101 protein-coding genes and 1 pseudogene (1 of these 102 running past the window's edge) are annotated in these 114,659 nt (G+C 72.5%); 53 read left to right on the forward strand and 49 right to left on the reverse strand.

The features are described from left to right. Positions 1–1,064, forward strand: a 1,064-nt coding sequence (locus FED44_RS31890; RefSeq protein WP_244302447.1) for a hypothetical protein, incomplete at its 5' end; no start/stop codon positions are given. On the opposite strand, the gene FED44_RS31895 is transcribed toward FED44_RS31890, so the two are convergent. Then, positions 976–2,682, reverse strand: coding sequence for a thiamine pyrophosphate-binding protein (locus FED44_RS31895; protein ID WP_244302448.1), 1,707 nt, complete (start codon positions 2,680–2,682; stop codon positions 976–978). The two genes, FED44_RS31890 and FED44_RS31895, sit on opposite strands and share 89 nt — an antisense overlap. 89 nt (positions 2,683–2,771) lie before the next feature. Next, complete coding sequence (locus tag FED44_RS31900) at positions 2,772–3,785, reverse strand: 2-hydroxyacid dehydrogenase (protein WP_167521646.1); 1,014 nt, start codon at positions 3,783–3,785, stop codon at positions 2,772–2,774. A gap of 369 nt (positions 3,786–4,154) precedes the next feature. On the opposite strand from FED44_RS31900, the gene FED44_RS31905 reads away from it, so the two are divergent. The 5 genes from FED44_RS31905 to FED44_RS31925 are packed head-to-tail and all read left to right on the forward strand — an operon-like array spanning position 4,155 to position 9,800. Further along, entirely contained in the window at positions 4,155–5,990 is a 1,836-nt protein-coding gene (locus tag FED44_RS31905; RefSeq protein ID WP_138462995.1) for an SCO2524 family protein, read from the forward strand. After that, the gene (locus FED44_RS31910; RefSeq protein ID WP_117408601.1) at positions 5,991–6,905 is read left to right on the forward strand and encodes an SCO2523 family variant P-loop protein; all 915 of its coding nucleotides are present in this window, start codon (positions 5,991–5,993) and stop codon (positions 6,903–6,905) included. Beyond that, positions 6,902–7,873: an SCO2522 family protein gene (locus FED44_RS31915; protein WP_208759287.1), complete on the forward strand. Its 972-nt coding sequence runs from the start codon at positions 6,902–6,904 to the stop codon at positions 7,871–7,873. The genes FED44_RS31910 and FED44_RS31915 overlap by 4 nt, the downstream gene beginning before the upstream one ends. A gap of 8 nt (positions 7,874–7,881) precedes the next feature. Beyond that, positions 7,882–8,817, forward strand: coding sequence for an SCO2521 family protein (locus FED44_RS31920; RefSeq protein WP_138462996.1), 936 nt, complete (start codon positions 7,882–7,884; stop codon positions 8,815–8,817). Positions 8,818–8,819: 2 nt separating this feature from the next. Beyond that, on the forward strand, positions 8,820–9,800 hold the full coding sequence (locus FED44_RS31925; RefSeq protein WP_133306083.1) for a phosphatidylserine/phosphatidylglycerophosphate/cardiolipin synthase family protein: 981 nt from the start codon (positions 8,820–8,822) through the stop codon (positions 9,798–9,800). Here the strand turns inward: FED44_RS31925 and FED44_RS31930 are convergent. Continuing rightward, positions 9,763–10,989 (reverse strand): NAD(P)/FAD-dependent oxidoreductase, encoded by a 1,227-nt coding sequence (locus tag FED44_RS31930; RefSeq protein WP_167521647.1) that lies wholly within the window; start codon positions 10,987–10,989, stop codon positions 9,763–9,765. The two genes, FED44_RS31925 and FED44_RS31930, sit on opposite strands and share 38 nt — an antisense overlap. A gap of 151 nt (positions 10,990–11,140) precedes the next feature. Continuing rightward, positions 11,141–12,517 carry a glycoside hydrolase family 5 protein gene (locus FED44_RS31935; RefSeq protein ID WP_138462998.1) on the reverse strand — a complete coding sequence of 459 codons (1,377 nt, stop codon included), beginning with the start codon at positions 12,515–12,517 and terminating at the stop codon, positions 11,141–11,143. Positions 12,518–12,750: 233 nt separating this feature from the next. Between FED44_RS31935 and FED44_RS31940 the strand changes: the two genes are divergently transcribed. Beyond that, positions 12,751–13,761 (forward strand): LacI family DNA-binding transcriptional regulator, encoded by a 1,011-nt coding sequence (locus FED44_RS31940; protein WP_117408596.1) that lies wholly within the window; start codon positions 12,751–12,753, stop codon positions 13,759–13,761. Between the two features lie 26 nt (positions 13,762–13,787). On the opposite strand, the gene FED44_RS31945 is transcribed toward FED44_RS31940, so the two are convergent. Next, positions 13,788–14,363, reverse strand: a complete 576-nt coding sequence (locus FED44_RS31945) for a GNAT family N-acetyltransferase (RefSeq protein ID WP_117408595.1) — start codon at positions 14,361–14,363, stop codon at positions 13,788–13,790. 177 nt (positions 14,364–14,540) lie between these two features. On the opposite strand from FED44_RS31945, the gene FED44_RS31950 reads away from it, so the two are divergent. Then, positions 14,541–16,715 carry an alpha/beta fold hydrolase gene (locus tag FED44_RS31950; protein ID WP_138462999.1) on the forward strand — a complete coding sequence of 725 codons (2,175 nt, stop codon included), beginning with the start codon at positions 14,541–14,543 and terminating at the stop codon, positions 16,713–16,715. 12 nt (positions 16,716–16,727) lie between these two features. Here FED44_RS31950 and FED44_RS31955 read toward each other — a convergent pair whose 3' ends face one another. Continuing rightward, a complete protein-coding gene (locus tag FED44_RS31955) occupies positions 16,728–17,975 on the reverse strand; it encodes an MFS transporter (RefSeq protein WP_167521649.1) in 1,248 nt (415 codons plus the stop codon). Positions 17,976–18,334: 359 nt separating this feature from the next. Here FED44_RS31955 and FED44_RS31960 point away from each other — a divergent pair, with 359 nt between their 5' ends. Together FED44_RS31960 and FED44_RS31965 are read left to right on the forward strand one after the other, a co-directional pair. Next, a complete protein-coding gene (locus FED44_RS31960) occupies positions 18,335–18,973 on the forward strand; it encodes a copper resistance CopC family protein (protein WP_167521650.1) in 639 nt (212 codons plus the stop codon). Beyond that, entirely contained in the window at positions 18,970–20,007 is a 1,038-nt protein-coding gene (locus tag FED44_RS31965) for a copper resistance D family protein (RefSeq protein ID WP_138463002.1), read from the forward strand. The genes FED44_RS31960 and FED44_RS31965 overlap by 4 nt, the downstream gene beginning before the upstream one ends. A gap of 6 nt (positions 20,008–20,013) precedes the next feature. Here the strand turns inward: FED44_RS31965 and FED44_RS31970 are convergent, their stop codons facing one another. Beyond that, a complete protein-coding gene (locus FED44_RS31970; RefSeq protein ID WP_187406013.1) occupies positions 20,014–21,216 on the reverse strand; it encodes a hypothetical protein in 1,203 nt (400 codons plus the stop codon). A 167-nt stretch (positions 21,217–21,383) separates the two neighbouring features. Between FED44_RS31970 and FED44_RS31975 the strand changes: the two genes are divergently transcribed. Continuing rightward, positions 21,384–24,152, forward strand: coding sequence for an alpha/beta fold hydrolase (locus FED44_RS31975; RefSeq protein WP_138463003.1), 2,769 nt, complete (start codon positions 21,384–21,386; stop codon positions 24,150–24,152). 5 nt (positions 24,153–24,157) lie between these two features. Next, positions 24,158–25,120 carry an ABC transporter permease gene (locus tag FED44_RS31980; protein ID WP_138463004.1) on the forward strand — a complete coding sequence of 321 codons (963 nt, stop codon included), beginning with the start codon at positions 24,158–24,160 and terminating at the stop codon, positions 25,118–25,120. 161 nt (positions 25,121–25,281) lie between these two features. Here the strand turns inward: FED44_RS31980 and FED44_RS31985 are convergent, their stop codons facing one another. Continuing rightward, on the reverse strand, positions 25,282–27,147 hold the full coding sequence (locus tag FED44_RS31985; protein ID WP_138463005.1) for a sensor histidine kinase: 1,866 nt from the start codon (positions 27,145–27,147) through the stop codon (positions 25,282–25,284). Positions 27,148–27,287: 140 nt separating this feature from the next. On the opposite strand from FED44_RS31985, the gene FED44_RS31990 reads away from it, so the two are divergent. Beyond that, positions 27,288–27,947 (forward strand): response regulator transcription factor, encoded by a 660-nt coding sequence (locus FED44_RS31990; RefSeq protein WP_117408247.1) that lies wholly within the window; start codon positions 27,288–27,290, stop codon positions 27,945–27,947. 71 nt (positions 27,948–28,018) lie between these two features. Here the strand turns inward: FED44_RS31990 and FED44_RS31995 are convergent, their stop codons facing one another. Then, positions 28,019–28,390, reverse strand: a complete 372-nt coding sequence (locus FED44_RS31995; protein ID WP_222867886.1) for a response regulator transcription factor — start codon at positions 28,388–28,390, stop codon at positions 28,019–28,021. A gap of 351 nt (positions 28,391–28,741) precedes the next feature. Here FED44_RS31995 and FED44_RS32000 point away from each other — a divergent pair, with 351 nt between their 5' ends. Together FED44_RS32000 and FED44_RS32005 are read left to right on the forward strand one after the other, a co-directional pair. Beyond that, a complete protein-coding gene (locus FED44_RS32000) occupies positions 28,742–28,945 on the forward strand; it encodes a DUF5999 family protein (protein ID WP_117408249.1) in 204 nt (67 codons plus the stop codon). Positions 28,946–28,959: 14 nt separating this feature from the next. Continuing rightward, positions 28,960–29,421: an ATP-binding protein gene (locus FED44_RS32005; RefSeq protein WP_167521651.1), complete on the forward strand. Its 462-nt coding sequence runs from the start codon at positions 28,960–28,962 to the stop codon at positions 29,419–29,421. On the opposite strand, the gene FED44_RS36145 is transcribed toward FED44_RS32005, so the two are convergent. Next, entirely contained in the window at positions 29,418–29,585 is a 168-nt protein-coding gene (locus FED44_RS36145; RefSeq protein WP_165900781.1) for a hypothetical protein, read from the reverse strand. The genes FED44_RS32005 and FED44_RS36145 overlap by 4 nt on opposite strands. Before the next feature lie 193 nt (positions 29,586–29,778). Between FED44_RS36145 and FED44_RS32010 the strand changes: the two genes are divergently transcribed. Further along, entirely contained in the window at positions 29,779–31,896 is a 2,118-nt protein-coding gene (locus FED44_RS32010) for an ATP-binding protein (RefSeq protein WP_117408251.1), read from the forward strand. 43 nt (positions 31,897–31,939) lie between these two features. Here FED44_RS32010 and FED44_RS32015 read toward each other — a convergent pair whose 3' ends face one another. Continuing rightward, the gene (locus tag FED44_RS32015; RefSeq protein ID WP_138463007.1) at positions 31,940–32,908 is read right to left on the reverse strand and encodes a 4-epi-cubebol synthase; all 969 of its coding nucleotides are present in this window, start codon (positions 32,906–32,908) and stop codon (positions 31,940–31,942) included. 243 nt (positions 32,909–33,151) lie between these two features. On the opposite strand from FED44_RS32015, the gene FED44_RS32020 reads away from it, so the two are divergent. Both FED44_RS32020 and FED44_RS32025 read left to right on the forward strand, forming a co-directional pair. After that, a complete protein-coding gene (locus tag FED44_RS32020) occupies positions 33,152–34,057 on the forward strand; it encodes a proteasome assembly chaperone family protein (protein WP_117408253.1) in 906 nt (301 codons plus the stop codon). A gap of 12 nt (positions 34,058–34,069) precedes the next feature. Further along, on the forward strand, positions 34,070–35,254 hold the full coding sequence (locus FED44_RS32025) for a Gfo/Idh/MocA family oxidoreductase (RefSeq protein WP_138463008.1): 1,185 nt from the start codon (positions 34,070–34,072) through the stop codon (positions 35,252–35,254). Positions 35,255–35,287: 33 nt separating this feature from the next. Here the strand turns inward: FED44_RS32025 and FED44_RS32030 are convergent, their stop codons facing one another. Next, on the reverse strand, positions 35,288–36,085 hold the full coding sequence (locus FED44_RS32030) for a tyrosine-protein phosphatase (RefSeq protein ID WP_117408268.1): 798 nt from the start codon (positions 36,083–36,085) through the stop codon (positions 35,288–35,290). A 240-nt stretch (positions 36,086–36,325) separates the two neighbouring features. Between FED44_RS32030 and FED44_RS32035 the strand changes: the two genes are divergently transcribed. Continuing rightward, positions 36,326–37,615 (forward strand): SGNH/GDSL hydrolase family protein, encoded by a 1,290-nt coding sequence (locus tag FED44_RS32035; protein WP_138463009.1) that lies wholly within the window; start codon positions 36,326–36,328, stop codon positions 37,613–37,615. Between the two features lie 34 nt (positions 37,616–37,649). Then, the gene (locus FED44_RS36790) at positions 37,650–39,200 is read left to right on the forward strand and encodes a protein kinase domain-containing protein (protein WP_244302449.1); all 1,551 of its coding nucleotides are present in this window, start codon (positions 37,650–37,652) and stop codon (positions 39,198–39,200) included. Here the strand turns inward: FED44_RS36790 and FED44_RS32045 are convergent. Together FED44_RS32045 and FED44_RS32050 are read right to left on the reverse strand one after the other, a co-directional pair. Continuing rightward, positions 39,197–39,673 (reverse strand): hypothetical protein, encoded by a 477-nt coding sequence (locus FED44_RS32045; RefSeq protein WP_138463010.1) that lies wholly within the window; start codon positions 39,671–39,673, stop codon positions 39,197–39,199. The genes FED44_RS36790 and FED44_RS32045 overlap by 4 nt on opposite strands. A gap of 180 nt (positions 39,674–39,853) precedes the next feature. Next, a complete protein-coding gene (locus tag FED44_RS32050) occupies positions 39,854–40,297 on the reverse strand; it encodes a hypothetical protein (RefSeq protein WP_138463011.1) in 444 nt (147 codons plus the stop codon). Positions 40,298–40,473: 176 nt separating this feature from the next. Here FED44_RS32050 and FED44_RS32055 point away from each other — a divergent pair, with 176 nt between their 5' ends. Continuing rightward, on the forward strand, positions 40,474–41,043 hold the full coding sequence (locus tag FED44_RS32055) for a hemerythrin domain-containing protein (RefSeq protein ID WP_117408258.1): 570 nt from the start codon (positions 40,474–40,476) through the stop codon (positions 41,041–41,043). A 95-nt stretch (positions 41,044–41,138) separates the two neighbouring features. Here the strand turns inward: FED44_RS32055 and FED44_RS32060 are convergent, their stop codons facing one another. Further along, positions 41,139–42,269, reverse strand: a complete 1,131-nt coding sequence (locus FED44_RS32060; protein ID WP_117408259.1) for a serine hydrolase domain-containing protein — start codon at positions 42,267–42,269, stop codon at positions 41,139–41,141. Between the two features lie 64 nt (positions 42,270–42,333). Between FED44_RS32060 and FED44_RS32065 the strand changes: the two genes are divergently transcribed. After that, positions 42,334–42,786: a MarR family winged helix-turn-helix transcriptional regulator gene (locus FED44_RS32065; RefSeq protein WP_208759289.1), complete on the forward strand. Its 453-nt coding sequence runs from the start codon at positions 42,334–42,336 to the stop codon at positions 42,784–42,786. A 94-nt stretch (positions 42,787–42,880) separates the two neighbouring features. Here FED44_RS32065 and FED44_RS32070 read toward each other — a convergent pair whose 3' ends face one another. After that, positions 42,881–43,534: an HAD family hydrolase gene (locus FED44_RS32070; protein ID WP_138463012.1), complete on the reverse strand. Its 654-nt coding sequence runs from the start codon at positions 43,532–43,534 to the stop codon at positions 42,881–42,883. 66 nt (positions 43,535–43,600) lie between these two features. On the opposite strand from FED44_RS32070, the gene FED44_RS32075 reads away from it, so the two are divergent. Next, positions 43,601–45,133 (forward strand): gamma-glutamyltransferase family protein, encoded by a 1,533-nt coding sequence (locus tag FED44_RS32075; protein ID WP_138463013.1) that lies wholly within the window; start codon positions 43,601–43,603, stop codon positions 45,131–45,133. 111 nt (positions 45,134–45,244) lie between these two features. Here the strand turns inward: FED44_RS32075 and hrpA are convergent, their stop codons facing one another. The 3 genes from hrpA to ppgK form a co-directional block, all read right to left on the reverse strand. Next, positions 45,245–49,279, reverse strand: coding sequence for an ATP-dependent RNA helicase HrpA (hrpA, locus tag FED44_RS32080; RefSeq protein WP_138463014.1), 4,035 nt, complete (start codon positions 49,277–49,279; stop codon positions 45,245–45,247). Positions 49,280–49,514: 235 nt separating this feature from the next. Further along, positions 49,515–50,165, reverse strand: coding sequence for a winged helix-turn-helix transcriptional regulator (locus FED44_RS38260; protein ID WP_187406015.1), 651 nt, complete (start codon positions 50,163–50,165; stop codon positions 49,515–49,517). A 382-nt stretch (positions 50,166–50,547) separates the two neighbouring features. After that, entirely contained in the window at positions 50,548–51,285 is a 738-nt protein-coding gene (ppgK, locus tag FED44_RS32090) for a polyphosphate--glucose phosphotransferase (protein WP_117408262.1), read from the reverse strand. Positions 51,286–51,436: 151 nt separating this feature from the next. Here ppgK and FED44_RS32095 point away from each other — a divergent pair, with 151 nt between their 5' ends. Further along, the gene (locus tag FED44_RS32095; protein WP_117408272.1) at positions 51,437–51,727 is read left to right on the forward strand and encodes a hypothetical protein; all 291 of its coding nucleotides are present in this window, start codon (positions 51,437–51,439) and stop codon (positions 51,725–51,727) included. Positions 51,728–51,830: 103 nt separating this feature from the next. Here the strand turns inward: FED44_RS32095 and FED44_RS32100 are convergent, their stop codons facing one another. Next, complete coding sequence (locus FED44_RS32100) at positions 51,831–52,757, reverse strand: NmrA family NAD(P)-binding protein (protein ID WP_138463015.1); 927 nt, start codon at positions 52,755–52,757, stop codon at positions 51,831–51,833. A 104-nt stretch (positions 52,758–52,861) separates the two neighbouring features. Here FED44_RS32100 and FED44_RS32105 point away from each other — a divergent pair, with 104 nt between their 5' ends. Together FED44_RS32105 and FED44_RS36150 are read left to right on the forward strand one after the other, a co-directional pair. Next, positions 52,862–53,431, forward strand: coding sequence for a TetR/AcrR family transcriptional regulator (locus FED44_RS32105; RefSeq protein WP_117408264.1), 570 nt, complete (start codon positions 52,862–52,864; stop codon positions 53,429–53,431). A 50-nt stretch (positions 53,432–53,481) separates the two neighbouring features. Then, complete coding sequence (locus FED44_RS36150) at positions 53,482–54,024, forward strand: nucleoside/nucleotide kinase family protein (protein ID WP_244302450.1); 543 nt, start codon at positions 53,482–53,484, stop codon at positions 54,022–54,024. Between the two features lie 11 nt (positions 54,025–54,035). Here the strand turns inward: FED44_RS36150 and FED44_RS32115 are convergent, their stop codons facing one another. After that, positions 54,036–54,434 carry a cupin domain-containing protein gene (locus tag FED44_RS32115; protein ID WP_117408265.1) on the reverse strand — a complete coding sequence of 133 codons (399 nt, stop codon included), beginning with the start codon at positions 54,432–54,434 and terminating at the stop codon, positions 54,036–54,038. A 146-nt stretch (positions 54,435–54,580) separates the two neighbouring features. Here FED44_RS32115 and FED44_RS32120 point away from each other — a divergent pair. Next, a pseudogene (locus tag FED44_RS32120) lies at positions 54,581–55,798 on the forward strand (RNA-guided endonuclease InsQ/TnpB family protein); the annotation flags it as partial. A 202-nt stretch (positions 55,799–56,000) separates the two neighbouring features. Beyond that, a complete protein-coding gene (locus FED44_RS32125) occupies positions 56,001–56,438 on the forward strand; it encodes an Hsp20/alpha crystallin family protein (protein WP_117408266.1) in 438 nt (145 codons plus the stop codon). A gap of 221 nt (positions 56,439–56,659) precedes the next feature. Here FED44_RS32125 and FED44_RS32130 read toward each other — a convergent pair whose 3' ends face one another. Continuing rightward, positions 56,660–57,514, reverse strand: coding sequence for a universal stress protein (locus FED44_RS32130; protein ID WP_138463017.1), 855 nt, complete (start codon positions 57,512–57,514; stop codon positions 56,660–56,662). A gap of 123 nt (positions 57,515–57,637) precedes the next feature. On the opposite strand from FED44_RS32130, the gene FED44_RS32135 reads away from it, so the two are divergent. Next, complete coding sequence (locus FED44_RS32135; protein WP_244302451.1) at positions 57,638–57,934, forward strand: DUF1876 domain-containing protein; 297 nt, start codon at positions 57,638–57,640, stop codon at positions 57,932–57,934. A 159-nt stretch (positions 57,935–58,093) separates the two neighbouring features. Here the strand turns inward: FED44_RS32135 and FED44_RS38265 are convergent, their stop codons facing one another. The 3 genes from FED44_RS38265 to FED44_RS36795 form a co-directional block, all read right to left on the reverse strand. Continuing rightward, entirely contained in the window at positions 58,094–60,367 is a 2,274-nt protein-coding gene (locus FED44_RS38265; protein ID WP_138463018.1) for a S8 family serine peptidase, read from the reverse strand. A gap of 152 nt (positions 60,368–60,519) precedes the next feature. After that, positions 60,520–60,792, reverse strand: coding sequence for a hypothetical protein (locus FED44_RS32145; RefSeq protein WP_167521645.1), 273 nt, complete (start codon positions 60,790–60,792; stop codon positions 60,520–60,522). Between the two features lie 85 nt (positions 60,793–60,877). Next, positions 60,878–61,582 (reverse strand): hypothetical protein, encoded by a 705-nt coding sequence (locus tag FED44_RS36795; protein ID WP_187406057.1) that lies wholly within the window; start codon positions 61,580–61,582, stop codon positions 60,878–60,880. A gap of 182 nt (positions 61,583–61,764) precedes the next feature. Between FED44_RS36795 and FED44_RS32155 the strand changes: the two genes are divergently transcribed. Continuing rightward, positions 61,765–62,280, forward strand: coding sequence for a helix-turn-helix domain-containing protein (locus tag FED44_RS32155; protein ID WP_138463019.1), 516 nt, complete (start codon positions 61,765–61,767; stop codon positions 62,278–62,280). Here the strand turns inward: FED44_RS32155 and FED44_RS32160 are convergent. Beyond that, entirely contained in the window at positions 62,271–62,789 is a 519-nt protein-coding gene (locus FED44_RS32160; RefSeq protein WP_133306185.1) for a Pycsar system effector family protein, read from the reverse strand. The two genes, FED44_RS32155 and FED44_RS32160, sit on opposite strands and share 10 nt — an antisense overlap. Before the next feature lie 124 nt (positions 62,790–62,913). Beyond that, entirely contained in the window at positions 62,914–64,290 is a 1,377-nt protein-coding gene (locus tag FED44_RS32165) for an FAD-binding oxidoreductase (RefSeq protein WP_138463020.1), read from the reverse strand. A 146-nt stretch (positions 64,291–64,436) separates the two neighbouring features. Between FED44_RS32165 and FED44_RS32170 the strand changes: the two genes are divergently transcribed. From FED44_RS32170 to FED44_RS32180, 3 genes are all read left to right on the forward strand, one after another. Further along, positions 64,437–65,102 carry a hypothetical protein gene (locus tag FED44_RS32170; RefSeq protein ID WP_138463021.1) on the forward strand — a complete coding sequence of 222 codons (666 nt, stop codon included), beginning with the start codon at positions 64,437–64,439 and terminating at the stop codon, positions 65,100–65,102. Next, positions 65,102–68,632: a BTAD domain-containing putative transcriptional regulator gene (locus FED44_RS32175; protein ID WP_167521652.1), complete on the forward strand. Its 3,531-nt coding sequence runs from the start codon at positions 65,102–65,104 to the stop codon at positions 68,630–68,632. Before FED44_RS32170 ends, FED44_RS32175 begins: the two co-directional genes overlap by 1 nt. 123 nt (positions 68,633–68,755) lie before the next feature. Further along, positions 68,756–69,961 carry a cation diffusion facilitator family transporter gene (locus FED44_RS32180; RefSeq protein WP_138463023.1) on the forward strand — a complete coding sequence of 402 codons (1,206 nt, stop codon included), beginning with the start codon at positions 68,756–68,758 and terminating at the stop codon, positions 69,959–69,961. 22 nt (positions 69,962–69,983) lie between these two features. Here the strand turns inward: FED44_RS32180 and FED44_RS32185 are convergent, their stop codons facing one another. Further along, positions 69,984–70,739 (reverse strand): sporulation protein, encoded by a 756-nt coding sequence (locus FED44_RS32185; RefSeq protein WP_138463024.1) that lies wholly within the window; start codon positions 70,737–70,739, stop codon positions 69,984–69,986. 147 nt (positions 70,740–70,886) lie between these two features. Here FED44_RS32185 and FED44_RS32190 point away from each other — a divergent pair, with 147 nt between their 5' ends. From FED44_RS32190 to FED44_RS32200, 3 genes are all read left to right on the forward strand, one after another. Next, entirely contained in the window at positions 70,887–71,210 is a 324-nt protein-coding gene (locus FED44_RS32190) for a YciI family protein (RefSeq protein ID WP_111699986.1), read from the forward strand. 13 nt (positions 71,211–71,223) lie between these two features. Continuing rightward, positions 71,224–72,546, forward strand: a complete 1,323-nt coding sequence (locus FED44_RS32195; protein ID WP_138463025.1) for an RNA polymerase sigma factor — start codon at positions 71,224–71,226, stop codon at positions 72,544–72,546. A 69-nt stretch (positions 72,547–72,615) separates the two neighbouring features. Beyond that, positions 72,616–73,248, forward strand: a complete 633-nt coding sequence (locus FED44_RS32200) for a maleylpyruvate isomerase family mycothiol-dependent enzyme (RefSeq protein ID WP_138463026.1) — start codon at positions 72,616–72,618, stop codon at positions 73,246–73,248. On the opposite strand, the gene FED44_RS32205 is transcribed toward FED44_RS32200, so the two are convergent. Next, on the reverse strand, positions 73,249–75,462 hold the full coding sequence (locus FED44_RS32205; protein WP_138463027.1) for an NACHT domain-containing protein: 2,214 nt from the start codon (positions 75,460–75,462) through the stop codon (positions 73,249–73,251). It lies immediately after the preceding gene. Positions 75,463–75,657: 195 nt separating this feature from the next. On the opposite strand from FED44_RS32205, the gene FED44_RS32210 reads away from it, so the two are divergent. The 7 genes from FED44_RS32210 (at position 75,658) to FED44_RS32240 (ending at position 82,717) form a co-directional block, all read left to right on the forward strand. Further along, on the forward strand, positions 75,658–76,950 hold the full coding sequence (locus FED44_RS32210) for an endo-1,4-beta-xylanase (RefSeq protein WP_111699989.1): 1,293 nt from the start codon (positions 75,658–75,660) through the stop codon (positions 76,948–76,950). Between the two features lie 284 nt (positions 76,951–77,234). Next, on the forward strand, positions 77,235–78,677 hold the full coding sequence (locus FED44_RS32215; protein ID WP_111699990.1) for a glutamine synthetase family protein: 1,443 nt from the start codon (positions 77,235–77,237) through the stop codon (positions 78,675–78,677). A 62-nt stretch (positions 78,678–78,739) separates the two neighbouring features. Then, complete coding sequence (locus FED44_RS32220; protein WP_111699991.1) at positions 78,740–79,468, forward strand: 2OG-Fe dioxygenase family protein; 729 nt, start codon at positions 78,740–78,742, stop codon at positions 79,466–79,468. Positions 79,469–79,532: 64 nt separating this feature from the next. Next, positions 79,533–79,949, forward strand: a complete 417-nt coding sequence (speD, locus tag FED44_RS32225; protein WP_111699992.1) for an adenosylmethionine decarboxylase — start codon at positions 79,533–79,535, stop codon at positions 79,947–79,949. A gap of 78 nt (positions 79,950–80,027) precedes the next feature. Continuing rightward, a complete protein-coding gene (locus FED44_RS32230; protein ID WP_165900607.1) occupies positions 80,028–80,420 on the forward strand; it encodes an ester cyclase in 393 nt (130 codons plus the stop codon). A 3-nt stretch (positions 80,421–80,423) separates the two neighbouring features. Continuing rightward, complete coding sequence (gene kynU, locus FED44_RS32235) at positions 80,424–81,653, forward strand: kynureninase (RefSeq protein ID WP_138463028.1); 1,230 nt, start codon at positions 80,424–80,426, stop codon at positions 81,651–81,653. A gap of 59 nt (positions 81,654–81,712) precedes the next feature. Then, positions 81,713–82,717: a DMT family transporter gene (locus FED44_RS32240; protein WP_138463029.1), complete on the forward strand. Its 1,005-nt coding sequence runs from the start codon at positions 81,713–81,715 to the stop codon at positions 82,715–82,717. Here the strand turns inward: FED44_RS32240 and FED44_RS32245 are convergent. From FED44_RS32245 to FED44_RS32275, 7 genes are all read right to left on the reverse strand, one after another. Continuing rightward, complete coding sequence (locus FED44_RS32245; RefSeq protein ID WP_138463030.1) at positions 82,626–83,366, reverse strand: helix-turn-helix transcriptional regulator; 741 nt, start codon at positions 83,364–83,366, stop codon at positions 82,626–82,628. The two genes, FED44_RS32240 and FED44_RS32245, sit on opposite strands and share 92 nt — an antisense overlap. Positions 83,367–83,481: 115 nt before the next feature. Next, positions 83,482–84,327 carry an S-methyl-5'-thioadenosine phosphorylase gene (locus FED44_RS32250; RefSeq protein WP_138463031.1) on the reverse strand — a complete coding sequence of 282 codons (846 nt, stop codon included), beginning with the start codon at positions 84,325–84,327 and terminating at the stop codon, positions 83,482–83,484. An 84-nt stretch (positions 84,328–84,411) separates the two neighbouring features. Next, the gene (mtnC, locus tag FED44_RS32255; RefSeq protein ID WP_111699998.1) at positions 84,412–85,101 is read right to left on the reverse strand and encodes an acireductone synthase; all 690 of its coding nucleotides are present in this window, start codon (positions 85,099–85,101) and stop codon (positions 84,412–84,414) included. Next, entirely contained in the window at positions 85,098–85,673 is a 576-nt protein-coding gene (locus FED44_RS32260) for a 1,2-dihydroxy-3-keto-5-methylthiopentene dioxygenase (protein ID WP_111699999.1), read from the reverse strand. Before FED44_RS32260 ends, mtnC begins: the two co-directional genes overlap by 4 nt. Continuing rightward, positions 85,670–86,329 (reverse strand): methylthioribulose 1-phosphate dehydratase, encoded by a 660-nt coding sequence (gene mtnB / locus FED44_RS32265; protein WP_167521653.1) that lies wholly within the window; start codon positions 86,327–86,329, stop codon positions 85,670–85,672. Before mtnB ends, FED44_RS32260 begins: the two co-directional genes overlap by 4 nt. Positions 86,330–86,337: 8 nt before the next feature. Further along, entirely contained in the window at positions 86,338–87,897 is a 1,560-nt protein-coding gene (gene mtnA / locus FED44_RS37840) for an S-methyl-5-thioribose-1-phosphate isomerase (RefSeq protein WP_138463032.1), read from the reverse strand. Between the two features lie 748 nt (positions 87,898–88,645). After that, positions 88,646–89,107, reverse strand: coding sequence for a MarR family winged helix-turn-helix transcriptional regulator (locus tag FED44_RS32275; protein WP_138463033.1), 462 nt, complete (start codon positions 89,105–89,107; stop codon positions 88,646–88,648). 85 nt (positions 89,108–89,192) lie between these two features. Here FED44_RS32275 and FED44_RS32280 point away from each other — a divergent pair, with 85 nt between their 5' ends. After that, positions 89,193–90,011 carry an alpha/beta fold hydrolase gene (locus FED44_RS32280; protein ID WP_111700003.1) on the forward strand — a complete coding sequence of 273 codons (819 nt, stop codon included), beginning with the start codon at positions 89,193–89,195 and terminating at the stop codon, positions 90,009–90,011. Positions 90,012–90,076: 65 nt separating this feature from the next. Here FED44_RS32280 and FED44_RS32285 read toward each other — a convergent pair whose 3' ends face one another. From FED44_RS32285 to FED44_RS32295, 3 genes are all read right to left on the reverse strand, one after another. Beyond that, positions 90,077–91,252, reverse strand: coding sequence for an erythromycin esterase family protein (locus FED44_RS32285; protein ID WP_111700004.1), 1,176 nt, complete (start codon positions 91,250–91,252; stop codon positions 90,077–90,079). Between the two features lie 73 nt (positions 91,253–91,325). Beyond that, the gene (locus FED44_RS32290) at positions 91,326–91,988 is read right to left on the reverse strand and encodes a response regulator (RefSeq protein WP_244302452.1); all 663 of its coding nucleotides are present in this window, start codon (positions 91,986–91,988) and stop codon (positions 91,326–91,328) included. Further along, a complete protein-coding gene (locus FED44_RS32295; protein WP_138463035.1) occupies positions 91,963–93,141 on the reverse strand; it encodes a sensor histidine kinase in 1,179 nt (392 codons plus the stop codon). Before FED44_RS32295 ends, FED44_RS32290 begins: the two co-directional genes overlap by 26 nt. A gap of 164 nt (positions 93,142–93,305) precedes the next feature. On the opposite strand from FED44_RS32295, the gene FED44_RS32300 reads away from it, so the two are divergent. After that, positions 93,306–94,025: an ABC transporter ATP-binding protein gene (locus FED44_RS32300; RefSeq protein ID WP_138463036.1), complete on the forward strand. Its 720-nt coding sequence runs from the start codon at positions 93,306–93,308 to the stop codon at positions 94,023–94,025. Between the two features lie 29 nt (positions 94,026–94,054). Beyond that, positions 94,055–94,855, forward strand: a complete 801-nt coding sequence (locus FED44_RS32305; RefSeq protein ID WP_138463037.1) for an ABC transporter permease — start codon at positions 94,055–94,057, stop codon at positions 94,853–94,855. 151 nt (positions 94,856–95,006) lie between these two features. Here the strand turns inward: FED44_RS32305 and FED44_RS32310 are convergent, their stop codons facing one another. From FED44_RS32310 to FED44_RS32325, 4 genes are read right to left on the reverse strand one after another with little or no spacing between them, the layout of a single operon-like run. Further along, complete coding sequence (locus tag FED44_RS32310; RefSeq protein WP_138463038.1) at positions 95,007–96,509, reverse strand: AAA family ATPase; 1,503 nt, start codon at positions 96,507–96,509, stop codon at positions 95,007–95,009. Continuing rightward, a complete protein-coding gene (locus FED44_RS38335; protein ID WP_341868640.1) occupies positions 96,470–96,739 on the reverse strand; it encodes an FMN-binding negative transcriptional regulator in 270 nt (89 codons plus the stop codon). Before FED44_RS38335 ends, FED44_RS32310 begins: the two co-directional genes overlap by 40 nt. 36 nt (positions 96,740–96,775) lie before the next feature. Continuing rightward, positions 96,776–97,414 carry a response regulator gene (locus tag FED44_RS32320; RefSeq protein ID WP_133306104.1) on the reverse strand — a complete coding sequence of 213 codons (639 nt, stop codon included), beginning with the start codon at positions 97,412–97,414 and terminating at the stop codon, positions 96,776–96,778. After that, positions 97,411–99,420, reverse strand: coding sequence for a GAF domain-containing sensor histidine kinase (locus tag FED44_RS32325; RefSeq protein ID WP_138463039.1), 2,010 nt, complete (start codon positions 99,418–99,420; stop codon positions 97,411–97,413). Before FED44_RS32325 ends, FED44_RS32320 begins: the two co-directional genes overlap by 4 nt. Before the next feature lie 144 nt (positions 99,421–99,564). Here FED44_RS32325 and FED44_RS32330 point away from each other — a divergent pair, with 144 nt between their 5' ends. The 3 genes from FED44_RS32330 to pntB all read left to right on the forward strand — a co-directional run bounded on the left by FED44_RS32330 (position 99,565) and on the right by pntB (position 103,549). Further along, complete coding sequence (locus tag FED44_RS32330; RefSeq protein ID WP_133306103.1) at positions 99,565–99,984, forward strand: hypothetical protein; 420 nt, start codon at positions 99,565–99,567, stop codon at positions 99,982–99,984. A 599-nt stretch (positions 99,985–100,583) separates the two neighbouring features. Continuing rightward, positions 100,584–102,140 (forward strand): Re/Si-specific NAD(P)(+) transhydrogenase subunit alpha, encoded by a 1,557-nt coding sequence (locus FED44_RS32335; protein ID WP_138463040.1) that lies wholly within the window; start codon positions 100,584–100,586, stop codon positions 102,138–102,140. 2 nt (positions 102,141–102,142) lie between these two features. Continuing rightward, positions 102,143–103,549 (forward strand): Re/Si-specific NAD(P)(+) transhydrogenase subunit beta, encoded by a 1,407-nt coding sequence (gene pntB, locus FED44_RS32340; RefSeq protein ID WP_138463041.1) that lies wholly within the window; start codon positions 102,143–102,145, stop codon positions 103,547–103,549. A gap of 47 nt (positions 103,550–103,596) precedes the next feature. On the opposite strand, the gene FED44_RS32345 is transcribed toward pntB, so the two are convergent. Further along, the gene (locus tag FED44_RS32345) at positions 103,597–104,208 is read right to left on the reverse strand and encodes an FMN-binding negative transcriptional regulator (protein ID WP_138463042.1); all 612 of its coding nucleotides are present in this window, start codon (positions 104,206–104,208) and stop codon (positions 103,597–103,599) included. A gap of 45 nt (positions 104,209–104,253) precedes the next feature. Next, a complete protein-coding gene (locus FED44_RS32350) occupies positions 104,254–105,501 on the reverse strand; it encodes a glycosyltransferase family protein (RefSeq protein WP_244302453.1) in 1,248 nt (415 codons plus the stop codon). Positions 105,502–106,274: 773 nt separating this feature from the next. Here FED44_RS32350 and FED44_RS32355 point away from each other — a divergent pair. The 4 genes from FED44_RS32355 to FED44_RS32370 all read left to right on the forward strand — a co-directional run bounded on the left by FED44_RS32355 (position 106,275) and on the right by FED44_RS32370 (position 110,631). Then, positions 106,275–108,104 carry a glycosyltransferase family 39 protein gene (locus FED44_RS32355; RefSeq protein ID WP_167521654.1) on the forward strand — a complete coding sequence of 610 codons (1,830 nt, stop codon included), beginning with the start codon at positions 106,275–106,277 and terminating at the stop codon, positions 108,102–108,104. Positions 108,105–108,169: 65 nt separating this feature from the next. Continuing rightward, positions 108,170–109,126 carry a TIGR03885 family FMN-dependent LLM class oxidoreductase gene (locus FED44_RS32360; protein ID WP_138463044.1) on the forward strand — a complete coding sequence of 319 codons (957 nt, stop codon included), beginning with the start codon at positions 108,170–108,172 and terminating at the stop codon, positions 109,124–109,126. A 189-nt stretch (positions 109,127–109,315) separates the two neighbouring features. Beyond that, positions 109,316–109,876: a TOPRIM nucleotidyl transferase/hydrolase domain-containing protein gene (locus FED44_RS32365; RefSeq protein WP_111701672.1), complete on the forward strand. Its 561-nt coding sequence runs from the start codon at positions 109,316–109,318 to the stop codon at positions 109,874–109,876. After that, complete coding sequence (locus FED44_RS32370) at positions 109,873–110,631, forward strand: hypothetical protein (protein ID WP_138463045.1); 759 nt, start codon at positions 109,873–109,875, stop codon at positions 110,629–110,631. The genes FED44_RS32365 and FED44_RS32370 overlap by 4 nt, the downstream gene beginning before the upstream one ends. 221 nt (positions 110,632–110,852) lie before the next feature. Here FED44_RS32370 and FED44_RS32375 read toward each other — a convergent pair whose 3' ends face one another. The 4 genes from FED44_RS32375 to FED44_RS32390 form a co-directional block, all read right to left on the reverse strand. Beyond that, complete coding sequence (locus tag FED44_RS32375) at positions 110,853–111,353, reverse strand: hypothetical protein (RefSeq protein ID WP_138463046.1); 501 nt, start codon at positions 111,351–111,353, stop codon at positions 110,853–110,855. 792 nt (positions 111,354–112,145) lie between these two features. Continuing rightward, on the reverse strand, positions 112,146–112,541 hold the full coding sequence (locus FED44_RS32380) for a hypothetical protein (RefSeq protein ID WP_138463047.1): 396 nt from the start codon (positions 112,539–112,541) through the stop codon (positions 112,146–112,148). A gap of 25 nt (positions 112,542–112,566) precedes the next feature. Further along, positions 112,567–112,842 (reverse strand): type II toxin-antitoxin system ParD family antitoxin, encoded by a 276-nt coding sequence (locus tag FED44_RS36155; protein ID WP_167521655.1) that lies wholly within the window; start codon positions 112,840–112,842, stop codon positions 112,567–112,569. Positions 112,843–113,538: 696 nt separating this feature from the next. Continuing rightward, on the reverse strand, positions 113,539–114,659 hold the 3' end of the coding sequence (locus FED44_RS32390; protein ID WP_138463049.1) for a D-alanyl-D-alanine carboxypeptidase family protein. The gene runs 1,216 nt beyond the window's last position; only the last 1,121 of its 2,337 coding nucleotides appear in the window; its start codon lies beyond the right edge, outside the window; its stop codon occupies positions 113,539–113,541.

Here is a 114,659-nt window from a genome sequence, read left to right on the forward strand (position 1 = left end):
ATCAAGGGGTCGAGGTCGCCGTCGTGGACCCCGAGGACGACTACGCCCGGCTCGCCCACGCCGTCGGCGGCACCTACCTGCGGCTCGGTGCGACCGGCGTGCGATGGAATCCCCTTGACCTCCCCGCCAGCCACGGCCCCCGTGATGACGGGCTCGCCGACGCAGGCCGCCGGGCGCGGGCCGCGGCGGCGCGCGGCGGCCTGCGAATAGCCGAGCTGGACACGAACGACGAGTTCGGCCGGGTGGTCGAGCTGTTCGACGACATCTGGCATCCCGAGCCGTGGAATCCGCCGGTCACGGCGGAGCTGATGCGGGCCCTGTCGCACGCGGGCGGATACGTCGCGGGGGCGTTCGACGGACCCGATCTCGTCGGGGCGTGCGTCGGCTTCCTCGCCGCGCCCGCGGGACAGGTGCTGCACTCGCACGTCACCGGCGCCGTACGGCCGGGGGCCGGCTTCGCGCTCAAGCTGCACCAGCGCGCCTGGGCCCTGTGGCGCGGGCTGAGCCGGATCACCTGGACGTTCGATCCGCTGGTCCGGCGCAACGCCCATTTCAACCTGGTCAAGCTCGCCGCGCGGCCGGAGGAGTACCTTCCCGACTTCTACGGCCCGATGGGCGACGCGCTGAACGCCGGGGACGAGTCCGACCGGCTCCTGGCGGTCTGGCGGATCGGTTCTCCCGCCGTGTCGCGGGCCTGCGCCGGCGTGCCGTACCGGCCGGCGAGCGCGGACGGCGCGGGCCGCGCGCTGATCGAACGGGACGGGCGGCCCCTGATCCTGCGGACGGACGCCCCGGCGGTGCTCGTCGCCGTGCCCGCGGACATGGAGACGCTGCGCCGCCGCGACCCCGCGACGGCCGCGGCGTGGCGGCACGCCGTACGCGAGGTGCTCGGCGGCCTGATGGCGGAGGGCGGCCGGGTGACGGGCTTCGCCGACGGCTGCTACGTCGTCGTGCGGCGGCGATCCGGCGGCGGCGTCACTCCCCCTCGGGTACGGCGATCAACGTGGGCAGCGGGGCGCGCAGGGCCTCGGCGACCGCCTCCTCCAGCTCCCCCGGCGTCTTGACGGCGAGGCCCCGCGCGCCGAACGCGGCGGCGAGTGCGGGGAAGTCCGGCGCGTGCAGGTCCACGGCGACCGGCGTCATGCCGCGGGCGACCATCTCCTCCCGGATCTCCCCGAAACCGCCGTTGAGGGACACCACAATCGGCAGGCTCAGCCGCAGCTCCACGGCCGTGGCCAGCTCCTGCAGGGTGAACTGGAACGCCCCGTCGCCCGCCAGCGCCACCACCGGCCGGTCGGGCTGACCCAGCTTCGCGCCGATGGCGGCCGGCAGCGCGAAGCCGAGGGTCCCGAACCCGGTGGGGAACAGGAACCGCCCGGGCGGGTCCATCGGCATGCCGACGAGCGCGCCGTGGTAGACGAACATGGAGTTGTCCCCCACCACGACGGTCTCCGGCGGCATGGCGCGGCGCAGCGCAGCGAGCTGGCCGGACCACCTGCGAACCAGGTCCTGGAGCTCCGCCTCGTGGCCGACGCCCGGCTCCCGCTCCGGGCCCGGCGCGTCCCCCTGCCCGCCGGCCCGGCCATTGAGCCGCCCGTCGAGCCGCCCATCGAGCCGGTCATCGAGCCGGTCATCGAGCCGCCCGCCGAGCCGCTCGGTCAGGCCGCGCATGGCGCGCTCGGCGTCCGCGACGATCGCCACGTCGGCCACGTGGTCGCCGTGCATCTGCCCGGGGTCGATGTCGATCCGTACGAGGCGGCCGGTGAGGGCGAAGGGGTCCTCCCACAGGTCGGCCGGTCCCAGCTCGGTGCCGACGGCCAGCACGACGTCGCACGCGGCGAGCCAGCGACGCACGGCCGCGAGGTGCAGGGTGGCGCCGAGCGCCAGCGGATGGCTCTCCGGCACCGCGCCCTTGCCGTTGACCGTGGTCACGACCCGCGCGCCGAGCCGTTCCGCCAGGCGCATCGCCAGGCGGCCCACCGGCGGCTCGCCGGAGCCCGGCCGCTGGGCGCCGCCGCCCAGCACGAAACCCGGGCGCCGCGCCGCACGCAGCAGTTCAGCCGCCTCGTCCAGGGCCCGCGGATCCGGTTCGCGAGGCATGACCCGGTACGGCGGCACGATCTTGACGTGGCCCTCCAGGTCGAGCAGGTCGGCGGGGATCTCGATGTGGACCGGCCGGGGGCGTCCCTCGGCGAAGTGCCCGAAGGCGCGGGCGACGGCGGCGGGGATCTCGCGCACGCTCGTCACACGGTGGCTCCAGTCGCACAGGGCGCCGATCGCCCGCGACTGGTCCCTGCTCTCGTGCAGGTAGCCGCGGCCGTCGCGGGGATGGCCGGTCGGGACGCCCGGGGAGACGAGCAGGATCGGGGACGAGTCGGAGTACGCCTGCCCGATCGCCGTGGCCGCGTTGACCACGCCGGGGCCGGTGGTGGTGACGACGACGCCGGGTCTGCCGGTCACCCTGGCGTACCCGTCGGCGGCGTATCCCGCGCCCTGCTCGTGCCGCGGCGTCACGCATCGCACGCCCGCGCCGTCGAGTTCCTGGTAGATCGCGAGATTGTGGGTGCCCGGTATACCGAAAATCGTGTTGATGCCGTGCGCCGTCAGCGTCTCGACCAGGGCACGGGCACCGGTGATCCCGGCGGGCGTCCCCTTGGAATGAATCGGGTCCTCGGTGGCCACGTCACTTCCCGGGGAGAGAAGGGGTTTACGGAGGTTTACTCCCTACGTTTCCCCCGTCGTGCGCCGCGTACGCTCTTCCGGCACCCGAATTATGATGACCGACCGCATGTCACCCGGAGTACCGTCCCAAACGTGTCGCGACGTTTGCCTACCTCGTGCTCGTCCGTCCCATTTGTCAGATAATTGTCAATGGAAGCGACGGCCTGAGTGATCATGCGGTTCATCGTCTCCTGGGTGTGGGAGGCGATATGCCCGGTAACGAGAAGGCGGTCGGCGAAATCCCGGGTCAATTTCAGCCCGGCATCTGAGTCGAGGTCGTAGAAGCCGTCGAAGACCGCCATGCGCACTCTGCCGTCGCTCAGCCCTTCGTACAGGGCGTGGGGATCGACGATCGCCGGGCGCGCGGTGTTGACGATGACCGACCCCCAGGGCATCAGCTTGATCACCGAGTGGTCGATCATCGATCTGGTCTCGTCGGTCTCCGGCACCATGACGACGAGGATGTCGCTGCCCTCGGCCAGCTCGGACACCGATCCCCGATAGGAGAGGCCGAGCCTGCGCTCGACGTCCTCCTTCCGGGTGCGGCTGTGGTAGGCGACGGTCGCGTCGAATCCGTCGCGGAGGATCTCGGCGATCCGCTGCCCGTTCGCCCCCATGCCGAGGATGCCGACGCGGCAGGCGCCCAGCTCGTGCGGCATGTCACCGGGGTCCCCCCAGCCCGGGACGCGCCGGCCGAGACGGTGGGGTATGCGCCAGTTGGCATTGATGATCTGGCCCACCGTGAACGCCGCGACCGCGTCCGTCGCCGCCCCCGGGGTGTTCGTGACGGCGATGTTGAGCTCGTCGGCCGTCGGCACGTCGACGAAGTTCTCGTAGCCCACCCCCACGAAGGCGACCACCTGCAGGGACGTCGCCTTGCGCAGCACGCCGCCGGTCGCCCGCTCCTCGCCTCCGTGAAGGTAGGCGCGCACGTGCTGCCCCAGGCGATGACCGAGCTCGGTCTCGTCCAGCGGGCCGGGCAGGTACAGCACCTTCAGACCGTGCCGCTCCTTCAGCGGTGCCAGCAGCTTCGTGTCGATGCCAGCGCCGGTGACGAGGACCACCCCGCCCCTCGCCGGCCTCTTCGCACCGCCCACCCGTGACGTCGCGGCATCGCCGAATGTTTCAGCCCCGACGGCCAGTGGGTGGACCATTGCGTTATCTCTCGATTCAGGACCCGCTTCTCACTGGTTTCCGTAGGCTCCGGAATCACTGCAGCCCAGCTGGAATGCCAAATATCGCGGACGATTGTAGCGACGAAGTGCGAGTTCAATGATATACAGAATATTGATAGCGACGTGCCAGGTACGGACAACTCCTCGCAAGGAACTCCCCAGGTGGGCCGCGGGAACACCGGTCTTCGGCCCGCCATCAGGTATCCGCCCCTTATAGGCGAACCCGAGGCAAGCGAAGGCAGTGCAGAGAGGGCCCGTATGAGACTCCAGCCGCGACAGCAGCTTCTGGAGCTGTGGGAGGCGGCCGCCCGCACCTCCTACCGGGACGGCGTATGGACGTGGGGCGGCCGGGACGGGTCGAACTCCATCTCCGACGCCGAGCAGCTCCTGTGCTTCATGTACCCCGCCTCCGAGCTGCCGGGCTTCCGGCTGGACACGCCGAACGAGACCGGCGACGACGTGCTGGCCGCGCTCACCGTGCTCGGCGACTCCGTGGAGATCCCCAAGCTGCTGCTCAAGGTCATCGGCCAGTACCTGCGCACCTACACCGCCGAGGACGGGCGCCCGATCTTCTCCGGCGGCAGCTACTTCCGCACCCAGGAGGACGACGCCAAGGTCACCCCGGAACAGCTCCAGCTCGACGTGGTCGACTCGTTCTCGATGTCGGTCACGCTCGCGCTCGGCACACTCGGCTTCCTGAAGGTCTTCCGCCAGAGCGTGCGGCGCCAGTCCATCCGCACCGAGATCCGGGAGCTGGAGGACCTGGCCGGCAAACGCCTCTCGGCCGCGATGGCCGGCCTGCTGCGCAGCTTCACGGTGAACGCGTTCGACCCCGCCTCCCCGGCGGGCCGCGCGCTGCTGCGCACGGTGAACCAGACCGGCGCGCCCACCCGCCGGGTGCTCGACGATCTGCGGCGCGAGCTGCGGCCGGTGCGGGCCGGCCTGCGCGACCTGACGATCGGCTCGGGCAGCCAGGCCGACCTGGACAACGAGAACCTGCTGTTCGAGTGCGGGTGGACGTGGGGCATCGTGAAGGACGCGCCGGCCGTCGTCACGCCGCTCGACATCGGCCCCCAGCCGGAGGGCGTGGCCGCCGACACGCCGTTCCTGTACTTCACGGTGAACGCCCTCGTCGGCATCGCCGACCTGTTCTCGCCGCGCACCAGAGTGCTGAGCCTGCTCAACGACGACCAGATCACGCTCGCCGAGGCCATCCAGCGCCGCTGGGACCTCACGCAGCTCTACTGGCGCACCATCGCGACGTACGGGCGGGGCACCTGGCCGCTGGAGGACATCCCCTGGCGGACGGTCGACGAGAAGGAGTCGGACTACTACAGCCTCGGCGTCACCGCCATGGTGGTGCAGAGCCTGGTGAACAACCGGTCGGCCGACGTCGACCTCGACCGGGTCGGCGCGGTGCTGGAGGAGCTGGCCATCCGCGCCAGGATCATCCGCAGGGCGGTGCCGGGCGACCCGCCGGTGCTCATGCACTCCCCCGGCGTGCCCGTCAACCTGCACGGCAGCGACATGCTCGGCCCGCACCTCCTCTGGATGGTGTCCGACTTCGCCATCACGCTGCTGAAGCGGACGATCTGGGCCGCCAGCATCGCCCAGAACACCCGCATGCGGGAGCGCCTGCTCACGCTCGCCGACCAGATCTGGCGGCACATCCTGCAGCGCCGCCACACCGCCGGCCCGGCCGCCGGCCTGTGGGACCAGCCGGGCAACGTCTTCACCGACATCCCGGTGCGGGACGAGGAGCCGTCCTGGTACTTCTCCGAACGGGTCGCCGAGTTCCTCGTCGCCGCGGCGACGGCCAGCGGGGAGCCGCCGCTGCGCAGCCCGCAGCTCGTCGAGCTGGCCTACCAGATGCTCGGGGAGGCCGAGCACCTGCTCGACCAGGAGATGGTGACCCGGCCGCTGGTCGCCGGGCAGACGATCCAGCCCAAGCTGCGCACGATCCAGTCCGCGCTCCAGCGGGCCAGGACGATCATCAGCGACCGGCCCGCGACGGCCCAGGCGCTGATCAACGACGCACTGCTCGACCTCGAACGGCTGGCCGCCGCCCGCGACAGCGCGTCGGAGGCGATCTGAGTGCTGGTCTTCGCGATCTCGGACAAGGGCGGGACCGGGCGCTCGGTCACCGGCACCAACATCGCCTACCGGCACGCCTTGCAGGGCAACGACGTCTGCTACCTCGACTTCGACTTCGGCTCGCCCACGGCCGGAGCCATCTTCAGCGTCGGCTCGGTGGCGCGCGGCACGCGGGAGAGCGGCCTGCACGAGTACCTGCGGGGCGACTGCCCGCAGCCGCGGCGGGTGGACGTGTGGGCCGAGTCCGACCGCGAGGGGCTGCGCACCCGTCCGCCCGGCGCGGGACGGCTCGTGCTGCTGCCGGGCAGCGAGGGCGGCGGCGAGCTGTCCGCGCTCTCCGAGGAGGTCGTCGGGCGGTGCGTCCAGCTGTTCGGGCGGCTGGAGGAGGAGTTCGACCTCTGCATGGTCGACGTCAGCGCTGGCCGGTCGTTCACCGCCGAGCTGGTCCTGGCGGCGACCGTGCGGATGCCCGCGGTCCCGTTCCGCTGGCTGGTCTTCCACCGCTGGACGCGCCAGCACATCATCGCGGCCGACGGGCTCGTCACCGGCACGGACGGGCTGTTCGACGTCGGCACCCGGTTCGGGCACGACCCGGAGGTCCTGCGCGACCGCATCCGCTTCGTGCGCACGGCCGTGCTGGAGCCGGACGCGGCGGAGCTGGTCGGCCTGCGCGACGAGCAGCGGGCCTGGCTGAGCGCGTGCGACAGCGAGCTGCGCGAGCTCGCGGGCCGTCACGGCGTCGGCCGTACGACGATGCTGGGCAAGGTGCCGCTGGACCCGGTGCTCCAGTGGCGCGAGCAGCTCATCACCGACGAGGACGTGCTCGCCAGCAAGATCGCCAACGTCGAGACCGCCGCCGCGTTCGACGACCTCGCCAAGAAGATCGTCGACGACAACGCGTGGGAGGGTCTGTGACGCCGGTGCACGCGACGTTCGGCGAGGTGGCGGCCGAGCGCAGGATCGCCTCCGTCCCCCTCTCGCACGTGTCCGTCGAGCTCGGGCACCTCTACATGGAGGACTTCGAGGCGGGCCCGGCCCGGTTACGCGAGCAGTTCCGCCGGGTCGCGCCGTGGCTCGCCACCATCCGCTCCGTGTGGCGGGAGCGGGTGCCCGGGGGCCGGGCCCGGGTGAGCACCTGCTTCCTCGTGGACGACTACTTCAGCCGGTTCAGCACCCCGGCCGAGCTGGTCCCGATGATCCTGGAGGCGGCGGCCGAGCACGATCTGACCATCGACTACCTGGCCCGCGAGTCGGCGTGCGCGCAGTTCGAGGACGGCCGGTCCGGAGCCGTGGAGCTGGCCCGGCTGGTGGAGGACCGACTCGTCGACGACCCGCCGCCGGAGACCGACGGGTCCCGCCCGCCGGTGAAGGAGACGGGCTGGCTGTGCAACGGCTCCCGCTCACCCCTCACCACCCCGCTGCAGGCGATGGGAAAGGCCCGGCCCTGGGAGCCGCCCACCCAGAACGCCAAGCGCGGCCACTCGATCTTCGTGGACGTGGAGCTGTGGGACGAGAGGGGAGCGCGGCGCACCTGGTCGTGTCCCTTCCTCGCCGCCGTCTGGCAGCTCCTGCGGCTCGGCCTGCTGCGCGCCGAGGGCCGGGTGCCGCTGCCTCCGGTGCCCCTGGAGGGTGACTGGCCCGGCGACTGGGACCGGCTGCCCGCCGTCGTCCGGATCAACCCCCAGGCCGCGCCGTTCAGTGCGTACACCACGCTTTCCGTCCTCTCCCCCCGGTTCCTGCCCGTCGAGCTGGCCGTACGGACGATCCTCGGTCAGGTCGCGGTGGACGACGAAGTCCTGCGGCAGGTCGCGGCCCGGAGCGAGAGCGAACGGGTCCGGCTCGAAGAGGAGCTCGTCGACCGCGTCTCCTACGTCTTCACCTGAGGGGCCCGATGCTGGTGATGGGGGAGGTCCACACCGGGCTGCTGCAGAACTCCGGGGAGATCTCCGAACCGGCGTGCCGTCAGGTGCTCGGGCTCATGACCGGGGAGACCGTGCGGGTGTCCCGCCGCCCCATCGTCCACGCGCTGTCGCCCGACCGGCTGACCGGAGTGGACTGCGTGCTGCCCGCCGCCTCCGGCTCGCGGATCAGGGGCGTCGGCACCGTCGTGTCCCGCTGCGCGGTGACCGGGGGCCGGGTGGCCCAGGGCTCGTCGTACGTCCGGCTGGCGCGCTCGGAGACCGACCGGCGGCTGCCCTGGTCGCACTACCTGGCACGGCCGGGCGTCATCGAGGTCCTGGGCAAGGCCAGGGCGGCCGACATCGCCGAGGGGTTCGTCGGCGAGGGCGCCCCGCGGCTCCACGGCTGCCTCGACCTGACGGCGGTCACCGGCCGCTTCCTCGACCTCGTCCAGACGTCCCCGCTGCTGAACCGCCGGGCGCCCTTCAGGATGCCGCGGACGATCCTGCGATGGGTGGCGGAGGCCGGCGAGCCGTCGATCGCCTTCACCCTGCACACCGAGCAGGAGCGCACCCTGCGCCTGACGCATCCCGGCCCGTTCACGCCCGCGGTGGTGGACCTCTGCGAGGACCTCGCGGTGCACGACTGGCTGCTCACCTCGCTGCTGGTCGTCGTCGAGCGGGCGCGCGTCGGCGCGACCCCGGCGGCCGAGGTGGCGGCGCGGCTGTCGCCCGCCGTCGACCATCTGCTGCACCTGTGGATGCCTGCCGCCCGGGTCGAGGAGCGGCTGACGCCGTTCTGGGAGAGCCTGGAGCGGCGGCCGGGCTTCAGCCGCCAGTGGCGGTCGCTGGTCGACCGCGTCCGCGACCAGTTGGCGGTGCACACCCTCGCCCTGCTCAGCGCGAACGCCGAAACCGGAGGGAGGTGACCGTGACCGGAGTGGAACCGGAGCCACCCCCCACGCTCGTGCCGAGGATCGTGCGCAAGGCGCTCGTGACCGTGCTCGTGGGCGGCGTCAGCTATCTGGTGAGCAACGCGCTCATCCACGGCCCGAACGAGAACCCGTGGAGCCTGCTGCTCGCGACGTTCATCAGCGGCGTCGCCTTCGTCGTGCAGTTCCTGGTCGACGTGGACGACCAGCTGCAGACCGTACGGAAGGAGCAGAGCAGGCAGCACTCGAAGACCCACACCCTCGTGGCCGACAGCTTCACCAGGATCAACGAGGCGAGCAAGCTCTTCGGCCTGATGGAGATGTCGTCGCTGCACACCAGGGGCGTGGCCGAGCTGGTGCGGAACGCCACCAAGATCCGCGACGACATGCCCGACCTCGTCAAGAGCCTGGTGCACCACGAGATCAGCCGGATGGCGAAGTTCCTCGGCGAGCTGACCGACGGCAGGTACGCCCTCTACGAGGGCGAGGACCGCGACTGGCTGCTCGCGCTCGCCAAGAACACCCAGGTCAGCCTGGACGCGATCAGTCTGACCAGCGTGGACGCCCGCGACACCGAGTTCGCCGGCGGCTTCTGGCACACCGATCTCGGGCAGCGCTACGTCAAGCTCCAGCGCGATCTCGTCCAGCGCGGGGTGCGGGTGCGCCGCGTGTTCGTCATGGATCGTTCCGAACGGCTCGACTCCGACGCGTTCCGCAGGGTGTGGAAGTGGCAGGCCGGGGTCGGGATCGAGGTACGCACGCTCCTGTTGACCGACGCGCCGCCCCTGCTGCGCGGCTCGCTGTCGGACTTCATCCTGTTCGACGGGGTCGTCTATTACGAGTCGAACCCGGCCCCCCAGCTCGGCGACGACATCGCGCCGGTGATCCACAGCACGATCCTCGTACGGGACCAGGAGAGGGTGCGGGAGCGCGTGGAGCGGTTCAGCGAACTGTGGCAGGCGGCGACGCCGGCGGCGTAGGCACCGGAGGAGCAGGCACCGGCGGCGCGGGCGGGAAGGGGCGGTCGGGCCTGCACACGTCGAGCAGCCTCCGCTCCGGCGCGCCCACCTCCCCGATGACCAGTGCCGTCACCAGCTCGGCCGTGACGGGGGCGAGGGTGACGCCGAGGCCGCTGTGGCCGGTGGCGGCGACGATCCTGCCGTGGTCGTCCACCTGGCCGAGGATGGGCCGGTGGTCGGCGCTGCCGGGCCGCAGGCCGGCCCAGCGCCTGCCGATCGGCCAGGTCGCCGCCTCCGGCATGAGGGTGGCGACGCCCTGCCGGATCTCCTCGATCGCCTCGGCGGTCACCGTCACGTCACCGACGTTCTCCTCGTAGGTGACGCCCGCGGCCACCCGGCCGTCGTGCCGCGGCACGAGGTAGGGGAAGTACTCCCGCTCACCGTCGGTGAACTCCGCGAAGACGTGGTGGCGCAGGGGGTAGGTGGTGGCGCCGGGAGGCCGCAGGTCGAACGCCACGCCCTTGATCGGGAACAGGTGCTCGCGGAGGCGGGGCAGGAACACCCCGCTCAGGTGCCCGGCGGCGACCACGGCCGTCTCCGCGCGCAGCCGGCGGCCGTCGTGCAGGTCCACCTCGACGCCGCCCGGCGAGGAGCGCAGGGCGGTGGCGTGCGCCTGGTTGTGCACGCGGATCCCCGGGTGCTCCAGCACCGCGCGGCCCAGCGAGGCCATCAGCACGCGGGGGTCGAGCGCGAGCTCCTGCGGCAGCAGGAAGCCCCCGACCACCCGATCGCTCAGCAGGGGCTCCAGGTCTCTGGCGTCGGCGGCGGTCAGGCGCACCACCTGGAACGGCGAGTTCTTCCACTCGGGCAGGACCTCGGACTCCAGGCGCTCCATCTCGGCCTCGTCGAGGGCGACCTGTATGTCGCCGCCCTCCAGCACCGGGACCGTGAGGCCCGAGGCGGCCGCGACCTCCTCCAGCCACCGGGGGTAGATGTCCCGGCTGCGCTTGATGACGACGCTGAGCGGGCCGAGACAGGACGGCTCCGTCTGGGTGAGGATGCCGCCCATGGCGGCGTCGGAGGCGCCGAGCCCGAGCCGCTGGCCCGAGTCGACCACCGCGACCTTCGTGCCCCGCGCGGCGAGCCGGTGCGCGATCGCACAGCCGATCACGCCACCACCGATGATCACGACGTCGCAGGTTCCAGGCACGCGGGCTCCCAGTTCGCCATCCCCTCGCTTCGACAGTAGGCGAGTAAGGGCCGTTCAAGAAGGTCACAGACGCGTGGCCTTGCCGCACTGTATCCCGCCGGCCTGCGCCGAGGCGGGAATTCGGGAACGTGCCCCTTCCCGAGTTCGTCGGCTAGCCCGCGGACAGGTTGTCACCGAGGAGCTGGATGAGCGGCTCCCGCCTGGTGCAGGCGGACAGGGCGAAGGAGTCCGCGAGCGCGACCAGTTCGTCGTCGTCCAGCCCGCCGAACAGCTCGGCGTACTCGGGCAGCAGCGCCTGCGCGATCAGGATGTGCCGGATGAGGTCGTCGGTCTGGTAGCGGGCGCCCCAGGGGTAGGGGGTCCAGGAGGGGAACTCGGTGTCGATCAGGCGGTGCAGCGGCGCGAGCTCGTTGGCCGTCTCCTCCATCGTGGAGCCCCACCGGTCGGCGCCGAGACGCTTCTTCTTCGCGATGAACGGCCCGAACCGCTCCATGTACGTCCCGCCGGCGCAGACGAGGCCCTGCAGGCCGACGTCCTTGTAGGTCCAGATGGACCAGCCGGCCCCGTGGGCGTCGAAGATCTCCAGCTGGTCGCTGAGGATCCGGTAGCGCTGCTCGTCCACCGCGGGGTCGCCGGTGTAGACGGGCCCGAACTCGCCGACCCAGATCGGGGTGCCCGTCTCGCGCTGGAACGCGGTGCGGCGGGCGAAGGTGCGCTCCAGCTCCTCGCGGTCGCACCACTCGCCCCGGGTGTAGCCGGGGTACGGCCCGCCGTGGGCGAAGCCGGCCAGGGCGTAGTCGTGGCAGACGAACACCGTGTTCTCGTACACCTCCCGGAACACCGAGAAGTCCGTCGAGTAGGTGTTGCCGTCCAGGAAGAGCACGTGGGCGGGGTCGACGGCGCGCAGCGCCTTGACCAGCCGGTCGTAGAAGGGGCCGATCACCTGGCCGCTCGGATCGCCCGGCTCGTTGACCGGGTTGTAGCCGGCCACCCACGGATTGTCCTTGTAGTGGTCGGCCACCGCCTCCCAGAGGTGGACCGCCCGATCCTGGAAGTGCCGCTGCTGCCAGAATGAGGCGACGTGGGTGGGATTGTCGGAGTGCCAGTGCTGGTTCTGCGCCCCGGGGAGCGCGTGGAGGTCGATGACGCTGTAGACGCCGCGCTCGCCGAGCATCGTGACGACCCGGTCGAGGTGGTGGAACCCCCGCTCGATGATCTCCATCGGCCGGTCGTCCGACTCGAAGTGGCGGTAGTTCACCGGGATGCGTACGCAGTTGACGCCCATGTCGCGCAGGAGGTCGGCGTCGGCCTCGGTGAAGAACGAGGTCAGGAAACGGTCGAAGAACAGCTCGTAGCGTTCCTCGCCGAGCACCCCGCGGACCGCCGCGCGCATCGAGGACTCGTTGGCCGAGTAGCCGGTGATGAAGTTCTCCATGTTGAGCCAGCCGCCCAGGCCGACCCCCCGGAGCCGGACCGTGTCACCCGTCTCGTTCACCAGCCGGGATCCGGACACGCGCAGCAGCGTCATCGATTCTCCTAAACCTCGAAACCAGTGGCGTGGCCGGAGGGGCGACGAACCTGCCTCTCCTCTGTCCGCTTTTGAAAAGTTTCGGCTGATATCCGAATGTTTTCGCGGACCGGAGAATATGTAATACGGTCGTTAAGCGTCAAGAGCATCGCGGCCTTGATCACCTGCGACATCCGCGCCATCAGGAGGTATCCGGTACGGCTCCCCCGAAACTTTCGGCTACGATCTGCACCATGCCAGTGAAAAGGCGGGTGACCATCGCCCAGATAGCGGAGGAGGCCGGGGTCTCCGTTCCGACCGTGTCCAAGGTGATCAACGGCCGTCCCGAGGTGGCGCCGGAGACCCGCCAGCGGGTGGAGCGCCTCCTGCAGAAGCACGGCTACCAGCGCAGGACCGGGCAGGGCGACGGCCCGGTCGGTTTACTTGACCTGGTGTTCGCCGAGATCGAGAGCCCGTGGGCCATGGAGCTGGTGCGCGGGGCCGAGCAGGCCGCGCACGAGGCCGCGGCGAGCGTGGTGATCTCGGTGCTGCACACCCATGCGGGACCCGGCCGCGACTGGCTGGAACGCATCGCGGCACGGCGGACCGACGGCGTCATCATCGTCAGCTCACGCCTCTCCGTGCGTCAGCAGGGCCAGCTCAGCGCGCGTTCGATCCCGTTCGTCGTCGTCGATCCCGAGGGCGAGCCGCCGCCGGGGGTGGCGTCGGTCGGCGCGACCAACTGGCACGGCGGCCTGGCGGCCACGCGTCACCTCCTCGACCTCGGCCACACCCGGATCGGCATGATCGGCGGCCCGCCCGACATGCTCTGCAGCCGGGCCAGGATCGACGGCTACCGGGCCGCGCTGGAGACCGCGGGGGTGTCCATCGACCCCGAGCTCATCCGGTACGGCGACTTCCTGGTCAACTCGGGCCACGACCACGGCCACTCGCTGCTCTCGCTGGAGACTCCCCCGACCGCCATCTTCGCGGGCAGCGACATGCAGGCGTTCGGCGTGTTCGAGGCCGCGCGCCAGCGCGGCCTGCGGGTGCCGGAGGACCTCAGCGTGGTCGGCTTCGACGACCTGCCGCTGTCCAGTTCCGCGTGGCCGCCGCTGACCACCGTACGCCAGCCTCTGGAGGAGATGGCGGCCCTCGCCGCGCGGATGGTGCTGGCCATGGGCCGCGGCGAGAACACCGAGGCCCGCAGGGTCGAGCTGTCCACCGATCTGGTGATCAGGGAGAGCACCGCCAGGCCGCGATGAGAACCGGAGCCGACTCGGCCGGGCCGTTACGCTCCGGCCGCCCGGGAGGCGAGCCACTGCTCCCGGGTGATCTCGTACTCGACTTCGCCGAGATGACTCCCGGGGAGCGGTTCCTCCCAGTCCGGGTGGAACGTACGGACGTACCGCATGCCGATCGCGGTCATCGTCGCGCGGGAGGCGGTGTTGACCGCCATCGTCTCGGCGAAGACGCGGGACAGCCGAAGGTCTTCGAAGGCATGCCGCACCAGTTCGCGGGCCCCCTCGCCGGCCAGCCCCTGACGCCAGCGGTGGCGCAGGAGCCGGTAGCCGAGTTCGGCCTGCCCTTCGACCGGACCCTGGTCGGCGCGGGTGGGCGGCTCCAGGATCCACCAGCCGACGAACCGCCCGTCGACGAGACCGGCCCAGAAGCCGAGCCCGGCGACGCGCTCCGCGGCGGCGAGTCTCCGGCGGTGGAGCGCCTCGACCTCCGCACGGTCGCGGGCACGGCCCGTGATGTAACGCATGACCTCGGGGTCGGCGTCCAGCTCGATCTCGTCTTCGAGGTGCTCGTCGGACAGCGGGACGAGCTCGATCCGGCCCGTACGCAGTGTCGCCTGGGACATGGGGCGCATTCTCGCGCTCCGGCCGCCTCCCGGTCATCCGCTTTCCCGGACAGGGAGCCGGCGGGCGACCCGGTGATCGTCCGACCGGCGGCGCATGTGGCGAATGTGGGCGAGATGACCAACGGACACGCTAAGGTTTCTGCCGATATCGCCGGGTTCGCGGGACGGGGCTGACGGTTGCGTAGTTTGCGCGGAGCGGCCGTCGCGGCATTCGTCGCGGCCCTCATGCTGATGGAAGGTCCGGGGTCGGCGGCCCTGGCGGCGCCGGTGTCCGGCCGGCCCGGGGCCGCGACGGCGGCCGGTGCGACGGCCGCCGGGGCGTCCGCCACGGCGCCCGTCGAGGAGCGGCCCTGCCCGGTCACCGTTCCCGCCGGCACGACGTGTGGTTACCTCCTGGTGCCCGAGCGGCGTGACGTCCCCAACAGCAGGACGATCAAGGTCGGTTACGCCGTGCACCGCGCCGGAGGAGAGGCGCCAGGGCAGGCGACAGGGCAGGTCACAGGGCAGGCGGGCGCGCAGGACGCCGACCCGGTCGTCTACATGAGCGGTGGCCCCGGCTCCGCCTCGCTCCAGCTCACCGGGCTGCTGACGCAGATGCTTCCCGGCCGCGACGTGATCGTGCTGGAGCAGCGCGGGGGGCGCTACTCCGAGCCACGCCTGAGCTGCCCGGAGATCGTCGAGGGGATCGTGGACACCCTGCGCACCCCCGGCCCGGCCGCGGACGAGACGGCGGCGGTCGTACGGCGGGCGGCGGCGTGCCAGTCCCGTCTGGAGAGCGAGCACGTCGACCTGCGCGGCTACCGGACCGCCGAAATCGCGGCCGACATCGTCAACCTGCGGTCCGCGCTCGGCTACCGGCGGTGGTACCTGTTCGGCGTCAGCTACTCGACCCGCCCGATGCTGCGGGCGGCGGCGCTCGATCCCCAGGGCAGCCGAGGGATCGTGCTGGACTCCCTCCTCCCCCCGCGCGCCCGGTGGTACGACGAGTCCCCCGGCTCGCTCATGGCCACCATGGCGAAGCTGGGGCTCACCAGCCGGTTCGACACCATGGTGGCCGCGCTCAACGCCCATCCGGCCGCGTACGAGACCCGGGACCCGCTGACCCGCAAGCGGCTGACCGTGTGGCTCAACGGGGACGATGTGGCCACGATCCTGGGTGAGGCCCTGCACGAGACGGACGTGATCCCGGTCATGCCGGCTCTCGTCGACGGGCTGGCCGCGGGGCGCACCGAGCTGCTGCAACCCCTGGTGGACCAGGCCGGCGACGGGCTCACCTCGCACGAGTGGGGCCTGTACTACGCGGTCCAGTGCCAGGACGAGACGCCAGGCAACTCCTTCCCCGGCTCCGCGCACCCGAGGCTGTTCACCGGGGTCGTCGACGCCGCGGTGTGCGGCGCGTGGGGGCTCCCGGCCTCCCGCACCGAACCCGACGCCCTGACCCCCGACCCGGCGGTCACCGCCGTCGGCGCGGACGCCACCATCGCCGGGAGCTCCGCGACCGCGGACACCCGGGGCACGACGACCGGGCACACGGCGGCCAGGAGCGCGACAGCCGCGGCATCCAGGGGCACGACAGCCGAGGGCAGGACGGCCGGGCGCACGACGGCCGGAACCGCGAGAGCCCGGGGCAACGCGACCAGGAACGCGTTCGCAGGACGCGCGGCGGCCGGGAGCACGGCCGCCAGGCGCGGAACGGCCGGGGAGACGGCGGCCGGAGGCGGGGTGCCGATCCTGGCTCTTGGGGGGCGTTACGACCCGACCACGCCGCCGGAGGCCGCCCGTGAGGCGGTGTCGGCGGTGCCGGGCGCCCGGTTCGCCGAGTTCGACGGCGTCGGGCACGCGGTCTTCCTGTCGAGCGAGTGCGGCCGCCGGACGATCGCCGCGTTCCTGGCCGACCCGGCCTCGGCCGCCCGGCCCTGCGACCCCGGCGTCGCGCCGTACGCGATAGTCCGACCGGGCGATCTCCTCCTCACCTCCTCGGTGTACCGGATGCTGCGGTCGCCCGCTCCGCTCGCGATACCCGCGGCGTTCCTCCTCGTGGCCGCCGTACAGCTGCTCGTGGGGCTGGTCTCCCTCCTGCGCCGCCGCGGCGGCGGGCTGAGCGTGCTCGCGGGCCTCGCGGGTGTCGTGCTCGGCGCGCTGTCGGCGCTCAGTCTCTCGGCGATCACCGATCCCGTCGTGCTGGCGATCGGGGTGCCTCCGGCGCTGGCCTGGTTCGGTCTGCTGGCGATCGTCTGCACCGTGCTGTCGGTGATCGAGGCGTTCCGGCTCACCGCCGGCGCCGCGAAGATCGTGCCCGCTCTGACCGGCATGGCGTTCCTCGCCTGGCTGTACGGCTGGCTGCTGGCCTGACGGGCCCGCGGCTCAGCCGATCTCCGGCGCGGCCCGCCGCGCCCGCCCGCTCACGTGCCGGGTCACCAGCAGCATGATCCCGACCGAGGCCACCATGCCCGCCACGATGACCGGCACGGCGGCGCCGTACCCGGAGGCGCCGGCGACGAGGCCGAACAGCGGAGGACCGAGCAGCGATCCGAGGCTGCCCATCTGGGTCACCAGGCCGTTGCCCACGTCGGCGTGGTCGAGCCGCTCCAGCACCTGCGGGAGGGCGGCGAAGACGAGGGCGCCGAGCAGCCCGTTCTCCAGCGAGATCACTCCCGCGCCCGTCACCGCGGCGGCCAGCGACCCTTCGCTGTCGTAGGTGAGCCAGGCGGCCGGCACGACCAGCAGTCCGGACGCCGCCAGCACCCCGAGCGGGACCCTCCGGCGGAGCAGGAGTCCCACGGCCAGCCCTCCCGGCACCCCGACCAGCGAGATCGCCGAGGTCAGGGCTCCGGCGACGGCGGCCGACCGCCCGTGCTGCTCGATCAGCAGCGTCGGCAGCAGCACGATCACCGGGATGGTCACCAGGACCATCAGGCAGAAGGCCACGGTGAGCAGAGCGGGCCACGCCAGCGCCCGCGCGCCGGGCACGGACCCGGCCGCCGTCTCGGGAGCGGACGTCCACGGCAGCCGCGCCCGGACGATCAGCGTCATGACCAGCGTCAACCCGGCGAGCAGCAGGACCCAGCCGCGCCAGCCGAGGGCGGCGCCGGCGGCGCCTCCCGCGAGTGTGCTCAGTCCGATGCCCACCGGGACGAACGTCGCCCAGATGGACAGGGCGACCCCTCGATCCCGCTCGTGCGCGAGACGGAGGATCAACGCCGGGCAGGTGATGGAGACCAGCAGGTAGCCCGCGCTCTCGGCGACGCGGGACGTCAGCAGCCAGGCGAGGTTTCCGGCGGCCGCGCTGAGCGCGCTCGCCGCCACCATCAGCACGAGAGCGACGACCAGGGACCTCGCCGCGCCGAACCGGCGGACCAGGTAACCGGCCGGCAGCCCGGCGACGGCTCCGAGCGCGACCACCGCCGAGATCACCCAGCCCAGTTGGGACAGCGACAGCCCGAGCTGCGCCGTCATCTGCGGCCCCACCGAGGAGAACTTGCCGAGGCTCGTCGCCGCGGCGACCCCGGCCAGATAGATGACGATGATCGTCACCCATGACGAGCGCGGCGTCGACGCTTCGCTCCGGGCCGGGTCGCGCTGGGACTCGCATGACGAGGGCTGGGGGGTCAAGAGGCTTCTCCTTCTCGCGGTCGTGACGATGGGGCCGGTGACCGTGCCCCCCATGCTGGCCTCCGCCCGGCGCGCGCTCAACAACGGCCCGGCCGTACGCGCCCCGCCCGGGGCGTTCCGGGCACGCGATCAGTGGGACCATGTCAGGGTCGGTGCCCGGCAAAAGGAAGGCAAGGCAGGTGGACCAGGTCGCACGCACCCGGACGTGCCACGACGCCCCGGCCCCGCGCGGTGGCCGGCGTACGGCTGGACGAACCGCCCCGCCCGCGTCCCCGCCCGCACGGCTTGTGTCGCGGATGCCCGCGCGGCTCGTGCCGCCCCCGCCCGGTCGCCGCGTGTCACGGGTGCCCGCTCGGCCCATGTCACGGGTGCTCGCCCGCCTGGCGTCGCCTGCGCTCGCCCTGCTCGTGTGGCCCGTGCTCGCCCTGCTCGCCGTCACGCTGGTCGCGACGCCCGCGAGCGCGCACAACGTCCTGGTGTCCAGCGACCCCAAGGACGGCGCCGTACTCGACGACCTGCCCCGCACCGTCACACTCACGTTCGACCAGGCGGTGCGCGCGGACTTCGCCCGGATCGCCGTCACCGGGCCGGACGGCGCGCACTACGAGCACGGCGAGGTCACCGTCGAAGGCGGGAACATCTCGATCGCGGTGCGACCACCGGCCGCCCCGGGAAAGGCCTTCACCGTCCCCGCCGGGTCGTACGCCGTCGGCTACCGCATCGTGTCGAACGACGGCCATCCGGTCACCGGCACCCTCCGGTTCACCCTGCCGACCGGCTACGTGAACACCGAAGTGGTCGCCGTGGAGACGGTGGACCCGAAGCCCGGCACCGGGCTTTCCGCGGCGGCGGGCGGCCAGGGCGGCGGAGGCTGGGTCTGGGGGCTGCTGATCTTCACCGCGGCGCTGCTGGCGCTGTCCGCCCTCGTCCTCTTCCGGCACGACCGCCGCGTGGCGAACGCCGCGCCGGGCCACTCCGCCGCCGGGGAGGCCGGATGACCGCGACCACGGAGCGGCCCGCCACGGCGGACCACCGGGCCGCGCCCGCCAGGACCCGGATCCCGGCCGCGGGGCTGACCGTGGCGGCCGTCCTCGCCGTCGTGACCGCGACGTGGCTCACCCGTCCGGGGGCGGCGCCGGGCATTCCGATGCCGGGCGCGGTCGTGGAGTACGGCCTGCCGGTCGTCCGGGTCGTCCTCGACCTGGCCGCCACCGCCGCCCTCGGCCTGAGCCTGCTTCCCAAGCTGCTCGGCTTCGACGATCCGGACCGGACGGAGCCCGTCGCCGCCAGGGCGCGGCACTGGGCCGTGGCCTTCTCCCTCGTCTGGTGCGCGGCGGCCCTGCTGTCGGCCGTGCTCGGCGCCGCCGAGATCATGCCGGGAGGGGCGCCGGACGTCGCGGCGTACGTGAACGGCATCGGCTCGGGGCAGGGCATGATCGTGAGCGCGTCGTGCGCCCTGGCCAGCGCCGCCGTGGGGATGCTCGCGGTGCGCTTCGGCGAGAAGGTGCCGGCCGAGCTGCGGGTGCTCGTCGCCGGGTTCGGGCTGCTGCCGCTGCCGGTGACCGGGCACGCCTCGAACTGGTACTGGCACGACCTCAGCATGGTGTCGATGGAGCTGCACGTCATCGGCGCGTGCGCCTGGGTGGGCGGCCTGGTCGCGCTCGGCGTGCTGCTCCCGCGCGACCGCGACCTGCTCGCCCCCACGCTGCCCAGGTTCTCCCGGCTGGCGACCTACGCCCTGCTCGTGGTGGGGCTCTCCGGGCTCTTCAACGGCCTGGTCGAGCTCGCGCTCTCGCCCGGCGAGACCCTGCCCGGGTCGCTCGTGACCACCCGGTACGGCTGGCTGGTCATCGCCAAGGCGGTGCTCACCGGCGTGATCGCGCTGCTGGGGGCGAACATCCGCTGGCGGCTGCTGCCGGCGATCGCCCGGCGCGAGCCCACGGCGTTCGCCGCCTGGGCGGCCCTCGAAGTCACGGTGATGGGTCTCGCGTTCGGCGTCGCGGTCGCGCTGACCCGGACGCCCGTCGCCTGAGCGTTCTCAGACCGGCGAGGCGGAGGCGGGCGACCCGGAGTCCGCCGCCTCCCTCTCCCGGGCGTCTCTGGCCTCCGCGTCGGCGGCCGTCAGTCCCTTGCGCCCGGCGAACCACTCGACGGCGTACCACACGACCACCAGCCCGGCGAGCGCGTACGGCCAGGCCTCCGGCGCGTACGGCGGGGCCTCCAGCAGGCGGTCCTGCGCCATCAGGCCTCCGTACACGCCGGCGGTGGCGAGCGCCCCGCCCGCGAGCGGGCGCAGGAGCCGGATCGGCACCAGGAAGGCCAGGTCGACGCCGATCCCGGCGAGCAGGAAGAAGAACGGGATCGCCGACGGCGGGAACCCGCCGCCGACGAGCAGCGGCCAGATCAGGCAGCGGTAGGCGAGGTACCCCGCGGTGATCGTGGTGGCGGTGAGGCGGCGGCCGGTCATGACCCGGGCGAAGACCAGGATCGCGACGCCGAACACGCCGGCGTAGACGGAGTAGACGGCGTCGGGCACGGGCAGCGAGAACTTGAGCACCATCGCGCGGTCCACGGCGCGGCCCATCTGGTCGGCCGCGAAGTTCAGCAGCGTCGGCTCGGCGTACGGCTGGCCGCGGTCCCACGAGGCCAGCTCCAGCACGCCGTACTCCTGGTGCTGCTCCGGGAAGTGCGCGTTCTCCAGGAAGAACGCGAACAGGCCGCCGAGCACCAGGGCGCGCCGCCCGCCGGAGATCTCGGCGTAGCGGCCCGAACCGAGGTACCAGCCGCGGATCACGCCCGCGAGCATCAGCGCGGTGCCGACGAATAGCAACGCGTGAGAAGGGCTCCAGGCGGTGATGTCGATGCCGTTGACCCGGTGGTTGATCAGGTCGAGCGGGATGGCGATGAGGAAGACGCCGGTGCCCCACACGATCAGGCGGGAGGCCGCGCGGTCAACTCCGTAACCGGTGTACCAGTGCACGATGGTCAGCGCGACGGCGATCGCCGTGCCGACGGTGTTGAGCAGATGCGGCGGGGCCAGGTCGTCGCGCAGCCACCTGAAGTGCCACGACACGTCCCAGCTCGACCCGAGCACCTTGAGGACGAACGCCGCGAGCCAGCCAGCGTAGAGCACCCGGAACAGGTCGGACGGGGTCTGCCTGCCCGCCTCCCCCCGGGTCCAATAGGGAAGGGCCCACTCGACCACGCGCGTGGGGACTTGCTTCAGCGGCGTTCCGTTCACGCGCGAAATGATGCCGTCCCCCAAGGTCAGGCGCAATCAGGGATTACCCCGATGCATCATCACGATTCGTATGCCGAGGGAGGCCGCGCCCGGTGTCTCGGGCCGGTTGTCCACAGGCGCGGCGGGCTCCTCAGCCTGCTCTCAGGTGCGACAAGTAGCATCGCGATATGACGTTTCCGGGTGGGCGGCGTGCCCTCGCGATCGTGGTCACGCTGGTCATCCTGGTGGCCGGAGGGGTGGCGTGGGCCCTGTGGCCCTCCGGCCCGGCGGCGCAGGGGCGCGATCTCGTCATCCCCGTCGTCGACGGGCCATCGGGCGACCAGCGCGTCGATCTCGACGCCACCTTCTATCCCCCCGCCTCCGGCGGCAGGGCCCCCGCCGTGCTGCTCGCCCACGGCTTCGGCGGCAGCAAGGACAGCATGCGCGAGCAGGCGGAGCGGCTCGCCGGGCGCGGTTACGCCGTGCTGACCTGGTCGGCCCGCGGGTTCGGCCGCTCGACGGGCCAGATCGCGCTCAACTCCCCGGATTACGAGGTCAAGGACGTGCGGGGGCTGGTGGACTGGCTCGCCGCGCGGCCCGAGGTGCGTCTCGACGCCCCCGGCGACCCGCGCGTCGGCATCGCCGGCGGCTCGTACGGCGGGGCGATCGCGCTGATGGCGGCGGCCTACGACAGCCGGGTCGACGCGATCGTGCCCCAGATCACCTGGTACGACCTCGCCGACGCGCTCTTCCCCGACGCCTCGGGCGCCGGACCGGCCAACGGCGTGTTCAAGAAGATGTGGGCCGGCATCTTCTTCAGCGCCGCCGCCGACCGGCTGGCCCCGGACGGCGGCCTCGGCGCCGGGGGTCTCGGAGCCGGGGGTCTCGCCGGCCTCGCGGGCGCCGCCTCAGGCAGCGGCGGCCGGGCACCGGGCACCGGCGAGCAGGGGCCCGGCGCGCCCTCGCCGGGGGCCGGTGCGGCCACCGCGAGGCCCGGGGACCCGGCCGCCCCGCGGAGCGGCCAGGGGTCCGGGCAGCAGACCGGGCCGGGCGGCACGTCCCCAGGAAGCGGGGAGGCGGAGCAGGTCCAGTGCGGGCGGTTCCGGCCGGAGATCTGCGCGATGTACCAGAAGGTGGCCGAGACCGGCAGGGCCACCAAGGAGGCGGTCGACCTCCTCCGGCGGTCGAGCCCGATCTCCGTGCCCGGCCGGATCAAAGTGCCGACGCTTCTCGTGCAGGGCCAGCGCGACTCGCTGTTCCCCCTCTCCCACGCCGACGCCAACGCCCGGGCCATCGCCGCGACCGCCGCTCCCGTGGAGGTGGCCTGGTTCAACGGCGGCCACGACGGCGGCGACGGCGAGGCGGACTGGCTGTCCGACAAGACGGCAGGCTGGTTCGACCGCTATCTCAAGCGGTCCGGCTCCCCCGCCGACGCCGCCTCGGCCGCGTTCACCGTGACCCGGGACGGCGGACGCGACCCGGGCACCCGCCGCCCCGTGCTCCTGCACGCGACCGCGGGCCGATATCCCGGCCTGGCGGGCGGGGAACGAACCACGATCGCCCTTCACGGTTCCGCCCAGCCGGTCGCCAACCCCGCGGGCGGGTCACCGGCGTCGATCTCGGCGGTGCCCGGCCTCGGCGGCCTGCTCGGCGGCGCCGGCGGAGGCGGCGGAGGCGGCGTGTCGGTCGCGCTGGACATGCCGGGCCAGGCGGCCGTCTTCGAGTCCGCCCCGCTGGCCCGGCCCACCCAGGTCACCGGCAGCCCGGCCGTCCGGATCAGGGTCTACGGCACGGGCGAGGCCACGCTGTTCGCCAAGCTCTACGACGTCTCCGGGGGGTCGCTCCCGGTGCTGCCGTCCGGCCTCGTCGCGCCGCTGCGGGTGACCGCGAGCGAGGCGGGCACACCGGTCACGGTGACACTCCCGGCCGTCGACAGGCGCTTCGACGCCGGGCACCGGATGCGGGTGGTGGTGTCGACCACCGACCTCGGCTACGCGACGCCCGCCGCCCCCGCCGTCTACCGGATCGGGCTGGAGTCCCCGGCGCTGGAGGTCCCGGGGTTCGCGGCGCTGCGGACGCCCGCCACCGGCCCCGCCTGGTGGACGTGGGCCATGCCGCTCGCGGCGATCCTGATCGCGGCCGTCCTCCTGCTGACCGGCCGGGCCGCGAGGCGCGACCCGGCCCCTACCGGCGACCGGGCGGCAGACGCCGGGCCGGCCGAGGTGCCCCTGGTGATCAGCGGGCTGGTCAAGCGTTACCGCAACGGCGAGAAGGCCGTCGACGGCCTGTCGTTCCGGGTCGAGAAGGGGCAGGTGCTCGGCCTGCTCGGGCCGAACGGCGCGGGCAAGACGACCACCATGCGCATGCTGATGGGTCTCATCCATCCCGACGAGGGCGAGATTCGGATCTTCGGCACCCGCGTGGCGCCGGGGGCGCCCGTGCTGTCCCGGCTGGGGTCGTTCGTCGAGGGGCCGGGGTTCCTGCCGCACCTGTCCGGGCGGGCCAACCTGGAGCTGTACTGGCGGGCCACCGGCCGTCCGCCTCAGGACGCCCACCTGGAGGAGGCGCTGGAGATCGCCGGGCTCGGCGCGGCCCTGGACCGCGCGGTGCGCACCTACTCCCAGGGCATGCGGCAGCGCCTGGCCATCGCGCAGGCCATGCTCGGCCTCCCCGACCTGCTCGTGCTCGACGAGCCGACGAACGGCCTCGATCCGCCGCAGATCGCCGAGATGCGCCGGGTGCTCAAGGCGTACGCCGAACGGGGACGCACGGTCATCGTCTCCAGCCACCTGCTCGCGGAGGTCGAGCAGACCTGCACCCACGTGGTCGTCATGCATCGCGGACGGCTGGTGTCGGCCGGGCCGGTCGGCGACCTGCTCGGCACCGCCACCACCGCCAACGGCGCCGGCCCGCGCCTGGAGGACGTGTTCCTCGACCTGATCGGAGAGCGCCGTTGAGCCCGATGGATCGACCGGCCCCGGACGTGGCCGGAGAAGCCCCCGCCGCCGGGCGGGCCGTCCGGCACGACGGGCCGGACGCACACGGGAGCGACGCGGACGGCCGCACGCCCGGACAGGCGGCGGCCGCGCACGCGCCCGGATACGCGCCGGGACGCACGCTGCCGCTGCGGGTGGAGTTCGTCCGGCAGTTGCGCCGCCGCCGGACGATGGCGATGTTCGGCGTGCTGCTCGCCCTGCCCTGGGTGCTCGTGGTGGCGTTCCAGTTCGGCCCGGCCGGGCGGGGCCAGGGCAGCCTGCGGCTGTCGGACCTCGCCACGGCGGGCGGGCTCAACTTCGCGGCGTTCGCCCTGTCGGTGTCGGCCAGCTTCCTGCTGGTCGTCGCCGTGGCGCTCTTCTGCGGCGACACGGTGGCGAGCGAGGCGAGCTGGTCGTCGCTGCGCTACCTGCTGGCCGCCCCGGTCCCCCGCGACCGGCTGCTGCGCCAGAAGCTTGTGGTGGCGCTGGCGTACTCGGCCGCCGCGGTGACCGTGCTCCCGCTGATGGCCCTGCTCGCCGGCACGCTCGCCTTCGGGTGGAACGACATCACCGTGCCGGGGACGGGCGAGGTGATCCCCGCCGCCGACGTGCTGCCGAAGTTCGCCGTCGTGATCGGGTACGCCATGGTCAGTCAGCTGGTCGTCGCCTCGGTGGCCTTCCTGCTGTCGGTGACCACCGACTCCCCGCTCGGCGCGGTCGGCGGCGCGGTCGGCCTGGTGATCGTCAGCAGCATCCTCCAGGCGGTCGAGGCGTTGGGCTCGCTGCGCGAGTTCCTGCCCACGTTCTGGAACGCCGCGTGGCTCGACGCCCTCGCGCCGGAGCCCGAGTACGGCGGCATGGTGAAGGGCGTGGCGATCTCGGTGACCTATTCGGCGATCATCGTCGCCTTCGCCTTCCGCCGCTTCCGGCGCCGGGACGTCGTCTCCTGACCAGGCCGGGTTCCTTGACCGGGCCGGGTTCCCTGACCGGGCCGGTCTTTTGAACGAGGCGGTCCGCTGACCGGGGCGGCCTGACCGGGCCGATCCCTGACCGGGCGCGGCGGGACCGGGGCGCGAGGGCCGCGCCGAATGCGCTTCCCCCGCACCGGGTGTCAGCCGCCGCCGACCGGGATGACGGCCGTCAGCGTGGTGCCCTGGCCGGCCGGGCTGGTGACCTCGATCGTGCCGCCGAGTGCCTGGACGCGGTCGAGGAGGCCGATGAGACCGGAACCCCCGCGCGGGTCCGCGCCGCCCTTCCCGTCGTCGCGGATCGCGACCCGGGCGGCTTCGCCCACCGCGTCGACCTCGACGCACACCAGCGAGGCGTGCGCGTGCTTGGCGACGTTCGTCAGCGACTCGGAGACGATGTAGTAGACCGCCACCTCGACCCGCTCGGGAAGGCGCCCGTCGAGCCGCACCCGCAGATCGACGGGAACCGACGATCGGCGGGCGAGCATCTTCAGGGCCGGCGCGAGGCCGCCCTTGGACAGGATCGCCGGGTGGATGCCGCGGGACAGCTCCCGCAGGTCCTCCAGGACCTGCGTCAGGCCCTCGGCCGTGCGGGAGAGCTGTTCCCTGAGCTTCGGCAGTTCGGGAGGCACGGCGGACTCCGCCATCCGCAGTTGCAGTCCCAGGGAGACGAGGCGCTGCTGGGCACCGTCGTGCAGGTCGCGTTCGATGCGGTGCCGGGTCTCGTCCGAGGCCGCGACCACGCGGGCGCGTGAGGCGGCGAGCTCGTCGCGGGCCTGGGCGTTGGAGACCGCGGTGGCGACGAGTTCGGTGAAGTCCCGGATGCGTTCCTCGATGCCCTCGGGCTGCGGATCAAGGCCGCGGAAGAAGGCGATCATCACGCCCCACAGGCGAGCCTCGACGACGATCGGGCTGGCGATCGCGGAGACGACCTTGTCGTCCCTGACCCAGGTGTCCAGCTCTCCCGCCGCGCCCTCGGCCGTCCCTTCGGCCGCGGCCATCCTGGCCGGCTGTCCCGTACGCAGGATCAGGGCGGACAGGCTGTCCCCCCGGAGCGGCCGGTGTGAGCCGATCGGCGGCCCCGGGCCGCCGTCCGAGGCGCTCCAGAAGCTCATCAGGGCGACCGTCCGGTCGGGCTCGTATCGCTCGACCGCCGTGTGGTCCGCGTTCACGATCAGACCCATCTCGCGGGCGACCGCGCCGAAGATCTCCGCCGGGCGGACGCCACGCGCGACCAGCGTCGCGACCCGGCGCAGGGCGGCCTGCTCGTCGGCGACCCTCTCGAGCTCGTCCCGGCTCGCGGCCAGTGCGTTCCCGATGGCCTCACGATCACACGCCGCCGCCAGCACCGCCTCCAGTGAGGGCACCACGCGCTCCCGGAGGCGGCGCAGCACCGGCGCCGGCAGATCCGCGGGCGCGACGAGCGTGCCGAGCCGTACGTCGTCGTCGCTCAGCGGCAGTGCGATCTTGTCCGGGTCCCCCGCGCCGGCCGCTCCGAGCTCCACGGCCAGGAACGGCAGGCCGAGGCCCTGCGCCAGACGACGGGCCACGACCGGCAGCGCGGCGCGCAGGTGCTCGGCGCGCAGGAGGAGGCGGGCCGTGGCGGCCTCCAGATCGGCCTCGCCGCGGCGTTCCTCCGCCTCCATCAGCAGCGTCCGCATCAGCGCGGCGGCGGCGCTGACCAGTAGCCCGACGACCAGGAAGATCAGCAGCGGCATCCACGACCAGCCGCTGAAGACGGTGACCGCGTGGCGGGGAACGACCAGGAAGTAGTCGTAGACGAAGCCGCTCGCCACGGCGGTGAGCATGCCGAGCGGCAGGCCCCACAGGTAGGAGACCACGAGAACGCCGACCAGATAGACTACGTTCAGGGCGTTCGAGGGGGCCACCCGCTCCAGCAGGAAGGTCAGAAAAGTCTCCGCCGTCACGCATGCGACGCCGACGATGACGCCCACCAAGAGGGGCGGGCGCGTCACGCGGAGCAGCGACAACAGCATTCGCGCGCGCATAAGCCCACGTTACGCGGCTGTTCGCACCACGTCGACGCAGATCGGACGACCACGGCTGGCACGGCCGCCCCGATCGCCGGCGCGATCGAGGCACGACCCTCGATCCGGCGTGACCTGCGCACGCGGAAGGCGGCGGAGCGGTGGACGAGACCCCGAGCCGGGTGATCCTGGCGGACGACGACGTCCTGCTGCGGGAGGGGCTCGCGAGCCTGCTGGAGCGCGCGGGATTCGAAGTGGCGGGGCAGGCGGGGGACGCGTCCGAGTTGCTCGCCCTGGTCCGGGAGCACCACCCCGACCTCGCCGTCATCGACATCCGGATGCCCCCGGGACACACCACGGAGGGCGTCGAGGCGGCCAAGGTCATCCGCGCGGAACTTCCCGACGTGGGCATCCTGCTGCTGTCCGCGCACATCGAGGTCGACCAGGCGATGGAGCTGCTCGCGGCGGGCCAGCGGGTCGGCTACCTGCTCAAGAGCCGGGTGACCGCGGTGTCCGACTTCGTCGAGACGCTCGAACGCATCGTCCACGGCGGCTCGGTCGTCGATCCCAGCCTCGTCGCCGAGCTGATCAACGCCCGCCGCCGGCACGATCCGCTGGAGGAGCTCACCCAGCGTGAGCGCGAGGTGCTCGCCCTGATGGCGGAGGGCCGCTCGAACGCGGGGATCGCGCACAAACTGTGGATCACCGAGGGCACCGTCGAGAAGCACGTCCGCAGCATCATGTCGAGGATGCGGCTGCCGGAGACCGAGGACGACCACCGCCGCGTGCTCGCCGTGCTCGCCTTCCTCGACGCCCGCTGACGCCGTACGGCGGCGCCCGGACCCAGCACGGGAACATCGGCGGCGCCTCGGCCGGGACCGAAGCGGCCGCTTCAGGCGTCCGCTCTCCGCAGGATCTCGTCGATGGCCCGGCCCGACAGTCTCGGCTTGGACAGGAAGGCGAGCGCCGGGCTGGACGCGATCATCTCGGCGAAGTCCTGCTCGTCGTACGTCGAGATCAGGATGACCCGGGGCGGGCGCTCCCCCGTCTCCGCGCAGAGCCGCGGCACCAGGTCGAAGCCGCTCTCCTCGCCCAGGTCGATGTCGACCAGCACGACATCCGGCTGGAGCTCCTGACAGTTCCGGAGAGCCTCGGCCGTGGTGGACGCCGCGCCCACGACGGAGATGCCGTCCGCCTCCAGCAACGGGCGGGCGGCGTCCTTGAAGTGATCGCTGTCGTCGACGATGAGACACCGCAGAGGCACAACACCAGGCTTACACCGGCTCGCGTCCGCGTCATTGCAGGTAGCTGGCATCTTGGCATGCCGGTGGACACCCGTGCGAGATGGGGGCTGCCCGCGCAGACGCCGCGCTCTCCACGAGCGATCGTAGGGGGGTGAGCGAGCGACCGCGAAGCCGGCGAGGTCACGGGACAGGAAGAGGGCGGCGATGCTGACCGACCGTCACGACGCGTGGGCCGACGGGATCGACGGCCGTGGCCCGATGCGGCCTTCCGGCGTCGGCACCGCACTCCTGCGCTCCCCGAGCCGGGCTGCCCGGCCCGGGCCGGCGCCCCGCGAACCGTCCTCCTCATCTGAAGGATCGAGGTGACACGCATGTGCCCCACCTGCCCGCACACTCCGCCGTGTCCGCCCGCGTACGCGCACGACCACGAGGCGGCCCGACTGGTGGCGTTCCATCCCGAGCAGGGGTGGGGCCTGCTCTGCAACGGCGTCGTGGTGTTCGAGGACACCGGCGAACTGCTGCCCGACGGCCGGAGCCTTCCCACGCACCGGGCCCGCTGCGCGCGGGCCGCGTGATGAGGGATATGGACATGATGTGCTCGCTCGTCCCGTTGAGCCGGCGGCCGGAAGACGACGTGCCGGCCGTCCATCGCTCCTGCTGGACCCTGCCCCTCGACGCGTCGTCCACGTGCCTGGCACGCCGGTTCGTCCGCGCCGCACTGCGCGACTGGTGCGGCGACGGAGACCGGGAGGCGGCGGAGGTGGCCGAACTCCTCGTCAGCGAGCTCGTCGCCAACGCCATGCGGCACGGGCGGGGATCACCCCTCCTCACCCTCCTGCTGCTGCGGGACGACACCCTCCGGTGCGAGGTCGAGGACGAGGCCCGCGTCCCGGTCCGGGCACGCGGCACGGCACCGCGCGACGACGCCGCCCAGCGCGAGGAGGAGGGCGGGCGGGGACTGCTGATCGTCGACACGCTGTCCCGCGCCTGGGGCGTGCTCCCCACCCGCAGGGGCAAGGCCGTCTGGTTCGAGCTCCCCATGAACGCCTAGTCCCAGTGGGGCGGGCGCTCCTCCAGCAGGTGGGAGACGTCGGAGTCGGAGCGCCACTCGCCCCACCCGAGGTCGGTGTCGTCGCTCGTCTGGTCTGGCAGCACCGGCAGCCCCTCGTCGAAGAGGTCCACCGGACGCATGTCATCCGGATGCCGCATACTCACGATCCCAATGGTATCGGCTCCTGCAGGGGCCCGTGGAGACGCCTGTCGCCCCCTGGGACTCCTTCCGGTGAGGGGAGAAACAACAGCCTCGCCGGCGTACCGGCCTCACGCCCGTACGACCGGACAGCCGGCGGCGGCGCGGGTACGATGCGGGAGCAGGGAGCACGCCGGACAAATCCCCCCGTGAGGCGGCATGGCAGCGCCAGCAGGATGGCGGCAAGAGGGCAACCTGCCCGTGGAGCTCACCGGCTTCGTCGGGCGGACACGGTTACTCGCGTCGCTCAGGCAGAGGTTGCAGGAGTCCCGGCTCATCACGGTCACCGGCATCGGCGGCGTCGGCAAGTCCCGCATGGCGCTGCGCCTGGCGCACCAGGTGCGGCGGCGGTTCAGGGACGGCGTCTGGTACGTCGACCTGGCCCGCCTGCAGGACCCGGCGATGGTGTACCACACGATCACGGCCGCGCTCGGCATCGCGGACCAGTCCCCGCGCGAGGGGTCGGACACGCTCGCCGAATGGCTGGCCGAGCGGGAGATCCTGCTCATCCTGGACACCTGCGAGCATCTGGTCGACGCGTGCGCCCGGCTCACGGAGGACCTCCTCGGCACCTCGCCGCACCTGCGGATCCTCGCGACCAGCCGGCGCTCGCTGAACGCGGCGGGAGAGCACACGGTGGCCGTGCCGCCGCTCACGGTGCCCGGCGAGGACCTGTCGGACGATCCCTTCACCAACGAGGCGGTCGAACTGTTCGGCACGCGGGCCTCCGCCGTGGTGCCCGACTTCACGGTGGACGAGGACAACATCGCGGCCGTCGCCGAGCTGTGCCGCCGCCTCGACGGCATCCCGCTGGCGATCGAACTGGCGGCCGTACGCCTGCGCACGCTGTCGGTCGAGCAGATCCTCGCCCTGCTCGCCGACCGGTTCAGCCTGCTGGCGGGGGCCAGTCGCACGGCTCTGCCGCGGCACCAGACGCTGCGCGCGGCGATCGGGTGGAGCCACGAGCTGTGCGAGCCCGCCGAGCGGCTGCTGTGGGCCCGGCTGTCGGTGTTCGCCGGCGACTTCGACCTCGACGCGGCCCGGCAGGTCTGCGCGGGCGACGCCCTGCCCGCCGACCGGATCCTCGACGTGATCACCGGTCTGGTCGACAAGTCGGTCCTGCTGAGCTTCGCCACCCCGGCCGGGCAGCGGTACCGGCTGATCGACACGCTGCGGCAGTACGGCGGCGAGTGGCTGGACAAGCTCCGCGAGACGCAGGACCTGCGGCGGCGCCACCGCGATCACTACCTCCGGCTCGCCGAGCTCAGCGAGCACTCCTGGTCGGGGCCCCGCCAGGTGCACTGGTTCAACCGGATGCGCCAGGAGCACGACAACATCCGGGTCGCCCTCGACTACTGCCTGTCGGCGCCGGGAGAGGAACGCGTCGGCCTGGAACTGCTGTCGGCCCTGTGGTTCCTCTGGGTGGCCTGCGGCTTCGCCCGCGAGGGGGTGGTCTACCTGGAGCGCGCCCTCAAGGCGAGCCCGGCGCCGAGCAGGGAACGCTGCAAGGCGCTGTGGGTGCTGGCCTACATCCGCAGCGCCCAGGGAGACATGGCAGGCGCGCTGGCCGCGGCCGAGCAGTGCAGCACCGACGCGGTGCGGGTGGGCGACTCGGGCGCCGTGCTGCTCGCGACGAAGATGCAGGGCACCGCCGCCATGCTGCAGGGCGACGCGAAGAAGGCGACGGCGCTGCTCGGCGTCGCGATCGAGTTCCACCGGGGCGGCCGGGAGCTGAACCCGGGCCTGCTCCCGGCGATCGTCGAGCTGTCCATGGTGCTGCTCGCGCAGGGCGAGTTCGAGGAGGCGGAGACGCTGCTGGCCGACTGCCTGCAGGTCTGCCGGGAACGCGGCGAGCTGTGGCTGCGCTCCTACGCCTGGTACGTCACCTCCCTCGTCCACCGGGAGACCGGGCGGCGGGACGAGGCCCTGGTGGCGTGCAAGGAGGCGCTGCGCATCAAGCGGCGCTTCCACGACGTGCTCGGCATCGTCCTGTGCGTGGACAACCTCGCCAGGCTGGGCCTGGAGGCCGGTGAGCCGGAACGGACGGCGACCCTCCTCGGGGCGGCCCAGGCCAACTGGCGGACGTTCGGGCTGCCCCAGTTCGGGTCGCCGTTCTTCACGACCGAGCACGAGCAGTGCGTCAAGGAGTGCAAGAAGCTGGTCGGCGACGCCGCCTACGACGAGGCGTACGCCGCCGGGGCCCGGTTCAGCCTGGGCGATCTCGTCGAGTACGCGCTGGACGACCTCGACGGTCTCGACGACCTCCCCGAGGACTGACCGGACCGGCCGGGCTTCTCGGGGCTGTTCCGGGCCGGTCGGGTCACTGCCAGGCGCTGGCGTAGCGGGAGCTGGTCAGCGAGTAGTCCACGCTGCCGCTGACCCAGAACTTCAGGCCCCGCACGTACGCGTCGACCGCGGGCGAGCCGAGCGCCTCGGTGGCGGGGGTGAGCTCCACCATGGCGGCGACCGCCTCGTCGCGCATGACGCCGATGCGGTTCATCGCCTCCTGGACGCCGCAGCCGGTGTGCCCGGCGAGCACGCTGACGAGGTTGTTGCGGATGTTCGCCTGCCCCCGCTCCTTGGCGTAGGAGATCAGGTCGTTGTCCCAGACGACCACGTCGTTGGCGTGCCCGGTCATCTCGTGGACGGCCGGGTTGAGCCACTCGTCCACCGTGAGGCGTACCCCGGCGGCCACGTCGATCAGCGCGAAGACGGTGAGCATCGCGCCGGTCCTGCGGCGCATGAAGACGTAGTCGTCGATGGTGGGGAGCACGTCGTCCTCCCGGTTGGCGGCCTCCCACACCTGGGCGAACAGGTAGTCCTTGGTCGTCGTGCGCCAGCGGTCGAGCTGGTCGGGGGTGGCGTGGGCGGCGATGCGGGTCTTGATGCCGAGCAGCGCCCGGGCGAAGACGTCTTCGACCGCATCACCTCCCCCGGCGTCCTCCACGACGGTGTAGAGCTGGGGCAGCGCCCGGGCGATCTCGGCCGCCCTCCGGTCCGACTCGCAGTAGGCGTCGTCGAACGCGAACAGCCATACACACCAGTCGGTGACGAGCTGGCACAGCTCCCGTGAGGCGTACGGGTAGGTGCGGGCGCCGAGCCATCCGTACCGGGCGATCCGGAAACGCTCGAACTGGTCGCCGGCGATCATGCCGGAGGCGGCCAGCCAGGCCAGCGTGTCCCGGTCCACCTCGTCCACGTGGGGGTTGACCGCACGGGGGAAAGGGCAGGCGAGCGGGGGGATGCGGAGGGGGTGTCCACTGAGGGAATCCGCTTTCGCAGTAGCCATCCGACAAGAATGATCCCGCTGGGGAGACAGGGGCCACCCTTGCCCTGATTACGGACACATCGGTCAGCGATTCAGCGCAGCCGGTTCGGACCGGCCCGGGTGCCCGGCGCCCGGCCGGTCCGGCTCCGGGTCCGGGTGCCCGTTGGACACCGTCCACCGATAAGGTCGCCGCAACCACCGCGGAATCGACCGGGCACCCCGTAGGTTCAGTAGGTAAAGGCTTCCTGAGAAAGGCTGGGACACGTGTCCGACCCCACGGATCTCTATCGGCTCGACGGGGACCTTCCCGAGCTGACCGATCCGGTGCTGCTCTACCACTTCGAGGGGTTCGTCGACGCCGGCGCAGCGGGGCGGCTCGCCCTGGGGCACCTCCTCGCCGAGCTGGAGCACCGGGTAATCGCGACGTTCGACGTCGACCGGCTGCTCGACTACCGGTCCCGCCGGCCGGTGATGACGTTCGACACCGACCGCTGGACCGACTACGAGACCCCGGAGCTGGCCGTCTACCTGACCCGTGACGTCACCGGCACCCCGTTCCTCATCATGAGCGGGCCGGAGCCGGACCGGGAGTGGGAGCTGGTCACCGAGGCCGTCGGCATGCTGGTGACCCGGCTCGGCATCCGCACGCTGGTGACCGTGCACGGCATCCCGATGGGCGTCCCGCACACCCGGCCGCTCGGCCTGACGGCCCACGCCAGCCGCCCCGACCTCGTCCACGGGCAGAACAGCCCGTTCGGGAAGGTCCGGGTGCCGGGCAGCCTCGCCGGGCTGATCGAGCTGCGTCTCGGGGCCAAGGGACACGACGCGCTCGGTTACGCGATCCATGTGCCGCACTACCTCGCCCAGGCGGAGTATCCGCAGGCCGCCGTCGCGGCCCTGGAGGCGATCACCCGCGGCACCGGGCTGGTGTTCCCCACCGAGGCCCTGCGGGACGCCGCCGAGAAGACCACCGCCGAGATCGAGGAGCAGATCGCGGCCTCCGACGAGCTCGCCGGCGCCATCCACGGCCTGGAGCAGCAGTACGACGCGTTCCAGTCGGGCGCCACGCGGGAGAGCCTCCTGGCGGAGGACACGCCGATGCCCACGGGTGAGGAGCTCGCCGCCCAGTTCGAGGCGTTCCTCGCCGAACGCGACGACCACGACGGCTAGAACGCACCACTGATGCCTTCCCCGCTCACGCCGTCTTCCGGCGACACCTCCGACATCCGGGTCGGGCTCGCGGGCTTCGGCCCGGCCGGGTCCTTCTTCCACGCGCCGCTGATCGCCGCCACCCCCGGGTTGCGCCTGTCCGCCGTCGTCACCCGCGACCCCGGCAGAGCCGGGCGGGTACGCGCGGACCACCCCGGTGCCGAGGTCGTCGCGGCGGCGGAGGACCTCTGGGACGCCTGCGACCTCGTGGTGATCGCGACGCCGAACCGCACCCATGTGCCGCTGGCGGCCGAGGCGCTCAAGGCCGGTCTTCCCGTGGTCGTCGACAAGCCGCTCGCCGGTGCCGCGGACGAGGCCCGCGACCTCGTACGGCTGGCCCGGGACCGCGGCCTCATGCTGACCGTCTTCCAGAACAGACGCTGGGACGGCGACTTCCTCACGCTGCGCCGCCTGCTGCCCGAACTGGGCGAGGTCCGCCGCTTCGAGTCGCGGTTCGAGCGGTGGCGGCCGGTGCCCAAGGGCGGCTGGCGCGAGGCGGGCGGTCCCGAGGACGTGGGCGGCACGCTCTTCGACCTCGGCAGCCATCTGGTCGACCAGGCCCTGACGTTGTTCGGCCCGGTCACCCACGTGTACGCGGAGGCCGACGTCAGGCGGGCCGGCATCCGCAACGACGACGACGCGTTCGTCGCGCTGACCCATCGGAGCGGGACCCGGTCGCACCTGTGGATGAGCGCGGTGGCCGGGCTGCCGGGCCCGAGGCTGCGGGTGCTCGGCTCCCGCGCCGCCTACGTCAAGTGGGGCCTCGACCCGCAGGAGGAACGCCTGCGCGCGGGCGAGCGCCCGGGGCCCGCCGACTTCGGCCACGGCGAGGACCCGCGTGACGGCTGGGACGTTGAGCCACTTGACCCCCGGGACACCGAGCGGCGCGACGGCTGGGGCACGGAGCAGCGCGACAGCTGGGGCACGGAGCCGCCAGAGCGCTGGGGCACCCTCGGGGCCGAGGGCGACGTCCGCCCGGTCAGGACGGAGCCGGGCGCCTACCAGCGGTTCTACGAGGGCGTGGTGGCCTGCCTGCGCGACGGCGCGCCGCCGCCGGTGCCGGCGGAGGAGGCCGTCGCGGCGATCGCCGTCCTGGAGGCGGCCCGGCTCTCCGCGTCCCTCGGCCAGGTGGTGCCCCTCCCCGCGCACGGGGAGTGAGCAAGCCCGCCCACGACTCCGGTCCCGGCCGGGTCAGCCGCGGAGGCGGCCGTACAACGCCTCGGTGTCGGCGCCGGTCCAGCCGTGGGCGTGCAGCCAGCCGAGGGGGCCGCCGAACCGGTCGTCCAGGGTGGCCAGGAACTGGGCCATGTACTCGGGCCGCGGCAGGTGGCTGTCGACCGGCTTGCCGTCGAGGTCGGCGCGGTAGGTGGGGCTGGCCCGCAGTCGGGCGAGGATGCCCGCCAGCCGCTCCCCGGTCGCGACGTAGTCGCCGATGATCGCCTCCCGGGTGGCCCCGGCGACGGCGAGGGCCAGCGCGCAGACCACCCCGGTGCGGTCCTTGCCCGCCGCGCAGTGCACCACGGCCGCGCCGTCGTCGCGGGCGAGCACCCGCAGCGCGGCCACCACCGAGTCGGGCCGGTCGCGCAGGTAGCCGTAGTAGTAGCCGGTCACCCGCAGTTCGGCGAGGTCCTCCTCGCTCCGCTCGTCCTGCCACGGCAGCGCCCTGTCGTCGATGGTGTCGGCCTCGACGTCGGTGAAGCGCCCGCCCTCCGCGAACAGGCTGTGATGGTGTACGGCTACCTCCGGCAGGCGGGTCAGGGGGCCGGGCCCCTCCAGGCGCACCTCGGTCCCCGACCGCAGGTCGACGACGTGCCGCAGCTTGAGGTCGCCGACGAGCAGCCCGATATCACGGGTGGTGAGGCCCTGCAGGTTGTCGGCCCGCAGGATCCGGCCGGACGCCGTGGTCCCCCCGTCCTCGGTGGGGAGCCCGCCGAGGTCGCGCACGTTCGCCGCGCCTTCGAGAACGATCCAACGCTTGTGTGCATTCATCATTCCGAGCCTATCCGCCCCTCTGCGACGGAAGAATGTGGGCAGAGTGAAGGTCCGAAACCCCTTCGGCATCCGGGACGGCACCGGCGATCACACGCACCCGTCAAGTTCTCACCCAGTGTTCGGCAAACAGCCGTAATGTAGGGCGTCGCGCATGCTCTACGATCAACGGTTCCGGCGGCCCGATCGCGCCGCCGCCGTCGACCCGCCCAGGCAGCCCGACCCACTTGGAGGACCCGGATGGCACGGCCGGCTCACCGGTTGACCATGGCCGCTCTTGCCCTCGCCGCAACCGGCGCGACCGTCGCGCTCCCCACGGCACCGGTCCACGCGGCGTCCCCGGCGACCGCGAACGCCACGGCGAACGTCACAGCCGCGGCTCGCGCGGCTGCCTCACCGGCCGCTCGACGGAAGGGAGACACGCCCGCCCGGCCGCACCTGGTGGGCGCCTGGACCACCTCGACCGACCGCGTGGTGGCGGCTCTCGGCGGGCAGACCGTGCGGATGGTCGTGCGGGTGAGCGCCGGCGGCGGCGGAACGCGCCTCCGCCTTTCCAACGTGTTCGGGACGGCGCCGGTGACCTTCGCCCACGTCCATGTGGGCGTCCAGGCGTACGGCGCGGAGATCCTCACCGGCACCAACCGTCAGGTCACCTTCGGCGGCCGGAAGTCGGTGCGGGTGCCGGCCGGGCGGGCGGTCTGGAGCGATCCGATCCCGGGCCGGATCGTCACCGGCTCCGCCCTGGTCGTCAGCCTCTATCTGCCGGGCACGGTCAGCGGCATCACCGGGCACGAGCGCGCCTACGCCACGACGTTCCTGTCCGACCCCGGCGACCACGCGGCGGAGGAGACCGCCGACGGCTTCACCTACACCAGCACGCAGTGGTACTTCCTGGACCGCATCGCGGTCGAGACCACGTCGAAGGCGGGCTCGGTCGTCGCCTTCGGCGACTCGATCACCGACGGCGCGGGCCAGAACACCGACGCCAACCGCCGCTGGACCGACTACCTGCGGCAGCGCATGGCCCGGCTCTCGCCGTCGCGCAGGATGGCGGTGCTCAACGCGGGCATCGCCGGGAACCGGCTGCTGCACTCCGGGGTCGGCCCGAGCGGTCTCAGCCGGTTCTACCGCGACGCGCTCACCCAGCCCGGCGTACGGACCGTCGTGGTGTTCATGGGCATCAACGACATCTCCCGGGGCGAGTACACCTCGATCAAACCCCTCGCGTACGGGTACAAGCGGCTGATCCGCCTGGCGCACGCCCGCAAGATCAAGGTGCTGGGCGCCACCCTCACCCCGTTCTACGGATTCGGCACCTGGACGCCGGAACGCGAGGACCTCAGGCTGCGGCTCAACCAGTGGATCCGCACGAGCAAGGCGTTCGACGGCGTCCTCGACTTCGACAAGGCCGTGCGCGACCCCGAGTTCCCCGAGCAACTCGCCGTGCCGTACGACTCGGGCGACCATCTGCACCTGAGCGACGCCGGCCGGCGCAAGCTCGCCTACACGGTGAGCCTCGGCGCCCTTTGACCCGGAGCGGCCCCAGGGTCGCTACGGTTTGACCATGATTGCCCCCCTTGAGGCAGATGACCCGCGCACGCTCGGCGGTTACCGCCTCGGCGGCCGGCTCGGCGAGGGCGGCCAGGGCGTCGTCTACCTGGGCCACGGGCCGGACGGCGACCCGGTCGCGGTCAAGGTGCTCAAGACCGGGCTCGACCCCGTCGTGCGCGAACGGCTGGCCCGCGAACTCGACGCCATGCGCGGTGTCGCCCCCTTCTGCACGGCGAGAGTGATCGCGGCGGTCGTCGAGGGGAGCCGTCCGTACGTCGTGAGCGAGTTCGTCGACGGCCCCTCGCTCCAGCAGCGGGTGGCCGCCTCGGGCCCGCTGCGCGGCGGCGACCTCGACCGGCTCGCGGTGGGCACGGCGACCGCCCTCGCGGCGATCCACGCCGCGGGGATCGTGCACCGCGACTTCAAGCCCGGCAACGTGCTGCTGGGGCCGGACGGCCCGCGGGTGGTCGACTTCGGCATCGCCCGCCAGGGCGAGAGCCAGACGATCACGGCGGGGCCGGTGGGCACCCCGGCCTACCTGGCGCCCGAGCAGATCGCCGGGCAGCCGGCCACGCCCGCGTCCGACGTGTTCGCGTGGGGAGCCACGATCGTCTTCGCCGCCACCGGCCGCGCGGCCTTCGGCGCCGACAACGTCGCCGCCGTGCTGCACCGGATCCTGACGGCCTTCCCCGACCTGACGGCGTTGCCGCCGTCGCTGCGGGCCCTGGTCGAGCGGTGCCTGGCGAAGGATCCGGCGGCCCGGCCGACCGCCCGCGATCTGCTGCTCACTCTGGTCGGGAGCGCGCCCGACCCGCTGCGCGCGGGTGCCGCCGCCGGAGCCGCCCCGGCCGCCGCCGGCGGCGACTCGTACGGAACGCTCCCGCGCCCGCCGTACGGCGCGCCGGAACCCGGGGCGGCGGGGTCCGGGGCGGCGGTCACCTCGCCCGGCGGCGCGGCCCGCGGAGGCTCGCGCGCCCGCGTCCTGGCGGGGGCGGCCACGGTCGTGGCGGCGCTCGGGATCACCGCGGCGGTGCTGGTGCCGCGCCTCAACGCCGCGCCTGACGGCACCTCCCCCTCCGCGTCCGCGGACCCGCCGCCGACGAGCGGCACGACCGCCACGTCCGCCCCGGACACGTCGGCCACCGGGACGTACGGCACCGGCGCGGAGGCGGCCGCCTCGCCCGGAGGCGGCTCCACGCCGTCCTCCTCCCTTGCGACGACCACGACGGTGGCCGCGATTCCGGCCGCGTTCGCGGGCAAGTGGCAGGGTCACATCGCGCCCGACACCCCGCTGATGGGCGAGTACGACATCGAGATCGAACTGCGGCGGGGCGAGAAGACGGGCAGGTGGAAGGAGCCGGCGAACTCCTGCGAGGGCACACTGCGACTGACGGGAGGGCTTACGGGGGGCTCCGGCCCCGCGCTCACCTTCCGCCTGGAGGACGTGGACGGATGCGTTCCGGGCGACGTGGTGCTCACCCGGAAGGGTGACGCCCTCGCCTACCGCCACAGCGACGACGCCAAGCTGTTCACCTACACCGGCGACCTCACCAGGAATCACTAGTATCCGTCCACCTGATAAAAGGTCGTCTTGGCGACGGTGGTGTAGATACTTCCCGTGTAATACTCCACTTTGCCCGTCAGCGTCTGCGGCTGGGCCGTGTTGGGCGGCAGATTTATGTACGTGGAGACGGCGTGGCAGTATCGACTTCCCCCCTTCTCCACCCATTGCATCAGGGAGCATTCCCACACGCCGTAGAGGCCGTTCTGGAATTCGACCCTGAGTTTCTTGACGTATCTCGCGTTCGTCGGGCTGTAGTTGTAGATGTAGATGGCGCCGCTGGCGCCTTCGGTGTGCCCCTCGGCGCAGACGTTCGCGTACAAGTCATGGCCGATGTAGTGATACGTGCAGGCCCAGGGACTGGACGCCTGCGCCGTGCCGGGCGAGGCCACGACGGCGGTGACCGCGGCCAGGGTCGCGGCCGCCGCGACAAGGGCTCTCCTGGCGGCGCCAAATGATTTCTCAGCGAATGGCATGGTTTTCTTCCGATCGAGTCTGTCGTCGTGCGGTCACACCGTTTCCGGTGCCCGGCCGGACCCTCAGATGGGCCTCCCAGCCGAACGGGCACGATGGGCGCGCCCGCCTTCACGACCCGAACTCAACCAGCTCCTTCTTTCACGCCGCTTACCGTTTACTTGCCCCGTGCTTGATCGGCGTCAGGTGGGACGCCGCCTGTGGGCGAAATGCCTCCACAGGGCGTACACGACGACGGCCGCGCCGGCGAGGATGAAGACGACTGCGTCCTGCCACGCGTGGGAGTCCTCCGGGGCGTAGGCCCTGCCGCCGGCGTAGCGCGCCTTCACGCGGTCTCCAATCCGCGGATCGCTCCCGATGTCGTCCGTCTCCACCGTCGTCACGTGGGTGCGTCCGTCGTCGGAGACGAAGGAGCCGGTGTAGCCGCACCCTGCCTTGCCGCAGGTGCGGGAGGCGAGGGTGAGGGTGCCGACCACCCCGCCGCCGTGGGCCGCCTGGTACGCCGAGGTTATCCCTCGGGCGCTCATCGCCATGATGAACAGGCCGAACAGGACCAGAAAGAGGGTGGCGCGGCGTCTGCGGGCCGCCGAACTCGCGGCGTCGCCGCCGTCGCCCGTGTTGTCCACGGCGCGACACTACTCGCCGCCTTTCCGGTGTGAGCCGATTCGGGCCGATTCGCCCACGGCCGTGAGCGAAGCGCCGGCGAGGGGTTACGACAAGCGGGGGCTCCTACCGGCCGTGACCGGTGTGAGCGGCGGGACGCGGGGTAGTCGCGAGGGCGTCCACGCACAGGAGGAAATCCATGGCAACCGACGTCATCGGCCTGATCAAGGAAGATCACCGCGATGTGGAGTCGCTGTTCGAGCGGCTCCAGAAGATGCCGGAGAACCGTCCGGCTCTGCTCGCGGAGCTGGCGGCGAAGTTCATCGCCCACAGCGAGGGCGAGGAGGACGTGGTCTACCCCCTGCTCGCCAGGCGGCGGCCGGAGGAGAAGGAAGAGGTCCACCACGGCGCCGAGGAGCACCACGAGGCCGAGGAGATGCTCTCGCGGCTGCTGGAGAGCGACCCGGAGAGCACGGAGTTCGACACCCTGCTGCGGGAGCTGGTGGCGGCGGTGTCCCACCACGTCGAGGAGGAGGAGACCGACATCCTCCCCGTCCTGGAGCAGGCCGTCTCGCTGGAGGAGCGGGTGCGGGCGGGCAAGGCCTTCAGCAGGCGGAAGGCCGAGGTGCTGGCCAAGCCGATCAAGCCGCGCTCGCGCACCAAGGAGGAGCTGCTGCACCAGGCCAAGGAGCTGGAGCTCGAGGGAGCGTCCGGGATGACCAAGGACGAGCTCGTCGCCGCGATCAGACAGAAGAAACAGCAGGGCTGACCCGGGGCCGCGGCGCCGTACGGCGGGCATCGTACGGGCGGGCAGCCGAGGCGGGCACGCCGGACGTCGCACTGCGGCGACGCGTGCCCCGCCGGTCAGAGGCAGCCGTACAGCGCCGCGACCATGGGCCGCCACCTCGGGTCCGGCCCGGCGGGACTGACGAGGAGGCGGCTCGGGGTGTAGGCCAGGGCCACGCCCGCCGCCGGGTCGGCGAAGGCCAGCGCCCCGCCCGTGCCGCTGTGGCCGAAGGCGCGCGGGTCCGGCGCGAACGGCCGGATCTCACCGGGCAGCATGTAGCCGAGGGCGAACCTGGTCCCGGCGAGCAGCACCTCGTCGCGCCCCTCGCTGCGCGGCTCGACGGCGCGTCCGAGCACGTCGGGATGGAGCAGTTCACCGCACACGAGCCTGCCGTACAGGGTGGCCAGGGCCCGGGCGTTGGCGTGCCCGTTGGACGCGGGTATCTCGGCGGAGCGCCAGCGCGCGGTGTTGACCAGGCCGGGCGTGAGCTGCTCCGGCGGGTTGCAGAAGGCCTTCATGGTGATCGAGCCGGGATCCGCCATGGCCGACGCCAACGCCGGCGGGGCGGCGTCCTGCCCGGCCTCCTCCCGGGCTTCCTGAATTGCCGCCTCCGGGGGCGCCAGGTAGGCCGCTCTGCCCGCCTGGGCGGCGGGCAGGCCGATCGACAGGCCGGGTACGCGCAACTCGTCGCGGACCAGGTCACGCACCGGCCGCCCTCCGATCCGGCGCAGGACCTCTCCGACGAGCCAGCCGAAGGTCACCGCGTGGTACCCGTGCCGCTCGCCGGGCGGCCACCACGGGCTCTCCGCGGCGAGCGCGCCGGTCATGGCGTCCCAGTCGAACAGCGAGCCCGGCGGCAGGGTGCGGCGGACGGCGGGCAGCCCCGACCGGTGCGCCAGCAGGTCGGCGATGGTGGTCGCGGTGGCGAACCCGGGCCAGTAACGGGCCACCGGGGCGTCGAGGTCGAGCAGCCCGCGCTGGACGTACAGGTGCGCGAGCGTCGCGAGCACCCCCTTGGACGCGGAGAACACGTTGACGACCGTGTCGCGCTCCCAGGCACGGCCGCCGTCCCTGTCGGCCGTGCCGTGCCAGAGATCCACCACCAGCCGCCCGTCCGCGTACACGGCCACGGCCGCGCCGCCCGGCCGTCCCTCGCACACCTGCCGGAACGCCTCGGCGACGGGCCGGAACGCGGGATCACACCACATACGTCCTCCAGATACTCAACCTTGGTTGCGAAACCATGGTTGAGTATCAGAGCATCCTCCTGTGGTGTCAAGCGACCTGACCCTGCTGTTCGCCGCCCTCAGCGCGGCCTGTGACGCCGAGGTGCGCGCCCGGATGGCCGCGGCCGGGCACGACCGGGTGCGCACGGTGCACGGGTACGTGTTCCAGCACCTGCTCCAGGGGCCCGTACGGGTCTCCGACCTGGCCGGGCTGCTCGGCATGACCCCCCAGGGCGCGTCCAAGGTGGCGGCCGAGATGGAACGCGCCGGTTACGTCGCGCGCCGGACCGATCCCGGCGACCAGCGGGCGCGGATGATCGAACTCACGCCGTACGGCCGGGCCGCGATCGAGGCGGGCCGCACCGCCCGCGCCGAGGTGGCCGCCGGAATGCTCGGCCTCCTCGACGCCCCGGAGGAGTTCCTGGCGTCGCTCGACCGGCTCGCCCGGGAGACCGGCGCCCTGAGCGACCTGCTCTCCCGCCGGCTACGCCCCCAGTGACGATGTCCTCCCGCGCTCGCTGTGCCGGGGAAGGCCGGAACGACCACCGGTCCCGGCGTGGCCTCCGTCCGGCCAGGCGCCGGGAAGCTCCGGCTCAGCGGAGGGCGGGGACCAGGTGGACGAGGTCGGTGAGGGCGTCGACGACCAGGTCGGCGCGGGCGGACTCAGGGCGGGCGGCGTGCAGGTGGCCCCAGGGGCCCCGGCGCAGCAGGGCCGTCCGCATCCCCGCCGCCGCGGCCGGGAGGACGTCGTTGTCGAGGCGGTCGCCCACGTAGAGGATCTCCTCCGGCTCGTGCCCGCACACGGCCGCGACCTTGGCGAAGAACGCCGGGTCGGGCTTCTCCACGTTCCAGGCGGCGGAGGTGTGGACGCCGTCGACCGGCAGGTCCATCGCGACCAGGGCGTCGTAGGCCTGGGGCGGCTGGTTGCCCGCGACGACCAGGTCGTAGCCCGCCGCGCGCAGCGCCGCGAGGCCGGGCCGGACGTCGGGGTACAGGTCGTCGGCGTCGAAGTTCTCGCGCAGCCCGGCCGGGTCCTCGCGCCGCCAGGCCTCGATCTCGGCCTCGACGTCGATGCCCGGCCTGACCAGCTCGAACGCCTCCCGGTGGCTCCGGTCGAGAGCCGCCATGCCGCCGAGGACGCCCATGAAGGTCAGGCGCGGCACGCCCAGCCGGTCGGCCCACCGCGACCAGATCCGGGTCTCGTCGATGAGCGTCTCCCCCACGTCGAACACGAGCGCCCGGACCATGACCATCCCATCCCTTACGTCCTGATTGACGGCAGCCACTCTACGCGTGCCGTACGATCACCGGTCGTGAGTGAGACGCGGTACGCCCTGAACGGCATGGTGTGCACGGCCGACCACCTGGCCTCGGCGGCCGGTGTCGCGATGCTCGACCGGGGCGGCAACGCGGTGGACGCCGCCATCGCCGCCAATGCCGTGCTGGCGGTCACCGCCCCGCATCTGTGCGGTCTCGGCGGCGACCTGTTCGCGCTCGTCCACGACGGCGCCGTGTCCGCGCTCAACGCGTCCGGACGGGCGGGATCGGGCGCGGACCCCGGCCGGCTGCGGGCGGAGGGCCGGGACCGCATGCCGCACCTGTTCGACATCCGGTCGGTCCCGGTGCCGGGCTGCGCGGACGGATGGCTGGCGCTGCACGAGCGGTACGCCCGCCTGCCGCTCGCCGACCTGCTGGCCCCGGCGATCCGCCACGCGGCCGGCGGCTTCCCCGCCTCGCCGCTGCTGGGGCCGACGGCCGACTTCGTCGGCACGCTCGCCGGGGCGGGCGACTTCGCGGCCGTACGGCGCCCCGGAGACGTGATCCGGCGTCCCGGGGTCGCCAGAGCGCTCGCCGCCCTCGCCGAAGGCGGCCGGGAAGCGTTCTACCAGGGCGAGTTCGGCGAAGGGCTGCTGGCGCTGGGCGGCGGCGAGTACACCGGGGACGACCTGGCCCGGCCGAACGCCGACTGGGTGGAGCCGCTGGAGATCGAGGTGTTCGGGCACCGCGTCTGGACGACGCCGCCGAACTCGCAGGGCTACCTGCTGCTGCTCGCTCTGGAGATCCTCGCCGGGCTCGGCCCGCCCGCCGATCCGGCCGAGCCGCGCTGGGCGCACCTGCTGGTGGAGTCGGCCAGGGCGGCCGGGCACGACCGCCTCGGCGTGCTGCACGAGACGGCCGTCGCGCCCCTGGACACGGCGGCCGCCCGGCGGGCCCTGGTCGATCCGGCGCGCCGCTCGCCGCTGCCGGCCGCCCCCTCCGCGTCCGGCGACACGACGTATCTGTGCGCGGTGGACGGCGACGGCATGGGCGTCTCGCTGATCCAGTCGAACGCGTCGGGCTTCGGCAGCCTGCTCTTCGAGCCGGGCACCGGCATCAACCTGCACAACCGCGGCATCGGCTTCTCGCTCACGCCCGGTCATCCCGCGGAGTACGGCCCGGGCCGCCGGCCGCCCCACACCCTGTGCCCGGCGCTGGTCACCCGCCCGGACGGGACCCTGCGCGCGGTCCTCGGCACGATGGGCGGGGACGCCCAGCCGCAGATCCTGCTGCAGATCGTCACCCGCCTCCTCCTGCACGGGCAGACGCCGGGAGAGGCCGTCGGCGCCCCCCGGTGGCGGCTGAGCGGCGGCGACACCGGCTTCGACACCTGGCGGTCCGATCAGGGGGTCGAGGTCGAGGAGGGGGCGCCGTGGGCGGACGGCCTGCGCGAGCGCGGCCATCCGGTCGGGACGGCCGCGTACGGCACGGACTTCGGGCACGCCCACCTGATCGACCTGCTCCCGTCGGGCTCGCTCGCCGGGGCGGCCGACCCCCGCGCCCTCATCGGCGCCGCGCTCGGCCGCTGAGAGCCCGCCGCGGAGAACCCGCCGCCGGGCCCGTCTCCCCGCCGCCGTGTCCCCGCAGCCGGGCCGCGAGATCCGCCGCCGGGGCCGCCGACGCTGGGGCCGAATCCGGGGTCACCCGGCCCGGGCGGCGGACTCGGCCTGCTCGACGGCCTTGCGGATGCGCTTCTCCGAGACCGGTGTCGGGGTGCCGATCTGCTGGGCGAAGAAGCTCACCCGCAGTTCCTCGATCATCCACCGGATGTCCCGCACGGCCTTGGCGTCCCGCTCGGCGGGCTTCAGCCGGTCGAGCAGGTCGCGGTAGTCGTCCTCGACGTCGTGCACCCGGTGCATCCACTCGCGGTCGCGGCCGGGGTCGTCGGGGAGCTTGTCCAGCCGCCGCTCGACCGCGCGCAGGTAGCGGAGCACGTCCGGCAGCCGGTCGTACCCCGTCTCGGTGACGAACCCGGCGTGGACCAGCGCGTCGAGCTGGTCGCGGACGTCGGCGGCGAGGTCGGCGACGGCGCCGCCCAGCGCGTCGAGCCGCGTCTGCGCGGTGTGCCACACCGCGAGGACACGCTCCACCCGGGTGACGACCTCCTCCGTCGTCTCGAACAGGGAGGCGCGCACGTGGTCGCGCAGCCGCTCGAAGGCGGCCTCGTCCCACGCGGGCCCGCCCGCCTCGGCGATCAGCCGGTCGGCCGCGCACTCCGTGCAGTCGTCGAACAGGGCGGCGGCGCCGCCGTGCGGGCTGCGGCTGAGGGCGAGCTTCTGCGCGGTGGTCAGCCCGCGCAGGATGGCCTTGGCCGGGCTGACCACGGTGAGCAGCACCAGCCGCCGGGTGCCCGCCCACATCGCCCGGTCGCGCTCGGCCTCGGTGTCGAACATCCGGACCGCGACGCTGCCGCCCTCGTCCACCAGGGCCGGGTACGCGCGCATCCTGCCCTGCTCGAACACCTTCGGCAGGGTGCCGATCGTCCAGCTCCGCAGGCCGTCGCGCTCCAGGTCGTCGGCGGCCCTCGACAGGGTGGCGCGCAGCTTGGAGGCGAGCCGCCGCTTGAGGGCCTCCAGGTCCTTGTCCTCGTCCACCGTGCGCCTGCGGTCGTCGATCACCCGGTAGGTGATCCGCAGGTGCGCGGGGAGCTGGTCGAGCGCCCAGGCGTCGCGCGGGATCGCCACCCCGGTCATCGCGTGCAGCTCGCGCTCCAGCGCGCCGAGGATGGGCTCGCCGCCCGCCCGTACGCGTTCCAGCACGGCCTTGGCGTAGTTGGGGGCGGGCACGAAGTTGCGGCGCAGGTGCTTCGGCAGCGACCTGATGAGGGCGGTGACGAGGTCCTCCCGCAGACCCGGGATCTGCCAGTCGAAGCCCTCCGGCTCCACCTGGTTGAGCACGGCGAGCGGGATGTGGACGGTCACGCCGTCCGCCTCCCCCGTCTCCGGCGCGCCGGGCTCGAACCGGTAGGTGAGCCGCATCCGCTGGCCGTTCTGCCGCCAGGCGTCGGGGTAGTCGCGGGCGCTGACCCCGGCGCTGTCGTTGACCAGCATCTCCTGGGTGAACGTCAGCAGGTCGGGCGTCTCGCGGGACGCCTTCTTCCACCAGCTGTCGAAGTGCCGGCCCGAGACCACCTCGGCGGGGATCCGCTGGTCGTAGAAGTCGAACAGCGTCTCGTCGTCGACGAGGATGTCGCGGCGGCGGGCCTTCTCCTCCAGTTGCCCGACCTCGTCGAGCAGCTTGCGGTTGTCGTGGAAGAACCTGTGGTGGGTCCGCCAGTCGCCCTCGACCAGCGCGTGCCGGATGAACAGCTCACGGCTGAGCTCGGGGTCGATGCGGCCGTAGTTGACCTTCCGCTCGGTCACGATCGGCACGCCGTACAGCGTGACCTTCTCCAGCGCGACGACGGCGGCCTGGTCCTTCTCCCAGTGCGGCTCGCTGTAGGTGCGCTTGACGAGGTGCTGGGCGAGCGGCTCGATCCACTCAGGCTCGATCTTGGCGTTGACCCGGGCCCACAGCCGGGAGGTCTCGACCAGCTCGGCCGACATGACCCACTGCGGCTGCGTCTTGGCCAGGGCCGAGCCGGGGAAGATGGCGAAACGGGCGTTGCGGGCGCCGATGTACTCGGTGAGCGGACGGCGCGGGCCGTCCTGCCTGCGCTTGGCCTCGACGTCCTTGACGCCGATGTGCGACAGCAGACCGGCCAGCAGCGACTCGTGCACGCGCCGGGGATCGGCGGGCGCGCTGTTGGGCACGACGTTCAGCGTCCGCGCCACCTGGCGGAGCTGGCTGTCGATGTCCTGCCACTCCCGTACGCGCAGGTAGTTGAGGAACTCGGCCTTGCACAACCGCCGGAAGGCACCCGACGACAGCTCTTTCTGCCGCTCGCGCAGGTAGTTCCAGAGGTTCAGGTAGGTCAGGAAGTCGGATTCCTTGTCCGCGAAGCGGCGGTGCTTCTCGTCGGCCGCCTGCTGCTTGTCGGCCGGGCGTTCGCGCGGGTCCTGGATGGACAGCGCGGCCGCGATGATCATCACTTCGCGGGCGCAGCCGTTCTTCTCCGCCTCCAGCACCATCCGGGCCAGCCGGGGGTCGACCGGCAGCTGGGCGAGCCTGCGTCCCACCGGAGTGAGCTGCGGCCCCTGCCGCGTCTCCCGCCCCGGACCCCGTCCGCCCCGGCCTCCGGCCCTCTCGGCGCCCCGGTCTCCACTTCGCTCGGCGCTCCGGTCGCCGTCCTGCTCGGCGCTCCGGTCCGCGCTTCGGTCGGCGCTCCGGTCGGCGAGGGCGCCGAGCTCGACCAGCAGGTTGACGCCGTCCCTGATCTGGCGGCTGTCCGGCGGCTCCACGAACGGGAACGCCGCGATGTCGCCCAGGCCCAGCGAGGTCATCTGCAGGATGACGCTCGCCAGGTTCGTACGGAGGATCTCCGGGTCGGTGAACTCGGGGCGGGAGAGGAAGTCCTCCTCCGAGTAGAGGCGGATGCAGACGCCGTCGGACGTACGGCCGCAGCGGCCCTTGCGCTGGTTGGCCGAGGCCTGCGAGACCGGCTCGATCGGCAGCCGCTGCACCTTCAGCCGGTGGCTGTACCGGGAGATCCGCGCCGTGCCGGGGTCCACCACGTACTTGATGCCCGGCACGGTCAGCGACGTCTCGGCCACGTTGGTGGCCAGCACGATCCGGCGGCCGCGATGGGACTGGAACACCCGGTGCTGCTCGGCGGCCGTCAGCCGCGCGTACAGCGGGAGGACCTCCTCCGGGCGTCCCTTGAGCGCGTCGGCGGTGTCGCGGATCTCCCGCTCGCCGCTGAGGAAGACCAGGATGTCGCCCGGCCCCTCGGCGCACAGCTCGTCCACCGCGTCCACGATGGCCTGGGTCTGGTCGTCGTCCTCGTCGATCGGGCGGTAGCGCACCTCGACGGGGTAGGTCCGGCCGGACACCTCGACGATCGGCGCCGGGTCGCCGCCCGGGGCGGCGAAGTGCCGGGCGAACCGCTCGGGGTCGATGGTCGCGGAGGTGATGACGACCTTGAGATCGGGCCGCCGGGGAAGGAGCTGGCGGATATAGCCGAGGATGAAGTCGATGTTGAGGCTGCGTTCGTGCGCCTCGTCGATGATCAGCGTGTCGTACTGCAGCAGGAGCGGGTCGGTCTGCATCTCCGCGAGCAGGATGCCGTCGGTCATCAGCTTGACGAGCGTTCCGTCGCTGGAGTGGTCGGTGAAGCGGACCTTGTAGCCGACCGCCGATCCGAGGTCGATCGACAGCTCCTCGGCGATGCGCTCGGCGACCGTGCGGGCGGCGATGCGGCGGGGCTGGGTGTGCCCGATGACCCCGTGGACGCCCCGGCCCAGCTCCAGGCAGATCTTGGGGATCTGGGTGGTCTTGCCCGAGCCGGTCTCCCCGGCCACGATCACGACCTGGTGGTCCCTGATGGCCGCGAGCAGGTCGTCCTTGTGCCGGCTGACCGGGAGATCGGGGGGATAGCTGATGACCGGCACGGCCGCACGGCGCTCGGCCACGCGGCGTTCGGCGGCCTCCACGTCCCCCGCGATCTCCTGGACGACGGACTGGCGGGAGGCGCGGTCGCGGACCCGGCGCATGCCGTCGATACGGCGGCGCAGCCTGCGCTGGTCGCGCAGCATCAGATCGGGGATACGGCCCTGGAGATCGGCGAGCGTGTTCATTCCAGGCTCAAGGATAGGCAACGCACCCGGCCGATCTGCCAGCCGTTTTCGAACCGCGCGGCGGGCGGCCCGCCGAAGGAGGCCGCCGAGGGCCGGCCGGGCACCCCCGCCACGGTCGGCCACGGTGGATTCACAGCGGGCTCACGCTGAGTCCATAGTGGGCTCACGGGCCGGTCAGGGCCCGCGCCCGGTCGTCGCGGCGCCGGTGACGGGGGGCCTCGGTGATGCGGGGGACTCAGTGGCGGCGCGGGGGCTGGTACTTGTATCCCACGTTCCGGACGGTGACGATACGTCCGGCGTGCCTGCCGAGCTTGCGGCGCAGCCTGAGCACGTGCACGTCGACCGTGCGCCCGCCCTCCTCGTCGTACCGGTCCCAGACGGCCGCCATGAGCTGGCGGCGGTTGTAGACCCGGCCCGGCGCCGAGGTGAGGTAGTCGAGAAGCTCGAACTCCCGGTAGGTGAGCTCGATCTCCTCGCCGCCGCTGCGGACCACCCGCGCGGTCCGGTCCAGAACCAGGTCCTCCTCCGGGAGGGACACGGCGGAGAACTCGTGCCACGCCGGTCCGGGCGCCCGCTCCCGCGTGGCCGGCGTCTCGGCGGTGGCGGCGGACGGCGGTCCGCCCGCGATGGCGGACCCGGCGAACTCGACGGCCGCCCTGGCCGTCCTGCCCACCGCGTCGCTCGCCTCCCCGGCGGCCGGACGGGGCGTCCGGGCCGGTACGTCCAGGGACGTGTCGGCGGGCACGAGATAGCCCACGATCATCAGCGCGGCCCCGGTGCCCGGCACGGGAAGCACGCCGAGCACCGATCCCTGCCCGGGGTCCGGGGGCTCGTGGCCGTGCTCGTACCCCCGTACGCCGGAATCGATCACATTCTGGTGGGACATGTCGCTTCTCCTCGCCTGTCGCAAGAGGGCCTGTCGTGCACGGGCCTGTCGCGTACGGGATGCCTGTCTTACGGAATGGTGGTGACCACGGTCGCCGGCGGGTCGTCGACAGGTGGTCAACAGGCGGCGGCGCAGACGCGCAGCAGGTCGATGTGCCGGCGTTGGGTCAGCCCGCCCGAGGAGTTCATGAGTCAATCATGACAGCGAAATTACCCGCTGTCCAGGTAGGAATAAGGGAGATCTATCGCCCGAGGCAGGCGGACCCAGGGCAGGCCAGCACACCACAGGCCTGCACCGCGCAGGCAGCTCGGTGCAGGCAGACCCAGGACACGCCAGCGCAGCACTGGCGTACCGAGGGCACGCCAGTACAGGGCAGGCGGACTCAGGGCAGGCGCGCGGCGCCCGCCGCGGCCATCGCGGCGCCGATGATCCCGGCCTCGTTCCGCAGCTCCGCCGGCACCACGGGGGTGTCCCCCAGGTGGACGTGCGGCAGGAACTTCTCCGCCTTCTTGCTCACGCCTCCGCCGACGACGATCAGGGTGGGAGACAGCAGGTCGCGCATGTGCGCGAGGTACTCCTCGACGCGCTCGGCCCAGTCGTCCCAGTCCAGGTCCTCCTCCTCGCGCACCCGGTCGGAGGCGCGGTGCTCGGCCTCCTTGCCGCGGATCTCGACATGGCCGAACTCGGTGTTGGGCACCAGATGTCCGTCCACGAACAGCGCGCTGCCGATGCCGGTGCCGAAGGTCAGCATCAGGACCACCCCGGGCCTGCCCCGCCCCGCGCCGAACGTCATCTCGGCGACCCCGGCCGCGTCGGCGTCGTTGAGGACGACCGACTGGTCGCCGAACAGGTCGGCGCCCTTCACTCCGATCCACGACTTGTCGACGTTGGCGGCTGTACGGATGACGCCGTCGAGGACCACTCCGGGGAAGGTGACGCCGATCGGGCCGGTCCAGGAGAAGTGGTCCACGATCGCCTGCACGGCCGCGGCGACGGCCCCCGGCGAGGAGGGACGCGGCGTCGGGACGCGCAGGCGCTCACGGGTGAGCGTCCCGGTGAGCGTGTCCACGGTGGCGCCCTTGATCCCCGAGCCGCCGATGTCGATGCCCAGAACTTCCATGACTTCCCTCCCGGTCCGGCTTCACGGCTACCCCGCAGGCCTGTCCTCATGCGCGGTCGCGAGTATCGCACGCCTTCACGGGCGCGGCGGGTTACGTCAGAAGAGGCCGGGTAGCCCACAAATGGGGGCAAATCACCACAAGGGGGACACCATGATCAAGACGCTTCACAAAATAGGGCTCCGCTCCAACATGATGTACGGCGCGGCGTTCGGGTCGATCGGCATGTCGATCGCCTCCTGGATCATCTCGAACAAATACGAGCAGGCGGGCATCGAACGCGCGGACCGCTGGGCGCTGTTCGTCGGCGAGTGGGCCCCGACCTTCTTCGCGATGGGCATCGCCCTGCAGCTTGAGGAGATGTCCGAGGAGAAGGGGCGCGAGACCCCCGAGTGGCAGGAGCAGAGCAGCGACATCCGCCGCCCCACCCGCGCGGGCGTCTAGCGGGCGCTCCGCGTGCGGCCCGGAGGGACCGGACGGCCCCTCCGGGCCGCCTCGCCCGTGCTCACCACGCGCCTGCCCCGGGCCGTGTCCGGCGAAGGGCCCGTCAGGCCTCGGCCCGGAAGTGCGCCCGCGCCCATTCCTCGAAGGTCGTGAGCGGGATGCCGAATGCCCGTGCGTACTCCGGGCGGGCGGGCTGGCCGACCGTGTCGATGTACTCGTGTGAGGTGACGCCCGCGCCCGGCATTCCGGCGGCGATCGCCTCCTCCATGGTCATGTCGGGCGCGGCCAGCTCCCTGCCCAGGACGCGGGAGAGAACCCCGGCGATCTCCGTCATCGAGAGGTAATCGCCGGCCAGCTCCAGCTCGACCTCGTGGAACCGCTCCGGTGCGGCGAAGGCCGCGGCGGCCGCCGCGCCGATGTCGCCGGCCGCGACGAGGGAGAGCCGGGTGCCGGGCCGCAGCACGGTCACGATCCCGCCCTCGACACCGCGGGGAAGCAGGTAGGCCGTCGACGGCAGGAAGTTCTCCATGAAGAACCCCGGCTTGATGATCGTCCAGCGCGTGAAGCCCGCCTTCCGTACCCGGTCCTGAGCCTCGGCCTTGGCGGAGAGGGCGGGCTCTATGGACGCCCAGCGGCCTTCGGCCCAGCCGGGGGCCTCGGTGTGCCGCCCCGCGCCCGTGACGGATGTGTGCACGAACTGCGGCACGCCCGCGGCCAGGGCGCCCTCGACCAGGTTGACGGCCTGGGCCACCTCGCCCTCGAAGTCGTAGGCGTCTCCCTTGATCGGGGGCATCTGCACCGAGAAGACGCCCCGGGCCCCCCTCGCGGCCCTGACCACGGAGTCGCGGTCATTGAGGTCGCCGGTGACCAGTTCGGCGCCGAGCTCCTCGACCGCCCTCGCCCGGGCGGACGTGGGGTCGCGGACCAGCGCCCGGACGGGGACGCCGTTCGCGAGCAGGGCGCGGGCGGTGGCGCCGCCCTGCCGTCCGGTGGCGCCGGTGACCAGAACGGGTGCGGAATCGGTGGACATGAGACCCCTCCTACAGGTGGGCGGTCGCTAAACGGCGGGCCCCGCCGTTTATGCTTCGGTAAGATACGGCGGACCCCGCCAGTTAGCAACCGTGAGGTGACGCGATGCCCGCCCAGCGTGCGGACGCCCGGCGCAACTACGGCCTCCTGCTCGCCGTGGCCAAGGAGGAGATCGCCGCGCACGGTCCCGACGCCTCCCTGGAGCAGATCGCGCGCGTCGCGGGGGTCGGGTCCGCCACGTTGCGCCGGCACTTTCCCAGCCGTCACGCCCTGCTGGAGGCGGTCTTCCGCGAACGGGTCGAGACCCTGTGCGCCCGCGCCCGCGAGCTGACCGGCGGGTCCGACACCCGGGCCGCGCTGCTGGAGTGGCTGAGCGCCGTCGTCGCGGACGCCGCGACCATCCGGGGGCTGGCCACCGCGCTGACCCTCGACCCCGCGATCGACGCCGGCGCGGCGCACGAGTACTGCTGCTCGGCGCAGCTCACGGAGGCGGGCGAGCCACTGGTGCGCCGCGCCGCGGACGACGGCGCGCTGGCGCCGGGTGTGACCATCGCCGACCTGCTCACCCTGATCACCGGCATCGCCCTGGCCACGGAGCACCGTCCGGACGCCGCCGCCGAGGCGGACCGGCTGCTCGGCCTGGCCGTGGCGGGAGTCAGCCCCAGCCGGCGGTGAGCGGAGGGAGTGCCGCCCGGACTCCGGCGGCTTCGCCTGGCTCGGCGCGCGTGACACCGGACCCCGCCGCCGTCGCGCGCTGGCTGCGCATGCGGCCCGCCCGCGCGGGCGGCACCCGCGTCCTGGCCGTCGAGGGACGCTCGGGTGCGGGCAAGTCGACACTGGCCGCCGCCGTGGCCGCGGCGCTCGTCGCGCCGGTCGTCCGCATGGACGACCTGTACGACGGCTGGGACGGCCTGCAGGCCGGGGTGGACGCCCTGATGGAGTGGGTGCTGAGACCGCTCGGCCTCGGCCGCCCGGCACGCTGGCGGCGCTACGACTGGGCACGTGGCGAGTACGCGGAATGGCACGAGATCGCCGGGGCGGACACCCTCGTGATCGAGGGCGTGGGCTGCGGCGCCCGCGAGGCCGGGCCGTACCTCGGCGGGCTGGTGTGGCTGGAGGCCGGCGAGGAGGTCCGCCGGGCGCGGGCGCTCGCCCGTGACGGCGAGACGTACGCGCCCCACTGGCGGCGCTGGGCCGAACAGGAGGAGCGGTACTACGCCCGCCACGACGTGCGTTCGCGGGCCGGCCTCGTCGTCCTCACCGGCTGAGGCGCCGCCGATCAGCCCAGGCCGGCGCGGTACTCCTCGTCGCTGACCGGCCCGTGCCAGTGGGTCTTGCCGCTCGCCGTGACGGCGAGGTGCACCAGCGTGTCGTCGGCGGCCGCGCCGTGCCAGTGCTTCTCGCCCGGCTCCACGTGGACCCAGTCGCCCGGCCCGATGGGCGTGCCCCCGGTCTCGCCCCAGCGCACCACCACCCCGCGTCCCGACACCACGTACAGCGCCTGCTCCCCCTCGTGGGTGTGCCAGCCCGAGCGGGCCTGCGGTTCGTAGGAGAAACGCTGGGCACGCAGGCCGTCCGGCCGCACCCCCTCCAGCGCCTCCGCCTCCCACACGCCGTCGGTGAACCTGTCCGGCCCTGGCCGGGTGGCCTTCATGTCACTCTCGCGTACGAACCTCATCAAGATCCTCCATGGAAACCCCCGCCTTCAGGCGGGGGAGGAATCGGACTGCCTGCGGAGCAGGGCATGGCAGGCGGTCCGCCGCCAGGCGAACCGCCGTGTCGAACAACTGCGCGATGCTCGACCGAGCGTGCATGATGTGAGGCGTGGCGCAGATCGTGAAGCGGGCCTACAAGTACCGCTTCTACCCGACTCCCGAGCAGGCGTGCGAGCTTGCCCGGACGTTCGGGTGCGTGCGCCTGGTCTACAACAAGGCCCTTGAAGAACGCACCCGCGCCTATGCCCTGGAAGGCCGCCGCGTGTCCTACGCGGAGGCCTCGGCCTTGCTGACGGCGTGGAAGCGCGAGGAGGAGCTGGCGTTCCTCAACGGGGTGTCCAGTGTGCCGTTGCAGCAGGCCCTGCGGCACCTGCAGGCCGCCTTCGCGAACTTCTTCGCCAAACGGGCCAGGTACCCCACCTTCAAGTCCCGCAAGAAGTCGCGGGCGTCGGCCGAGTACACCCGCTCGGCGTTCCGCTACCGCGACGGACAGCTCACGCTGGCAAAGATGGATGGCCCGCTGGACATCGTGTGGTCGCGTCCGCTCCCGCAGGGGGCGGAGCCGTCCACGGTGACCGTGAGCACGGACGCGGCCGGGCGGTGGTTCGTGTCCCTCCTGGTGGAGGAGACGATCCACCCCCTCGACCCCAGCGGGGACGTGGTCGGGGTGGACGCGGGGATCACCAGCCTGGTGGCCCTGTCCCGCCTGATCGACAATCTCACCGACCAGGACGGCAGGGTCGCCAACCCCCGGCATGAGCGCACCGACCGGCGCAGGCTGGCCAAGGCCCAGCGCTCGCTGGCGCGCAAGGCGGCGGGCAGCGCGAACCGGGCCAGGGCTCGGCTCAAGGTCGCCCGCGCCCATGCCCGCGTCAGTGACCGGCGCCGGGACTTCCTGCACAAGTTGTCGACTCGGCTCGTCCGTGAGAACCAAACGGTCGTGATCGAGGACCTGGCCGTCCGCGCCATGGTCAAGAATCACTCGCTGGCCCGCGCCATCTCCGATGCGGGCTGGCGGGAGCTGCGGTCGATGCTGGAGTACAAAGCCAGGTGGTACGGGCGGGAACTGGTCGTGATCGACCGGTGGTTCCCCTCCTCCAAGCTGTGCTCGGTCTGCGGGGCACTGCAGAAGTCGATGCCGCTGGATGTCCGGGTCTGGGAGTGCGCCTGCGGCGCGGTCCATGACCGGGACGTCAACGCCGCGAAGAATGTCCTCGCCGCTGGGCTGGCGGAGAGGTGAAACGCCTGTGGAGCTGGTGTAAGACCTCAACGAGAGTCCTCTCGGACGAGGCGACCGGCGGTGAAGCAGGAAACCCGACCGGCGACGGTCGGAATCCCGTCCCTTCAGGGAGGGAAATGTCAACGCGCACTCCCTTCACCGCGGCCGCGGGCCGGTCGGGTCGTTCCGGCGCCGCCCGCACCCGTCTCCGCATCCTGCATCACGCGGCGGCGGCCCAGCTATGGCGATTTGCCCGGTTTATGCCGGGTACGTCTCTTCTGATGAGTTCTGCCGGACGGAGGTGACAGCCATGAGCGTTCCGATGCGGCGGGAGTCCCGGGGCCTCGTGCCCGACCTGTTCGACCTGCTGGAGGCGCCGCTGGCCGCGATGAGGCCGATGGCCGGCCAGCAGATGCGGCTGGAGGACTACGTCAGGAACGGCCGGTACGTGCTGCGGGCGGAACTGCCCGGCATCGACCCGGAGAAGGACGTCGAGATCAGTGTGTCGAACGGGGTCCTGACCATCCACGCCGAACGGCGCCACGAGGAGCGGCAGGGGCACCGCACCGAGTTCCGGTACGGGACCTTCACCCGGTCCGTCGTGCTGCCCCCGAACGTGGACGAGAACGACGTGAAGGCCACCTATGACCAGGGCATCCTGGAGGTGAGCGTACGGCTCGCCGAGGAGCGGGAGGAGCGCAGGCGCATCCCGATCGAGCGGCCGGAGGGACAGCGGCAGCAGGACTGACGCGCCCGGGAGTACCGGCGCCGCCCCCAGAGCCCGCCAGGGCCCGCCAGAGCCGGCCAGGGCCCACCACGGCTCGCACCACGGCCCGCCCGACCGGGCGGGCCGACCGGCCTGGCCACCTGCCCAGGCCGTCAGGGCCACCTGCCAGGCCGTCACATGCCGGGCCTTTCCGTCACACGCCCGGACCGTCACCCGCGCGTCCGGAACGGAAGGGAGACGGCTCAGCAGGCCGGCCGAACGACGGCGACGGGACAGCCGGCGTGGTTCAGGACGCCCCGGCTGACCGAGCCGAGCATCACCGACCCCAGCGCTCCCCGGCCGCGCGAGCCGACCACGAGCAGGTCGGCGACGCGTGACGCCTGGATGAGCGCGTCGACGGGGTGGCCGTAGACGACCTCCTCGTGCACCGCCACCTCCGGATACCCGCGGCGCGGGCCCGCCAGTTTCTCCGCCGCCACGCGCCTGCGGGCCTCGCGCACCTCCTCGACGTCATAGGTGATCTCGGGGGCGAGCGGGTGGGCGGGAAGCCGCCACGCGTGCACCGCCCGCAGGCCGCAGCCGTGCAGCCTCGCCTGCTCGAAGGCGTACGCCAGCGCCGGATCGCACTCGGGCGAGTCGTCCACCCCCACGACGATCTCGCCGCGGCCTCCGGACCACCCGGGCCGTACGACGACGACCGGGCAGGGAGCGTGCCCGGCGACGTGGAAGCCGACCGACCCGACGACGATGCCGGCGAAGCCGCCGAGCCCTCTGCTGCCGAGGACGATCTCGACGGCCTCCTCCCCCTTGTCCCGCAGCGCGCGGGCGGGGACGCCTTCGACGATCTCCGCGCTGATCCGCACGTCCGGCCGGTGTTCGCGCACCACAGCCTCGGCGGCGGCGAGCGCCCGCTCGGCGTGCCGGGTCAGCGGGTCACCGCCCGAGGTGGGGAACCTCGGTATCCCGTACGCCCAGTGGTCCACGACCGAGACGAGGCGGAGCGGGCAGCCGCGGCGGGCGGCGTCGTCCGCGGCCCACCGCACGGCGGCCGTCGCGGCGGGCGAGCCGTCGGTGCCGACGACGATCTCGCCGGGCATGGGCGCTCCTTCCTTGGCCGGCCCCCTTCGTGGCGCCACCGCCCAGGGGCGTCGTTTCGGGCCGCGCCGTGCCGCGTCGGCCCTCATGGCGGGGTGGGTGCCGGGGCCGTACAGCACGGAGGGATGCTGGACTCCTGGGAGGTGGTCCGCATGGAGTCGAAGCGCTGGACCGTCGAGATCTTCGTGAACGAGGACGACAAGGACGACATCACCACGGCGACCGCCGTGCTCTACACGCCTTCGGGGCGGCGGCATGAGAGCGTCGGCCGGGCCCGCCGCAACCCGGCCGACAGGCCGGTGCCGGAGATCGGCGACGAGCTGGCGGCCGGTCGCGCGCTGGCCGACCTGGGGTCGAAGCTGATCGGCGACGGAGCCGAGGACGTGGCCCAGCTGGCCGGGCCCGCGTACGAGTCCTACTGATACCGAGTACCCGCCGCTGGGTCCTGCTGAGGTCCTGCTGAGGTGATTCACCCGTGGCGCCCCGGCCCCGTGCCGGGCCGGGGTCCGCCAGGTGTCGCCACCGATCTACTCATCGATCAGTCACAGGTCAGCCACGGGCAACCACCGGTCAGCCCCCGATCAACCACCGATCAGCCCGGCGGCGCGCATCTCCTCGGCCAGCCAGGCCAGGGCGACCTGCTCGTACGGCGCTGCGCCCATCGGCGCCCCCGTCCCCGCGCCCATCGGCGGACCCATCGGTGAGCCCACAGGTGAGCCCATCGCAGGCGCGCCGTTGGCCGTCCGCGGCCCGCCGCCGGTCGTGACGTCCCCCGCCGGGGCCGCCTCGCCGGCCGCGCCGCGGGCGCCCTGCGCGCGGCCCGGTCCCGTCGAGCCGGTGGCGTACGACCGGGTGGCGGACGGCCCGCTGCCGCGCCTGCCGCCCGGGGAACCGGCGCCGCCGGCCCCTTCCCGCGGATCCGGGCCGGAGCCGCCGCCCTTGGCGCCCGTGCGGGGACCGCCGGGGACGAGCCCGCCCGGGAGGGACCCACCGGACAACGGCCCGTTCGTCGTGACGCCCGCGCCGTACGCCGTCTGGCCCGCGAGGCCGTGCTGCGCCCCCGAGCCGGCCTGCCCGGGATGACCCGGATACCCGGACCGGCCGCCCTGTCCCACGGGGGCGGGCGCGAGCAGCCCGGCCTCCGTCATCTCGGCGGCGAGCCGGCCCAGCAGCGTGTCCGTCCCGGCCGGTTCGGGGGTGATCTGCGCGAGAGCGGGCGCGAGGGCGCGCAGCGCGTTCGGCATCCCGGCGCCGGTGCGGTGGAGGTCCCCGAGGTTCAGCGGCACGCAACTCGACTTGATGATCTGGAAGAGGTGGTCGACCCGCCGCGCGTCCCGTCCGGCGTAGGCGGTGCGGAAGTCGCCGTGATGGGCGAGCACGAGCGCCGCCAGTCCGGCGACGTGCGGCGCGGCCATCGAGGTGCCGTCGAGGACGGCGTACGCGTCCGGCGGCACGGCCGACAGGACGGCCACGCCCGGAGCGCAGACGTCGATCTCGGGTCCGCGGCAGGTGAAGCGGGGTGAGAAGTACCCGTCACCGGTGACGGGACCGTCGATCTCGGCCTCGTGCGCGGTGCCGGGCGGGAACGCGTCCGCCTTGCCGACGGCGGCGACGGTCAGCACGCCGGGCAGGGTGCCGGGGAAGGCGACCGGTCCCCCGTCGTTGCCCGCGGCCACCACGCACGCCACCCCCGCCGCCCGGGCCTGCTCGATCTTGGCGGCCACCAGCGGGGAGTGGTGTCTGCTCGCGAGGCTCAGGTTGACCACGTCGACGCGTTGCTCGACGCAGTAGTCGAGTGCCTCGACGAGGTCGCTGAACCGCCCGCCCGGGAAGATCTTGCACGCGTGCACCTCGGCCTCGACGGCGAAGCCCACGATGCCCCGGCCGTCGTCCGCGCCCGAGATGACGGCCGCGCAGTGGGAGCCGTGGTAGGCCGCGTCGGCCCTCCATCCCTCGGGCTCGGCGTCGACCAGGTCGATCCCGGCGCGTACGCGTTCGCGCAGGTCCGGGTGGCGGACGTCGGCCCCGGAGTCGACGATGGCGATCCTGACCCCCGCGCCGCGCAGCGTGGGGGGCAGCCGGTCGAGGTTCATCGCCTGCTGGCCCCAGCCGAAGACCTGCCGGTCCGGGAAGCCGCCGAAGGTCTCGGCCAGGCGCACCGGCTCGACGAGGTTGTCCCGGGTGGTCGACAGGGCCGGGCGCTCGACGTGCACGCTCCAGTAGCCCGAGCGCGGCCGGACGGTCAGCCCGGTGATCGAGTCGGGCGTCTCTCCCGCCATCGTCACCACGGCGCGTCCGTCGGCCCCCGTGACCGCCTGGCCCGGCCAGCCGTGCCCGGTCACCAGGACGCTCGCGCCCGGCAGCGGCGTGCCGTCCGCGTCCCTGACCAGGACGGCGAACGTGCTCTCCAGGCCGGGCGGCGCCACCACCGGGGCGGGCCGCCGCCGGCGCGGTGGCCGCGGCACCTCGCTGTAGGTCAGCAGCCGGTCGCGCTCGAAGTGGAGCTGCGGATACTGGCGGCGCAGCGCCTCGACGTGCTCCGGCGTCGTCTCCGCCACGACCACGGCGGGGAACCCCGGGACCGCGGCCTCCGGGTTCCCCGCCGCCCGTCCCCGTACGCGGCGCAGCACGCGCACCTCGGGGTCGTCCTCCAGCAGCCTGCGCACCGTGTCGTCGTCGTACGCCGGCCCGGCGGCTCCCGGCGCCGCCGGGTGCGGCTGCGGCAGCGCCGCCACCATGTAGCGCCGCGGCCGGGACTCCACCGGCTGCGGCGCCTGGCGCGACGCCTGCCGCCCCCGTGGGGTCGCCGGGCGCGGCTCCTCGATTGCGTCCTTGGGCTTGTCGTTAGTGGTCACAACGTCTCGACTCTCCCCAGCTCAGACTGGTGTCACCGGTCGCGCGCACGGCGCGGCCGGCCGTTCAGGCTCTGTCATCACGGTTCGCCGGTCTCGGGACGGCGGGGGCCCGGACCGGCCGCCGGCCGGTCCGGGCCACCGAGGTGATCACGTCACAGCAGTGGAACCATGGGCCGTCCGGGGGCGACGACGCCGAGCGCGTACTGGATCTGCGCCAGGCACGCCTCGTACCGCCCGGCCCGGTACAGCTGCACCGCCTGCACCAGCAGCGGGATGACCCCCGCGACCTGGGGCGCCTGCGGGATCGACGTCTGCAGCCATTCGTACAGCTGCTGGAGCGTCACGGCGCAGTGCGCCTGCAACTGCGCCGCCGGCGCCGGCTGCCCCGCCGTCACTCCCGTGGCCGGGGGCGTCGGCGAACCCATCCCGGGGCCCATCCCGGGGCCCATGCCGGGACCCATTCCGGGGACACCCGTCCCGGGACCCATCGACTCCACAGTGTTCCTCCGCTCAGAGTCCGGCACCGGCCGGCACCGGGCCCTGCTGGGCGGCCTGCTGGTGGAGCTGGCCGTACACCTGGCTCAGCGGGTTCAGCGACTGCATCGTCAGCGGGACCTGCTGCCCGTACGCCGCCTGGACGTGCTGGGGCAGGACCGACTGGACGCCGAGCTGCGGGATCTGCTGGCCGGGCTGCTGGGCGTACGCCTGGGCCGCGTAGGGCTGGGAGTACGCCTGGGTGCCGTACGCCTGCGCGTACGGCTGGGCGTAGCCGGCCTGCGGGATCTGCAGGGCCTGGGCCTGGATGGCCTGCAGCGCCTGCAGCACCTGAGGCGGCAGCGCCTGCTGCTGGATCTGCTGCTGAAGCTGCTGCTGGATCTGGGCCTGAATCTGCTGCTGCACCTGCTGCTGCTGCTGGAGCTGGGCCTGAATCTGCTGCTGCACCAGCTGCTGGTAGAGCACGCTCTCCAGCATCTGGCGGGCCGCGTGCGCGCCGTAGCGGACGCTGTGCCTGGCGACCTTGGTCCAGAAGGTCACCGGGCTCACCAGGTGCTCCTGGGGGAGGATCTGCTCCTCCTGCTGGATCAGCGCCAGGGGCGACACCTGCTGCTGCAGCCCCGGAATCTGCTGGGCGAGCTGCAGCGGCGTGATCTGGTGCTGGGAGCCGTAGCCCATCGTGGTCGCCATGGACGCGGGGTGCATAGCTGTGAACGTCATAGTCACTCCTTCGGAGCCAGTAGGTCCGGCCCATCGCCGATGTGATTACATCGCGTTACGGATCAGTCTCACAACGTTATGAGCGTAATGACTGGCTAAGGGCGTCTTGGCGTTCGGCCCCCGCCGGGACCCGGTGACGTGGAGAGCCTCGCCGGGTCATACTCCGGCTTGGAGGTGCCGAGGTGACGCGGAGGACCGAGCGACGACCGTGGTTGACCGGATCGTTCCTCGACCGGCTCCCGGAGGCCGCGCGCGACGAACTCCTTCGTCTCGGCTCTCCGGTGACGTTCCCCGGCAGGCATGTCCTCGTCCGCGAGGGCGACCCGGGCAGCGCGGTCTACCTGCTGCTCGACGCATACGAGGCCGACGTCTTCCTGGCCCGCATCCTGGTCGACCTGGCCGTGCGGCACGGAAGACCCCACCGTGCGGGCGTCGACATCGGTCTGCCCGTCACCCAGGCCGAGCTGGGGGAACTGGTCGGGATCAGGGAACGCACGGTGCAGAAGGCGAGGCACGACCTGTCCGCCCGAGGTCTCGTCCTGCAGCGCCATCGCGGCGTGGTCGTCCGCGACATGGCGGGCCTCACTGAGTTCGCCGGCCTGAGCCCTGGCCGGCCCGCGCCTCCGGCCGTCCGGCTGGAAGCCGCGCCGACGCGGGTTCCGGATCCGTCGCCGCCGGGTGGCGCCGGTCAGCCGTAGAGACCTCCGAGCGCCAGCCACAGCAGGGTGGCGGCGAGCATGAGCGCCGTCCACGCCAGTGCCCGCCCCACCCTGCGGTGCTTGTCGCGGCTCAGCTCGGCGAGCCTGCCCGCCAGCAGCCAGGCCTCCCGTTCCTGCTGCGTCGCGTCCGCCCGCGGCGACGGCCCGGGCTCGCCGCCCGCCAGGCCGAACCTGTTCGGGCCCGCCGGCCCGCCGAGCCTGGGCCGCAGTCCCTGAACGAGGTGGTAACCCGCGACGAAGAACCCCGCCGCGTAGAGCGCGAGAAGGGCCACGGCGACGACGCCGAGCAGCGCCGGCCTGCCGGGTGCCCGGAGAGTGGCGAGCACTCCGATCTGCGTGGCCGCCACCGCCGCCGCGCCGAGATGCACGGTGGTCACCGTGGCCACCTTGGAATCGGCGTGCTGCACGTAGCCCTGGAAGGCGCCGACAGCCGTCAGCGCCACCTGGAGCGCCTCGTTCGGCGTGAGCCGGTTCCTGCGCCCGTACATCGGCATCCCCTCCGTCGTTTCTCCCATTGAAGAGCCGGCGAGGAGGCGTACGGCCGCATCGATGCGGCTTCTCGCGAAACTCCGGCGGACGGCCGGGCCCGCGTGCTCAGCCGTGCCCGCGTGCTCAGCCCTCGCGAGGAACGACGTGGCCGAAGCGGAACAGATTCGCCGGGTCGTAGACGTCCCGCAGCTTCACCAGCCGCCGCAGCGTCTCCGCGGGCCAGGCCCGGGAGAGCTCCTCGGGCGCCAGCGCGCCGCCGTGGAAGTTGATCTGCGTGCCGCCGGTGGCCCAGGGCGCGGCGGCCTCCGTCACCGCCCGTACGGCGGCGGGGACGGCGGTCTCCATCAGCTCGGGCACCGGCGCGCCGATGGCCAGCAGCGAGAAGGCGGCGTCGCGCCCGCCCACGGCGTTCGGCTCCCTGGGCTCACGGGCGAGCGCCCCGCCGAGCTGGCGGATCTCGACGACGGCGAGCGGCGCGGGCACGGCCGGCCCGGCCGCCGCCAGCAGCGCCTCCACGGTCTCCGCGGTCAGCTCCCGCAGGAGCACCCCCCGCTCCGCGACCGGCATCGGCCCGGCCGGGTCCTGATGGATGGAGTCGATCGCCGCGTACGGCAGGGGGCCGACGGCCTGGAGCACGGGCTCGGCCACGGCCCGCATGGGCGCGATCAGGTCCTCGGCCTCCTGCCCCTCCCCCACGTGCGCGACCCGCAGGTGGACGACGAACCTGCCGCTGAGCTGCGGCGGCAGCTCGGGCAGCGGGGGCAGGCGCAGCAGCGCGACCGAGGTCGTGGTGGCCTCGGGCAGCGTGCCGGCCCAGGTGCGGTAGGCGTGCAGGACCCGCCCGGCGTCCTCGGCGGCGTAGAACAGGCCGCCGCCGTAGAGGTGGGTGAGCGGCAGCAGGTCCACGGTGATCGAGGTGACGACGCCGAATCCGGCCTTGCCGCCGCGCAGCGCCCAGAAGAGGTCGGGCTCGCTCCCGGGGCCGGCGGTGCGGACGACGCCGTCGCCGGTCACGACGGTGATCTCCCGCACGTGGTCGGCGGCGAAGCCGAAGGTCCGCGCGATCGGCCCGATGCCGCCGCCGAGCGTGAAGCCCACCACGCCGACGCCGGTCGCCGAGCCGCACAGCGGGGCCAGCCCGTACGGCGCGGCGGCGGCGATCACCTCGCCCCAGGTGCAGCCCGCCGCGATCACGGCGGTGCGGGCGGAGGCGTCCACCACGATCTCCCGCATGGCGCGGGTGCTGATCAGCAGCGCGCCGTCGGCCGCCTGCACGGCTCCGTGGCCGGTCGACTGGACCGCCACCGGCAGTCCGTGCGCGGCGGCGAGCCGTACGGCCGCGGCCACGTCGGCGGCGCCCTCCGCCGCCACGATCACCGCGGGCCGGTGCCGCACGGCGAGGTTGAACCCCGCGGCCTCCTCGGCGTACCCGTCCTGCCCCGGGACCAGGACCCGCCCGGTGACCTGCCCGCGGAGCGCGTCCTCGATGGTGCTGTACATGTCCGTCCTCGATGTCGCTGTGGTTGACGGTCACAGTTGTCGCAGCCACCGCTTGGGATGTTCTTGCGCCGCCCGCGCCGCCGGGCGGCGGGACGGACCAAGCGAACTCCTAGAGACGTCCAAGAGACCCCGCGCACGCTGGGGCGATGTCGTCGCCAACGAACGAGCGGCCGCCGCGTCCCCACGAGCCGTACGCCGGCGAGCCGTACGCCGACGAGCCGGAGGGCCGTCCGCCGCCCAGCACGCTGCTGCTGCGCGAGGTGGCCGCGCACGCGGGCGCGCCGGGCGCCGAGATCCTCGGCCCGGCGCTGCCGCTCGCCCTGCGGGAGGTCCCGCCCGCCCGCTGCCGCCTCTACGTGCTGGCCGACCTCGCCGACCCGGCCGCCGCCGCGCCCCTGGCCGCCGCGCTGCTGGAGACGGCGGAGCCCTCGCGCGCCCGGTCCGGCGGGGGCGACGCGGCGGGCGGCGGGCGGTGGGCCCTGTTGCGCGCCCTCACCGTCGCCCCGCCGGAGCGAGGTCACGTATGCGGCGGGGGCCTCGTCCGCCGCCTGCTCGACCGCCTGCTCGACGACCTGCTCATGGAACTGCGCGCGGACGGGATCCGGTCCGTCGTCTACCAGGCCGTCCCCGGCGCCATCCCCGGCGACGGCACCGGGAACGGAACCGGGGGCGCCGCGGTGCGCGCCCTCCTGGAGGACGCCGGTTTCACCGAGCGGACCGGCCCCCCGTTCGCTGGCGAGAATCACCGGACATCTGAGTATGATGAGCCAGAAATCCGACTTAGGGCCGTATGGCTTGTTCGGGAGTTGTGATGCGGACAAGCATCGACGGCGGGCGATTACCGGCGCCTCGCCCGGCCCGGGCCGACCGGCGGAACTCCGCCCTGGACTTCCGCCTTCTCGGCACGGTCGAGGTCGCCGACGCCGCCGGAACGGTCCTCGACCTCGGCCCGCGCAAGCAACGCGCCGTGCTGGCGCTGCTGTTGCTGAACGCCCCCCACGTCGTGCCGCTCGACCAGCTCATCGACCGGCTGTGGAGCGACGAGCCGCCCTCCAGCGCCACGGGAACGCTCCAGGCGTACATCTCGCACCTGCGCAGGACGCTCGAACCCCTGCGCAGCCCGCGCTCGCCCGCCCAGGTGCTGCGCACTAGGGAGCCCGGCTACCTGCTCGACCTGCAGCCGGACCAGATCGACGCCGAGCGGTTCACCCGGGCCGCCGAGGCCGCGCACGCCGCCCTCGCCGCCGGCCGTCCCGAGGAGGCCGACCGGATCCTCCGGCCCGCGCTGGCCCTGTGGCGCGGCGAGCCGCTGGCCGACCTCGCCGACGAGCCGTTCGCCCGGTCCACGATCTCCCGGCTGACCGAGACCCGCCTCTCCGCGCTGACCGTACGGGCGGAGGCGTGGCTCGCGCTGGGACGGGCGGCCGAGGTGACGGTCGAGGCCGAGCGCCTGCTGGAGCGGGACCCCTACCGCGAGGGCCTGTGGGCGCTGCTCATGCGTGCCCTGTACCGGGAACGCCGCCAGGCCGAGGCGCTGGCGGCCTACCAGCGCTGCCGTGCGCTGCTCGACGACGAACTGGGGCTCGACCCGAGCCCGGAGCTGCGGCGGCTGGAGCAGGCCATCCTGCACCAGGACGAGTCGCCGGCGGGCCCGTGGCCACCCGCCGCGGCGCCGGCGCGGCCCGCCGGGCTCGCGCCGGACCCGCCGGTCTCCCCGGACAGGGACGCCACCGCGCCCGGCGCCCCGGACGCCGTGGACAGCGCGGACGCGTCCGCGCAGGCCTCCGGAACGCCGGGCCTCGTGGGGCGGGAGCCGTACCTGCGGCGGATCGCCGAGCGGCTCGACGACCTGCGCCGGGGCGTCGGCGGGGTGTTCCTGGTCAGCGGGGAGTCCGGCATCGGCAAGACCCGCCTCGCGGAGGCCGCCGCGGCGATGGCGGCCGGACGCGGAGCCGTGGTCGCCTGGAGCAGGTGCGTCGAGGGAAGCGGCGCTCCCGCGTTCTGGCCCTGGATCCAGGCGCTGCACGCCCTTGAGACGGACGGCGACCTCGCCCGCCTCGCCCACCGCCTGTCGGACGGCGACCAGCCAGACGCCAGGGCAGACGACCGGACAGGCGACCCGACGGACACGGCCGACCCAGACACCGCCCGGTTCCTGCTGCACGACGCCGTGGCGCGGGCGCTGGCGCGGCGGGCCGCCGCCACGCCGGTCCTGGTCGTGGTGGAGGACCTCCACTGGGCCGACGCGGCGTCGCTGAAGCTGCTCACCTTCCTCGGCGCCGACCTGCACCGCCTCCCGCTGCTGGTGCTCGCGACCGTACGGCCCGAGCCCGCGACGGGCAGGCAGGCGCTGACCGAGGCACTCGGCGAGCTGACCCGCCAGCGCGGCACCGAGCGGATGAGCGTCGCGCCGTTCACCCCCGAGCAGATCATCGACTACCTGCGGGAGGCGGGCCGGGACGGGTCCGGGCCCGAGCTCGCCCGCGCGCTGCACGACAGGACCGGCGGGAACCCGTTCTTCCTCGGCGAGCTGTTGCGCCTGCTGACCAGCACCCACACCGGCGGCCGGGTCGGCGCGGCGGACGTGCTGGAGACCGCCGTGCCCGACGGCGTACGCGACGTGATCAACCAGCGGGTGTCGCGGCTGCCGGAGGACTCCCAGACCCTGCTGCGCGCCGCCGCCGTCATCGGCCGGGACGTGGACGCCGACGTGCTGGAGACCGCGACCGGCATCGGCGGGTCCCGGGTGATGATGCTGCTCGAACCCGCCGTCGCGACCGGGCTGCTGGTCGAGGTGGACGGCGGCTGGGACTACCGCTTCTCGCACGCCCTGGTCCAGGAGGCGCTGTACTCGGGGCTCAGCCGGAGGCAGCGTGCCCAGCTGCACGGCCGCGTCGGCGAGGCGATCGAGAGCCTGCGGTGGGGCGAGGCCGCCTCGCGGCTGCCCGCGCTGGCCCACCACTTCGCGCTGGCCGCCCGGGTCGGGTACGCCGGCAAGGCGGTCGCGTACGCCGTGGAGGCGGCCGGGCAGGCGGCGGCGCGGCTCGCCTACGACGAGGCCGTCCTCTACTGGGAGCAGGCGCTCGACGCCTGCGCCGGGCCCCCGGCCACCCGGTGCTCGCTGCTGATCGGCCTGGGCAGGGCCCGGCGGGTGACCGGCGACGTGGACGGCGCGCGGAGCGCGCTCGACGAGGCGGTGACGCTCGCCACCGCCCTCGGCGACGACGCGGCGGTCATCGAGGCGGCCACGGTCTTCGGCGGCGTCACGCTGTGGAACTGGCGCTCGTACGGCGTCGTGGACGAGCGCATGGTGACCGTGCTGGAGGACCAGCTCTCCCGGCTGGATCCGGACGCCGCCGCCACCCGGGCGGAGCTGCTCGGCACGCTCGCCGTCGAGCTGTACTACGGCGAGCGGCGCGGGGAGGGCCGCCGGCACGCGCTGGAGGCCGTGGAGCTGGCCCGCCGTACGGGTGACACCCGGTTGCTGGCGCGCACGCTGAACAACTTCGTCATCGCGGCCTGGACGCCGGAGAACGAGGAGGCACGCTACCGCGCGGCGGAGGAGATGCTGGGCCTTCCCGGCCTCCCCCGGGCCACCGAGATCATCGCCCGCCTGCACCGCATGCCCAGGTTCCTGAAGGCGGGCCTGCTCGCCGACTACGACGCGGAGCTGGCCCGCTGCCTGCGGCTCACCGCCGAAGTGCGGATGCCGGAGATCGAGACACAGGTCTCGTACGCCGCGGCCGGGCGAGCGTTGCTGGCGGGCGACTGGGCGGAGGCGAAGCGCCTCGCCGACCTCAGCACCGGGAGCTACCGTCGCACCAGCCTCTGGGGGCCGGACGTCCTGAAGCAGATCAACTCGTTCTTCGTGGAATGGGGCCAGGGCCGGGGCGGTGACCTCCTCGCCGAGCTCGTCGACTCCGCGGCCGACGAGTCCAACATGATCGCGCGCCCCACGGCCGTGCTCGCGGCGGTCGAGGCGGGGGACCACGACCTGGCCCACCGGCTGATCGACCGCTGGGGAACCGTGGCGCCACAGGACTGGACGTGGCAGTTCGTCGCCTGGCAGTGGGGTCTGGTCGCCGCGCGGCTCGGCCGTCCCGACCCCCACGCCATGCTCGCGGAGCTGCGGCCCATCGCCCACGAGCTGGTGATCATGGGCACCGGCTGCGTCGCCTGGGGAACACTCCACGACGTGGTCGCCGGGCTGCTGCACCGGACCGGCGACACCTCCGCCGCGCTGGCGCACGCCGAGGCGGCGCGCGATGCCCATCGCCGGCTCGGCCTGCCCCATCTCGTCCGCCGCAGCGAGGCCCTCGTACGGGAGATCTCGGGCGGCTGATCCCGGCTCACTCTCCAGCTCGGCGCCCGTCGCGGACGGGGTGCGGCTGCGGAACGCTCGCAACTGCGCCGGCCACGCTGTTGTCGAGGTGCTGCGACGGCTTTTCCGAGGCATGGTGGTGCCATGAGCCAGGAACAGGCCGGTCCCGGTCGCCGGCACGAGCACGGCCATGGGCATGGGCATGGGCACGGGCATGGGCACGGGCACGGTGGGGGCGGGTTGCGGGGGCGGGTCGCGCACCTGCTGCGGCCGCACTCGCACGAGGCCGCGGACAAGGTCGACCCGGCGATGGAGTCCTCCGCCCGGGGCATGCGGGCGCTGTGGGTGTCGCTGGCCGGTCTGGGGGCGACGACGCTGGTCCAGGCGGTGGTCGTGGTGCTGTCGGGGTCGGTGGCGCTGCTCGGCGACACGCTGCACAACGCGGCCGACGCCCTGACCGCGGTGCCGCTCGGGATCGCGTTCCTGCTCGGCCGCCGTCCGCCGACCCGCCGCTACACGTACGGCTACGGGCGGGCGGAGGATCTCGCGGGCGTGGCCATCGTCCTGACGATCGCCGCCTCCTCGGCCGCCGCGGCGTACGCCGCGATCGTCCGGCTCCTGGAGCCGCGGGAGGTCACCCACCTCGGGGCCGTAGCGGCGGCGGCCCTGGTGGGCTTCGCCGGCAACGAACTGGTCGCACGTCACCGCATCCGGGTCGGCCGGGAGATCGGCTCGGCGGCGCTCGTCGCCGACGGCCTGCACGCCCGCACCGACGGTCTCACCTCGCTGGCCGTGCTGGCCGGGGCGGGCGGGGCCGCGCTCGGCTGGACCTGGGCCGACCCCGCCGTGGGACTGCTCATCACGGTCGCGATCCTGACGGTCCTGCGGCAGGCCGCGCGGGAGGTGTACCGGCGGCTGATGGACGCCGTCGACCCCGCTCTCGTGGACCTCGCCGAGGCGACCCTCCGTGGCACGCCGGGCGTGCTGGGCACCGGCCAGGTGCGGCTGCGCTGGATCGGGCACCGGCTGAGGGCCGAGTGCGAGGTGATCGTCGACGCGGGGGCGACCGTGGTGGAGGCCCACCGGGTCGCGGTCGAGGCGGAGCACAACCTGATCCACGCCGTGCCCCGGCTGACCGCCGCGATCGTGCACCCCGATCCGCTGCCCGGTGACGGCGTGGACCACCACGCCGTCCTCGACGGCCACCACCAGGATCAGCGGCGGGACCAGCGGCAGGACCAGCGCCGGGATCACCCCCAGGACCACCGCCGGACCCACCGGCACGAGAACCGGCGCGACCACCGGCAGGATCGCCGTCACGACCACCACCCGGCAGGCCGGCCCGGCTGACCCGCCGGAGGCGGCCGAAGGGTCAGAACCAGCCGCGGTGGCGGGCCATGGACGCCAGGCCGTCGCGCAGCGCCTGCTCCACCGCGCCCGGATGGTCGCCGTACCCGACCCGGAACCGGTTGTAGACGTCGTGACTCGAGGTGAGGAAGCCGCCCCTCTTGTCGGCCTCCAGGATCACGTCCATCGAGTGCGGCCCGGCGATGAAGGTCAGCTCGAGCTCGCTGAAGTGGCGCCGCCACTCGGAGCCCGCGTGATACTCGATCTCCTGGTAGAACGGCATGGACGAGCCCCGGATCGTCCCGCGTTCCAGGTCGGCCCGCTTGAAGTGGAAGCCCATGCGCATGAGCGCCCCCAGCAGGTGGTCCTGCGCGGGCAACGGGGCGACGTGCAGCGGGTCGAGGTCGCCCTTGTCGAGCGCGCCCGCGAGCGCGAGCTCGGTGGCCACGCCGAGACGCATGCCGGGCAGCGGACGCCCGCCGATCGCGCTGACCGGCGTCTCCCAGGGCACCGGGATCGCGAAGGGCAGCGTGCGCGCCTCTCCCGCCCGCAGGTCGAACGGCCCGGACACCGGCGCCCGCAGGAAGCTGTACGTGACGTGGTGTTCCTCGTCGCCGCGCTCGACCTCCACCACGGCGGTGAAGTCGACGGTGATCCCCTCCACCTTGTGGTCGGAGGAACCACCCCGGAAACGGACCTCGCCGTACAGGGTCTCCCCCGGGCGCACGTGCGGGTCACGCAGCACCGTGTCGACCTCGACCCCGGATCCCAGCGCTGCCATCAGCTTACGGAACACCGATCACTCCCTTCGTTCGCGTACACCGCTCGGAACGACCCGTTCCCCCGCCGGGTTCCCGCCGGCGGTGTCCGTTCCGGGCCGTCCCGTTCGTCGTACGGTCAGGATGGGACGACGGCCCGAGGAGGACGGATGAAGTACGTGCTGCTGATCTGCGGCGACGAGTCGGCGGCGGAACACGCCGCCGACGGCTGCGGCGGGTGGTCGGAGACGATGCTGGAGCGCGGCGTGCTCCGGGGAGGGGCGGGGCTGCGCCCGCCGGACGACGCCACCACGCTGCGGGTGCGCGGCGGCGAGGTGCTGCTGTCGGACGGGCCGTTCGCCGAGACCAAGGAGCAGATCGGCGGGTTCTGCCTGATCGAGTGCGCCGACCTCGACGAGGCGATCGAGGTCGCCGCCGCCCACCCCGCCGCGGCGTACGGGACGATCGAGATCCGCCCGCTCGTGTCGCCGTGAGGCGTTCCCCGAGATGAGACCGAGAGCCACCCCGCCCCGGACCGCACCGCCTGGAACCACCCCACCCGGAGCCACGGCGGCCGGCGCCGCGCCGTCCCCGGTCGAGGCCGCCGTCGCCGAGGCGTTCCGGGAGGAGTGGGGGCAGCTCGTGGCGACGCTCATCCGCCGGACCGGCGACTGGGACCTGGCCGAGGAGTGCGTGCAGGACGCGTTCGCCCTGGCCCTGCGCGCCTGGCGGCGCGACGGCGTGCCGCGCCGGCCCGGGGCGTGGCTGACCACCGCCGCGCGCAACCGGGCCGTGGACCTGCTGCGCCGCGAGGCGGCCGGCGCCGCCAAACTGCGGGAGGTCGCGGGCGCGATGCGGGAGGACGGCGTGCCGTACGGACCGGAGCCCGGCGACGAGCCGGACGTGCCCGACGACCGGCTGCGGCTGATCTTCACCTGCTGCCACCCGGCGCTCGCGCCGGAGGCCCGGGTGGCGCTGACCCTGCGGACCCTCGCCGGGCTCACCACCGCCGAGATCGCCCACGCGTTCCTGGTCGGGGAGCAGGCGATGGCCAAGCGCCTGGCCCGGGCCAAGCAGAAGATCCGGCACGCGGCGATCCCCTACCGGGTGCCGCCGGCGCATCTGCTGCCCGAGCGCCTCCCGGCGGTGCTCGCCGTGCTGTACCTGCTGTTCAACGAGGGCTACTCGGCGACGTCCGGCGCCGGCCTGATGCGGCCGGACCTCGCCGCCGAGGCGATCCGGCTGGCCCGGGTGCTGGTGCGGCTGATGCCGGACGAGCCGGAGGCGGCGGGCCTGCTCGCGCTCATGCTGCTGCACCACGCCCGCCGCGCCGCCCGCCTGGACGGGGCCGGCGACCTGGTGGTCCTGGAGGAGCAGGACCGCACCTTGTGGGACGCAGCACGGATCGACGAGGGCGTCGCCCTCCTGGACGGCGCGCTGCGGCGGGGCCGTCCCGGCCCCTACCAGGTGCAGGCCGCCATCGCCGCCTGTCACGCCACCGCCGCCCGCCCGGAGGACACCGACTGGGCCCAGATCTCCGTCCTGTACGCGCGGCTCGCGGGCCTGGTCCCGTCCCCCGTCGTGGAGCTCAACCGGGCGGTGGCGGTGGGGATGGCGGCCGGTCCCGCCGCCGGTCTGGCGGTGCTCGACGCGTTGCGGGAGTCGGAGGCGCTGGCCGGTTACCACCTGCTGCCCGCCGCCCGGGCCGACCTGCTGCGCCGCCTGGGCCGTACGGCCGAGGCGGGCGACGCCTACCGGGAGGCGATGGGCCTGGCCCCGACCGGCGCGGAACGCCGCCATCTCGCCCGCCGCCTCGCTGCCCTGGAGTAGGTGTCCGTCCGGGCCGTTCCCGTTCGTCGGCAGGACGTACAGGTGGACGACCGGAAGGACGGCGGACAAATGGGAACGGACATACGGCGGCTGATCGCGGCCGAGCGCCGCGAGCTGGCGGACCTGCTGAGCGGGCTGCCGCCGCGGGCGTGGGACGCGCCGTCGCTATGCGCGGGCTGGCGGGTCCGGGAGGTGGTGGCGCACCTGACCCTGCCCTACCGCCACTCGGGGCCGCGTGTGCTGGCCGGCCTGGTCGCGGCCCGGGGGAACTTCGACCGGCTGGCCGACCGGCTCGCCCGCCGCGACACGGCGTCGCTGACCGCGGAGGAGCTGACCGCGTGCCTGCGGGACAACGCCGAGCACCCGTGGCGGCCCCCGGGCGGCGGCTTCGAGGGCGCGCTGTCGCACGACGTGATCCACGGGATGGACATCACGGTGGCTCTGGGGATCGACCGGCGGGTTCCCGGCGAACGGCTGCGCGTGCTGCTCGACGGCGCGCTGTCGCCGAGGGCCCGCCGTTACTTCGGCGTCGATCTCGACGGGATCGAACTGCGGGCCGACGACGTGGACTGGTCGTTCGGGTCGGGCGTCCCGCTCACCGGCGCGGCGCAGGACCTGGTCCTGGTGCTGTCCGGCCGCAGGCTGCCGGAAGGACGGCTGCGCGGCGAGCCCAGCGCCCGTTTCACCCGCCGAGCGGTGTGATCACCGGTTCTCGCCGGGGTGACGGTGCAGGTGGGCGAGGCGGTCCTGGAGCCTCTCGTGCCGGAACCGGTACACCGGCCCCACCTGGCGGAGCAGGCCGACCCGATGGGCGTCCTCCAGGAGGGTCATCAGCCGGAGCGGGACGCGGCGCCGGGCGCGGAGCATGGCGACGGCCACCAGGTAGGTCGAGCTGGCGCCGGTGAACCCGAAGGTCAGCGTGAACACCACGCCGCCGGCGAGGCCGAAGGCGATCCCGGCCTCGGCCCCGCGCAGCAGCCCGGAGAACCCGTCCACGAGCGTGCCGGCGACGCCGAAGGCGAGGCCGAGCGCCGTGCCGAACGTGAGGGACCTGCCGTACACGAGCCGGAGGTCCCGCCGGAGCGTGGTCACCGGGCCCTGCGGCCGGTCGTTCGTCAGGGGGGTCGTCACCCACTTGTTCAGCCCGAGGGTGACGCCGCCGATGGCTCCCACGACGAGCCCGTAGAGGACCAGGCCGCCGACCTCGGAGGACATGCCCGCGACCCGCCACAGGGCGAACGCCGCGACCATGCCGACCGGGAGCACCGTCACCAGCCCGAGCGCAAGCTGCCCGGCGAGGCCGGTGACGTTGCCCCGCCAGCGCAGGTTGGCGTACGCCGGCTCCAGCGAGTAGCCCTTGAGGCGCTCCAGGATGATCCCGCCGGTCAGCCCGCCCACGAGGCCGCCCACCGGTCCACCGGCGAGGCCGAACAGCAGGGCGTCGCGCAGGCTGCCCGCATGCGGGCTGCGCAGCGCCACGACGGCGTCGCTGACCAGTCCCACGGTCGTCCCGACCGTCAGGCCGACGGACACGCCGCCGATCAGGATGCTCATACGCCGCGGCACCGACCGGTGGAGGTGCCACCAGCGGAAGTCCCTGCTGCCGGTCTCGGACATGTGGTGCGCGACGAAGGCCAGCAGGCCGCGGGCCTCCTCCGGGTCCCACGACCGCTGCGGGCGGAACGGATGGTCGTGTTCGTGCCGCTCGTCGGGGTCGTCGTCCGGCGGGGCGGCCGAGAACGTCGCCTGGACGAGGTTGTCGAGCAGGTGCTCGGTGACGGCGTCCGCCGTGTCGAAGCGTCCGGAGTCGCACAGCGGCGCCGGGTTGGCGCGGGTCTCGATGTAGACCTTGTAGAGCAGCCACACGACCAGCGGCGTGGACAGCGCCTCGGCCAGCGGGCCGTCCGGCTCGCTCTTCAGCGCGGCCAGCAGCTCCGCCCAGCCGGCTCGCTGGCCGGGCGCGAGCCGGTCGAGGAGATAGGAGATGACATCGGCGCTCTTCACCGGCCTGGGCTCGATGACGGCCGCGCCGGCCAGCGGCGCGCCACCGCCCCCGTTCACGGCGGCCAGGTACTCCGACGTACGGCAGGTGAGGATGAGCGCCTCTACGGCCGAGGCGTCGTTCAGGGCGTCGACCACCTTGGAACGCACCGGGCGCGGCAGTTCGTCGAGGCCGTCGAGGACGGGCAGGATCCGGCGGTACGTCACGAGGCCGCGCGCCGCGTCGGGGCCGAAGCCGGACGCGCGCAGCGCCGGGTAGTTCTCCCGCAGCCGCCTGGCCAGCCAGCGGTGGACGGGCTCGTCCCACGGGTCCCACCCGGACATCGACAGCAGCACGGGCACCGGGTCGCCCTCCCGGTGCTCCTTCAGCAGTTCGCTGAGCAGCAGGACGGCCAGCGTGGTCTTGCCCATGCCGACCTCGCCGATGATCACGAGCCGGCGCCGCGCGAGCTTGCGGAACCGTCCGGCCATCTCGGGCATCCGGTCGGTGCGCCCGTCGAACCGCACCCTGCCGAGGCCGAACCAGGAGCGCAGCAGCCGCGCCCCGTCGATCCGCTCGTCCTGGTCCATCACGTCGAGACCGGAGATCTTCCAGCGGACGGGCAGCCGGGCGGGCTGGTCGAGCTCGCGCATGACGATCTCCTCGCGCCACTGCTCCCGCACCAGCACCCGCAGCGTCCGCTCGGCGCGGTCGATCTGCTCGATCGTGCTCGTCCCGCCCGGCTGCCGCTGCCTCCAACTGCTGATCAAGGGCGGGACCAGGGCGAACACGGCGAGGGCCACGCTCGCGAGCTGGGCCCAGTTGGCCGCGGCGTCGGAGTCGGAGAGTTTCGTCAGGCCGTAGCCGAGGCCGCCGACGGCGACCAGCCCCGCGGAGGGAAGGGCGGCACGCCGCCACCCGGCCGGGACTCTCATGCGCTCATCGTGACAGCGGGTGAACTTTCTGGCGATAGCGCAATGCGCATTCCGACTGTTGTCTGCACCTTTCAGACAGCCTGGGCCTTTCCGGAGACAGGCGATACTGTGATCTGGATCATGAGACCCCTCCGGCGGGAGCGTGGAGGCTCTCGGAGAGGGTCCTCCGCCCCGCGCACTCCCTGGAGGCCGCCCATGTCGTCGCGCCCCGCCTTCGACCCCTCCGGCTTCGACCCCTCCGCCTTCGACCCCGACCCGTTGATCAGGAAGCACCGCACCGCGGACGCCACGCTCACCGTGACCGCGCAGGGCGCGCCGCTGGCCGGTCAGGAGGTGGTCGTCGCGCAGCGGCGGCACAGGTTCCTCTTCGGCTGCATCGGCGGCGACTTCATCCCGCTGGCGAACGGCGAGGCCCCCGCGCCGGACCAGCCGCCCGCCACCGGCTCCCAGGCAGTCGCCGACCTGTGGCTCGACGTCTTCAACTTCGCCACGCTGCCCTTCTACTGGGGGTGGTTCGAGCCCGAACGCGGCCGTCCGGACACCGAGCGGACACTCACCGCCGCGCGGTGGTTCGCCGACCGGGGGTGCGTGGTGAAGGGGCACCCGCTGGCCTGGCACACCGAGACGGCCGACTGGCTGATGGACCTGCCGAACGCGGAGATCGCCAAGGCGCAGGCGGACCGCATCCGGCGCGAGGTGACCGAGTTCGCCGGCGTGATCGACATGTGGGACGTCGTCAACGAGGTCGTGATCATGCCGATCTTCGACAAGTACGACAACGGCATCACCCGGATCTGCCGGGAGATGGGCCGCATCCCGTTGGTCCGGATGGTCTTCGACGCGGCCCGCGAGGCCAACCCGCGCGCCACGCTCCTGCTCAACGACTTCGACATGTCCGCGGCGTACGAGTGCCTGATCGAGGGCGTGCTGGAGGCGGGCGTCGAGATCGACGTGCTCGGCCTGCAGAGCCACATGCACCAGGGCTACTGGGGCGAGGAGAAGACGCTCGCGACCATCGACCGCTTCGCGCGGTACGGCCTGCCCATCCACTTCACCGAGACGACGATCGTCTCCGGCCACATCATGCCCGAGGAGATCGTCGACCTGAACGACTACCAGATCCCCGAGTGGCCGACGACCCCCGAGGGGGAGGCCCGCCAGGCCGACGAGGTCGTGCGCCACTACAAGACGCTGCTGTCGCACCCGTCGGTCGAGGCGATGACCTACTGGGGGCTGTCGGACGGCGGCTGGCTCGGCGCGCCGGGCGGCTTCGTCCGGGTCGACGGCACGCCCAAGCCGTCGTACGAGGCGCTGCGCTCGCTCGTCAAGGGCGAGTGGTGGCTGCCGCCCACGACGATGGTGACCGACGACGACGGCCGGGTGCGCTTCACCGGCTTCCTCGGCGAGTACGAGGTGTCGGCCGGCGGGCGGACGGCCGTGTTCTCCCTGGACGAGCCGGGCGAGGCCGCCGTGGGAGCGGAGATCTGACGTCTCCCGTGCATCCTGTGACCCTGAGCGCCGCTCCCCGCCCGCGGGGGGCGGCGCTCCGCCGTCCGGATGACTAATGCCTGCGGCGCCGCCGGAACACACGGCGAAAAGGCCCGCCGCAGGAAGCTGCAATGGCGAACTCCTTGACGCGGATTCGTGTCCCGACTTTGGATATTTACTGTCGCTGACAACCACCGTTCCCCCCCGGAGGCGCAAATCTCCAGCCGGACCATGTCCACGTCACTCGCCGGAGCGGGAAACCCCACGCCTCGGAAGGAAAGGCGATGACGGGAATCGACGATTTCCTGAACAGGCAGGGCCGGGCGGACGACGTCGCCCACGCCCGCAAACTCATCGACACTTTCGAAATCGAATACATCTATGTGCAGTACGTGACGGTGACGGGCAGAGTGGTCGGCAAAGGCATGCCGGCCGCGCACTGGGAGCGGGTGGCCGAGCGCGGAGTGCAACTCGTCTACGGCTCGACCGCGAACGTCTCGGCCGGCCGGACCGGACGCTATCTCGGTTACGGTCCGGAGGCCTCGGAACTGGTCGCCGTCCCCGAACCCGACACCTTCGCGCGGCTCCCCTGGGACGGCCGGGTGGCGAGGGTCTTCGCCAGGCTCTTCCGCAACCGGGAGGAGGAGCACGAGCCGGGCGCCCCGCTGACGTCCGACTGCCGGGGCAACCTGGCCCGGATGACGGCCGGCTTCGCGGACCGGCACGGGCTCGAACTGCGGATCGGGACCGAGCCGGAGATGATGTGGCTGCGCCGCGAGGGTGCGGAACTGGTGGGGGCCTCGAAGCCCTACTGCTACCACATCGACCAGTTCGAGGAACTGCGCGACGTGATGCTCAGGGTGCTGCGGTACGCGCGGGAGATGGGCCTGGACATGATCCAGGGTGACCACGAGGACGCGCCGGGGCAGCTGGAGCTCAACTTCGCCTTCGACGAGCCGCTCCGCAACGCGGACAGGCTGATCACCTACCGCCAGATCTGCCGGCAGGTGGCCCGCGAGTTCGATCTCGTCGCGTGTTTCATGACCAAGCCCTTCATGGGACTCTCGGCGTCCGGCTGTCATCACAACTTCTCGCTCTGGAGCGGTGGCGAGGACGCTCCGATGGCCGACGCTCCGGACGCCGTCGGGAGGAACGTCGCCGCCTATCGCCGAGGCGGCCGCAACCTCTTCCCGCGCGCGGACGGCGCCGGCCTTAGCGAGGAGGCGCTGCACTCGATCGGCGGGGTTCTCGCGCATCTCCCGGCCCTGACCGCGCTCGCCGCGTCCACGGTCAACTCCTACCGCCGCATGTGGGACAGCGGGCTGTGGGCGCCCTTCACCCGTGGGTGGGGACACCAGAACCGGACGTGCGCTCTCCGGGTGTCCGCGCCGGACCGGATCGAGTACCGGGCCGCCGACTCGATGGTGAATCCGTACCTGATGGCGGCCGGGCTGCTCGCCGCCGTCGGCGACGGCCTCCGTTCCAAGCTGCCCGCGGGCGAGCCGACCACCGCGAACACCTACGAGTCGGACGCCGCCCGAGCCGACCGGCTGCCGATGAACCTCGGCGAGGCGCTGGCCGCGCTCCACGACGACGCGCTCGTCCGCTCCGCGCTCCACGGCGACCTCTACTCGGTGTTCCGTGACCACAAGCAGGACGAATGGGAGCGCTTCCTGGCGACGACCACCTCCTGGGACTTCGACGCCTACCTCGACTACGTGCCATGACTCGCGGGTCCCCGAGGGGACTCACCGGAACCGCGGCCCGCCACAGCGAATGAGGACGACAGATGGCAACGAGCACCGAACTCTTCGGCCCACTCTCCCCCGATCGTTTCGTCGACGATCCGGTCATCCTTCTCCCCGGCCGTGCCGCCGCGTTCCGGGGAAGCCTGGGAGCAGGACTGCACGAGCTCTGCGAGGACTTCGAGGATCTGCCCGACGATCTCTGGCTCAAGACCGACTACGTCTTCCGGCAGCGCCGGTTCAGCCTGTTCAAGGTGGACACCGCCGGTCACCGCGTGGAGCGGCTCGAGGACAGGCCGTTCTTCCAGAGCGTCGACCTGAATCCGTACGCGGGCGGGATGGAGCGGAGATTCGCCCCGCTCGCCGAGCGCACGGCCGCCAACCCCTTCCTCCACCGGCTCATGTGGGACGTCCTCGCCGTGCTGCCGCCCGAGCGGGTGGCGGCGGCCAAGGAGTGGGAGATCGGCGTCCACCTGATGCGCATCCTGGCCCGCCCCGGCCAGCCGGGCTATCCGGCCCCGGAGGGGATGCATCACGACGGGCACGCGTTCACCTCGATCACACTCGTCGACCGGAGGTCGGTCGAGGGCGGGTGCAGCATGTTCGCCGACCTCGACGGCCGCGTCTACCGGACGCTGGAGCTCGAGACGCCGGGCGACACCGTCGTCTTCGAAGATCCACGCTGTCTGCACGACGTGACGCCGGTGACCGTGGCCGAGGGGGACGACCTGGCGGTCCGGGACGTCTGCGGATTCTCGCTGAACCCCCTGTGACCCGGCACTCCTCCACACCGGCATGCCGGTGAAACGACCGTGAACTCCTCAAGGAGAGTCCCTGATGTCGCACGCCTCGGCGGGTCCGCTTTCCTCAGACGAAGCCGCCGGCATCCACATCCTGGCCGACCTGATCGGCGCCAGCAGACTCGACGACCCCGAGCACGTCGAGAAGGTGCTCCGCGAATGCGTGACGGCCGCGGGCGCGTCCCTGCTCTACGTCTACGTGCACCACTTCGACCGTGGCGAAGGGGTGACCGGGGTCGCCGTACTGGCCGAATCGCACATCAGCATCCACAGCTGGCCGGAATACCGGTTCGCCGCCATCGACATCTTCATGTGCGGTTCCGCCCAGCCCGACAAGGCGCTTCCCGTCCTCGACGCGGGTTTCCGGCCCACGGAAATGGTCACCCGCAGGTTCGAGCGCGGGAAGGGCGGACTGCAAGGTGAGATCTTCGAATCACTCGACCTTCTTAAATAGACCCCGGGACTCCCGGACGTATTTCGAGAGGTGTGCTCTCTGATGCCCAGTTCCGTATCGTCGGCACAGCGCAGCCTTATGCGGCACGTATATGAGGAGATCTGGATCGGCGAGCTCTGGAACCGCGGAGACCCCGCGGGCGGCCGGGCACTCGCGGAGCATTTCGTCGACCACCGGCCGATCGACGCCTTCCCGAACACCAAGGAGGGCCACATCGCCATGGCCCTGGACTGGCACCAGGCCTTTCCCGACTACCGGTTCCTGATCGAGGACGTGATCGTGGAGGGCGACAGGCTGGTGGCCCGGTACGTCTCCTGCGGCACCCACCTGGGGGTGCTGTCCGGGATCCCCGGGACCGGCCGCAAGGTGTCGCTCACCGGCATCGACATCATGCGGTTCGACGGCGAACACCTCGCCGAGTGGTGGCACAACGAGGACATGTTCGGCATGATGCAGCAGATCACGGACTGAGCGATGGCGGCCCTCGACAGATCCTTCTTCGAAGCCCTGGACCAGGCCGACCCGCTGTCGTCGTTCCGCGCCAGGTTCGATCTGCCCGGCGATCGCGTCTTCCTCAACGGGAACTCGCTGGGTGCTCCTCCCAAGAGCACGTGGAACCGGCTCGCCAGACTCGTCGGGCAGGACTGGCGCGACGACATGAACTCCGGCTGGTGGAAGCACGGCTGGCTCGACCTGCCCCGTACGGTGGGAGACCGCATCGGACGGCTCGTCGGCGCCGGGCCCGGGCAGGTCGTGGTGGGCGAGTCCACCTCGGTCAACCTCTTCAAGCTGCTCTGCGGCGCGTTGCGGAGCAGCACCCGGCGGACCGTCCTCACCGATTCCGGCAACTTCCCGAGCGACCTCTACATAGCGGACGGGATCGCCGCCCATGTCCACCCGGACGCCCGGGTGCGCCGGGTCCCCGCCCCGGATCTCCTCGACGCGCTGGACGACGACGTCGCCGTGGTCATGCTGAGCCACGCCGACTACCGGACGGCCGAGATCCTGCCGATGAAGGAGATCAACGAGCGGGCACACGCCGCGGGCGCCCTGGTCCTGTGGGACCTGTCGCACAGCGCGGGCGTGCTGCCGCTGGCCCTGGACGCCGACGGCGCGGACCTGGCCGTCGGGTGCGGATACAAGTACCTCAACGGCGGACCGGGCGCGCCCGGCTACATGTACGTCGCCTCGCGGCTGCTCCCCGGATTCGAGCAGCCCATCACCGGCTGGCTCGGCCACGCGGATCCGTTCGCCTTCGAAGCGGAGTACCGCCCCGACCCCGGCGTCGGGCGCCTGACCACGGGCTGTCCCCCGCTGCTCAGCCTCGTCGCGCTCGACGAGGGTGTCGCGCTGGCCGGCGAGGCCGATCCCGGCATGGTGCGGGCCAAGTCGACCGCGCTCACCGGCTGGCTCATCGAGCTGACGACCGGGCGGCTGGGCCCGCTCTCGGTCGAGGTGCCGACCCCCGCCGACCCCGCCCGCCGGGGCGGACACGTCGCGCTCCGGCACCCGGCCGCGGAGCGGCTCGCGCGGGGCCTCGCGGCCCATGGAATCGCGGTGGAGTTCCGGTCGCCCGAACTCCTGCGCCTGGCCCCGTCTCCGTTGTTCAATCGCTATGTCGATGTATGGGACGCTGTCGCGGTCCTGGAGCGGCTCCTGACGAGCGAGCACCGCTCCCTGACGTACGGAGTCGCCGGCGGGTGACCGGACGCGTGCCGACGGGGCTCGCGGCCGAACCGCCGGCCGAGGGATGGAGGAGACGGATGCGACCGGGCGGGCTGGCAGGAAGGCTTTACGGATCCCCGGTTCCGCTTCTCTGTCTCGCCGTGCTCGGCTGGTCGGGCAACTTCATCGTCGGGAGGCTCGTCCACGACTCGGTCCCGCCGGCGACCCTGGCCTTCCTGCGCTGGCTGACGGCGTTCGTCGTCCTCCTCCCGTTCGGATGGCGGAAGCTGCGGCAGGATCGGCGGATCCTCGTCCGGCACTGGGTGACGGTGCTGGCGCTGTCGATCTTCGGCGTCGCCGCGTACAACACCCTGATCTACACCGGGCTGCAGACGACCACGGCGATCAACGCGCTGCTGATGCAGTCGGTCATGCCGCTACTGATCGTGGTGTTCGCGTTCGCGTTGTTCCGCGAGCGGCCGGGCGTCGCCCAGGTGGCAGGGCTCGTCGTCTCCCTGGCCGGGGTCTGGCTCGTGGTCACCCAGGGCAGTCCGCTGGGGTCCGGTGGCCTGCGGCTGCGGGCGGGCGACGGATGGATCTTCGTGGCCGTGGTGAGCTACGCCCTCTACACCGCCCTGCTGCGCCGCAGGCCCCAGGTGAACCCGGTGAGCCTCCTGACGGTCACGTTCGGCCTCGGCGCTCTCATGCTGGCGCCCCTGGCCGTGGCCGAAGCCGGCGGCGGGCACGTCGTCCACGTCACCGCGGGGGCCGTCGCCGCCGTCGCCTACGTGGCTCTGATCCCCTCGATCCTGTCCTACTTCTGTTACAACCGCGGAGTCGAGCTCGTCGGCGGGGCGCGGGCGGGGCAGTTCCTCCATCTGATGCCGGTCTTCGGAGCGGTGCTGGCCTTCTTCGCCCTCGGGGAGCGCATCCACGCCTTCCACGTGGCGGGCGCCGCGCTGATCGCGGCGGGCATCGCGGTGGCGGCCGTCCGTCGCGCCGGCGACCGCCTCACCGCCGGCGGGAAGAGTCCCCGGCCAGTCCCGTCCGAGCCGCGTACACCCCCGCCTGGAAGCGACTCCTGGCGCCGAGCACCTTCATGATCCGTGCGACGTGCGCCCGGCAGGTACGCAGGGAGATGCCGAGCTTGCGGGAGACCACCTCGTCCTTCTCACCCTGGGCCAGCAGCCGGACGATGTCCCGCGCGAGGTCGCTCTCGATGAACTCGTCCGCCTCGCCCGCCTCCCCCGCCGCGGCGACGGGCCTGCCTCCCGACCAGTAGAAGCGGTGCTGCGCCCGGAAGTACTCGACCGCGGCGGGAGCCCGCGTCATGACCGCGCCGGGCTCGTCCTCGGCCAGCGCGTCCCGGGGAAAGAAGACAACGTCGTCGTAGATGACGAAACGGTGGGGCGACTGGTCGCAGCCGCGGATCTCGGCCCCCAGGCCGCGGGCGGCGTCGACGTACCAGGTCAGGCGGGTGCTGGCGATCATCGAGTGCTGCCAGCAGACCTTCATCCGAGCGCCTCGCGCGACGGCGCCGAAGTCCCGTTCGGCCGAGCCGCGCAGGACGCTCTGCGAGGGGAAGCCGCAGGCGTAGACCGCCAGCACCTCGCCGGTGCACCGCTTCGCGGCGTCGGCGAGGTGCGCCTGCACCGCCTCGGCGGTGCTCAGCAGTTCGAGGCCGACGACGTCTTTCCGCGCGATCATCCGGTGGAACTCGATCGAGGATTGATCCAGGTCGAGCGTGGACACGTGAGATCGACACTCCTCAGTTGGGACGGACGGGTGCGGGTGGGTCACCACGGTCACATCGATCCCGTCACGACCGGCACCCCGGGCGAGGCCTCGCCCGGCGACCACGCGGCGATCAGTGCCGGCCCGGCAGCGGGAAGGGAAGTTCGATGCCGTCGTGGGCGTGCGCGCAGAGACAGTTCCTCTCGGTGGGCAGCGCCCGCACGACCTCGCGCAGGAAACCCCGCAGCCGCTCGATGTTGGCCGAGAAGACACGGAAGACCTCCGCCTGGCTCACCGCGCTCTCCGCGTCGATGCCGGCGTCGAAGTCGGTGACGAGCGCGACGGGCGTGTAGCACAGCGCGAGCTCCCTGGCGAGGACGGCTTCCGGGTGGCCGGTCATGTTGACCAGGGACCACCCCTGCCGGGCGTACCACTGGGACTCCGTGCGGGTGGAGAAACGCGGCCCCTCGACGACGACCATGGCGCCGCCGTCGACGATCTCGCCCCAGGACTCGGTGGCCGTCTTCACCACGATGCCGCGGCCGACCGGGCAGTACGGGTCCGCGAACGGCACGTGGACGGCGCCGGTGTCGAAGTAGGTCTGGGCCCGGCCGCTGGTGCGGTCGACGAGTCCGTCGGGGACGACGAGCGTGCCGGGGCCGTGCTCGGGCCGGAGCGAGCCGACCGCGCAGGGCGCGAGGACCTGCCGGACCCCGAGCGACCGCAGCGCCCACATGTTCGCCCGGTAGTTGATGCGATGCGGAGGATGCTCGTGGCCGCGGCCGTGGCGCGGGAGAAAGGCCACCATTCGTCCGCCGACCCTGCCGACGGCGACCGCGTCGGAGGGCTCGCCGTACGGGGTCGTCAGCCGGAACTCCTGGGGGTCCTCGATGAAGGAGTAGAAGCCGCTGCCGCCGATGACGGCGATCTCCGCGTCGGGAGCCTCGCCGGAGCCCCGCGCAGTGGTATGGTCAACCATGATCACCTTTCCAGGGGGTGTCGTCGGACGCGGCCCGAGGGTGGGAGGGGACGCGGCCGCCGTCGCGGGGAGGGGAGGGCGCGGCTACCAGGCCGCCGCCTCCGCCACCTCGTGGAAGCCGGTCACCTGGACGTGCCCCGGTGCCGGGGCCGCCCCCTCCTCGGGACGGAGAACCTGTGCCGTCCGCCAGCCCGCCCGCCGGGCGGCGTCCAGTTCGTCCGGCGTGTCGGAGAGGAACAGCGTCCGCGGGCCGGGAACGCCGATGGCGGCCGTGATGGCGGCGTAGGAGGCCGCCTCTCGCTTGGGGCCGGCGTTGCGGATGTCGAAGTACCCCGAGAGGCACTGGGAGAGATCGCCGTACGGGGTATGGCGGAACCACAGGCGCTGCGCGAGCACGGACCCCGAGGAGTACACGTACAGCCGGCGCCCGTGCGCGTGCCAGTCCCGCAGGGCGTGGGGCACGTCCGGGTAGAGGTGCGAGGTCAGTTCCCCGGAGGTGAATCCGGCCTCCCAGATGAGCCCCTGCAGGGTCTTGAGCGGAGCCGCCTTGACGTCCGCGTCGATCCAGCCGCGAAGGATGGCGGCGACCTCGCTGAGGGACGCGCCCGGACGACCGGCCACGGCGCGAACCTCCTCGACGATCGCGGCGACGCCGGGGTCCGGTCTCCGGATCCACTCGGGGACGCGCCTGTGGGAGTAGGGGAAGAGCTGGGTGTGGACATGGGAGCCGGAACTCGTGGTTCCTTCGATGTCCACCACGATGGCGTCGCTCACGGGACCGGCGCGAGCAGCTCGTCGAGGTAGGGGATCCGGGTGGCGATCGGGTTCCCCGTGAATTCGGCGAGCCAGCCGTCCTCCTCCTGGAAGAACCGGATGGCGCAGAAATGCGGCGCCCGGCCCATGTCGAACCAGTGCCGGGTGCCCGCCGGCACTCCCAGCAGGTCTCCGGCCTCGCAGACCACCGCGTACACCCGGTCGTCCAGGTGGAGATAGAAGCAGCCGCGCCCTTCGACGAAGAAGCGCACCTCGTCCTCGGCGTGGGCGTGCTCGCTGAGGAACTTCTCCCTCGCCTGGGCGATCTCCGCCTCCCGGGACGCGTCCGCCTCTCCGGGGTGCATGCGCACCACGTCCACCAACCGGTAGCCGTTCTCCGCGCTGAGCCGGTCGACGTCGGCGCGGTAGGCCTCCAGCACCTCGTCCTGGCCCGCGGTGGAGGACAGCCGGGCGGCGGCGGCCCACTGCTCGAATCGGATTCCCAGAGGTGCCAGTCGCCGGGCGATCTCGCTCTGATCCCTGGTCTGGGAGAGGGGACGGCCGTCTTCGGCGAAGACGCGGAGCATGGTCATGGAGTCTCCTGAATCGTTGTAGCCACGGAGTTCAGATACCGGAGCCGGCACAGTGCTTCCAGGCATTCCAGCCGGTCACGTGCGCTGTCCAGGTCGGGCCCCCAGGCGGTCGCCCCGTGATGGGCGATCAGCAGCACGGTGGGGAATCCCGGTGTCAGGCCGGTGAAGTGCGTTTCGATGTCCTCGCCGATCCGGGCGACCCGAGGCCAGTTGGGGAACACCGGGACCGCCACCTCGGCCGGATCACGGACCCCGAACCCCTTGATGAGCTCGAAGTCGCGGAAGCGGATGAGGGGAATCTCCGCCTCCGTATCGCTCTCCCACGCATGGGCCGCGGCGATGGTGGCGTAGGGCGGGTGTGCGTGCACGACCGCGCCGCAATCGCCGAAGAGGCGTAACAGCGCCATGTGGATCGCGGTCTCCGCCGAGGGCCGGGGCGCGTCCGGCCTGACCGGCGCCCCAGTCGCGATGCGGACCTCCACCGTGTCGGCCGCCGTGAGCCTGCCCTTGCCGCGGCCACTGGCCGTTATCAGCGCATGGCCGGCCTCGTTGGGCAGGCGCGTGGACAGATTGCCCGCCGTTCCCTCCATCCAGCCTCGCGCGTACAGTTCACGGGCCGTCTCCGCCAGGGACCGGGCGGCGACGTCGTGGTCCACGTTTGTGATCATTGGGCACCGCCCACCGTGTGCACCGCGAAGACCTGCGACGGGTAGAGTCGCCGCCGCCCGGCCAGCGCGGCGATCTCCAGTACGACTCCGTGCCCGCAGACCCGCCCCCCGCCGGCCGTGACCAGCTTCTCCGCGGCGGCCAGGGTCCCCCCGGTGGCCAGCATGTCGTCCACGACGAGCACCCGCGCGTCCGGAGGGATCCGATCGCGCTGTATCTGCAGAGTGTCGGTCCCGTACTCCAGGTCGTAGGAGACGGTGTGCAGGGGGCCGGGGAGTTTGCCGGGCTTGCGGCACAGCGTCAGCGGTTTCGCCGACGCCTGTGCCACCGCCATGCCGAGCAGGAATCCGCGCGCCTCGACGGCGAGAACGTGATCGAAGCGTCCCCTGTACGCGCCGGCCAGAGCATGCGCCAGGTCCCGCACCAACCGGGGCTGCGCGTAGACGCCCGACAGGTCCTGGAAGCGGACTCCGGGGAAGGGGAAGTCGGCGACCTCCCGGGTCTGTGCCGCCACCCGCTCCGCCAGTGAACCCCGGTCGCCGTCTCCGTCACCCTGGGGGCGTATCACCCGCCGTTCCGTGACTATGGCGGTGATCAGCTCCGCGGGTGTGACGTCGAACGCGGGGTTGAACACGGCGGAGCGGGCGGGGGCCACCTGGACCCCGCCGAAGCCGGTCACCTCCTCGGGGCCCCGCTCCTCCAGCACGATCCCCGATCCGTCGGCCAGGGTCGGGTCACACGTGGACTCCGGCGCGACGACGATGAAGGGGACACCGTGACGGGCCGCGGCCAGGGCGAGCCCGTAGGTGCCGATCTTGTTGGCGACGTCGCCGTTCACCGCGATCCGGTCCGCCCCCACGAGCACGCAGTCGACCAGTCCCCGCGCCATGGCGGCGGCCGCGGCGGCGTCCACGCACAGCCTGTGGGGCACGCCCGCCTCGCCGAGCTCCCAGGTGGTGAGGCGCGCCCCCTGGAGCAGGGGCCTGGTCTCGTCGACCAGCACCTCCTCGACCCGGCCCCGGCCGGCCAGTTCGAGGATGGCGCCGAGAGCGGTGCCGACCGCGGCGGTGGCCAGGCGGCCGGTGTTGCAGTGGGTGAGAATCCGGGCGGGGCGATCCGCCGTCAGGGAGATCACCAGATCCGCGGCCCGTCCGGCGGCCGACCGGTTGGTCGCGGCGTCCTCGTCGAGCATGGCCAACGCCTCGGCCAGAACGCCTTCCGGGCCGTCCGGGAGACGGCGCAACGCCCGGCTCACCCCCCAGCGGAGGTTGACCGCGGTGGGCCGCGCCTCGGCCAGGAGCGTGGCGTCGTGGTGGACGGCCCGCACGTCGACGGTCCTCCCGTTGGAATGCCGCCGCACGGACAGCGCCACTCCCAGCGCTCCGGCCAGCCCGATCGCCGGGGCCCCACGGATCGCGAGGGATCGGATGGCCTCGACCAGGTGCTCGACCGATTCCAGCCGCAGCAACCGGTACTCATGGGGAAGCGCGCGCTGGTCGACGGCGACCACGGCGCCGTCGTCCCAGCCGAGTGAGGTCGTCAGCCGGTTCCCGGCCATCAGATCTCCCCCTCCGCAAAGACAGGGTGGATCACGGGGGCCATGCCCCGGCGCGTCGCGGGAGGGAATTCAGGAAATTCATCGTCGTACGGACGCCGACGCACGCGTTTTTCCCTCGTCATGGAACCCCCGAATACTTCGACAGCCCTGCCGCGCCACGCGGACCGAAGGGATGGGAACGAAACCGACAATCCTGACATATACCTTAATATTGAGTGTAAGGATCAGTCAACCCGGCGCTCGAAAAGGCAACGGACCACCGCAATCGTCGATGGCAGCACTATCGGGAAGGTCGCATTCCGTCACGCTTCGCGGCGAATCGCGGACTCATCCGAAAACGGAGGACTAAGAAAGACCGATATATTTCCGGTCCCGGACGGCAGCGGCGTCGGCCCATATCAGGGCCTGTCACACCCGCACTCAGCAGCCCGAAATCGCTTCAGCGGCTCCTGCGCGCACCGGCTCTCCGCGTCGAATCCAACGAGTTCGCGCCGGCCTTTCGGTCGGGCATGAGGAGAAGCGCGTCGTACTGAAAGCCGAGGCGATCCCGAACAGAAGGTGATCCGCCTCATGAACTCGGAACTCATATCCAGGCGGGAATGCCGAAACCATTCGATGGCGGCCCGCGACCACCGAAATTGGTGGTAGGCGGGTACATGGCCCGGTAGCGGCCGGGGTTGATGCCGCGCTCGGGTGTGAACGCGACGACGAACGGCGCAGAGCCCGGCGACCGCCGGCCTCCCGCCCGTCAGGGACGGCGCGGGGCCGATCCCGGAGCGAGGCGGCCTGCGAGGAACTCGAGCGCCGCGACGACCTCGGCGACCCGCGCCGGATCCTCCGTCCCCAGAGCCGCCGCCAGGGGCCCTTCGACACCGGCCGCCCGCACGGCCTCCACCCGGTCCGAGACCTCGGGCGCCGTCCTGATCACGACCCGGCGGCGGTCGGCCGGATCGGGGGCCGTCACGACCGCCCCGGCCTCCTTCAGCCGGGCGACGGCCGCCGACACAGCGCTCTGTGGCAGTCCCGTCCGCGTCGCGATCTCCCCGACGGAGGCCTCCGGGTGGGCGCGAAGATCGGCCACGACCACCAGCACCGTCCGGAGACTCGCGGCCTGCGTCGTTCTCGACGGGGTGATGTCCTCGACCGGCATGGCCTCTTCGCCGATCTTCATAAGGGTCCTGCCGAGCAGGAAGAGGTCTACTCCGTTCACTCTCCCACAGTACATCATCCTTGATACATCAAGTTTGATGGATTATGGTGTGCGCCGAGGCCACCTGTCCTGAAGGGATGACCAGATGAGCGGCTTGCTGCGCGCGAACGGCGCGACCCTGTACTACGAGGTGCACGGCACCGGTCCCGTGCTCCTGATCTCGCAGAGCGGGGAGGGCGACGCCGATCGCACCACCGACCTGGTCCGGCACCTCGCCGGGGACCACACCGTGATCACCTACGACCGGCGCGGGCTGTCTCGCAGCGCACTGGACGACCCGGACCGGGGGGCGAGCATGGCCGACCACGTGGACGACGTCCATCGCCTGCTCGCCGCGGTGACCGACCGGCCGGCGCACATGCTCGGATGCAGCTTCGGCGCCGTCATCGGGCTGCACCTGGCCGTCGAGCATCCGGAGCAGCTGGACACCCTGATCGCGCACGAGCCGGTCGCTCCCGGCCTCCTCCCGGCTCCCGAACGCGTCCGCCACATCCGGGAGCTGGAGGAACTACAGGACCTCTACCGCGAGCGCGGCCTCGCCGAGGCCTTCGGCGAGATCGCCGCGGCGCTGGGCATCGACCCCGTGGCCCAGGACACCGAGCCCGGACTGACCCCGCATCCGCTGGACGACCGGAGGCGGGCCGGCTTCGACTTCTTCATCCGCAACGACTTCGGCGCCGTGGTCCGCGACACGCTCGACGTCGCCGCGCTCGGGGACACGCCGGTCCGTGTCATCCCGGCCTTCGGGCGCACCACGCCCCGGCACGTCTTCGACTACCGGTGCGCGCACGAGCTCGCCGCCCTCCTCGGCGTGGAGGCGCGGGAGTTCCCCGGCGGCCACAACGGGAACACGACCCACCCCCGCGCGTACGCCACCCGGATCCTCGATCTCCTGGCCGCCTGAACGACGGGCCGCGACCGGGCTCCCCCGGCGTACGCGCGAGACGGCTGATCTCGGTGCGGGGCGGGTCAGTCCAGGCGGCCGGTCTCCTTCAGGAAGACGATGCCGTCGATCGTGTGGAGCTGGGCGGGGTCGAGGGGGAAGTAGGCGAAGTCCCGCGAGACGCGCGGGCTCGGCTCGAGGAGGGCTTCGGCCAGGCGGCGGGCGTCGACGAGGGAGCGGCCCGGCGGGACCTCCGACAGCAGGCCCTCGACGGTGTCCGGGGGCGGGACGTCGCCGCCGACCGTGCCGAAGGCCGAGGCCAGGAAGGCGTACCGGTCGCCCATGCCCACGCCCGCGATGGCCCCCGCGCTCCACCACTCCACCGGCGCGTCGCCCAGGAGCAGGAAGCTCTTGTCCCGCTGCAGGTGACGGTTGTGCGCGAAGACCAGGGCGGGGCCGTGCCCGGCGACGGCCCGCAGGTTGGCGGCCATCATCTGGTCGCGCAGGCTCATCAGCCAGGTGAGCCGGGCCGGCGACGTGTCGGCGATCCAGTGGTGGTAACGGAGCAGGCCGGTGGCGGTGCGTCCGTACAGGGCCGCCAGGTCCTCGTCCGGCCCGCCGAGCTGCGGCGCCTGCGCGTCGAGGAACGCCACCAGGTCGTCGGCGATCAGCCGCAGCCGCTGCGCCTCGGCGGACCGTCCGATCGACTGGGACGGATCCAGGGCGGCGGCGGGGTTCGTCCACCGGTCGTCCGGGCCGAGAAGCTCGTCCAGGGTCTCGGGGGCGCAGGGGAGCAACGAGGGGTCCAGCCGCTCGGCGAGATAGCCGTACAGGCCGGTGAGCGCCTCGCGCGGGCTCGCGGCGCCGCTGATCTCCAGCGGGCCGTCGAAGCCGAAGAACCGGAGCCTCTCGTCGTGCTCCTCGTTGTAGGCGCGCATCCAGCGGACGAGCTCGCGGTTGGCCGGGTAGGCGCCGAAGCCGTGGCTGAAGCCGCGTTCCATGACGTCGTCGAGGCTGCCCGCGCCCGTCGTGACGTAGCCGTCCACCACCAGGCCCATGAGACAGTCGCTCTCGATGGCGAACGACCGGTAGCCCTCGTGCTCGACCAGATGCCGGAAGATGTCGTTGCGCAGTTCGAGCAACGCCTCCACCCCGTGCCTTGCCTCGCCAAGTCCGAGCAGCAGGGGTTCGGCCGGCAGCGATCGGAGGAACGCCGAGACGGCCGCGCCGTCGAGCGGGCGGGCTAAGTCATTGATGTCCATGATCTCAACGGTATCGTTGAACCATTCGTTTAGGCTTCCCCGGTGAAGTTCCCCGTTCGCCGGGGCAGAACTCTCAATCCGCGGTGTCTCCCAGGAGGCCCGCGTCGCGTACCCTCATGGCCACCTGCACGCGGTTCTCGGCGCCGAGCTTGGCGAAGATCCTGGTCACGTTCGCCTTCACGGTGGCGACGCTCATGTAGAGGCGCTCGGCGATCTCGGTGTTGGAGCTGCCCCGGGCCACCTCGACCGCGACCTCCAGTTCCCGCTCGGTCAGCCTGCCGAGTTCCGTCCGCGCCTGCGGACGGGCCGGTTCCCGTCCGGCGGTGGCCGCGGCGATCACCTGCCTGGCGACGCTCGGGGACAGCACGGGCTCGCCTCTCGCGACGGCGCGGACCGCCTCGATCATCCGGGGCGGCGGGGTGTCCTTCAGCAGGAAGCCGTCCGCGCCGAGCCGCAGCGCCCGCAGCACCATCTCGTCGGCGTCGAACGTGGTGAGCACGAGGATCCGCGGCGGCTCCGGCCAGGCTCGCAGCATCTCGGTGGTGGTCAGCCCGTCCTGGCCGGGCATCCGGATGTCCAGCAGCACGAGGTCGGGGCGCAGGTCGCGGATCACCTCCATGGCCCGCCGCCCGTCCTCCGCCTCGCCGACGATCTCCAGGTCGGGTTCTCCGCCGAGGATCAGTCGCAGGCCGGTCCGCACCATCGGGTCGTCATCCACCAGCACCAGTCGGGTCACGCTCCGCACTCTCCCATGGCAATCGGACATCGAGGATGAAACAACCATCCCGGATCGTGTGGCTGAGGGTGCCGCCGGCCATCCGGGTCCGTTCCGCCAGGCCCACCAGGCCCAGCCTGCCACCCGGCCCTGGGGACGAGCCGGGCCTGGCCGGGTTCGTCACCCGGATCCGCAGGCCCTCCCCCGGCCGGCCGCCGAGTTCCGTGGTGACCAGGCTGCCCGGCGCGTGCTTGCGCGCGTTGGTGAGGGCCTCCTGCACGATCCGGTACGCGTGCCGGCCCGTCGGTGCGGGAAGCCGGTCCCGGCCGTCGACGCTGTCGTCCACCTCCACCCGCTGACCGGCGGCGCGGACCTCGCCGAACAGCGCGTCCAGGTGGTCCAGGCCGGGCTGCGGCGCCTCCAGCTCGCCGTCGTCGCGGAGGGTGCCCAGCACCGTGCGCAGCTCGTTGAGCGACTGGTGCGCGTTCTCCTGAATGGCCAGCGCGGCCTCACGCGTCTGCTCAGGTGTGAGGTCCGTCCGGTACGCCAGTCCTCCGGCCAGCATCGCCAGCAGGGAGATCCGGTGCGCGAGCACGTCGTGCATCTCCTGCGCGATCTTGACGCGCTCCGCCAGCCGTGCCTGCTCGATCCGCTGACGCTGCTCGCGCTCGACGGCCAGCGCCCGCTCCCGCAGCGAGAGCTCCAGGTCGCGGCGTCCGCGCAGGTAGAGGCCGAAGAACGTGAGCGCGCCGAGGATCGTCACCCCCGACACCGTGGAGACGTAGGTGGCCTGGGTGATCCCGTCCTGGACGGCGCCCGCCAGCAGGCACAGCACCGACACGACCGCGACGGGGATCGTCCGGCTCCACCGGCGATGGGTCACCAGCGACACGTACGCGACCAGCGCGGGACCGGTCGCCGTGGCGGAGACGGCGGTCAGCAGGACGGTCGCCACCGCGATCTGCCACGGCCACCGGCGCCGCCACCGCATCAGGACCAGACCGAGGACGCCCAGCCCCACGTCGGTCAGCGCCTGGGCGAGGCGGCTCCCGTCCTGCGCGACGAGCCAGGCCAGCACCGCCCCGTGGAACAGCATGGGCACCACGGCGCACAGGTAGCGCAGCGCGACGCCCCTCCTGTCCAGGGGCGGCTGGTACTCCGGTCGGGCACGCACAGCCCCACAGCCTAGAGACCGCGCTGAGCTGGTGTTCAGCGACCTGGGTCGACGTGTGGGCAGCCGAAGGTATCGATTGTCAGCGCCGGCATACCGCCTCACGTCGGCCGCCGGCGGCCCCGGGTCTGATGCGGCGGCCGCCCGGCCCGCGATTAACTGGCACCGTGATCGAGTTCAGGCACGTCAGCAAGGACTACGGCAAGGTGAAGGCGCTCGACGACGTGTCCTTCACCGTCGAGCCCGGGAGCGTCACCGGCTTCCTCGGCCCCAACGGCGCCGGGAAGTCGACGGCCCTGCGCATCCTGATCGGGCTCGCCCGCCCCTCCTCGGGCACGGCGACCGTTCTGGGCCGCCCGTACGCCGAGATGGCCTGCCCGGGGCTGCGGGTGGGCACGCTGCTCGACGCCGGGGCCCGGCACCCGGGCCACACCGGCAGGGAGGTGCTGACGCTCGGCGCGGTCACCCTCGGGCTGCCGCGCGCACGGGTCGGCGAGGTGCTCGGCCTGGTGGGGCTGACCGAGCGGGAGAGCAGGCAGAGGGTCGGCGGTTACTCACTCGGCATGCGGCAGCGGCTCGGGATCGCGCACGCGCTCCTCGGCCGTCCCGAGGTGCTCGTCCTGGACGAGCCCGTCAACGGTCTCGATCCCCAGGGCATCCACTGGATGCGTCACTTGCTGCGCGACCTCGCCGGCGCCGGGTGCGCGGTGCTGCTCAGCTCACACCTCCTGCACGAGGTGGAGCAGGTGGCGGACCACATCGTCGTGATCGGCCGGGGCCGCGTGCTCGCCCGGGGCACGGCCGCAGAACTCGGCCGGGGCGGCGGCCTCGAACGGACTTTCCTCGAACTGACCGCGAACACCGCCCGCACGGCGCCCCCCAAGTGACACACGGCCCGGTTACGGAGGACCACAGGATGACCACCCGCACGCACCGCCCCGAAGGCCCGCACGCCACGGCCGCGGAAGACGGCACGACGACCGAGGACCTGCCCATCCCCTTTCGCAGGCTGCTGCGGGCCGAGACCCGCAAGCTCGCCGACACCCGCAGCGGAAAGGTCATCGCGGTGCTCCTGGTCGCGCTGGTGGTCGCGTCCGTCGCCGGACGCGCCACCGTGGTGAGCCCGGAACCGCAGAGGCTGATCTTCACGGCCGGGATCGCCCTCGGCACCCTGCTCCCGGTGCTCGGCATCCTCACGATGACCGGCGAGTGGACGCACCGCACCGCGTTGACCACCTTCGCGCTCGAACCACGGCGTCATCGCGTCATCGCGGCCAAGTGCGTGCCGCCCCTGGCCGCGACCGTGCTGCTCTCGCTGCTGGCCATGCTGGTCGCGGTGCCGGTGACGGCCGTCGCGGCGGGCGTCCGGAACACTCCCGCCGTCTGGGACGTCGATCCCGCCGCGCTGCTCGGCTGGACCGGGGCGAACGTCCTGGTGACCGCGACGGGGCTCGCCCTCGGCGCCCTGCTCCTGAACGCGCCGAGCGCGATCGTGATCTGCCTGACGGCTCCGATGCTCTGGAGCGCGGCCGCCCGGCTCGGCCCGGGCGGCGCGGCCCTCGCCGGATGGCTCGATCTCGGCACCACGTCCGCGCCCCTGATGACCGGCGACCTGACCTGGAGCGACGGCGCGCGGCTCGCGGCGTCGGCCACTCTGTGGATCGTCGTCCCGCTGACCGCCGGCCTGATCCGCGTGCTCCGCAAGGAGGTGATCTGACCGGCGGCCTTCCCCGCGACGGCCTTCACCCGACGGCCCGGCCGGCGCCCGTGGCCGTCGCCGTGGCGGGGCCGTCGCGGGGGCGGGGGCGCGGGCGGCTTGGCGTGGCGGGGGCGGGGCGGGGCGCGGGCGGCTTGGCGCGGCGCTGCTGTCAGGGCCCGTCGAAATCGAGATGGAGCCTCGAAACGTAGGCACCGGGCACAGGGCCTCCACCGGTGATGACCGGAAACTCCGCCGCGTCCTCCTCGTCCTCGTAGCCGTCAGGGCCCCGATCCCCCGCGCCGATCAGGGACCTGGTCAGCGCCTCGCGCTCGCCCAGCATCTCCTCCAGCGCCCGCCCGACGTGCTCGTCCGTGAGCACGGGGGTCCCGTCCCCGGCGCGCAGCGCGGACAGCACGGCCCGGCGCAGCAGTTCCTTGAAGAACGACGCGGTGGCGCCCTCGGTCCTCGCGACGACCGGTTCCAGGTCGGCCTCCAGCCGCAGGTCACGCGCGTACAGGCGCAGCAGGGCGGCTCGGCCTGCCGCGTCGGGCCGGGGAATCTCCACGGCCAGGTCCACCCTGCCCGGACGGTCGGCCAGCGCCCGCTCCAGCACGTCCGCGCGGTTCGTGGTGAGCACGAACGTGATGTCCGCGTCCGCCCCCACGCCGTCCATGGCGTCCAGCAGGGCGAACAGCAGCGGATTGCCGTCCTCGGTGAAGGAGCGGTCGCGGGCCACCAGGTCCACGTCCTCCAGCACGACGATCGCCGGTTGCAGCCGCCGGGCGAGACCGGCCGCCTGCGCGACGAAGCGGATCGCGGCGCCCGTCATCACGATGACCGTGCAGCCGGTCATCCGGCCCATGAGGTAGCGGACCGTGTGCGTCTTGCCGGTGCCGGGCGGGCCGTGCAGCAGCAGGCCGCGCTTCAGGTGCTGTCCGTACGCGCGCAGCCGGTCGGCCTGCTCGCCGATGCCGACGATGTGCCGTTCGATCGTGCCGAGCACGCCTTCGGGCAGGATCACCTGCTCGGCGTCGAGGTCCGGCCGGGGCAGGAAGGTGACGAGGTCGTTGCCCCGGTGCTCGCTCCACTGGAACGACAGGACCTGCCCCCGGTAGACGTCGTCGGCGCGCATGAGACGCTCGACCTCGTCGCGGGTGGCGGTCGCGCTCGCCCGGTCGGGGGCGAGCACGACGAGCCGGCACTCCGGCGCGCCGTGCTCGTGGGGGCCCCGCAGGCTCAGCACCACCGGAACGCCCTGCGGAGACCGGGTCAGGACCAGGCCGAGCGAGACGACCTCCGTGGTCCGGTCGGGCCCGGTCGCCGCCGTCGCGTAGTCGACCGCGCCCGGCTCGAACCTCTCCCAGCCGCGGGCGGCGCTGACGAGCATGTCGACGAGTTCGGTGTGCTCACGCCCCTGGCCGGTGACGCCGGCCCACTCGGCGCCGGGGCTGTACGCCGCCAGGTACGCGTCCGTGCCGCGCTGCAGGTTGACGTGTTCCCAGCTGGGGAAGCTCTCGGCGACGTTCACGACGCGCCGCAGGTCGCACCCGAGGTGCCCGGTGACCCGCGCCACGAGCTCGGGAGGCTCCCTGCCCTCGTCGATGCTCCGGCGGGCCTCGTGCAGAAGGTCGCTCAGCGCCCGAGCCAGGTGCTCGGCGTCGGTGAGATCCATACCATCCACAGTGACAGGCTTCGCGGCGCTTCGCCGGTGATTATCCCCTCGGCCACGGGGCCCGCAGGTAGATCGGCGCCGTCGGCGGGCCGCGCTTCACACGCCCCCTCGATGTATGCCCAGTCGCCGGCCACGGCCATGACCACGGCGGGGCTCTCCTCGATCGCCGACCAGATCGGGTTCGGCCGGGCGAGGTGCGGCAGGATCGTGGCCTCGTCGGCGAGTCTGATGGCCCGGCACCGGCGCGCAGCCGATGAGGCCCGCTCCTACCGGCCGCCGAGTCCGGCGTCCCTGGCGCGCGCCACCGCCGCGGCGCGATCGGAGACGCCGAGCTTGGCGAAGATGTTCGACACGTGGTTGCGCACGGTCTTCTCGCTCAGAGACAGGCGCCGCGCGACGGCGTGGTTGGTGAGACCCACGGCGACGAGGTCGAGCACCTCCACCTCGCGTTCCGTCAGCTCGGGCAGCGGCCGGGGCCGTACGGCCGACGCGGTGAGAGCGGCCAGCACCCGGCTTCCGGTCGCCGCGCCGAACACGACCTGACCCGAGGCCACCGCCTCCAGCGAGCGCACGATGTCCGCGGGCGTCGCCTCTTTGAGCAGGTAGCCGCGGGCGCCGGCCCGTACGGCGGCGAGGATCGACGCGTCGTCGGACAGCATGGTCAGGGCCAGCACGGCCACGCCGGGATGCCGGGCCGTGATCCGGGACGTCGCCTCGATGCCGCTGATGCCCGGCAGGTGCAGATCCATCAGGACGACGTCGGGAGCGACCTGATCCACCAGGTCGACGGCCGCCTCACCGGTGCTCGCCACCCCCGCGACCTCCACCTCGGGCAGATCGCGGAAGAGCGCGACCAGCCCTTCGGCGAACACCGGGTGGTCCTCCACCACCATGACGCGGATCATCGGACCGCCAGCGGGAGCCGTACGACCATGTGTGTGCCCACCCCGCCCTGGTCGAGCAGTTCGAAGGTGCCGTCGAGCTCCTCGGACCGGCGCCGCATGGAGGCGAGGCCGAACCCGCGGCGGGTGGGCGACCCCACCCCGACGCCGTCGTCGTCGACCCGCAACTCCAGGACGTCCTGCGCATCGCCCGCCCGCAGGCTGACCGTGCACCGGGACGCCATGGCGTGCCGTACGGCGTTCGTCATGGCCTCGGCCGCGATCCGGTAGGCGGCCAGCTCGACCGGCGGCGGAAGGGCGGGCAGGTCGGGCGGAGCCTCCACCTCCACCACGAGATCACCCGCAAAGCCCCTGCCGAGCTCGGCCAGCGCGCCCGTGAGCCCCAGAGTGTCCAGGGGCGGCGGGCGCAGGTCGTTGACGATCGCGCGGATGTTCACGACCGTGCCGCGGATGTGGCCGGACAGCTCCTCCAGCACCTGTTTCGCCCCCTCAGGGTCGGCGTCGACCAGACGCCTGCCCCGGTCCACCTGCAGCGCGAGGGCCGCCAGCGTGGGACCGAGCCCGTCGTGGAGTTCGTAGAGCAGCCGGTCGCGCTCCTCCTGCCGGGCCGCCAGCAGCCGCCCATGCGAACGCTCCAGGTCCGCGCCGAGGCGGTGCGCCCGTACGGCCACCGCGACGTGCGGCGCGAGCTGCGCCAGCAGAGCACGGTCCTTGGGGCGCAGCCGCTCCCCCAGCACGAGCGTGCCGACCGGCTCGCCCTGGTGGAGGAGCGGGACGCTCTCCGTCACATCGGCGCCGACGCCGCTCAGGCGGCCCCAGGAGGCCACGACCGCCCCCGATTCCTCGACGGCCACGTAGTGTATGCGCAGGACCCGCCCTACCTCCGCGGCCATCCGCTCCAGAAGGTCGCCGGGCGCACCCGCGTCCGAGAGCCGCACACCGAGCCGGCGCAGCGCACGCGCCGGGTCGTCGCGGTCGCCGTACACGAGGCGGTTCGCGGCGGCGGACACCCGCCGATAGAAAGGGTGCACCGCGAGCGCCACGATCAGAGCGGACGCCCCGGAGCCGATCGCGTTCCCGAGTGTGGCCGCGGCCATGGCGTACGCGGCCAGCAGGGCGACGCTGACAGCGCCGAACGCGAGCGCGCGCGACAGCAGGAGGTCGAGATCCCAAAGGCGGTGCGCGACGACGGCCACCGCAACCGCCACCGGCAGCGGAACGGCGGCGAGCGCCACGATGACCGGCCCCCACGGCACGAACAGGGCGACACCGAGCAGGCCCACCGTCAGCAGCGCGGCGGCCAGTACCCATTGGAGCCGCCGTCGCACCTCCTCGCCCGCGGATCGGTAACGGACGACGAGCGAGCCGACCGCGGCGAGCACCGCACCGACCGTGCACACCGTACCCGCGGTCCTCAGGGCGTCCGGCACCCCGGTGAGTCCGGCCAGCGGGCCCGCGTATCCGCTGGGGAAGAGCCCGGGGACCTGCTCGTAGGTCACCGGGCGGAGCATCCAGTCGAGCGTGCTCACCCCTATGCCGGCGAACGCCGCGGCCTGCGCGGGCCACCATCGGGGCGAGAGGAGCCGGCCTTCCGGGAAGATCAGCAAGAAGATCGTCGGGACCAGCAGGTAGGCGGGGATCCACAGCCAGTTGGACACCCACATCGCCCAGTCGTCCCCCGGCAGGCCCATGCCGCCGCCGGCCGCATCGTCGTCGAGGCCGCTGTTGATGCCGAGCAGGCCGTACGCGCCGAGGGCGAGCCCGAGCGCCTGGGCCGTGCCGACGATCACCATCACCCAGCCGACCCGGCTTCCCGGCCGCTGCGCCACCACGAACAGGCCGGGCACTCCGAACGACAGCGCCGCGACCGCGCGGAAGGCGTCGAACCGTTCGACGATCCCTGTCACGCCCAGCTGCCGCAGCCTGGGCTCGACGACCAGCGTCCCGAGGACCAGGACGAGTAGCGCGCCCGCCGCCGCGGCGGCGCGCCGGGCCGATCTGTCCGTCATGAGGGGGATGTTGCCACCCGCGCGTCCCGCCGTCACGGGACGAGATGTCCCGTCCCGCGGGGGACCGGCGGCTCATGCCGGCCGGACGTCCTCCGCCGGACCCTCGAATTCGTAAGCACCCACTGCGTTCTTCGAGGAGACGACATGCCCGCACCCGCCACCACACCCGCCGCTCGCCCACTAGCGTCCGCGCTCGTCGCCGGTGTAGGCCTGCTGCTCGCCATGGATGTCACCGGCGCGATCATCTCCCTGTCCGCCGGCCTCAGCCCGACCCTGCTCGACGCCCTCGGGCCGCAGGCGCGGCTGTCGGCGCCGATTCCGATGATGATCGCGCAGGTCCTGCTGGTCGCCGGCGCGACCCGGCGTCATCGCGGCGTCGCCGTCCCCGCCTCGGCCCTCCTGGCCGTCGCCGGAGTGCTCGCCTTCATGTCCGGCTTCTACGACGGCGGCTACGCCGCCGACCTCACCGCGGGTCAGCGGGTCTTCCAGATCGCCCTCGTCACGGCCCACCTCGGAGTCGGCGTCCTAGCGGGCTTCCGCCTGGTACGGCTGCTGCGCCGCTGACGGGGTCGGACGCGCCGGAGGAGCAGGGCGGCTTGTCGGCGTTTTTCTCCTGCTGCTCCTTGGCGGGTGCTTCGCGGTGCTGGTGTTCGCGGCGAACAAGGGGGCGAAGGAGGTCGAAGGCGAAGTCGACCGGCCCGTACGGAGTGTGCCGCGTTCAGGTGGACTCCCTCGGCCAGTGCGCCGACCGCCCCGCCGCAGGTCTTCAGCGCCGCCCCCGAGCGACACGCGACGGAGGGCCGGCGAGGCCGTCCCGCCGCACCGCCGCCTGCACCCCGCACAGCCGCCGGACGACGGCCACCGCGTCGCCTCCGCTCCCGGCCGTACGACCACCGGATCATCGGCGACGGGCGGGTGAGCACGTCCGGTGGTTCGCGATGACGGAACTACTGCGGCGATGCCTTGATCCCAAAGGGGAAAACTGGGGACACTTCCTCCGTACGTCGCATCACACCGCATCCGCCCCTTTCATGGCTGTCCGGCCGGCCACGGCCCGGCACACCGTCACGCCGTACCACCGCGAGCCACGAGCGAGCGGCGGGCGGCGCGGCAGCGGGGCCGGCCACCCGGCGACCCGCGTGACAGGAAGGACCATTTCCGCGATGAGTCATGCAGCTCAGCGCCTGGGCGTCGTCGCCGAATCGGCGCCGGGTGAGACCCGGGTCGCGGCCACCCCGGCCACCATCCCGCAACTGCTCTCACTCGGCTACGAGGTGATCGTCGAATCGGGCGCCGGCGAGAGATCGGGCTTCACGGACGACGCGTACGTCCGGGCGGGCGCGCGGATCGGCGGCCGGGAGGAGACGTGGGGCGCCGGCGTCGTGCTGAAGGTGAACGCCCCGGCGGAGGAGGAGATCGCGGCGCTGCGCGACGGCGCGACGCTCGTCTCCCTGATCGGCCCGGCGGCGAACCCGGACCTGTTGGACGCGCTCACGCGGCGGCCGGTGACCGTGCTGGCGATGGACGCCGTGCCCCGGATCTCCCGCGCGCAGTCGCTCGACGTGCTGAGCTCGATGGCGAACATCGCCGGGTACCGCGCGGTGATCGAGGCGGCGCACGCGTTCGGGCGGTTCTTCACCGGCCAGGTGACCGCGGCCGGGAAGATCCCCCCGGCGAAGGTCCTCGTGGCGGGGGCGGGCGTGGCCGGGCTGGCGGCGACGGCCACGGCGGTCAGCCTGGGCGCGATCGTGCGGGCCACCGACCCCCGGCCCGAGGTGGCCGAACAGGTGCGGTCGCTCGGCGCGGAGTTCCTCGACGTCGGGGTCGCCCAGCGGTCGGGCGCGGACGGGTACGCCAGGGAGACCTCGCGGGACTACGACCTGCGCGCCGCCGAGATGTACGCCGAGCAGGCCGCGGACGTGGACATCGTCGTCACCACGGCGCTCATCCCGGGACGCCCGGCCCCCACGCTGCTCACGGCCGAGCACGTGGCGCTGATGCGCCCGGGCAGCGTCATCGTCGACATGGCCGCCGCGCAGGGCGGGAACGTCGCCGGCACCCGGGCCGGGGAGGTGGTCGTCACCGCCAACGGCGTGACGATCATCGGATACACCGACCTCGCCGGGCGGCTGCCCGCGCAGGCCTCGCAGCTGTACGGCACCAACCTCGTCAACCTGATGAAGCTCCTCACGCCGGACAAGGACGGCCACGTGCGGCTGGACTTCGACGATCCCGTGCAGCGGGCGATGACCGTCGTCCGCGACGGCGAGAAGACCTGGCCGCCCCCGCCGATCGCGGTGAGCGCGGCCCCCGCCGCACCGGCCGCGACCGCGGCGCCGCCGCCTCCGGCGCCCGTGGCGACGCCGTCACCCCCGCCGGGCCGGCGACGGCACCTGCTCGTCGCCGCCGTCGCCGTCGCGCTGTTCCTGCTGACCGCCCTCTCGCCGAACGCGCTGATCGAGCACGTCACCGTCTTCGTCCTGTCGATCGTGATCGGCTACTACGTCATCGGGAACGTCCACCACGCGCTGCACACGCCCCTGATGTCGATCACCAACGCCGTCTCGGGGATCATCGTCGTCGGCGCGCTGCTGCAGATCGGGCAGGGGGGCGGGGTGGTCACCGCCCTGGCCTTCGTCGCGATCCTGCTGGCGAGCATCAACATCTTCGGCGGCTTCGCCGTGACCCGGCGCATGCTCGGCATGTTCACGAGGAGCTGACCGTGACTCTCACCACCGCCGCGCAGGCCGCCTACATCGTCGCGGCCCTGCTGTTCATCCTCAGCCTCGCCGGCCTGTCCAGGCACGAGACCGCGCGCTCCGGTGTCGTGTCCGGCGTCGCCGGCATGGTCGTCGCCCTCGCCGCCACGGTCGCCCTCGCCGCGGACGGCGGCGACGTCCCCGCGGTCGCCCTGCTCGTGGCCGCGATGGCGATCGGCGCCGCCGTCGGGCTCTGGCGGGCCCGGGTCGTCGAGATGACCGCCATGCCGGAGCTGATCGCCATCCTGCACAGCTTCGTCGGCCTCGCCGCCGTCCTGGTGGGATGGAACGGCTTCCTCCAGGTCGAGGAGGGCGGCGCGGCGCGGCCGGAGGCCGCCGGCTCGCTGCTGGGCATCCATCACGCCGAGGTGTCCATCGGGGTGTTCATCGGGGCGCTGACCTTCACCGGGTCGGTCGTCGCGTTCCTCAAGCTGTCGGCCCGGATCGACTCCAGGCCCATGACGCTGCCCGGCAAGAACTACCTGAACCTGGGCGCGCTCGCCGCGTTCGCGGTCCTGACCGTGCTCTTCGTGGCCTCCCCCAGCCTCGGGCTGCTCGTCGCGCTGACCGCCGTGGCGCTGTCGCTCGGCTGGCACCTGGTCGCCTCCATCGGCGGCGGCGACATGCCCGTCGTGGTCTCGATGCTCAACAGCTACTCCGGCTGGGCGGCCGCGGCGTCCGGCTTCCTGCTCGACAACAACCTGCTGATCGTCACCGGCGCGCTGGTCGGCTCGTCCGGCGCCTACCTGTCGTACATCATGTGCCAGGCGATGAACCGCTCGTTCCTGTCGGTGATCGCCGGGGGCTTCGGCGTCGAGGCGGGGCACGCCGTCGAGGCCGACTACGGGGAGCACCAGGAGGTCACGGCCGGCGACACCGCCGAGCTGCTGAAGGACGCCAAGTCGGTGATCATCGCCCCCGGGTACGGCATGGCGGTCGCCCAGGCGCAGTATCCCGTGGCCGAGCTCACCCGCAGGCTGCGGGACCGCGGGGTGGAGGTCCGCTTCGGCATCCACCCCGTCGCCGGGCGCCTGCCGGGCCACATGAACGTCCTGCTCGCCGAGGCCAAGGTGCCGTACGACGTCGTGCTGGAGATGGACGAGATCAACGACGACTTCGCCGGGACCTCCGTCGTCCTGGTCATCGGGGCCAACGACACCGTCAACCCGGCGGCCGTCGAGGACCCGGACAGTCCCATCGCCGGCATGCCCGTCCTGCGCGTGTGGGAGGCGGACCGCGTCGTCGTCTTCAAACGGTCGATGGCCACCGGCTACGCGGGCGTGCAGAACCCCTTGTTCTTCCGGGACAACACCCGGATGCTCTTCGGCGACGCGCGGCAGCGCGTCGAGGAGATCGTCGCGGCGCTCTGACCGACGGGTCGCCCCGGCCGGTCACCCCGGCCGGTCATCCCAGCCGGTCACCCCAGCCTGCGGAGGAGGTGACGGCGGGCGACCTCGTCCCCGGGGCCACCGCGCTCCGCGAGCCGCTCCGCGACGTACCGGCGGTGGGCCTCGTCCACGTTCCCGCCGTACTTGAACTTGCCGTCGATCTTCTGGATCGCGAGCCGCAGGCCCCGGATCCCGGGCAGGGACCTGCGGTGCTCGGCGGGATCGGCGAGCCCGTCGTCGAGCCGGGCGAGCTGGGCGCGGAGGATCTCCGCCTTGCCCTCGGCGTCGTCGACGATCTCCGCGTGGCAGACCAGCTGCACGGCGGCGTAGTAGGTGGTCGGGATGCCGAGCCGGGGGTCCTCGCCGCTGTCCGGCAGCACCTTCCACGCGCCCCTGACGTACGCCCAGTCGCCGGCCAGGGAGAGCAGGACCGCGGGGTTCTCCTCGATCGCGGCCCACACGGGGTTGGGCCGGGCCAGGTGGAGCAGGACCGTCGAGGCGTCGGCCAGGAGGAACTGGGTCGGCACGACGACCGGCACGTCGCGACCGCGTCCCGACGCGATGAGGTGGCCGAACTCGCTCGCCCGGACGAAGGCCAGCGCCTCCTCCTCCGTCGCCGCGTCCCACGGATGGATCAGCATGCTCCCACTCTAGGCGGAGCCCTTCGGCCCGCCCCGGGGCGGTGGTCAGCCGGTCCAGGAGCTGTTCATGAAGGAGATGACCATCGGCACCGTGAGCGGCCCGATCACGGTGGCGTAGAGGATGATCACCCATCTGTGCCGGGCGGCCGTACGGCCGACGAGCACCCACAGCGGCCACCACAGCAGCGCTCCCCGGGGCATCGACATGTAGAACGTCGACGTGGTGAGCACGGCCACCTGGAGCCCGACGTAGACGAACTCGGCCCAGCGGCGGGTGACCAGGAGCCAGACCAGCAGCAGCAGCCCCACGATCGCCACCGCGAGCTCCAGGCGGAACATCGGCCCGAACGTGGCGTCGCCGGTCATGTCCCAGGTCGAGCGGAACGACTCCCAGGGCCAGACCATCCTCCGGCCCCAGCCGGCCTCCTGGGCGTGGTTCCAGGCCAACCAGTCGCCCGTACGGGAGTGCTGGTAGGCGGAGTAGGCGACGATCGGCGCGAACGGCAGCAGCAGCCAGGGCGCGTCGCGCCAGCCGGTCCAGCCGTCCCTGCGGATCCTGCTGACGACGAACTCCGTCACGAGCGCCGCGGCCAGGAACAGGCCGGTCACCCGTACGCAGGACGCCCCGGCGGCCAGGGCGCAGGCCACCGGCCAGTTGCGGCGCCGTACGGCCAGCCAGGCGGGCAGCGCGAAGGCGAGGAAGAGCGCCTCGGAGTAGCCGGCGAACAGGAAGACGGCGGGCGGGCACAGCAGCAGGGCCAGCACCGCCCAGCGTCCGGCGCCGACGGGCGCCTCCAGGTCGGCGAGCTTGGCCAGCGCCACCATCGCCACCGCGCCGGCCAGGAACGAGATGATCAGTCCGGCCAGGGTCCAGTCGTGGACCACCAGGTGGACCAGGCGCAGCGCCAGCGGCAGGCCGGGGAAGAAGGCCGGCAGCCCGGGGTCGGGGTCCTGGTTCGGGTCGCCGCCGTAGCCGAACTCCGCGATCTCCCGGAACAGGTCGACGTCCCAGTAGTGCCACCGCTCCAGCAGCGGGGCCCTGTTGGTGCCGGAGACGGCCAGGACGCCGTAGACCGCCATGAGGATGATCCCGGCCCTGGTGCCGACCCACAGCAACAGCGCGTCCCGGACCGTGGCGTTCCGCTCCGCCGCCTCGGCGGAGGCGCCCTCCGGCGGAGGACTCTCGTCGCCGTGCCCGGGCTCCTCCGCGTCCGGCCCGCGATCCTCCGGGTCCGTCCCGGGCCGCTCCCCGCGCTCCGGGTCGCGGCCGGTCTCCTGGACAGAAGCCGTCACGTGCCGCCCCTCCACTCGCCCCTGCCGGCACCGCCGTGCGTACGCGGTGGCCGTACGTCCTTCCGCTTCCGGCGGAGTCTGCCGCCGGACCGGTCCTGCTCCGCGCGGCCGCGGGCACGCCGGGGGTCCTGCCGCACCGGGGGCCGTACGGGCGAGCGCGGACGCGCCCATGATCGGAGATGATGTCAAGGTCCTGAGCCCGGGCGCCAGTCCGAATCCGCACGAAAGCCACCTTCGGCGCCCACCGCGTCCGGCGGCCGTCGCTGACGTCGGAATTCGCGCCGCCACCCGACGGGGCGACCGGCGCCCGGCCTGAAAATTCCATCGCCGGAGATTGCGAAGGCCGCCCCCGTTCACCGCGCGAGGCAGGATCGGCCGGACGACATGCCGCCGTGCCGTGGTGACCGGGCCGCGTCGGACGGCGGCACAGGTGAAATTTTCATCGGGACGGCTTGAAGAGAGCCAAATCGGAGCCCTGGTCAGGAACGGGAGAACCCCGGTTGCCGCCTGCGGGCGGTGCGTGTGGAGACGAGCCGGGATCTTGACACGTCCCACCGCGTCATATTTGCTCCGCTGCACATCGCGGTGACAGGCGCGTGCGCCGTGGCCGGTTTCCCGTCCGCGTAAGCCCCCCATGTGCATGGCACAGGAAGATGCGTGATGTTGAGAAGACCGCGCACCAGGGGGTGGAGTCCCGGCGGCCTCCCCTCCCGGCCCTCCCCCGACATGCCGTCCGGGCGGGCCCGGTGCCCGTCGGCCGCTGGAGAGGTGCGATGACGCCCGCCCGCCCGGCCGCCCGCCCGGCCACCCGCCGGAACGCTCGCACCGCCGCCGCCCGCGCGGCCTCGGACGAACGGCAGGATCGGACCCTGCGACGGCAGATCCTGTTCGCGATCGTCGCGGTGGCCTTCGCCGTGCACGCCAACGGGATCGGCAACGGCTTCGTCTATTTCGACGACCCCGAGGGCGTGATCGACAACCTCTCCATCCGGGAGTTCAGCGCGGCCAACATCGGCCACTGGTTCACCACTCCGCTCCAGTTCATGTACACACCGCTGGTGTACGTGTCGTACGCGGTGGACTATCTGTTCGGCCAGGGCGCCGTGGGCGTGTACCACTTCACCAACGTGGTGCTGCACCTGGTCAACGTGGTCCTGGTGTTCCTGCTGATCCGCCGGCTGACCGAGCGTCTCTTCCCGGCCGCTTTCGTGGCGGCGGCGTTCGCGATCCATCCCGTGAACGTCGACTCGGTCGCCTGGATATCCACCCGCAGCAACCTGCTGGCCACGCTTTTCACGCTGGCCGCGCTGCTGGCGTACCTGCGTCACCTGGAGTCGGAGCGGTGGCCGCCGCTGGTCTGGTCGTTGCTTCTCTTCGGGCTGGCCGTGCTCTCCAAGTCGACCGCGGTCGTGCTTCCCCTCATGTTGTTCCTCGTCGACTTCTTCCGGGGCCGCCCGCTGTCCCGCCGCGTGCTGTTCGAGAAGATTCCCTTTCTCGCCGTCTCCGCGGCCGCGATTCTCGTCGCGCTGAACGTGCGGGAGGACGTGGTCCCGCCGCAGGGGTACACGATCCTCGACCGGTTCCTTCTGGCCTGCTCGGCGGTGGGCAACCATCTGGTGCAGGTGGTCTATCCGCTCCACCTGTCCCTCGCGTACGAGTACCCCCGCAAACCGTTGTCCTGGCTCTTCTTCCTCTGCCCGCTCGCCCTCGTGGCAGGGGCCGCCCTTCTCCTGCTGGTCAGGCCGGCCCGCAGGGTCGTGGTGTTCGGGCTCGGGTTCTTCCTGGCCGGCGTCGCCCCGGCCCAGGCCGTGCTCCTCATCGACGGCTACCACGCGAACAGGTACGCGTACCTGCCCTATCTGGGCCTCTTCCTGATCGCGGCCTGTTTCGCGGAGAAAGCGCTCTTGCATCGCGACCGCAGGCTGCGGGCCTGCGTGATCGGCGTGATGGCGGTGTTCGTCGCGTTCTTCGCCACGCTGACGGTCATCCGGAACACCGCCTGGCGGAACACGGAGACCATCATGAGCGACGCCATCGCGAAGGAACCGGGCGTGGCGTTCACGTACAACGCCCGGGGCATCGCCAGGTTCCGCGAGGGCCGGTACGACGGCGCCACCGCCGACTTCGAGCGCACCGTCGAACTCGACCCCGACTTCATGCTCGCGCACCACTACCTGGGCATGACCAGGTATCACAACGGCGACTACTCGGGGGCGCTCGCCGAACTCGACAACGTGGTGTCGCGACTGCCGACCTTCGCCGCCGGCTACAACGAGCGCGGGAAGACCAAGATCGCCCTGCGCGACTACCAGGGGGCGTACGCGGACCTCTCCGCCGCCGTTCAGTACGACTCGCAACTGGCGGAGGCGTACTACCTCCGCGGTGTGGCCGGGACCGAGCTGGGCAACCCGCAGGGAGCCGTATCCGATCTGAACACGGCGATCGGACTGTTTCCCGGGTACGCCGACGCCTATCACCAGCGCGGGGTGGCCGAGTCGCGCCTGGGCGACACCCGCGCCGCGTGCGCCGACTGGAACACGGCGGCGTCCCTCGGCAGCACCGCGGGGAACACGGCCGTGGCCGAGAATCACTGCGCCGGTTAGCCGGTCAGCCCACAGTGGCCCCGGCGGCGGTTGGCCCCGGCTCCGCCGGGGTAGCAGCGTGGCGCATGACGGAGTATGGAATCCACGCCTCCCACGAGCAGATCCCGCCCGCCGACCTCCTCACCGCGGTGATCGCCGCCGAGCGTGCCGGCTTCGACGCCGCCATGTGTTCCGACCATTTCTCCCCCTGGAGCGAACGGCAGGGCGAGTCGGCCTTCGCCTGGTCCTGGCTCGGCGCCGCCCTGCAGGCCACCGGCCTCACCTTCGGCGTCGTGAACGCCCCCGGGCAGCGCTACCACCCGGCGATCGTCGCCCAGGCGATCGGGACCCTCGGCGCGATGTTCCCGGGCCGGTTCTGGGCCGCGCTCGGCAGCGGCGAGTACAGCAACGAGCACATCACCGGCGAGCAGTGGCCGCGCAAGGAGGTCCGCGACGCCCGCCTGCGCGAGTGCGTGGACGTCATCCGCGACCTGCTCGACGGAAAGACGGTCACCCATGACGGCCTGGTGACCGTCGACCGTGCCCGCCTCTGGACCCGCCCGGACACCCCGCCGCCGCTGATCGGCGCGGCGGTGAGCACCGGTACGGCGGCCCGGTGCGCGGAGTGGGCGGACGGCCTGGTCACCGTCAACGCCCCCGAGGACCACCTGCGCGAGATGATCGCGGCGTACCGTGACGCGGGTGGACGCGGACCGGTCTGCCTGCAGGTCCACCTGAGCTGGGCGCCGACCGAGGAGGAGGCGGAGGCGATCGCCCACGACCAGTGGCGCAGCAACGTCTTCGGCCCGCCCGTCTCCTGGGACCTCGAACTGGTGGAGCACTTCGACGTCGTCTCCGAGCACGTCACCGTCGAGCAGGTGCGCGGTGTGGTCAACGTCTCCGCCGACCTCGACCGGCACGTCGACTGGCTGCGCGGCTACGCGGATCTGGGCTTCGACCGTGTCTACCTGCACCATGTGGGCCAGGACCTGCTGCCGTTCATCGACGCCTTCGGCGCCAAGGTCCTGCCCGCACTGCGCTGACGTCCGAAGGACCGCGACCCGTCGTACGGCGGGCGGGCCGGGGACGCGGACGTCCGGCCGGCCCGCCGCTCGTCACTCCTGCCGGGTGCGCTGGATCGCCTCGGCGATCCGCTTGACGCGTGCGGGAGACCGCGCACCGGCCTGGAAAATGGGTACGAAACTGCTCACACGGGGTGCGAGGCTGGGCGGATGACCCGTACGCACACCGTGGTCCTGGTCGAAGGGCTCAGCGACAAGGCGGCCGTCGAAGCCCTGGCCGGCCGCCGGGGCCGGGACCTCGACGCCGAGGGCATCTCCCTGGTGGCGATGGGTGGCGCCACGAACATCGGGACGTACATCGGCAGGTTCGGCCCTCCAGGGCGCGACCTGCGGCTGGCCGGTCTGTGCGACGCCGGCGAAGTGGGCGCCTTCCAGAGGGCGCTCGAACGTGCCGGCCTCGGGTCCGGTCTCGACCGGAGCGCTCTGGAGGCGCTCGGGTTCTTCGTCTGCGTGGCCGACCTGGAGGACGAACTGATCCGCGCCCTCGGCACCGCCGCGGTCGAACGCGTCATCGACGCCGGAGGCGAACTCGGCTCGTTCCGCACGCTCCAGAAGCAACCCGGGTGGCGCGAGCGCAGCACGCACGACCAGCTACGCCGCTTCATGGGATCAGGCAGCGGCCGCAAGATCCGCTACTCGGGCCCGCTTGTCGCGGCACTGGACCCCGATCTCGTCCCCCGCCCACTGGACGCACTGCTGGCCCACCTGTGAGCCGCTCACCCAATGGCACGGCGCTGGGCGCTCTGGGCTCGTTGCTGGACGCGTCACTTCTGCGGATCGCCGAGGCGTCGGCAGACGCGCGGACGTACGACCGGCGAGCGATCTACGAGATCGCGGACGTGTGGGACAACAACACCTTCCCTCTGTTCCACGCCGCGACCGCCCGCACCTCCATCGGCCGGGAGCGGCGTGCCCGTGCCGCCCTCGCCTGGATGGCTGATTTCGGCCTGGAACGGCGGAGCTGGATGGTCGAGCAGGCCGAAGCGGCAGGGCGGCCGCTGGAGCAGCTCTTGCCGCCCCCGGTTGCGGAGCCTGCGCACAAGAGGAATCACCGAGGGCCGGTGACGCCGCGGTACGTGCCGCTGACCGCCGAGGCCGCACTCGGACTGAGCACCGATTACGACCTGGCCGCCGCCCGGGTCCGCACCCTCCTGCTCGAGCGTGCTGGCACCCGGCTCACCGGGTTTCTCGTGCTGGCCGCCCCGCGCCGCTACGACGGTGGCCCGCAGGCGGTGGAACTTCCCGAGTTGCACCTGCGTCTTGAGGATGTCACCGACGTCGGTTTCGACTCCGGCGATCGCATGGGAGCCGCCCTGCAGTGCGGGGCGGAGGAGATAGTCCTCAGAATCGGCGCGAACGGAAGGCTGGACGCCGCATGGGGTTTCTGTCTGGCAACATTCTTCATCCCACCTCTAATGACCACATTCAGCAAGTGCGGTTCCCGCCTTGCCGAGTTGTGCTTATAGGGGATCAAGGGCGGCGCTCCGCGCCGCCTCGCGGCCCTTCGCCCGCTCGGCGGCCGGGCATGCGGCCTGGGGCCGGTCCCGGCCGCCAGCGGCTCCAGGCCGCCAACACCACCAGACGCCGAGTTATCCATACCGCATATGTGGTCGATCGCTCGTGGAGGACGGCCGGCTCGCTAGGTTGCGCCGCAACCAAGCATTACGCCTCAGTTTCATGAGTCACCCTAGCTAGAAGGCTCCTCGCCCACAGTGCTTTCAGGTCGCAAGGTGCGCCACTTTGCGGTGATTTCTTTCTCAGCCCAGCGGGGCAGGTGCCGTCCAGGCCTTACCACGTTGCGATCGTTACCGCACGTCACGGTATACACGCGGCCGGACGTGCCTTCATCTGCACCAAGGAAGTCCTCATAAACTGCACCCAAGCCGTGCAGATTGTCGTGAGCCAGCCAAGAGAGGGCAATTTTCCCATCGCGGCCCAAAGGTGGGATACGGACAGGGTGGGCCCAGTACCCTGGGCGCTCGCCAGTGACTACCTTTTGGGCCACCTCGATGTTCAGGGCTGGCCCGTTGCCGACGTTCCGCAGCGTCCAACCGTCTTCGTTGTCATAGACGAAGACGAGCACTGGCATCCGGCTGCGACGTTCTGTGGCCCTCGATGCGCGGTAGCCAAGCATGAAGGTGACGGCTGAAAGAATAAGAGCCGCGATCGAGAGGGCTGTTGCGAGCATGGGTTCAATCATGAGGGCTGTAGGGCATAGGCGGAAGACCGCATTACGTCACCATGGACCAAGGTCATGCCTTGCCTATAGTCATAGCCGAGGGCGAATCCTGCCTCCGGCGGGGGCGCTCCGACTCCGGGATGATCCCTTAGGGCCTGCTCATCGTGACCGACCGTAAATGGCTGAGGTAGGGGCCTGATCACCCCGATCAGGAGGCGGAGGCGTGCGCGCCGCGCGGGAAGAGCCAGGTCACAGGCTGATCGTCGTGCAATTAGCGTGCAATTAGCCAGGGGAACGAGGGGGCAACCACGGTCACCTATGACCAGTCCTAGGCCCAGGTCAGCGGCTCTACGGGCCGTGATCCATGCAATTCCCAAGCTGACAGTCCGCGTTGCATCTCCCGCCTGTCGGGGATTTGACGCGCCGCCCTTCTGCCCTCCCTGAAAGACCGATAAGTAACGATCGGAGCTGCGCGCGAGGTTTCCTCGCCACTGACGCACTGATGCTGGCTGCCGCAAGCACAATCGCTCGCGGCGAGCGTTCCTCACCGCTAACAGCGGGCGCAAGCTCACCATGTCCACGCACAAGGACACCAGCCGGCGTTTCTCCTACCGATGGGTCTCTGCCGGGCGAAGGCGCCGCGTACTGTCCGCGATTCCGGCGTTCGGTACCGGATCAATCAGGCGGAGATGACCATGCAGAAACTATTCGACCAGTAGACGCTGGCGTCGGCGGGCGCGGGATGGCATGGCCATGACGCAGGGGCCGTTCGGGCGTGCCTGGCCCCTGCCTTTGCCCCGGCTACTCGGGGTCGGAGACCTCCGTCACCTGCACCCCGTCCAGTTCGAGCCCTGTCCACCGGCCCGCGTCCAGCGTGAGGATGTCGGCCCCCTGCAGCCGAGCGAGCATCACCGCGTGCGCGTCCTGCCACAGAGGCCGGCCGTCGCCGGTCAGCCGCGCGGCGGTCTGCCCGAGCTCGAGCGCGTCATCGAAGTCGCCCAGCGGCCCGTACGCGCCGTGGTCCAGGCGGGCGATCCCGCGCACCGCTGGCAGGAACCCCGACTCGTCGCTGCCGCCCATCTCCGCGGCCACCGCGGCGACAACCAGCGCCGGCACCATCAAACGCAAGCCCTGCTGGTCCAGCTCGAGCAGCATGGTGATCAGCGGCATGTCCCCGCGGGCGACTTCCGACACCACGGTCGTGTCCAGGACAAAGCCGCGCTCACTCACCGGCGGCCCGCGCCCCAAGGTGCTGCTCGCGCTGCGCGAGCACGTGGGCGGTCATCCGAGCCACCTTGGCCGCCGCAGCCGGGTCCGACCGCACCGCCTGCGCGGCGGCGCGTACCGCGGCGTCGGCCTCGCGGTCCGCCTCGGCCCGCCGTGCCAACGCGGCGTTGACCACAGCCGACACCGACCGGGCCCGCCCGGCGGCAACCTCGGCATTTGCGTACTCGAGCAGATGCTCCTCGATCGTCACACTGACAGGCTTCGTCGTCATGCGATAACTATATGATGACGGTGGGCCGGCTGTCCTCTCTTCCCTCGCCTCACCCCGCTCCCTCAGGATCGAGCCCATGCGACTGCTGTTACTCGGAGGCACCTGATTCCTCGGACGGTGCCTCCGGATATAGGCACGTTTGGGTGAGGGCGGGATGGGCTGCGTGTATCTCGGCCGTACCCTTAGCGGCCACGGTTGCACGCGTACGACAGTCATTCCCGATATGGCAAAACTCTTGATAACTGCCAAGATGATGACATGTCGGCGCTTCGCACCGTTGTCCTCGTGGTCTGTCGTGTCTTTCTGGTTTGGGCACACCGTCTGTCGGGACGCACAAGCCGATCGTCACGGACAGCAGCATTTAATCAGACAGAATAAGCTTTCTGTCCGGTATCACTCCTGGTCATCGAGTTGGATCGCTTGAACTTCGGTCACGGCTCGGAACTATGCCCCGGTGATTGGGAGCCGGAGATCCCACGCCAAGCCGCTGACCGCGAGTTGGTTCGACCAGCGGATCGGCGGATCTAGCCTCCGTCTTCGACGAAGATCCTAACGTTTATCGGCCGCCGCGAATCTTCCACCTGCGGCCAGACCTCCCTCCCGGCACTCACCGGGCCCCCTTCCTCCACAGACGTTGCGCGTCGACAGAGCCGCAGCCCTTCATGACGGTGAGGCCGGGCCTGCGACGGACTCCTGTCAGCAGTCGCACTCTGCCTCGGTCTGAGGCGCGTCGAACTCCTCGGTGAGCTCGGTTCCGAGGCCCGGCGACACGGCTCCCAGCGCGACGGGGAATTGCCCGGCGGCCTCGGGGATCCCCTGCGGGATCCGGTCGTCGCGTATTCGATCCGCGGCGATCCCGCGGGCCAGCTCGACAGGACTGACGTTGATCTGAAAGTGCATCGCGTCGTGGGAACTCCGCCAGCGACCACCCCAGGCGAACACCTGGAGGCCGTCGACCGTACGGATCGACTCGACCGCGGCGATCTGCTCCTGGGTGAAGCTCGTGCCAGCGACACGACGGCGGACGTCCTCGCACCGTTCCGCCTGCGTCGATTTCGACGAGAAACGGACCGGCCCGGTGACGTCCCACCGATGCGGATTGCATTCCGGGTCGATGTCGACCGCGATGCCGTAGGAGTGCAGCGACCAGCCGGTCGGATTGCCGTTCCTGTCCTTCGACAGGCGGCATTTGCAGACCCATGCGCGTTTCGCCTGGTACCCGGTGATGCGCAGAGCGCGGTCGAGGGCGCGGAACGCGTCGACCGCCAGCGGGTTCACCGGCGTGGTGTGGCTGAGCACGCGCAGGGGCGTCATCAGCTGCTCTCGGCAGTGATACCGCTCCCAGGCCCGGCGGAGCCAGCTCGTCGAGCGTAGGGCGCCGGGTGCGACCGTGTCCGGTACGGGCGCCTGAGGCCGGGACGGCGCCGCCTCGGTCAGGACCAACCGCAGCACCGGCCGTACGATCGCGTCGCGGATCTGGAGCCACTCCCGCGCGAGCTGCCTCTCCTCGGGCCGGATACCGCGTCCGCCCAGTTCGGGGTGGCGTGCGGCGAAGACCAGGTTCGTCAGGGCGTTCTCGTCCCGCTCGCCGCGCGCGACGGCCACGCTCGCCCGGAACCGCTCCATCAGCGTGCCGGCGTCGAGGATCGCCGTCTCCTCCTCCAGCCCGGACTCGTGCTCCCGCCACGTCCCGGGATGGTCCTCCTCGTGCCAGTGCCCGTACGCGGGGAGCCTCTCCGGAGCCTCCCCGGTGGCAGGGTCGCCGTTCTCCGTCCAGGCTGGGAAGGACGCGTACGCCGCCTCGGTCCGTCGGGGGG

It is taken from the genome of Microbispora triticiradicis (assembly GCF_005864065.1).
GTDB classification, from domain to species: Bacteria; Actinomycetota; Actinomycetes; order Streptosporangiales; family Streptosporangiaceae; genus Microbispora; species Microbispora triticiradicis.

Bases quoted from the DNA above. Each gene is read 5' to 3' on its own strand.
- FED44_RS31905 (WP_138462995.1), top strand. From the start codon at position 4,155: ATGAGACTCCAGCCGCGACAGCAGCTTCTGGAGCTGTGGGAGGCGGCC.
- FED44_RS31920 (WP_138462996.1), top strand. From the start codon at position 7,882: ATGCTGGTGATGGGGGAGGTCCACACCGGGCTGCTGCAGAACTCCGGG.
- FED44_RS31935 (WP_138462998.1), bottom strand. From the start codon at position 12,517: ATGACGCTGCTGCGCGTGTCCGGATCCCGGCTGGTGAACGAGACGGGT.
- FED44_RS31940 (WP_117408596.1), top strand. From the start codon at position 12,751: ATGCCAGTGAAAAGGCGGGTGACCATCGCCCAGATAGCGGAGGAGGCC.
- FED44_RS31945 (WP_117408595.1), bottom strand. From the start codon at position 14,363: ATGTCCCAGGCGACACTGCGTACGGGCCGGATCGAGCTCGTCCCGCTG.
- FED44_RS31960 (WP_167521650.1), top strand. From the start codon at position 18,335: ATGTCACGGGTGCTCGCCCGCCTGGCGTCGCCTGCGCTCGCCCTGCTC.
- FED44_RS31965 (WP_138463002.1), top strand. From the start codon at position 18,970: ATGACCGCGACCACGGAGCGGCCCGCCACGGCGGACCACCGGGCCGCG.
- FED44_RS31975 (WP_138463003.1), top strand. From the start codon at position 21,384: ATGACGTTTCCGGGTGGGCGGCGTGCCCTCGCGATCGTGGTCACGCTG.
- FED44_RS31980 (WP_138463004.1), top strand. From the start codon at position 24,158: ATGGATCGACCGGCCCCGGACGTGGCCGGAGAAGCCCCCGCCGCCGGG.
- FED44_RS31985 (WP_138463005.1), bottom strand. From the start codon at position 27,147: ATGCGCGCGCGAATGCTGTTGTCGCTGCTCCGCGTGACGCGCCCGCCC.
- FED44_RS32000 (WP_117408249.1), top strand. From the start codon at position 28,742: ATGTGCCCCACCTGCCCGCACACTCCGCCGTGTCCGCCCGCGTACGCG.
- FED44_RS32005 (WP_167521651.1), top strand. From the start codon at position 28,960: ATGATGTGCTCGCTCGTCCCGTTGAGCCGGCGGCCGGAAGACGACGTG.
- FED44_RS32010 (WP_117408251.1), top strand. From the start codon at position 29,779: ATGGCAGCGCCAGCAGGATGGCGGCAAGAGGGCAACCTGCCCGTGGAG.
- FED44_RS32015 (WP_138463007.1), bottom strand. From the start codon at position 32,908: ATGGCTACTGCGAAAGCGGATTCCCTCAGTGGACACCCCCTCCGCATC.
- FED44_RS32025 (WP_138463008.1), top strand. From the start codon at position 34,070: ATGCCTTCCCCGCTCACGCCGTCTTCCGGCGACACCTCCGACATCCGG.
- FED44_RS32030 (WP_117408268.1), bottom strand. From the start codon at position 36,085: ATGAATGCACACAAGCGTTGGATCGTTCTCGAAGGCGCGGCGAACGTG.
- FED44_RS32035 (WP_138463009.1), top strand. From the start codon at position 36,326: ATGGCACGGCCGGCTCACCGGTTGACCATGGCCGCTCTTGCCCTCGCC.
- FED44_RS36790 (WP_244302449.1), top strand. From the start codon at position 37,650: ATGATTGCCCCCCTTGAGGCAGATGACCCGCGCACGCTCGGCGGTTAC.
- FED44_RS32045 (WP_138463010.1), bottom strand. From the start codon at position 39,673: ATGCCATTCGCTGAGAAATCATTTGGCGCCGCCAGGAGAGCCCTTGTC.
- FED44_RS32055 (WP_117408258.1), top strand. From the start codon at position 40,474: ATGGCAACCGACGTCATCGGCCTGATCAAGGAAGATCACCGCGATGTG.
- FED44_RS32060 (WP_117408259.1), bottom strand. From the start codon at position 42,269: ATGTGGTGTGATCCCGCGTTCCGGCCCGTCGCCGAGGCGTTCCGGCAG.
- FED44_RS32070 (WP_138463012.1), bottom strand. From the start codon at position 43,534: ATGGTCCGGGCGCTCGTGTTCGACGTGGGGGAGACGCTCATCGACGAG.
- hrpA (WP_138463014.1), bottom strand. From the start codon at position 49,279: ATGAACACGCTCGCCGATCTCCAGGGCCGTATCCCCGATCTGATGCTG.
- FED44_RS38260 (WP_187406015.1), bottom strand. From the start codon at position 50,165: ATGTCCCACCAGAATGTGATCGATTCCGGCGTACGGGGGTACGAGCAC.
- ppgK (WP_117408262.1), bottom strand. From the start codon at position 51,285: ATGGAAGTTCTGGGCATCGACATCGGCGGCTCGGGGATCAAGGGCGCC.
- FED44_RS32095 (WP_117408272.1), top strand. From the start codon at position 51,437: ATGATCAAGACGCTTCACAAAATAGGGCTCCGCTCCAACATGATGTAC.
- FED44_RS32100 (WP_138463015.1), bottom strand. From the start codon at position 52,757: ATGTCCACCGATTCCGCACCCGTTCTGGTCACCGGCGCCACCGGACGG.
- FED44_RS32105 (WP_117408264.1), top strand. From the start codon at position 52,862: ATGCCCGCCCAGCGTGCGGACGCCCGGCGCAACTACGGCCTCCTGCTC.
- FED44_RS32115 (WP_117408265.1), bottom strand. From the start codon at position 54,434: ATGAGGTTCGTACGCGAGAGTGACATGAAGGCCACCCGGCCAGGGCCG.
- FED44_RS32125 (WP_117408266.1), top strand. From the start codon at position 56,001: ATGAGCGTTCCGATGCGGCGGGAGTCCCGGGGCCTCGTGCCCGACCTG.
- FED44_RS32130 (WP_138463017.1), bottom strand. From the start codon at position 57,514: ATGCCCGGCGAGATCGTCGTCGGCACCGACGGCTCGCCCGCCGCGACG.
- FED44_RS32135 (WP_244302451.1), top strand. From the start codon at position 57,638: ATGCTGGACTCCTGGGAGGTGGTCCGCATGGAGTCGAAGCGCTGGACC.
- FED44_RS32145 (WP_167521645.1), bottom strand. From the start codon at position 60,792: ATGGGTTCGCCGACGCCCCCGGCCACGGGAGTGACGGCGGGGCAGCCG.
- FED44_RS36795 (WP_187406057.1), bottom strand. From the start codon at position 61,582: ATGACGTTCACAGCTATGCACCCCGCGTCCATGGCGACCACGATGGGC.
- FED44_RS32160 (WP_133306185.1), bottom strand. From the start codon at position 62,789: ATGTACGGGCGCAGGAACCGGCTCACGCCGAACGAGGCGCTCCAGGTG.
- FED44_RS32165 (WP_138463020.1), bottom strand. From the start codon at position 64,290: ATGTACAGCACCATCGAGGACGCGCTCCGCGGGCAGGTCACCGGGCGG.
- FED44_RS32170 (WP_138463021.1), top strand. From the start codon at position 64,437: ATGTCGTCGCCAACGAACGAGCGGCCGCCGCGTCCCCACGAGCCGTAC.
- FED44_RS32175 (WP_167521652.1), top strand. From the start codon at position 65,102: ATGCGGACAAGCATCGACGGCGGGCGATTACCGGCGCCTCGCCCGGCC.
- FED44_RS32180 (WP_138463023.1), top strand. From the start codon at position 68,756: ATGAGCCAGGAACAGGCCGGTCCCGGTCGCCGGCACGAGCACGGCCAT.
- FED44_RS32185 (WP_138463024.1), bottom strand. From the start codon at position 70,739: ATGGCAGCGCTGGGATCCGGGGTCGAGGTCGACACGGTGCTGCGTGAC.
- FED44_RS32190 (WP_111699986.1), top strand. From the start codon at position 70,887: ATGAAGTACGTGCTGCTGATCTGCGGCGACGAGTCGGCGGCGGAACAC.
- FED44_RS32195 (WP_138463025.1), top strand. From the start codon at position 71,224: ATGAGACCGAGAGCCACCCCGCCCCGGACCGCACCGCCTGGAACCACC.
- FED44_RS32200 (WP_138463026.1), top strand. From the start codon at position 72,616: ATGGGAACGGACATACGGCGGCTGATCGCGGCCGAGCGCCGCGAGCTG.
- FED44_RS32205 (WP_138463027.1), bottom strand. From the start codon at position 75,462: ATGAGAGTCCCGGCCGGGTGGCGGCGTGCCGCCCTTCCCTCCGCGGGG.
- FED44_RS32210 (WP_111699989.1), top strand. From the start codon at position 75,658: ATGTCGTCGCGCCCCGCCTTCGACCCCTCCGGCTTCGACCCCTCCGCC.
- FED44_RS32215 (WP_111699990.1), top strand. From the start codon at position 77,235: ATGACGGGAATCGACGATTTCCTGAACAGGCAGGGCCGGGCGGACGAC.
- FED44_RS32220 (WP_111699991.1), top strand. From the start codon at position 78,740: ATGGCAACGAGCACCGAACTCTTCGGCCCACTCTCCCCCGATCGTTTC.
- speD (WP_111699992.1), top strand. From the start codon at position 79,533: ATGTCGCACGCCTCGGCGGGTCCGCTTTCCTCAGACGAAGCCGCCGGC.
- FED44_RS32230 (WP_165900607.1), top strand. From the start codon at position 80,028: ATGCGGCACGTATATGAGGAGATCTGGATCGGCGAGCTCTGGAACCGC.
- kynU (WP_138463028.1), top strand. From the start codon at position 80,424: ATGGCGGCCCTCGACAGATCCTTCTTCGAAGCCCTGGACCAGGCCGAC.
- FED44_RS32240 (WP_138463029.1), top strand. From the start codon at position 81,713: ATGCGACCGGGCGGGCTGGCAGGAAGGCTTTACGGATCCCCGGTTCCG.
- FED44_RS32250 (WP_138463031.1), bottom strand. From the start codon at position 84,327: ATGGTTGACCATACCACTGCGCGGGGCTCCGGCGAGGCTCCCGACGCG.
- FED44_RS32260 (WP_111699999.1), bottom strand. From the start codon at position 85,673: ATGACCATGCTCCGCGTCTTCGCCGAAGACGGCCGTCCCCTCTCCCAG.
- mtnA (WP_138463032.1), bottom strand. From the start codon at position 87,897: ATGGCCGGGAACCGGCTGACGACCTCACTCGGCTGGGACGACGGCGCC.
- FED44_RS32280 (WP_111700003.1), top strand. From the start codon at position 89,193: ATGAGCGGCTTGCTGCGCGCGAACGGCGCGACCCTGTACTACGAGGTG.
- FED44_RS32285 (WP_111700004.1), bottom strand. From the start codon at position 91,252: ATGGACATCAATGACTTAGCCCGCCCGCTCGACGGCGCGGCCGTCTCG.
- FED44_RS32305 (WP_138463037.1), top strand. From the start codon at position 94,055: ATGACCACCCGCACGCACCGCCCCGAAGGCCCGCACGCCACGGCCGCG.
- FED44_RS32310 (WP_138463038.1), bottom strand. From the start codon at position 96,509: ATGGATCTCACCGACGCCGAGCACCTGGCTCGGGCGCTGAGCGACCTT.
- FED44_RS32320 (WP_133306104.1), bottom strand. From the start codon at position 97,414: ATGATCCGCGTCATGGTGGTGGAGGACCACCCGGTGTTCGCCGAAGGG.
- FED44_RS32325 (WP_138463039.1), bottom strand. From the start codon at position 99,420: ATGACGGACAGATCGGCCCGGCGCGCCGCCGCGGCGGCGGGCGCGCTA.
- FED44_RS32330 (WP_133306103.1), top strand. From the start codon at position 99,565: ATGCCCGCACCCGCCACCACACCCGCCGCTCGCCCACTAGCGTCCGCG.
- FED44_RS32335 (WP_138463040.1), top strand. From the start codon at position 100,584: ATGAGTCATGCAGCTCAGCGCCTGGGCGTCGTCGCCGAATCGGCGCCG.
- FED44_RS32345 (WP_138463042.1), bottom strand. From the start codon at position 104,208: ATGCTGATCCATCCGTGGGACGCGGCGACGGAGGAGGAGGCGCTGGCC.
- FED44_RS32355 (WP_167521654.1), top strand. From the start codon at position 106,275: ATGACGCCCGCCCGCCCGGCCGCCCGCCCGGCCACCCGCCGGAACGCT.
- FED44_RS32360 (WP_138463044.1), top strand. From the start codon at position 108,170: ATGACGGAGTATGGAATCCACGCCTCCCACGAGCAGATCCCGCCCGCC.
- FED44_RS32365 (WP_111701672.1), top strand. From the start codon at position 109,316: ATGACCCGTACGCACACCGTGGTCCTGGTCGAAGGGCTCAGCGACAAG.
- FED44_RS32375 (WP_138463046.1), bottom strand. From the start codon at position 111,353: ATGCTCGCAACAGCCCTCTCGATCGCGGCTCTTATTCTTTCAGCCGTC.
- FED44_RS36155 (WP_167521655.1), bottom strand. From the start codon at position 112,842: ATGACGACGAAGCCTGTCAGTGTGACGATCGAGGAGCATCTGCTCGAG.